A 115343-nucleotide genomic window follows, 5' to 3' on the forward strand; every position below is an offset into this window, starting at 1 on the left:
CCCTTGCGGATGCGGGTACCATCCGGCAAATCCATACCGGACATACGGGTTTGCGCCGTAAATTCCACGGCCAACGCCTTCGGATCACGCTGCGGGGTCAATCCCTCCTTGGAGGCAAGCGCCACGATAGACTGGCCTTCAGGCGTCGCGTCGGCCAGGGAGCTCAACGCCGCGGCGTGCACCATGTCCTCGTGGCTTACCGCGCCCAGCGCATGGAAGGCGCTGGCCTGGCGGTTACCATAGGTGATGGTGCCGGTTTTGTCGAGCAGCAGTGTGGTGACATCTCCGGCGGCCTCGATGGCACGCCCCGAGGTGGCCAGCACATTGTGCTGCACCATGCGGTCCATGCCGGCGATGCCGATGGCACTGAGCAGCGCACCAATGGTGGTGGGGATCAGGCACACCAGCAGCGCCACCAGCACCGTCAGCGACACCGACGCGTGCAGGGTGGAGGCCATGGGATTGAGCGTCAGCACCACGACGAGGAAGATGATGGTCAGCGAGCTGAGCAGCACGTCCAAGGCAATCTCGTTCGGGGTTTTCTGACGGTTTGCGCCTTCGACCAAAGCGATCATCTTATCGACGAAGCTTTCGCCGGGCTTTTGCGTGATGCGCACGATGATGCGGTCGGACAGCACTCGGGTGCCGCCGGTTACCGCCGAACGGTCGCCGCCGGCCTCGCGGATCACGGGAGCGGATTCGCCGGTGATCGCGGACTCGTCCACGGAGGCGATGCCGGATATGATGTCACCGTCTCCGGGAATCAGGTCGCCAGCCTCCACAATCACCACGTCATCCATCTGCAATTCGCTGGACGGCACTTCGATCGCCGGCGTGCAACGCACGTCGGGATCGTTCTGCGCATCGTAGCCATGCACCCGACGGGCGGGCGTGGTGCTACGGGTTTTACGCAAGGCATCGGCCTGCGCCTTGCCGCGGCCTTCGGCGATGGCCTCCGCCATGTTGGCGAACAATACGGTAGCCCACAGCCATACGGCGATGATCCAGGTGAAGTACACAGGTACGTCCGCGCCGCCGCGCAACGCCACATCATGCGGGAACACCAGCTGCATGACGGCGAGCAAGGTGAGCAATACCGCGCCCACCCACACGACGAACATCACCGGATTGTGCCATTGCACACGCGGATCAAGCTTGCGGGCCGCTCCCGGCAGGGACGCCAGCATCATATGCCCGAACGAACGGGACTTCTTCGGACGACGAGCATCATCCGGATTTTTCGTTGCAGCCATGTTACGCCACCAATCCTTCCGCCAGCGGACCCAACGCCAAGGTCGGGAAGAACGTCAGGGCGGAAACCACGATAATGACAAAAATCACCAAGAATACGAACAATCCATTGTCGGTACGCAGCGTGCCGGATGTTTCGGGAACCACATCCTGCTGGGCCAACGACCCGGCGAGCGCCAGCACCAACACGATGGGGATGAATCGTCCCAGCAGCATCATGAGCGCCAGCATCACGTTCAGCCACGGTGTGTTGGCCGACAGGCCCGCGAAGGCCGAACCATTGTTGTTCGCCGCCGATACGAAGGCGTACACCACTTCGGACAGGCCGTGCGAACCGGTGTTGAGCATCGACGCCTGCACGCTGTCGCGTACCGCGGGAATCGCCATGGAGCCGCCGACGCCCAGCAATACCAGCACGGGCATGACCAGGAAGTACAGCGACGCGATCTTCATGTGGCGCGGACCGATCTTCTTGCCCAGGTATTCGGGGGTGCGGCCAACCAACAAACCGGCGATGAACACGGCCACCAACGCCATGACCAGCATGCCGTACATGCCGGTGCCGACGCCGCCGGGAGACACCTCGCCGAGCATCATATTGAGCATGAGCATCATGCCGCCCAATGCCGTGTAGGAGTCGTGCATGGAATTGACCGCTCCAGTGGAGGTGCCCGTGGACGTGGTGCCGAACAGGCTGGACCATACGATGCCAAATCGGGTTTCCTTGCCTTCCATGGCACCGCCGGCCAACACCACGGCCGGATCGTGACCGAAGGATTCAAAACCAACCAACGCCATGAACGAACCGATCCATAGCACCGCCATTACGGCGACCAACACCAATCCCTGGCGCGTATTGCCGACCATACGTCCAAAGGCGCGGGTCAGCGATACGGGAATCACCAGCATGGCGAGAATCTCGATAAGATTCGTCCACACATTCGGGTTTTCAAACGGATGGGAGGCATTGGCATTGAAGAAGCCGCCTCCGTTGGTCCCCAATTCCTTGATGATTTCCTGCGAGGCCACCGGGCCTCCAGGAATGTACTGTTCGCCGCCCGCCAACGTGGTGACGGTGGTGCCCGACGAGAACGTCTGAATCACACCGAGTCCCATCAGCACTATCGCGCCGACAAACGCCAACGGCAGCAGCACACGCACGATGATGCGCACGATATCGACCCAGAAGTTGCCGATATCGCTGCGGCGACGCCAGGCAAAACCACGGATCAGCGCGGCGGCGACCGCGATGCCCACGGCGGCGGACACGAAATTCTGCACGCACAATCCCGCCAGCTGCACGCTGTATCCCAGCGTCGCTTCGGGACTATACGACTGCCAGTTGGTGTTGGTCACGAACGACACCGCCGTGTTGAACGCCAGCAGCGGATCGACCGCCTTGTGTCCCAACGACCACGGCAGCCACTGCTGCACACGCTGCAGCGCGTACAGCACCAACACACCCATCAACGAAAACGCCAGCACGCTGCGCACATAGGAACGCCACGCCTGGCCCTGCTCGGCATCCACGCCGATCAGCCGGTAGCACCAGCGTTCCACACGCCAATGGCGACGCGAGGTGAACGTCCACGCCAGATAATCGCCCAACGGACGATACACCGCCGCCAACACAACGCACACCAGCAGCGCCGCGGCAAACGCATACGCATATACCATTACAGCCTCAATTCACCCTTCGACCCGCTTCGGTGCAGATCAGAACCGCTCCGGACGCAGCAACGCATACGCCATATACACCACGCCTGCCACGGCCAGTACCGCGGCGGCAATATCCAAGACCATGCTCATAGACGATCCACCGCCTTGGCCAATGCGTCGATGGCGGCAAACACCACCACCACGCCGACGACTACGATGACATCCAACATGACGTCCTCCATTTCCCATACACGGCCGAACGCACCCGCGCCGGCCTTTACTTCCATGCTAGAAACGTTCATACAGGCAGAGCGTCGATTTAACGGGACGCATACGCACCCGCATGGAAAACTAACGGTTTCCTAACGACAAACGGCATGTGCTGACCTCCACCAGCTGTCCGGGCGAAGGGTCACGTGCCGTGTACGCCATAGCCGAATCCGGCACGATGCAGGTCACCTCCTGCGTGGCGCATCACCTGCGATCCATCGGCTTGGAGTAACGCTGCGGTCGAATATACGACGGCGAAGACAACGCCAACGACGAGGGGCGGCCAGTCACACCGAATGACTGGCCGCCCCTCGTCGCATCTGCCGTCAATGCGGCACCCTGCCGGCAATGCCGCCCGACGTGGTCCGACAGCGGCGCCGCAGACATCACCGACGACCGCCACTACCGCCTATCGTTTGACGCCGCCAAAACGACGGTCACGATGCACATAATGCTCGATGGAACGCCACAGCACCTCACGACCGCAATCGGGGAATAATTCCGGCACGAAATCCAGCTCGGCGTACGCGGCCTCCCATGGCAGGAAATTACTGGTACGCTGCTCGCCGGACGTGCGAATCACCAGATCGCAGTCAGGAATATCGGGATTGTACAAATGCTCCGCAATCATCTTTTCGGTCACGCGGTCGCCAGACAAACGCCCGTCACGCACCTGACGCGCGATGGCGGCGCAGGCATCGGCGATTTCGGCACGGCCACCATAGTTGATGCAGAACACCACGTCGATCACCTTATTGTGCTTGGTGCGCTCCATCGCCACTTCCAGCTCGTCGATCACCGACTTCCACAGTTTCGGACGGCGGCCCGACCACCGCACGCGCACGCCCCACTCATCCATTTGCGCCACGCGCCGGTGAATGATCTCGCGCGAAAAGCCCATGAGGAAACGTACCTCCTGCGGCGAGCGTTTCCAATTCTCCGTCGAAAACGTGTACAGGCTCAAATACCGCACGCCCGCCTCGATAGCGCCGGCAATGGTGTCGAACACCACCGGTTCGGCTGCCTGATGCCCAGCGGTACGAATCATGCCACGCTCCTGCGCCCAACGCCCGTTGCCATCCATAATGACGCCTACATGCCGAGGCACCGAACCCTTGGGAAACGGGGGAATGCGCGACGGGTCAGCAAACGGCGCCGCAGGAATGTCCAACGACGTGTAATCCATATGTTCAACAGCCATACTCATGAATCTAACAAGCGCAGCGAACGAATGGGACGCTCCAGATAATACGCTCCCCAATCCTCGACAAGCTCACGCACCGCAGCCGACATCGCCACGCCGTCCAACGAGGCCCAGCGCCCGTCGACTAGCGCGTCCAACTGCCAAATATCGGCCACGCTCATGCGTCGGGATCCAGAGATGTGGTCAGTGGCGCACATGCTGCCGCCCGCAGATGCGGACACATACCATGCATCACGATGCCATGAACCGGTTGGCGAGGCCGTATCGCGCCGTGTGTCCCCCCTCGGTTCAGGCAACAGTCGACCGCACGCCACGCAGGCCCGCAACCGTGGCGTCCAACCCGCCAATGCCAATGCCCGCATCACGTAAGAATCCCCAATCATATCCGCGTCATGCGCATGTGCTGCCAAAGCATGCAACGCACCCCGCAACAAGCGATACTGCTCACGAGACGGCTCATGCTCCGCGCTCACCACCATATTCGCCGTCTCCACCACCGCATTCGCCGCCGCATACACGCCATAATCGGCGCAAATCGCACCCGCATAAGCGGACAGGGACTCCGCCTGCGAAATCACATCCAGCGAGCGCCCTTGGGCGATGAGCACGTCAACCCGCATGAATGGTTCAAGCCGGCCACCAAAGCGTGATTTAGTGCGGCGCACACCTTTTGCCACCGCGCGTACTTTGCCGTGCGATTCGGTCAGCATGGTGACGATACGGTCGGCTTCGCCGAGCTTGACCGTGCGCAACACCACGGCTTCATCTCGATACAGTGCCATCGTCACCTCCCTGTCGTTACCATCGATGTGCCGCCATCAACAATATGCCGTCACAGCGGCCGATCGTCAATCATCCCCACCATCGCATCAATACACAAACATGCCCCAGAACGCAAATACCAACAGCACATGCAACATGGTGATGGCGGTCATCCAAAACAGCACGCGACCCAACCGTGTGGATGCCAATACTGGTTGCTCGCCGCTCACCACTTCCCTGATCGCGCCTTTACGCGGAGGCCACTGAATGATGCCACGCCGACAGGCCACTTCCAGCAGACGAGCCAACACTCGCGACCATGCCCATACCACCAGCGTACACACCACTTGAATCACTGGCCAACTCCAATACATCATGCCCGGATCGTCGGTTGGCGCACCGCCCCACGACAGATTCACCACGCCCATAATGACCTGTCCCAAGCCGGCCGCAAACAGGGCCAACGTCGCCACCGTGACTATGGTAAGCGTCGCTAATGCATTACCGAATCCATGTGTAAAACCCAGCGCCGCCCCACGACGCGTTGCCGCGCGGCGTATCTTGCGTCCCAAGGCCACCAATGCCACCACGATGGTCAGGACGGTGAGCACGGCGGTGGAAATATGCAGGCACAGTCCGTACACCGTCAGCGAACGGCTCGGCCGCAAATCCATCGGTACCGCAATGGACTGATATATCGCAGAGCCTGCTACCCGCTCGCTAGTCTGTTGCAGCCCGTGGGTCGTGCCCACCACCCAATCGACGGTATCGTGTATATAAGCATCGGCGAACGGCGTGCCCGACTGCGATTCATCCCCTAGCCGCAGCACATGGTTAGCCACCGCATAGCTGCGAATGGTCACATCCGTATTGCCGGCCTGACGCGCCAAGGCAAGAATCCGCTGCGCGCCCTGCACCTGGGCAGTCATCACATCCTTGGACCCGTACGCCACCAGCGTCGGAACCGCATATGCCTGCGGCCATAACGTATCAATGTCGAAATTATGCAGTCCCAACATGTCACTGTCGACATGGAACACGCGCCGGACAATCGATTGATATCCCTCGTTGGCCCCAACCAACGCAAAATCCTGCGCCGCCAAGAATCCCAGAGCGTGCCGCGGCGAATACACCATGGGACTGAGCAGCACTTGGAACGCAATGTCGGGATCGTCGCGCAGCAGATACGCCGAAATCCACGTACTCTCCGAAGTGGCGTAGATACCTACCTTAGTAGCATCCACCATATCCAACCCTCGCACGTAACGAACCACTTGGTCGTAGATCACCGCCGACCCCGGATAATCACGGGTCAGATCATTGGTAGACCACACCGGTTTGTCTAAAACCGCAGTGACCATGCCCGCCGACGCCATCGATTCGGCCACATCGCCGAACGAGTTGTCGCAGGTGCCATAGCCTGCGCCATGCATAAACACCACACCGGGAACTTTGCCCACAGGATTGACCGGCTCTCGAATCAGCACGCGGATGCGCTGGACTTCCCCCGTGGATGGACGCACTGCCTTGATGGTGATATACCGCGAAGTAACGTCATAGGCGCCCACATCGGTCATCACATGCTCGGGATCGTCGAAGGTCACCGACGTGTCGGCGGCAAGCGTAGCCATAGTCTGACCAGTGGGCTCATTGCGCCACGGCACGGTAGTCGCTCTAGACACGAATATCAACGCCCCCAGCAGCATAATGAATATGAGCAGACTAACCGTCAGGCGTTTGCCTCGGCTCCACGACGGCAAGGCAGGGTTGCCTGACCGCTCGGTTGCACTAGATTGCTGGGCCTCATCCAACTGCTCCGGCGTGGCGCACTGTGGCGATACGCAATCGGACTGATTGGCGCAATCGGTTTGCCCGTCAGGGTTACGCGAAGATAATGACGACGTTGATGGTGGCACGGCGTTCATCATACCCACCGTACCTGAACAGAGCGTTATCCAACAGCGCAAGCCTTATCGCACCACCGGCAGCACCACCGGCCCACTGCCCTGCTCACCATCGCATGCGCCATCACGCTCCATCTCGGCGGCAATGCGCTGCGCATGTTCGAGCAATGTATCGACGATCTGCGCCTCGGGTACAGTGGCGACCACCTCGCCCTTGATGAAAATCTGTCCTTTGCCATTGCCGGAAGCCACGCCCAAATCAGCCTCACGCGCCTCGCCCGGACCATTGACAATGCAACCCATAACCGCCACGCGAATCGGTGCGGTAATTCCCTTCAACCCTTCCGTGACATCATGGGCAAGCTGGATCACATCCACTTGCGCACGACCGCAACTCGGACAGGAGATAATGTCAAAATGGCGCTTGCGCAATCCCAGATATTCCAAAATCTTGCAGCCAACCTTAACTTCCTCCACCGGAGGAGCCGACAATGATACGCGAATGGTGTCACCAATGCCTTCGGCCAGCAACGCACCAAACGCCACGCACGATTTAATAGTGCCCTGCCACGCGGGTCCGGCTTCGGTCACGCCCAAATGCAGCGGCCAATCACCCTTGGACGCCAACAACCGATACGTCTGCACCATAGTGATCGGATCGTGATGCTTCACGGAAATCTTGAAATCATGGAAGCCCACGTCTTCGAACATACGCGCTTCCTGCATGGCGGAAGCTACCAATGCTTCCGGAGTTGGCCCGCCATATTTGGCGTAGATATCCTTGTCCAACGAACCGGCGTTCACGCCGATGCGCAAGGAAATACCCGCATCCGTGGCAGCCTTGCAAATATCCGGTCCAACCTGTGAGAACTTGCGGATATTGCCGGGATTCACCCGCACCGCCGCACAACCGGCATCAATCGCCTGAAACACATATTTACTTTGGAAATGAATATCGGCAATGATGGGAATCGGTGACTGCTTCACGATGATCGGCAGCGCATTGGCATCGTCCTGACTGGGCACGGCCACGCGCACAATATCGCATCCGGCTGCGGTCAATTCCGCAATCTGCTGCAACGTAGCGCCAATGTCCACCGTAGGAGTGTTGGTCATGGACTGTACCGAAATAGGCGCCCCGCCACCCACCGGCACGGGGCCGACCATAATGCGGCGCGACTGCCGACGCGGATGCAGCGGCGTCTCGCTAATATCAGCGGCAGCGGTCTTACGGAAAGGCTTATCCTCACTCATATCCACGTATGTACTCCAGTTATCAGTCGGCAGCGCACCAGGCCCACACCCCGCACGCCGGCAACACCGAACACTTACCGTTGCTGGTTTATCAGATTGTCTGCAACGCGGCGAGCGTCACGTTCGACTTGATTCACTTCCTCCACGGACGCGAAGAACGGCTCGCCACGCAAATCGGCATCCATCCGCTCGATTACCTCACGTACTGTATCGACAATGCCGAGATACGGCAGCCGATGCTCCAGAAATGCCTGCACAGCCTGCTCATTCGCCGCATTCAACACCGCGGTATGCTTTTCCGACGCGGCAATGCACTCACGCGCCAACGACACCGCCGGGAAGGCTTCATCATCCAACGGTTCGAACGTCCATTGTGCCGCCGTTGTCCAATCACACGGCACGGTCACATCCGACAAACGGCACGGCGCGGACAATCCCAAGGCTATCGGCAACCGCATATCGGGCGGAGAAGCCTGCGCAATGGTCGCGCCATCGCAGAATTCCACCATGGAATGCACTACCGACTGCGGGTGCACGGTCACAGCGATACGTTCCGGTGGCATGGCGAACAAGCGGCTCGCCTCAATGACTTCCAAACCTTTGTTCATCAGTGTGGAGGAATTGATCGTCACCACCGGCCCCATCTGCCATGTGGGATGATGCAACGCCTGTTCGGGGGTGATGCCGCGCATACGATCGCGCGACCAACCACGGAATGGCCCGCCCGAAGCGGTGACCACCAAACGAGCCACCTCGCCATGCGCACCCGAACGCAGCGACTGCCAAATGGCGGAATGTTCGGAATCCACCGGATTGATCTGCTCCGCACGCACCTGGGCATCGAACAGCAAATGGCCGCCAGCCACCACGGATTCCTTATTCGCCAATGCCAGCTGTGACCCCGCACGCAAGGCAGCGATCGAAGGCTCCAAACCAATCGACCCGGTGATGCCGTTCAGCACCACATCTGCACCGCATCCTGCTGCCTCCAACACGGCCCGACGTCCGCCATCCACACGAATATGTCCGACGCCGGCATCATTCAACGCCTCACGCAACGCGGCGACACGAGTCTCATCATGCACGACCACCCACGGCACGGCATAACGCACTGCCTGCCGCACCAGCAGATCAAGCTGATGGCCGCCCGCCACCAACACCGATACCGTAAAACGGTCACGATGTCGGTTGATAACGTCAAGCGCTTGCGTACCAATCGAACCGGTCGACCCTAGAATCGCCACCGACAATGGCGACGATTGCTCCTGCACTGCCGCGCTCATTGTGCCGACGAATCCTCCTGAGGGTCCTCACCCAGCGAAGGGAACGACAAATCAGGAATATCGAACGTGAATCCAGAAGACACCGGCTGATCCATATCCGGGAATGCCATATCCTGCTGTGGCACTTCGTCCTGCTTCGACTCGTTAGCTTCAGGCGCCGAGGTTTCAGTGGCATGCACCGGTGCGCTAGCAAATGGGGACGTCACCGGCTGTGTGGCGAACATCGCAGCCGCAGCATCAGCCAACGCTTCGCCTGCAGGCTGCGACTCGACCACCGGTTGTACCGAAGGAGGCAACGAGGACTCGCCCATATCAGCACCCGGCGTCGCGGACTGCTGGGCAAACGGCAGCACCATACGTTCGGTCTGCGTGCCCGCAGGGACTTCGCTCGCCGCAGTTACCGCCTCATCATGATGCACCGACGCCGCCAACGCGCTTAACGACGACATCGCGTAAGCCGCTGAATCAGACGCAGCCGTCGAAGCCGCAGCCGCAGTCGCTCCAGCAGCCGAATCCGCCGCACTATCGGCAACGCTTGCAACCATGCCACCAGCTACGCCAGCAGCCTCGCCGATGGAGACTGCGGAGGCCACGCCAGCGGCAGCCTGCTCACTCGCGCCAGCCACATGCGCCAACGCGGCCAATGCGGAATTACCCGCAGACTCACGCGAACCAATACTGGAGCCGGCATCCTGCGGCGCAGCGTCCGATACCGGCGTCTGCGGCGCGAACGACTGCGGTTCAGTCGTCATCACCGTAGGAGACTGCCACAGCCGCTCACCCGATTCCGTCGTATTGCTCGCGGAAGCCGGTGTGAAAATAGCCTGTTCGGCACGGTGTACCGCATCAAAACTTTCGTCACTGCGCGGCGCGGCCATAGGCTCACTTTCCGCCACCGGCTGTTGCGGTTGCTGACGATACGCGGTGTGCTCATCAAACAACGACGTCACCGGTTCTGCCGCTACCGGCGCCGCCTGCTCCACGGCAGGTTCATTCTGCCCGCCCACATAATCAGCTACGCGCGCGTAAGATTCCAAACGACTCAACAGCCGCACGCACGAATTGAGGAAGAAATCAACCTGACGCTCGTCATAGCCTCGCTTGCCACGACGCTGCGTGAAAATCGTGTTGGACACCCATGACGAATCCACCAACGACAGATTGCGCACGTCCTCCAACGTCATGCCATCAATACCAAGTTCGGCGGCAACCTTATCCAACGCCTGGTCGACCACACGATCCACCTGTTTGCGGTCATAGGACGGAGACTTCGACTCTCCCGCCTGGAAACGCTCACGCGGCTGGCGACCCGCGTGACGCGCCAGCTGGCGGTACAAATCCTCGCTCTGCGCCTTCCACGCAATACGCCCGAACTTGGCGATTTCCCATTCCGTCTGCTTGTCCACCACCGCACGCTCCAGTCGAGCCAGGGCGGCGTCGACCTGGGCAATGACGTAACCGTCCTTGCATTGGTCGAATGACACATTCTGAATATCCTGTTGCGTCAGCTGCATGTCGTCAGCTTCATACAACGCGTGAGCCCGCTCCAGAAACGCATCGACCTGCACGGGGTCGTATCCCCACTTGCGTTTGCCAGCGCGCGCGATACCGGCTGCGCTTCGCCCGGTTTCCGGTTCCTGTGCCATTCCTATGACCTCCTGACGGATATAATGCTTTCTCCACCTTACGTGATTGAGGCGACTCCACGCGGAAGAAGCGCCGAAACTTGTCAAGTTCCACGCATCCTCCCCATCGTCATGCACAATGACACATACGATGACACGCCCAATCGCCGTTATGGACGAACTGCCCCAACGTGCTGTACAGTGGTCGGTTGCGGGCGATTAGCTCAGTTGGTTAGAGCGCCACCTTTACACGGTGGATGTCGGGGGTTCGAGTCCCTCATCGCCCACTTTTCGTACCTTTTTGCGGATGCTTGCAATTCCTCTATTTCTCCAATCGACAGTAGGGCTTGATGCCACTCAACCAACGATGGTGAGTTGTATCGAATGGTATCGGATTGCACTGGGTTTTTCGCGCTCAACATGCGCTCAAAAATCTATGGACACTCGCCCATTACACCGATAGTCCATGTTCGCGGCACCAACGACCCCCAACAACCACAAACCAAGCCAACAAACCCCAACAACCCACCACCAATTACACCGATAGTCCAACACCACACACCCACAAAACCCAACAACCACAACAAAACCCCAGCTTTACACCGATAGTCCATGTTCGCTGCTCCGATGTCTTCCCCGACTTCCGGGACACCTGCCCTCGACGGGGCAAAGTGTGTGTTTATGGCTTCGACGGCAATCCCAAGACCGAAAGTGCGTGTTTACACCATCAATAGTGACTGGTTTGCTCGTGTTTACGACACCCCACGACTGAAAGTGTGTGTTTACACCACTCCTACAGATCCAAACCGGCCTCTTCCGGTGTGGAAAACACACACCTTCCGATTACGGGTACGGCATATGCACAGTTCCACGCCCGCCCCGATACCGAAAACACACACCATTCGTGCGCGAGACGGCAACCGCGACGCTCGACCCGCTGAAAAACGGCCGCATCCGTCACGCCCGCGCAGCCGACCCAATGCCCGGCGTCCCTGGACGCGCTGAAGACGGCCGCATCCCGTCACCCGTACGCTCGAAACCAAGGCCGCAAAGGCCGCCAAAACCCTGCGCAAGGCAGTGAGCAAGGCGAACGAGTCGCATGCGGCGAAACTGCTGGCGGACGCGAAGGCCTCGCTCAAGACGTCGATGGACAACGCCACCGCGAGGCTCAACGACTCGAACGGCAAGGTCGCGGACGAACACCTGCACCACATTGCAGGCACCAATCGACAAGGCGAACAAGCTCGCTTCGGACGACCCGGACGACTACACCGCCAAGGCCAAGCAACTGGATGGCGCGGCCGCCGCCGTGCAAGCTTCCATGGACGCCAAAGCCGACCAAAAGTCGCACGGACCGCTGCCGACGCTTAGGCGCAGGCCAAGGCCAACTCCCCCAAGAGCTACGATACGTCTGGCTCCAGCTCGATACGCCATCGAAGCACATCTGGATCCGACCGCGGAGCGAGCTATGTCGGTGGCAATGCCTCCAATACCAAGGATTACCCACTCAAATATCAAGGATTACCCACCTTTGGTCAGCGACCCCAACAGCACGTATTCGCGCAACCAGGTCAGTACCGCCCCATCGACTAGCCACCACCCCTCTCACACAAATCCCCCATCTTCTCAACGGGGGCCACTGCCGTCATACACGGCAGGGGCCCACTCCATTATGACGCCTCACCAACCGGCGTGCGGATTACTTGCCATCCGCCGAATGCGATTCACCATCCGCCTCACCATCGACCTCACCATTGGCATCATCACCAGCGTCACCACTGGCACCATCAGTCGTCGCGCCGTTGTCAGACACTTCGCTGGCATTCTGCGCCGCCGCATCTTCTCCGGCCGCATCACCATCACCATCTCCGCCAACCGCATCGCTCTCTTGGGCGTCCAGCAGCTTGCTCAACTCCGAATCCCAGTCGATGGTTGACATGCTCGCACCAGCATCCGCAGCACCAGCATCCGTCGTGCCGCCCACCAAGCCGGCATTTCCCGCCGATTCATCCGCGCCATCCGCACCACGCTCGGCCGCGGACGCATCAGGCAGCACCGGCAACAAATCAGGATGGTTCCAATGCGCGTCGCGCCCGGATACACCTTCGCTTGCCGCCAACCGCTCCCACAATACGGCCGCCTCACGCATACGCCGGGGACGCAACTGCATACCCAGCAAACTTTCAAACGTGCGCTCGGCAGGACCGCCCACCGCACGCCGTCGACGCATCATCTCACGCAACTGCTCGATATGCGGCACATGCGCCATGCCCGCACGCCAGGTCACGCAATCCACCCAGCCTTCCACCAAAGCCAGCAAGGTTTCCAAACTAGCCAGTGCCTCACGCTGTTCCGGTGTATCGGCAATGCCAACGTTGGAAATGTTCACCACACCCGCCATGGATTCGGGGTCCAGGGCTTCGGCATCGCGCAGCTGCTCCGCCATCGCGTCGAGATCAATATCCACACCGCGAGCGTATTTGCCAATCAACGCTTCAAAACGCGGCATCAGCCATGACACCGTGGCGAACAGTCGCGCATGGGCGGCTTCGCGCAACGCCAGGAATTGCATGACTTCCTCAACGGGCAAATCAAGCTCGTTCGCGTATTCGCGCACATTTTGCACCACGATGCCACCTGCAGGGTTGTTCAACAGCGACACGCCTTGGTCGTATCCGCCGAACACTTCGTGCGACAGATTGCCCGCAGCCCGCCCCAATTGCATAGCGAACGAGGTGTTGGCCACCAAACGCATCAGCTGGCGCGGGTCCTTCATGCCTTCGGGAATCGGAATGGGAATCGGCCCGGCGAACATGCCTTCGACTTCCCCACCGAAGTCATCACCCAATCGTTCGGCCAGCACGTTGCCCAATGCATCATTCATGGATTGCGCCACCGGAGCGGCGAATTTGGTCCACGCTTCCAAGCTCGATTCCACCCACCCCGACCGGGTGAGTGCTTCCATCTGCCCTTCCACAGGGTCACATTCGCACGCCGTGTCCAACCACAGGTTCACTTCGCTCGAAACGCGACGCACCATATCGCCGTCTTCGGCGTTAACCAACGTGTCCGACCCGGTACCGCCAGCCTGCCCTAACGCTAGCGATTTGGCGAGTTTGACGTTGATAGGCCCTTCTTCGACAGCACGCTGCATGTCGTCGGGCGTGTTCAATCCGCCGTTGGCAAACGCTTGCATCAGCGATTGCACTTCTTTGGGGTCGGGCAGTTTATCGACAGTTTGGTTCATCATCTGCTCTCGCAGCTCTTCAGGCAGCCGCTGCAGCTGCTCCCATGCCAATTGCCCCTGAAGCGGTCCGAAACATTCCTGCAACCATTGGCGGAAAGCGTTCTCGTCCATGTCGCTCCTCAGATACGTGTGAAAAAGTCCTATCTACCATAGTATGGGTGTTATGCCTATTATGCACGCTCGAACTCATGTTCACGCCCACGGCGTAGGGTGCCGCCGCCCCCAACGCAGCCTGTCTTATATTCTGCGGCGCAAAGCCGGTGCATGTGCCGTGATGCTGGCACTTATCCTGCTGATCGCCCCTAGCCCATACGCCATCGAGATGCCTGGAGTGACCCGCAATGTGCTGGGCAACGATGAGGGCACGCCGATTATCAGCATTACCGGAGCACCCACGCATGACGATTCAGGCAAGTTACTGATGCTTACTGTGGTGACGACGGGGATTCCGGGATATGCCACGCCTACGGCGGCTGCGTTGGGCAGCTGGTTTGTGCGCTGGGCGTCGGCACTGCCGGTGGAGGCGGTGATTCCACCGGGGCAAACCGTGCAGGAGTATCAGCAGGAAACCACGCAGGAAATGACATCGTCGCAGGATTCGTCTTCGGTTGCGGCACTGCGGTATGCTCGCACCCATCTTGGCATAGATACGAGCAATATCAAGGTATCCATGCATATCAACGATATTGGCGGCCCTTCCGCTGGCATGATGTACTCACTGGGCGTGCTTGATAAGCTCACCGCCGAAGATGAAACCGGCGGACACACCATCGCCGGTACGGGCACGATGTCGAACAACGGCAAGGTTGGTGCTATCGGCGGCATTCGTTTGAAGATGATTGCCGCCCAGCGCGATGGCGCCACATGGTTCCTCGCGCCGGCCAGCAATTGCGACGAAGTCGTGGGCCATGTGCCGCAAGGTTTGCGCGATGTGCGGGTTGCCACCTTGGACGATGCCTATCAGGCGCTGGTGTCCATCGGCAAAGGCGAGGGCAATGCTCTGCCTCATTGCACTATCTGACATGTTCCATCTCACATAGTGGCGCAGAAAACCGGAAGTTATCCTTATCTGCGGTGTGTCACCACAGGACTTCGGCGGAAGTTGCTATATTGAAAACCGTGAATCAAACGGCATCGCAGAACGCGGAAGAATTCGGTTTCCACGATGGAGATATCATCCAGGAGTGGCTGTGGGATGACGACGTGGATGACTCCATCCGCGCCAACATTGAAAACCTCACCAATGAGGATCTGGTCGACGAAGACTACGATTCCGCTGTAGACGGCATCATTATTTGGTGGCGTGACGGCGACGACGAGGACGAGCTCTCCGATACCATCGTGCAAGCCTATGCGGTGATTGGCGACGACGGCCCGCTGTGGGTGTTGACGCCCAAGCCGGGACGTCCTGGCGCACCAAGTTCGAGCACCGTGCAGTCCGTGGCGAAAACCGTTGGCATGAACGCCGCAACGCCACTGACGGTAAGCGCTGACTGGAACGGCATTCGTCTCCGCGCGTTCGGCAAGGGGCGCTAAGCGGCAATAACGGCCCGCAAGTCTTCTCTTGGCCCAAGCGGGCGTATTGAGTTTGCCGTACCGAGTTGCGGGCTTGCCAGCGTGCGCCGCCATATCAGCATGCCATCTCATCAGTGTGCCACCGTATGGGAGTCGCGGCTTTGCCGGCGCGACTACGCGTCCACTACGCCGTACACAGCTCACGGCGCGGCTTATCTGGACACCAGGAACCGGCTTGGCTCGCGTTCGCGCCCCACACCATCCTTGGTCAGCGCATACGACAAGTGCAGCGTGTCTTCGGCGCGGGTGATGCCCACGTACATCAACCGCCGTTCCTCCTCCACATGCCGCTCGTCCTCGCCGCCGCCATACGGCAGCAAACCCTCGCAACAGCCGATAAGAAAGACATGCTTGAACTCCAAGCCCTTGGAGGCGTGAATGGTGGAAATCATCACGCCACGCTCATCATCTCCGCGCATCGCCGATTGCACGCGCTGCGCGGCCTCAACCACCGTATCGCTCGCCATGCCGCCCTCCGCCTCGGATTCCAGGAATGACTGCTCCAATCCAGCGCCGGCACGCACCGTACTGGCCAACCCCACTTCGCGCAATGCCGCACGCACCATGCCATGCTGGGCATTCAACCGAGTCAACACCGCGCAATCACGCAACGCCACACCCCGTTGACGCAGCGACACCAATTGCCGCGCCACCTCGCGCACCTCCTGCTCATCCGTGGCATACGCGGTGCGCTGCACGCGAGCGCCTTGCGACCGCGCCGAACGCAGCACCAGGTAATCGTCGCGGTACGGTGATTTGCGTAGCACGGCGTTGGCGGCGCCCACCACGTGCCCGGTGGAGCGGTAGTCGGTGTCAAGATGAATGTCGGTGCTGAGGGGGGCGAATTCTTCGGCGAAGTGCAAGAGTTCGTAGCTGCTGGCTCCTGCGAACGAGTAGATGGTCTGCGCGGGATCGCCCACCACGCATACTTCGCGGTTGTCGCCAAGCCATAGCCGCATGAGTCGATGCTGCAACGGCGAGACGTCCTGATATTCGTCCACTGTCAGCCAGCCGATGCCGGCGCGGATACGTTGCGCTTCGTCGCCGTTTTGGTCGAGCACATGGCACATCATGAGCAAAATATCGTTGAAATCCATTTCGCCGCGCGATGTTTTTTCCGTATCGAACATGTCGTACACGTCGGCGAACTGTTCGGGCTGCAATCCGGCTGGCGGCGTGCGATGCAACGCGGCGCATACCCGCGGATAATCCTGCGCCGCCACCAGCGATACTTTGGCCCAGTCCACTTCTGCCCGCAGCAGGCGAACGCCCGCCTGATCGGTGTCCACTCTGCCGAACACACGGCGTAGGGCGTTGCCCATGATGGCATCCGCCTGGTTGGTGATGTGTGGAAACGGTGCGTCGCACAATTCCGGCCATACGTGGCGCAGCTGGCGTAATGCCGCGGAGTGGAACGTGCAAGCCTGCACGCCGTCGACACCCAATCCGGCAAGACGCTGGCGCATTTCCGCGGCGGCTTTCACCGAAAACGTCACGGCCAACGTGCGCTGCGGCTCCCACTGCCCGCGTGCGCACGCATAGGCGATACGGCGGGTAATGGTGCGTGTTTTGCCAGCTCCCGCGCCGGCAATAATACGAACGGCGCCGTGTATGGAGGTGGCGGCCAGCCGCTGGCTGTCATCCAACCCGTCCAATATCGATTCCGCCGATGTTTCCATAATGCCATTGTGGCAAATGCCTCGCCCAATGCACGCATGTGCCGCGCGATGCGCCGCATTGCGTCGCGCAACACACCATGACAGCGAACATCGGTGTGGTATTGCGACAACTTTTGGTGTTGCGCGTGGCTTTACCGTCTCTTTGTATTAGTGTGGAGGTGTGACTCAACGAAACAGATTTATGTTGGCGGCCCTCACGTCGGCGGCCATGCCCAATGTTGCCGTGGCGGGCGTGCGCTCTTTGCAGGCTGACGGCCAATCGAATGCGACGCTGGGCATCGACCATGCCGTGGTGCAGGATGCCACTGGCAAACTGTTTGACGTATTTGCATCGAGCACCGAGGCCGGCAAGTGCGAATTACGCGAACGTGTGCGCGCCGCCCGCATGGTGGAGCAGGCGAGAGAGCCCGGCGGGCTGAGTTTCGGCCTGGACCGCATGGTGGCGTACTGTCCGGCGGGAGACGGCAGCCCCACCGCAGATACCACTGTGGTCGTGACGGTACATTACGAGGGTGAGCCACGACCATTGGAATTGTTGACCATTGACGACTGCGCGAGCATCGGCACGGCAATTGGAGCGATTCACCGTTTGCGCCCGAATTTCCTTGAGGAGGCGAAGTATCCGGTGTACACCACCGGTCAGATTCGCGCGCAGCTCACCGCGTGGATCAAGCGTCTACGCCAGGCAGGTCATGTACCGCAGGAAATCACGACGAGTTGGGCGCGCATTATCGAAACCGATGGTTTGTGGTCGTTCACCACATGCCCGGTGCATGGCGGTTTTGCCGACGGCGACGTGCTGTTTTCCGGTTCGACCATCACGGCCATCAACCGCTGGCAGTCCATTCGGGTAAATGACCCAGCGTGTGATTTGGCGTGGATTTTTGCCAAACTTGACGAAACCCATCGCAACGCCGTGTTGGCAGCCTATGGGCGTATGCTTGGCTCGCGTTTGGACGATTTGATTATGCTCCGTGCCAATTTATGGCTGCAAATGGAACAGGTACGCGAGTTTATTGATGCGATGAATCATGCCGATTCCACCAAAATCACGCAATTCCGCGCACAGGTGGAACGCTTGGCACATCAGCTTGCCGTGGCGACGGGCACATCGTCGAAACCGGCTGGCCAGTCCCCCAGCACCATTACCGTGGGCACGCTGTTGCGTGATGGCGAGCGCCGTCAGGAAGCCGCTGCGGATGATGCGACGGGAGAATCCGATAAAACCGGCTCGTCGCGCATTGCCGCCGCGGATGCCGCCGACGCAACCGCCGATTCGCGCGCACGTTCGCAGCAAGCGTTGGCCGATCGCACCGCGTCGGGGCGCATGCACGCCGTTGCCGCACAGGAGATGACCAGCGATTCCACGTCGTCATCGGTGGCCGCCGCAGCGGTAGCAGCCGCGTTGGTTGATGCCACGATGGATGGCGACGGCACGAATGATGCCGCGACGCCAGCCGTCCAGGTCTCCCAGCAGACGACTACTGGTACGTCCCAAACCATCGTGTTAACCACTTCCCCGGCATCTGGCGTCCCGTCATCCAGCAGCGCTGCTCTTCCAGCGCACGCTATGGATGCCTCATCATCTCCCATGATCCCCGACACGGCGAAAGATGTGGTGCCGGGCAATGAGCCGACCATGCTGATTCCGTTGCTGGAACGCGAGGAGCGAGCTATGCGCGATGCCCAAGCGGATCTGCAAAGCCATACGGAAAGCTTACGTGCAGCCAACACGAAGACCCATGGAGATAATGGTTCGCCTCAAGCGTAAGCCACTAACACTGCGGCACCATACCGTACATGCGGGTATCGGGCAATTTCCCCACACCGTTACCATGAAATTATTTTTCGGAAAGGACACATTATGGATATCGAATTGGGCATTCGCAACGTGGAGCGCACGGTGACGTTCTCCACCGACGCCACCGTGGACGAGGTCAGCCAGGCCATCAACGCCGCGGTAGCCAACGGCCAGGGCATTAATCTGCAAGACGACAAGGGCCGTCATATCATCGTGCCGGCAGGGGCACTCGGATACGCCATCATCGGTTCGCAGCCGAAGCACACGGTTGGTTTCGGCAACCTCGCATAAACCAGCCTCGAAGGTATGTCATCAAACCCGCCGATACGGTTCGTATAACACGCCGTATCGGCGGGTTCAGTATATGTTTCTCGTACAACAACCTGCGCGTCACAAACCCAACGTGCCGTCCGGCTGTACCGCAGTAATCGCCCCTCGTTCGATAATGCACGCCACCGTATCATCGTCGGTAACGTATTCGCCCAGCTCGTTGGGCTTGCCGGCACCATGCCAATCAGAACCACCGGTCACCAGCAAACCATGCCGACCGGCTAATGCCAACAGCCGCTTACGCTGGCGTGGGGGATTGCCTCGATGCCACACTTCCAAACCATCCAAGCCATCATCGGCCAGCGCGGCAATCGTAGCATCGTCCAATATGCGCCGGTTGCGCGAAGGATCGGCGGCATGCGCGATGACACTTACGCCGCCGGCCTCACGCACGGCACACACCACATCATGGACTTCGGGCGATGGCGTCGGCAGATAGTACGGACTGGTGGAGCTGACAATGCCGCGAAACGCACTCGATCGATCGGGATACACACCGGCTGCCACCAGCGCATCGGCGATATGGGGACGTCCCACCGTCGTATGCTCCCCCTCTTTGACTTGCGCCAACACCAACTGCCAATCAATCGGATAATCACGGGCAATAGCCTCGACCATCCGCCGTGCGCGTACCAGCCGTTGCTCGCGGGTGGCGGCAAACAACGCCATCATATGCGGTTCGTCCGGCCGATATTGCAATGCCAACAGGTGTACGGATATGCCATCGGCATCGGCAGTGATTTCCGTACCCCGCAGCAAGGGCATTCCCAACTCGCGCGCCGCTTCTGCAGCCTGTTCCCAACCAGCCGTGGTGTCATGATCGGTGATGGCCACGCCATGCAGACCGAGTCGCTTCGCTTGGCACACCAATTCACGTGGCGTGCAGGTACCATCGGAAAACACGGTATGACAGTGGATATCCCAGCCCTGCCCGGGAGCGTCACTGCTCTGGTCATGATGCGTCATGGAACTATCGTAAGCTGAAAGCACGCCGGTGTCATCTTTGCACAACCGGCAAGGCACACGTCCGACGATGACGGCAGTCACGGACGCAGGTCTTCATCAACGAAAGGGCCTTTTCCATGGAACAGCTTGCCACCACCGAAGACGCTCGATTGCTCGACGCACCCGACATCGACGAGCCAGCGCTCACCCATTGGCGTCATGGCGCGATGTGGACTTATCTGGTCATGCTGGTGACTTCGGCAGCCGCGCTGATCATTTCACTCGTGCTATCGGCGGAAACCCTGCAGCTTGCCCGTCATCCTAACGCGCCATTAGGATGCGATATCAACGGCACACTCTCCTGCTCCACCGTGGCGCAATCCTGGCAAGCTGAGTTGGTACATATCGGCGGATTGAGCTATCCCAACGCTTTCTTCGGCATCGCCGCCGAATCGGTATTCGTCACCATCGCCGTCATAGGACTGGCCAAGGTGCGCGTGCCCCGCTGGTTCGCCGCCTGCACATGGTTCGGCTCGCTGGCCGCGCTGGTTTACTCCTATTGGCTGTCCTCGCAATCCCTGTTCGTCATCCACGCCTTGTGCCCGTGGTGCCTGGGGCTGATGATCGCCACCACCGTGCAGTTCATGGCGGTGTCGCACGCCACCGTCACCGTGCAAGGCCTGCCCGGCAAGGCGGCAGGATTGCGCCGCTATTATCGTCTGCATATTGACCTGATGGTCGACGTGGTGTGGATCGTGGCAATTGCCACCACACTGGTCGTCATGTACGGCGACGCCCTGTTTGGCTAAGGCGCGGCCAACCTCCATGCCTTAACGCCTAATGTCTGACGGGCTCCATTCCCGCTTCGCCTTAGTTCCTGCGGAACATGGCCGGATTGAGCGTTACGTCACCCACCAACACGGCATCTCCGGTCAGGGCGATGTCATCGTCGGCGACATCCACGCGCAGCACGCCGCCGCGCACCTGAATATCCCACGACGTCATACCGTAGCGCTGCCGCAGCATTACCGCTGTGGCGCACAGGCCAGTGCCGCAGGACAGCGTCTCTCCACAGCCACGCTCATACACTCGCATCACCGCTCGGCCTACTCCGGCAACGGACCGCGCCTGTCCAACCACACCGGCAGCCCTGACATCAGCGCCAACTCCAAGACCACCTCGCGTCACGCAAGTAAACTCCACGTTTTGCCCCTCCGCCAAGCCAGGCGTCACCACCGGTGCGGCCGTCAAATCCAAGGAGTCCACCACCGTCTCGCTTGCTTCGGGCAACACAGCCACCACATGCGGATTCCCCATATCCACGTAAGTGCCTTCCAATGACTCGCAAGCGCCAGTGACCATCACGCGGTGAGCCGACTCCTCGCCCATACGCCACGGCCCCATATGCACTTGGAACACATGGTCGCCGTACGGCTCCACCGCACCCAGTGAGGTCAGCCATTTCACCCCAGCCCGTGTGCCCAAGGCCCACGGCTGCGTTGCTTCGACCGGCATGTGACCGGCATGTTGCGCCATCAGCGCGGTGGCGCGCGTACCATTGCCGCACATCTGCGCCAGACTGCCGTCCGCGTTGCGATAGTCCATAAACCATGCTGCGCCCTGCTCGTGCAGCGCCCGCGCCATGTCGGGTGCGACATCCGCCGCATATTCGGGTCGCGTCAGGCGAATCAACCCATCCGCTCCTACTCCGCGATGCCGGTCGCATAGGGCGCGAATCTCCTGCGGCGTCGGCTCGTAACTGCCTTCGGGATCGACGTACATCACAAAATCATTGCCGGTGGCGTGGGCCTTGCTCACCACGTGGGGAATACTCATACCCGACAGCCTATCGTGTTTGCGCACGCCCTGCGGCAACACGTCCGACATGCGTGTCAAGCATAAGGGACTGTGGCATCCGTCAACCGACTTCCACCGGCCGACAACGCACCAGCACACCGAACACCCCAAGGGCACCGCAGCCATCATGACTCCAGCGCGCGCTAGGCTATACACCAGGCATAGACCACTGTCTACGGGAGGTTTTCATGGCATCCACCGCACCCATCGGCGTGTTCGACTCCGGTCTGGGGGGCATTTCCGTCGTACGCGAACTGCGTCGGCAACTGCCGCATGAGCGCATCCTGTACATAGGTGACTCGGCGAACGCCCCGTATGGCATCCGCACGCCGGACGAAGTGCGCGACCTCTCCTTCGCCATCGTGGAACGCTTGGTCAAACAAGGCGTCAAAGCCGTGGTGATTGCCTGCAACACCGCCACATCGGCCGCAGTGAACGAGCTGCGCGAACACTATGGCATTCCCATCATTGGCATGGAACCGGCATTGAAAGTGGCATGCGACCGGGGGCATGGCCGCCGCCAGCACATTATTATCGCCGCCACTCCGCTGACCTTACGCGAGCGTAAATTTGCGGCGCTGATGGATCGCTTCACCGCCGACCACACCATGTATCCGCAACCGTGCCCGGATTTGGTGTCCATCGTTGAGCATGGTCAGCTCAACGAACATGCGACAGTCATGGATACCTTGCACCGTTACTTCGACGGCTATGACATGCGTGACATCGACTCGGTGGTGCTGGGGTGCACGCATTTCGTGTTCTACCGTCCCGCATTCCGTGAATTATTCGCCGATCATGTCGCCATTATCGATGGCAACGCCGGTACCGTACGCCACGTACAGGTGGTGTTGGAATCGCTGGGCGCGCTCGCCCCACAGGATGCTCCCGGATCGGTGACGCTGATGAATTCCAGTAACGACGAGTGGATTGCCCGGCTTGCCGACCATTTGCTGCACGCCGAGGATCCAATGTCCACTCAACAGGCGTAAGCTGTGCCATCATCGGCATACGTTCACCACATAAGGGGGCATACACATGGCACGCACGGCGTTGATTGATGTTGGCGGCGGATTCCGGGCGATTTTCGGTGCCGGTGTCATGGATTTCTGTCTCGATGAAGGCATTGGTTTCGACCATTGCTATGGCGTTTCCGCCGGCAGCGCCAATATGGTGTCCTTCATCGCCAACCAGCCGGGACGCAACCACACCTTCTACACGCAGTACGCCTTCCGTAAGGAATACGCCAGCGTGGAAAGCTTCATCCGCAACCATAATTTCGCCAATCTGGACTACGTGTATGGCACATTGAGCAACCATGACGGCGAATATCCCGTGGACTACGAGGCGTTCGCCGCCAATCCCACCGGCTTTACGGTAGTGGCGTGCAATGCGTTGGACGGCTCGGCCCGATACTTCGATAAATCCAATGTGCATTACGACGATTTCAACATCATGAAAGCCTCCTCCGCCGTGCCGGTGGCTTGCGAACCTTACACCATCGACGATATTCCCTATTATGACGGAGGCATTGTCGACCCGGTGCCGGTACAGCGCGCGCTGGACGACGGCTACGAGCGCGTGGTAGTGGTGCTGACCCGATTGAAAGACGTGCTGCGCGAGCAACGCAAGGACGTTGCCCCCGCCCGCATATTGCGCCGCTCCTACCCGGCGGCAGCGGAACGTTTGCTGAACCGCTACCGCACCTATAACGACGAAGTCGCGCTCGCCAAACAGTACGAGCAGCAAGGCCGCGTGCTGATTCTCGCCCCCGACGATCTGTGTGGCCTGTCCACGCTAAGCAAGAGCTTCGAAGGCTTAGAACTCATGTATCGCAAGGGCTACGCGGCGGCCAGCGCCATCGAAACCTTCCTCGACTCCTAACATCACCAGCGTGCGTCCGCTTTGCCGTGGGCGCACACCCTGTCACTTTCCTACAATGGGAACCATATTGAAAGGCTGGTTCCCATGAAGCTCTATCATCATGCCACCTTCGTGCCCATGGACGGCACATCATTCGATGCCCTGCTGGTCGACGACCACGGCATCATTGCCTACACCGGCTCATACGAGGACGCGTTCGCCTACGCGCAACATCTGCGGCAGACACAGCCAGATGCCCTGCCTGTGCGCGATATCGACATGCAAGGCGCAACGATACTGCCCGGATTCATCGATCCGCATTCGCATTTTTCAGGAGCCTCACAGTACTTCACCGCCGCTGACGTCAGTCAAGCCACCTGCATCGACGATATACTGAGAGCCTTGCGCACATTTGCCCGAGAGGACGAGCGGCGGCGCGGAACCATAAATCCCGACGAACCATTGATCGCCGTGGGCTGCGACCACACGATACTACGCGAGCGCCGCATGCCGCTACGCGCCGAATTGGATACGGTGAGCACGGTGCGCCCTGTAGTGGTCAATCATGTGTCCGGACACAATCTTTCGTGCAATTCGCGTATGCTTGCCGCCGTGCATATCGATGCGGATACGTCCGACCCGACCGGCGGCCGGTATGAGCGCGACGACCATGGCAATCCGGATGGCCGATGCATCGAACCTGTGGCCATGCAGCCTATATTCACGTATATCCAAGCGCATAGCCATCGCGATGCCGGAGCCCTGTTACCCGCCATGCAATCGGTATATGCCGAACAAGGCATTACCACCGTACAGGATGGCGCGAGCACGGCGCATGACGCCGCCTTGTTCGCCAAAGCAGCTGATGCCGGATCATTCGCACTGGATGTGGTGTCCTACCCTATGTTTGGCGAGGATACAGAAGCCATATTCCGCGAGCATACCCAGTTCGATACCGTTGATTATCACGGACACCTGCGCTTCGGCGGCGTCAAAATCTTTATGGATGGTTCGCCCCAGGCACGTACCGCGTGGCTGTCCGCACCGTATCTGCCAGGCGACGAAGGCGAGCACTATTGCGGACATGCCACGGTAGATCTTCACCAAGTCCAAGAGTTTACCGACGCAGCCGTCCTTCAAGGACGACAGGTGTTATGCCACTGCAATGGCGACGCTGCCGGCGATGCGTTCATGGATGTGATGGCGCAGTCGTTGTCACAGTCGCCGCACACGGACACGTATCGGCTGCGCCCGGTTATGATTCACGCACAGTTCGCCCGGCGTGACCAATTCACCCGAATGCGCTCGCTGGGGATGATGCCATCGTTCTTCACCGGGCATACCTGGTATTGGGCGGATACGCACATCGAGAATATGGGACGCGAACGTGCCATGCGCATCAGCCCCGTGCGCGACGCACTGGATGCGGGACTGCCGGTGACCTTCCACACGGATTCGCCGGTAATCCGCCCCAATCTTCTGGAAGCCGTATGGTGTGCGGCAGCCCGCATTAGCAAGTCCGGTGTACAGCTGGACGTCGCCCAACGGGTGGACGTCGCACAAGGCTTGCGGGCCATTACGCTCGACGCCGCCTATCAATATGGCGAGGAACGGCGCAAAGGCAGCCTCTCCGTAGGCAAACTTGCAGATATGGCCGTGCTGGCAGCCAATCCGCTTACGGCATCACTAGATCCCGCAGACCCCTGCTGTCTGCGCGATCTTCGCGTGCTGGCCACCATCAAAGAGGGGCGTACCGTCTGGCACGCCCCCGACACACCGCACTCATGGGAGGACGATGAGCCCCTACGCCAGTGAACGGTCATGCGCAGGCCCAACACCAACTCCGCAGCACGGTTACATAACAAGGCATAACAAGGCACCTGCCATGCAGGAACCATGTCCTTACTCGTCCGCCGTTTCCTGCGCGGATACCATAGCCTTGGTCATCTGCTCGTACAGGTCTTGATAACCTCCCGGCGTGGATGCCGGCAAGAGCACGGTTTTCGCATTGCTTGATTCGCACAGTGAGCGCAGCACATCAAGATACTGGTTGAAGAGCACCACATTGTTGACGTCATTGATATCCATACCCACGGCCTGCAGGCTCTTGATCTGGTCAACAATGCCGTTGGCGATTTCGCGCCGATAATTCGCCTGCCCCTCGCCCTGCAACCGGTTTTTCTCCGCTTCGGCCGCCGCCTGCGTTTCGATCTGAATGCGCATGGCTTCGGCACGCTGGCGCGTGGCTTCCTTCTCACGCTGCGCGGCATTGATGGAATCCATGGCGTTCTTTACCTGAACGCTGGGGTCAATGGCGGTAATCAGGGTCTTCACCACGCTAAACCCGAATCGGGCCATCTCATTGCCCACGGTTTGCTGGACATCGGCGGCCACATCGTCCTTGCGGGCAAAGGCATCATCCAACGTCAGCGCCGGAATGGCCGATCGCAAGGCATCCTCCATGTAAGAACGCAGCTGTCCGGCAGGATCGCGCAGCTCATAATACGCGGTCGCCACATTATCGGAGTTCACGCGAAACTGGGTAGAGGCCACCACGGTTACGAACACGTTGTCCAGTGTTTTCGTTTCCAGCTCCACCTTCAATTCGGCCACACGCATGTTGGTTTTCATGGCGATACGGTCCACCAGCGGAATCCGCAGGTGGATGCCGGCGAATCGCACACCGTGGAATTTGCCAAGCGTTCGATGATGTACGCTTGTTGCTGCGGCACAACGAACACACCACCTACCAATACCAACACCAAGAGAACAAGTACTGCAATAATGAATACCGTCATCGAAACATCCTTTCTGCAACTCGATGCCCTAGGCGGCTTCCATGCCGCTGACCACTCCTATGCTCCCATTACCCTCCCCAATGCTAACATAGCTCCACATACGGCATAGACGTACCCAACCTTCTTGGATAGAGCGCCCTGAACAAGTTCAATGCGTGGTTTCAATAACAATATCTCTGTGACACAGGAATCCATTCGGCTGGTTCAGGGACTCGTCGGCGGCCGGGAAACGGCAATCACCGCCCTCAAAGCACATGCCCCGGCCAGGTGGACCTGAGGGACACACCAAACTTGGCATCCGAAAACTTGGCATCTGCATATACGAGCTCCCCATATGCCGGCATGGCTCCGTATATGTTCAGGAAAATTGCAAAAAATTCCGTATTCGTCGTTGCCTGATGTTTACGAACCTCTCAGCGATGCATACGGAAAAACGATCAAAAAAGCAATTTCCTGAGACCACCAATGACCGATGCCGTGTCATCATGCGTGTATCTCCTTGGTATCCCATCAGCAATTGCGGCTGCGCCATTATCTGAAAATCTCTACGCGCAATCTAATATTCAGCCATATCAGCGTTCCCGGCACGTGATTTACAGTGCCGACGGATTACGAGGCAAGCTCGTCGCCCACAAGACAAACTTGTCAGCACTGTTTTATTGGCGAACTTCTATGAATAACCTCTGATATTTTTTTGAGGGTAGATTTTTCCTTTTTTGATATTTTTAGCGCGTTTGGGAAACCTTAGTGAGGCAGGATTTGCTCGACCATTTGCCTTCCGTCCCCCCCATGGCGACTTTCCTGTCCGCCATCCCGGCATTCCTCCGCCACGTAAGTTTCCTCTCATCGACGATCTCGCTTCAACGACACGCTATGAAACGTCCACGGTTGCACATCACGGGAATGTGATATATCGTGTTCGAGTTGCTTCACGGCAGCTTGCGCGAGTAGCCCAGCGGATTAGAGCAGCTGACTACGGATCAGCAGGTCGCAGGTTCGAATCCTGTCTCGCGCACAACACAAAGCCCCGCACCACTCAGTGCGGGGCTTGTTTGTTATCGCGCTTGGCGATGCCGTGCTATCCCTTATGCACGATGGGTTTCCATTCTGCCTTAGCGAAAATCGCCTGGAAGGAAATCGGCACATAGCTCAACATGTAAATCGGGAAGCTCAAGACATACGCAAACAATTCCTTATTGCTCGCACCAATGCGGTCCCGCTCCACAATAATGGTCAATGCCGCCAGCACCATCATAATCACCACACTCATCACAATGCCGATGCCCCAATTGCTCACCGCCGACAACTGGCTCTCCCACGTCACGAAACCAAACAGGGCGAACAGCATTCCCAACGACACCCTGGCAATGGTCAATACGGTAAACGGGCACAGCAGCAACGTGAAATCCACTGCGGAGAAATCACGCTCACGCACCGCATGACGTACCAATTCGCCGCCGTAATAGCGGAATACCTGCAAAAAGCCTTTGCTCCAACGCAGACGCTGACGCCAGCTTTGCTTGAACGTCACCGGCTGCTCATCATACAGAATTGCCGTACCGCAATAACCAATACGGTCGCCGTGCAGCAGCGAGTCCATCGTGAATTCCAAATCCTCGGTCAACAAGTGGAATTTCCACCCATTATTGCGGCGCATCACATCATACGAGAACATAAACCCCGTACCGCCAACATGGCAGCTGTTGCCCAGCCACATGCGCGAGGCACTCAGGAACCTCGACTCACGGATGAACCACAATGCCGAACCAGACGACACCCAGTTATCCGCCAAATTCACGGAATTACGGTAGCTGGTCAAAATACGATAGCCCGACTGGAACGCCTTGTTCATCTCTTCGATATAGTGCGGATCAAGCTTGTTGTCCGCGTCGAACACAAAAAACGCGTCATAGCGTTCGCTGGCACCGGTGTCGTTCATGTAATCCAGCAAATAGCTCAACGCATATCCTTTGCCCACCTGCTCCTGATTGAAGCGCTCCAATACGTGGCCTCCTAATTTGCGCACCACATCGGCCGTATTGTCGGTGCAGTTGTCGGCAACCACCCACACGTCGACGAGCTCGCTCGGATACGTTTGCTCGCGTAAACACCGCAGTAGATTGCCGATAACCTGCGACTCATTACGCGCCGAAATCAGCACGGCATACCGTTTGTCCATCGGCGCGTCCGGGAACGTCACCGGCTTGGCCACCAATGACACCACCACGCACAACGCTTGGTACATAATGCCGACGCCGCCGACAATCATCATGAGCACATCAAGCACATTGAGCAATACCATAGCTGCCGCTCCACACTGCCTTTCTACTGCCTGTTCCTACCGTTGCCCCACTACGCCAACGTCGGCCGCGCACCGCAGCCTACAACGCCGCATAGCGTCGCAGACGCATCCGTTAGCACCACTATTGTCCCCACCGCCACTATCAGCGCCACTGGCTGCGCGGATTGCTCTGCGCGTCATCCGCATCCTGCGATTGCGTCTCAACATTGCCGCGCATCAGCGTGCCCTGCGGAATCGCCACCGTAGCGGACTCATCCAAATCCTGCGACGTGCGCATATTCGACGACTCGCCATCACGGCGGAAAGCTTCATTGAGCAGATGCTCAAATTCTTCATTCACCCGCACGCGCTTGCTTGACCCCTTCGCCGCACGCGGCATGTGGTCGGCAACCGGACGAATCACCTTCTCGCTGAACGCTTCGGCGCTTTCCACCACCATTGACTTGCGTTCCGGTAGCGGATCGCTCATCAACGGCGAATCCACCAACGCGTAACGCTTGGTGGACATCTTGAAAATCGCCTGCAGGCTCGCCGTCACCGGCAGCGCCAAGAACGCGCCCAATGCCCCGAACAGCGCACCCAACACCAGCACCGCCAGGAAGGCAATGGCCGGATTCAAATCCATGGTACGCTGCGAAATCTTGGGCGACAGCACCAAGTTTTCAATCTGTTGGTAAATCACGATATACACGAGCACGAACACGGCATACATCAAGCTGTTGCTGGTCCACGCGAACAATACCGGCAACGCACCGCCGATATACGTGCCCACCGTGGGAATGAACTGCGACACCACGCCGCAGAACAGCGCCAGCGGCAGCCAGTTGGGCACATGGATGATTTCGAGGAAGATCGCCATGAAGAATGCGTTCAACGCCGCCAGGATGGTACGCGAAAACAAGAAGCTGGAAATCTGATCCTGCACCACGGTCCAGGCGATGAGGAAACGACGCTGCGTGCCCGGCCCCAGCCATTGGCACAGGCTGCGCCGCATTTTCGGCCCGGCAGCAGACACGTAATAGGTCACCATGTATACCGTCAGCAGATTCAACAGGAACCCCAATGCGCCCATAGCGGTGTCCAACGCCTGACCGGCGAAATTCGTCACCCACGACGTTTGGATGTTCTTGAAAATCTCCCCGCCCAAACTCGTGATTTCCGGCATTTTAAAATCAGTGGAACGTTCCACCGCTTCCACGATTTGCGCATACACCGTCGGCAGCGAGCGCACCATGGAAATCATCTGCTGGACGAAGAGATTGCCGAACAACGCAAGCATTCCCACAACCAGCACCGTCAGACCCAACATGCTTACCGCCGTGGCTGCGCCGCGCTTCCAGCCATGCTTGACCAACGCCAACACCAGCGGCTCGATGGCCAGTGCAAGGAATACGGAAATCACCACATCCAACACCACATAGGACACTTTGCCCCACGACACCCACACAAAGTATGCAAGGAACACGGCAATGGCCGTATATAGCAACGCTCGCCCCCACCATTCCGGGGGACGGCGGGAATCACCCTTGGAGGGGAAGACCGAAGCCAAATCAATTTTCTGCTCGTCAGGTTGAGTCTGCTGCGTCATGGTTTCCATTCTATGCGGTGTGCTGTGTACGTACGCCCATCTATTCTATAGGCATGGTCGCAGTCTCTTTGGTTATTCCCGCGTTCAACGAGCATGATCGCATCGTTGACTGCCTGACCAATGCTACGCGCCAGTCAGTGCCGGCGCATGAGATCATTGTGGTGGACAACCGTTCGACCGATGACACCGTCGCTTTGGTGGAACAGTTCATCGCGCAACATCCGCAAGCGAAGGTGCGGCTGCTGCGTCAGGATGCCGAACAAGGTCTTATTCCTACGCGCAATATGGGGTTGAACGCCGCCACCGGCGATGTGGTGGGGCGCGTGGACGCCGATTGCATGCTGAAACCCGACTGGGTGGAGGTCGTGGCCAAGGTGTTTGCCGACGACCCTCGCGCGATGGCGGCAACCGGCCCTGTGTCGTATTACGACATGCCGGCCCGGCAGGCCAGTCTACGCGGCGACGACCGTGTGCGCCGCCGCACGTACCGGGTCGACAACGGACAGGTGCTGTTGTTCGGCTCCAATATGGCGCTGCGCACCATCGCTTGGCAGGCCATCGCGCACGATGTATGCCGCGACGAAGAAGACGTGATGCACGAGGATATTGACGTTTCGCTGCATTTGCTGGCACGTGGTATGAAAACCGTGTACTGTCCGAATATGATATGTGGTATTTCAGCTCGCCGCATGCATTCGTCGCCGTCGTCGTTCCACAGTTACATGAACCGGTTCAAGAATACGTTCGACGCACATCCCGACCATCGGCGTACCCATAAGTCGGAGCGCACGTTATACGCCATGTATCCGGCACTGCACGTATTGTATCCGATTTATCAGAAGCTGCTGGAAGCCCGAGATATCAATCCCGCCGAACGCGTGTGGTTCGAAGAACAAAAAGCTTTGGCGCAACGCGATGGCGTGATGTTTGACTAGCGTCCGGCCTTCCCCCGTACCGGCAGATATGGATTGGGTCGCGACAAAGCGGCCGGATCCGCGGCACTTGCAGGGTACCTCCATATCATCCACACGAACTACTGCCAAGTGTTGCATATCGTGATACAATCACTTGCTGTCGCACTGACCTGCACGATACCCATCGTCGGCCCCATCTCATACCGCAATCGCAAGGAAGGTTGTATGGCGCGCAGCATATTCGACATATCTCTTGTCTCCGGCTGGCTGCCTTTCGCACTCATAACGGTCACTGCAATATGCGCGGTATATTGTACGTCGCATACGGCCGCAACGGTGTTGCGCACGTCGCCCACACGCCCTCATGCCGCGCGCCGATGCATCACGGCGCTGTCTGCTGTTGTCGCCAGCGGAGCCGCCGGAGCAACGATTACTTGGCTGATTTCCGACGTTTTCGTCTTGTTCGGCGTACCGTTGGAACCTTCCACACCGCTATTCGTCGGCATCGCCTTTGCACTCGTCGCCCTCGGCATATGCACACTGCGCCTCCATGCGCAACGCCGCTGGCAACGTATCCTCGCCGCGGCTGTGATACCCTGTGCGCTCCTCACATCGGCACTGTCCATCAACATGGCCTACGGAGAATACACCACGCTTGGATCCCTCTTCGGCCGATCGCCATACCAGGCACTGCGACTGCAAGACATCGCCACACACACGGTACCGCTCAAGCAATGGCGGCAGCGGCATGACGCGCAGCATGCCACCGCGCGCACCGGTATGGTAGGAACCGTATCCATCCCTTCGTCTGACCCACGATTCAATCCCCGCCAAGCCGTGGTATATGTTCCCCCAGCCGCATTGCAGCGCGAATGCCCACCACTACCGGTGCTCATCATGCTGAGCGGGCAACCCGGAAGCCCGAACCGAAGTATGTCGGCCGGACATTTTCCGTCCATCATGAACGCATACGCCGCAGCTCATAAGGGACTGTCGCCCATCGTCGTTGCCGTCGACCAATTGGGCAACGACTGGCATAACACCTTATGCGTCGATTCCTCGCTCTACGGAAACGTCGAAACTTACCTTACACACGACGTGCCCCGATGGATTATGCGCCATCTACCCGTTGCCGACCAAGCCAGCCAGTGGGCGCTGGGAGGGTTCTCCCAAGGAGCCACCTGCACCATGCAAATCGGACCGACGTATCCGCATCGTTTCGGCATGATGATCGCCGTAGGAAGCGAACTCGGACCCTCCAACGGCTCTCCTGACGACATGATCCGGAGCTTCTTCAACGGCAACACCGCCGATTATCGCGCGCATATTCCCGTCAACGCAATTCGCCTCCACGCCCCCTCGACGCAGACGCTCATCATGGCCGCCGGCGAACGCGACTCCACAGGGCAGCAGCACATCCAGGCCATAGCCCCCACCGCGCAGACTGCCGGGATGAACGTTACCACGCTCACCGCGGCCCGATATGGACACGATTGGCATAGTGTTCGAGCAACGTTCCGCTACGCGATACCCGTATTCATGCATAAAGCGGGATACTCCGGCGCACCCCCCTCCCTCAAGGACTTCCCCGATTTGCATCGACTGCCGGTCAGCAACTCCCCAGCGGGCGATACGACGACGTATGACACCGAAAAGTAAGGATATATCGCATGACTGATTCCAGCAACGCTGCGACTACTACGCACGACGGACGCAATGGCGTCGTCCGGCTATGGATAACCCGTCACCCACTCACCCTAGCTGTCGCGACGACCTTGCTGGCCGTCAATCTCATTATGTACATCTACTGTGCATTGCGCCTGCACACCGCGGTACTGCCCCAGTCACGACTGAGTTTCCAGTCTCTGGCTTCGGGACAATGGTACCGTGTTCCACTCTCGCTCATCACCATACGGCCGTCCCGCCTTATGCTCGAGCTTCCGCTGCTCATCGTCGCCACCACCTTGGCCGAGTCGCGTATCGGACGCGTCAAAACCGCGTGGGTGTCGTTGATCAGCACACTAGGCGGATTAGCCGCCGGCATGGGTCTTTTTGCAGCGCTTACACACCATAATCGCTTATGGGCCATTGTCTCGCACCACGGCACAATCTTGGGACCATTGCCCTTAGCCATCGGTTCAATGATGTGTGCCAGCGCATTCGGGTCGGTATTGTGGCGCCGACGCATCCGCGTCATCGGCTATGCCATCATTCTCGCTTTATTTCTCTACCGCGCCGAAGCCGGAGATGCGGTGTTGCTGTGCACGGCGATGCTGGGACACTTGCTCGGCTATCTCATGGCAGATGAACATACTTCCTATCCCAGCATCTCCCACGGTACGCTCACGGAAACACGCCGACTGCTGGCATTCGCCACCGCAGTACAGGCCGTCGGCCCAATCATCGCCGTATGCTCGCGTCAACCGGTCGGCCCATTAAGCGCGCTGGGACTCTTGGTTGGCCCCAACACCCTCGACTTCGATCATGTGGTTGCCTGCCTGCAGGAACCGCACGCTCACAATTGTTTCGCTCAATACCAACTGCTGCGTGTATCGATGCCCTCAAATTGGGTCACCGCCATCTTGCCGGCAGCAGCGCTCCTGCTCATTGCCTGGGGACTCTATCATGGCAAACGAGTCGCCGCATGGCTTTGCATCGTCTTTAACTCAGCGACCATTGTGCTTACCGGCTTGTTCTATATCGCCTATCCTTGGTATTTGGACCATTCGTTATCCTCGTTGTTCCGCCATGGGGCAATCCACGCCTGGGGCGCATGTGCGGTAATGCCAGCCATGTCGATTGCCGCACTGGCCATGCTGATGCGATATTTCGACCGCCGTACGGAACCGAGTGTGTTGGCGCGCAACGGCATCACGGTCTTGTTTGCATCGGCCGTATTGCTAATGGGGTACACCCTGTACGGCACACAATCAGCCCATGCCTTCACCCCCCGACCGTCAACCACCGACCTCATGGTGGATTTCCTGCAACGGGTTCTGCCTATCGGGGCATTCGCCCCCGTCGAACCGCTGTTCATCCCCACCACACGCACGGCATGGCTTGTCCATCAAAGTCTCCCGTTAGCACTGTGGATCATCGTACTGTGGGCAATTCGGCAATGTCTCATCGATGCGCATGACATGCATGACGCCGAGCATCGACATGCTGACCAAATCATTGCAATGGGTGGCGAATCCATGTCATTCATGGCGACATGGCAGGGCAACCAATACTGGTTCTCCGCTTCCGGGCGATCGGCCATCGCCTACCGTGTCAGCCATGGAGTAGCGCTTACCATCACCGGACCGTTCGGAGACCCGAACGAATGGGACGACGATCTGCGGCAGTTCTGTACATTCTGCGCCTCCAATTCGTGGACGCCTGCTTTCTATAGCATCCACGCGCACCAACGTGATTGGCTTGCTTCTCAAGGCTGGCACAGCCTTGCAGTAGGTACGGAGATGGTAGTTGACCCCAACCAATGGCACACCACCGGCAAGCGATGGCAGGATGTGCGAACCGCCATCAATAAAGCCAAACGTGAGGGCATCACCGATGTCATGACCACCTATCGCGAAGCTCCGTTTAATGTCCAGGTGCAGATTCGTGACATCGCCGAACAATGGGTCGGCGAAAAGGCATTACCGGAGATGAAATTCACGCTCGGTGGACTCGAAGAGCTTGGAGACCCTCGGGTGCGGCTGCTGTACGCGGTGGATGCCGAAGGTACGGTGATTGGCGTCACCAGTTGGCTACCTACTTGGAGGGATGGTCATATCATTGGATGGACGTTGGATTTCATGCGCCATCGAACCGATAGTTTCAATGGCGTCATGGAGTTGCTTATTGCCCGTATGGCCGAACGGCTGCGAGACGAAGGCACCGTAGAGTTCATGAGCCTTTCCGCAGCACCGTTGGCCGGCACCGACGACGAACAGCCAGACGACACCATGTCCATGGCCTTACGCGCCATGCTGCGCACTATGGCGAACATTCTCGAACCTGCCTATGGATTCCACTCGCTGTACCGTTTCAAACGCAAATTCCAGCCAGCGCAGGAAACCGTCTATATCGCCTATCCCGACGCCGCAAAATTGCCGCAGCTTTCCCTTGCCGTCGTACAGGCATATCTGCCCACCATGAAACCTGCCGACGCCATGCGGTTGCTGCGCACGTTGCGCCCCCATCCCACGCCGCCCTCCAAAAACCAGCAATCACAGTCGCAGCAGGACACCACCGCGATGTAATCGGTGTCCATTGCGAGCAACCTTGCCCGCAGCTACGGTTGATGGCACGGAATACGCCGAACACTCCATTGCATTCCTCTTCATCATCACATCCTCTCCGCCTAGGTTTCGCCGCATCGTCGTCAGAAGTATTGCAATGCTTTACGCTGATACACGACCGATGATATTGGCACAGGAACAGACACCATTGTCTCGACTCCCCACCATTACTCTATTTGCCTTATGCACATATAACCCCAGCATTCGATAGTGCACGACGGCACATGACAGGGGGGGCGTCGGTTCTGCTGAGCCGACGCCCCCTGCTGCATACCCGCGGTTATCGACGCTACGACATCAATGACCTGGCAGTTGACATCGCAACATGGAACTCATCAGCGTCGCACACCACGACGACGCATCGACGCAATGACACCGCCACACGCAGCACAGGCCACAATCGTCATCATTGCCGCCCACACAGAAGCGCCGGTCGGCGGCAATGGTTGCCTCCCTTCTGCGCTAGGCGATGGATCTGCAGACGGCGTTCCTGCAGGAGGAGTAATGGGGTTGGTCGATCCGCCCGGATTGTTACCTTCCTCCGTAGCCACCGGATTATCCGTAGGCTGCTGCGGTTCAGTGAGTTCAATCGGCGCATCGGGCACCAGTGCCCGCAACGACGCAACCGATGCATACGACACCCCCTCGCCGTCGCCGCCATCAAGCAGATACATGCTATCGGCCTCGACCTTCACCCACACGTCACCGGTAGGCACGGTTTGCGGCACCGTGATGGTCTGCCAATCCTGCGTCCACGGCAACGTACCCTGCGCCACCGGCACGCCCCAATCTGTAGGAGCCTTGCTTTCTCCGGCAGCACGGGTCTGCGTACCCGCCTGACCAGCCGCAACCACATACAGCTTGTAATCCTTGATAATGCCCTGCTTCTTATCTTGACGCGGCAGAATCGACACTTCCGTAAGCCGCTTGCCGCCCGTGGATGCCTTGAAACTCACCCAATGCGGAGGATTAGCCACGGTGGAATACGCGGTATGCCAGAACGTATTCGGATCATCATCAAACGCCCGGGTCACACTGCCGTCTTCCTGTTGATGTTCCTCGGAATTCGCGACGGGGTCCGAAGTAGTCGCGGCAATCATCATAGAAGCCTGCAACGGCACCGCTGCGCTCATTGTCATTCCACGCTCAGTCGTAATCGTAAACGCAATCGAGGCAGCGCCCATCGCAGTGGTGTTCACCACACGGAATATCGCCCTAGCGGTTTTTCCAGCCGGAATCGACTGCAAGGAAACCTTGCCAGGCAGCACCTTCCACCCTTCAGGAACCTGCGGCGTAATCGTTACCACCCCAGAATTCTGGCTGTGCGGCGCATCCACATATACGGTGATATCCACCGGCTTGGATGGCGAAACCGTGCTCGCGCTTACCGAAGTGCGCACCCCCATGGTTTCATTCAGGGTGAATTCAGCATTCTCCCCTACCAAATCCGGCGGGAACTGGGCGATTTCGCCAGTCTTGGGAGCCAAGCCCAACCCACGCATCGTCGTCACATCGATATGCTGTTCCTTGCCGGTGGAAACAGCCAAACGTTGCTGCGTCAATGCCGAGGTAATGGTGTATCCGTCGTGTGTGCCCTGGCGAATCTCCCACTTCTGCACGTTGCGCCGAGCTGCCGCCGCATCACGTCCCGACTCCCATGTGACACTGACATCCTCGCAAGTCGTCAGTCGAGGACGGGCACCCACCTGAGTCACTACACTCAAATGCTTGGGCACTAACCCCTCGCCTTCCACGCCTTGGTCAAGGGTGAGACAGGTTCCCTGCCCAACGTTGCGCATCTGATAGTAGCCGTCAGGCGTGGCCACCAATTGCCACGGCCCCTTCGCCACCGCATCCAACTGCGGAATTTCATACGTGCCTTCCGCCACAGGCTGGTACACGTACCTGCGGTTCGCCAACGGCTTGCCAATCGAATCGACCGCCGCCTTCATCCCATTCCAGTTTTCCCACGGACGCGACGCCGACCACGTCATCTGCGCGATAAAGCGAATGCCATAGAAAATCTGCTGTTCGACTTCGTTTTCGGTCTGCACATCGGAATTATCTGGCCAAATCGACACCTTGGCGCCCAGCAAATGCGGGCTGTCAGGATCAATCTGATGGTTGCCCACGAAAGTACCCGCATTCCAATGCTTGTTGTTGTACAAACCCGGCACGTCTACCGTAAAACTGGTATTGGAACGCGACCAATACAAGGCGCCCGAAGCATTCATCACATGAATGCCGCTATTGACCAAATCCTGAGGCGTACGCGAATTGCCGGCATCCCAATACTCGACCACAATGTCTTCGTTCAGCTTCACCACTTGAGTGTTCACGATGCCATCGTTCCAGATGCGCAGTTTTTTACCCTTTGCCTTCACATAGTCATTAATGTTGTTGATAAACGCGGTGAAAGCATCGTTCGGCGTCGCATTCTCTCCATAAGTTTGCTTCGCCCATTCCTGCAACTTCGGATAGTTACTGAACGAAGAGCCGATCATATACTCATCGGCGCCCATATGCCAGTAATCCGTATCGAACACACCGTCGTACTCGTCAATCAGCGTCTCATAGAACTTCACGGCTTCCGGATTGCTGATGTCAAGCTGATCGCTGTGCTTTTTCCCGTTCTTATCTTCCAGCTGATATTCGGGATAATTTTCCAACCACACATTCATATGACCCGGTGAGTTGATTTCCGGAATCACCTCAATGCCGTAATGCTTGGCCTTTTGCACGAAGCGTTTGACATCATCGCGCGTGTAATACGACCATGTCTCCGCCTTCTTTGTATTCTCGCTCTCCGGCTTGAGCTTCATCTCCATCAACACATAATTAAGGCGATTGTCGGCCATATCTTCCAGGAAACGGTCAATCCAATCCGTGGAAATATTGATTTGGCAGGCACACAACGTAGCCCCGCGCTCCTTGTACTTCGGCACGGTGGTGACTTCGCCCGCAGGCAAGGTCAACTGCCCCTGACGCAGCAGCTGCGACACCGCACGCGTGCCATAGAACACACCAATATCCGTCGCGCCAATCACTTGCAAACCAGATGCGCCGATGGACAGCGTGAAGCCTTCGTCACCCAACGTCGAGCTGCGCGAACCGTCAAGCGTCAGCACCACATCCTTATCATTGGAAACGCCAGTTGCCGAAGGCACCGAGAACCCGGCGAATGCCGTAAGCTCCTCAGACAGCATTTGCGCACGACTAAGCTCGCTTTCCTGGCTCGCCACTACGCGACTGCCTTGTCCAAGAGTCCATACACCAGAAGTATCCTTCCACCCGTCCAAACTTGGCACGGTTGCAGGGCGGCTCACCGTCGCAGCCTGCTGGTGGAATCCTGCCGTTGCCACTTCATCCGCCGCAGCTGGCATGGCAGTCAAACCTCCACATGCCATGACACCTGCGATTATTGCCGCAATGCCTGTTTTACATACGGCATGCATGCGTATTCCCATAAGTATTGTCCTTTCGATATCCACACACGTCGCCACATTGCGGCCCGTGCTTCGTCAACCGTGCGCCCTCGCACGGGAAACACTTCATCCAGCACCCGCTGGACGTCGCCTCCTCCCTCTGATTGCAACGTATATCAGCCGGTTTGCCGAAGCCTGTGATACAGAAGCACGCCCTATATCACACGCTCACCGTGTGCGATGCCAACCTCGTTGTTGACACCGCATACGCACGGCATATCAACGCTGCGGTATTCAATACCAACATTTCAGCCGCAACGGCATGCGTCACTACTCCCCACGGAAACCGTTGGGATGCTCGCGCTGCCAGCGCAACGACGAAGACGCCATATCGTCCATGGTCAACTCCGCCTGCCAATCCAGTTCGCGGCGCGCCTTGCTCGCATCCGCATAGCAGGCGTCCACGTCGCCCGGACGGCGCGGTTTGATGCGGTAGGCGATAGGATGCCCGGCGGCACGCTCGTATGCCTTGATTACTTCCAGTACGGAGTAACCGTGTCCGGTGCCGAGATTGTAGGTGTGCACGCCGGGCTCGCTGACGTGATCCACAACGGCCACGTGGCCACGCGCCAAATCCACCACATGAATGTAATCGCGCACGCCGGTGCCATCAGGGGTGTCGTAATCGTCGCCGAACACCTGCACTTCCGGCAGGATGCCCATCGCCACACGGGCGATGTACGGCGTCAGATTGGCAGGGATGCCCTTGGGATCTTCGCCCAGCTTGCCGGATTCGTGGGCCCCGACCGGGTTGAAATACCGCAGCAGCACTATGGTCCATTCCGGGTCGGCGAGCGCCACATCGCGCAGCATCTGCTCTTGGAACAGCTTCGATGTGCCGTAGGGGTTGGTGGTGCCGCCGGTGGGGCTGTCTTCGGTAAGCGGCAGTTGCTCGGGCTTGCCGTATACGGTGGCAGAAGAGGAGAAGATGAGGTTCTTTACGCCGTGCGCCCGCATGGCGTTGAGCAGCACTAGGGTGCTGTAGAGGTTGTTGTCATAGTATTCGATGGGTTTGGCCACGGATTCGCCGACGGCTTTCAGACCGGCGAAGTGAATCACCCAGTCAATGTCGTGTTCGCTGAAGATGCGCTCCATCAGGGCCGCGTCGCGCACGTCGCCGTCGTATCGGGCGACGGTTTTCCCGGTGATTTCTTCGACGCGGCGCAATGCCTCCGGCGAGGAATTGCCGTAATTGTCTACGGATACCACGTCGTAGCCGCGGTTGAGCAGCTCGATGTCCGTGTGGGTGGCGATGTATCCGGCACCGCCGGTTACCAAAATTGTTGTCATGATGATTCCTTATGGGATTGTGCTACTGGCTGTCCGTTGGATTCCACCCCAAGGCCTGCATGAAGTCGAGGGCGTGGCCGTGTGTGGGGAATACGGCGGTGTTGCGCAGAATACGCTCGCATACGCTGCCCAACTCGTCGCGAATGGCTGCCCGTACGGCTTCACGCTCACGGTTGCCGCGCAGTGCGGCGAGCAATTCGTTCCATATCAGTCCGAATTCCTGTTCGGATCGCGGCAACGGCTCGCCGGCGACCAAGGCGTCTTCCAGGTGTGCCAACTGGTTGACCAGGCGTCCGGGAAGGATGAACAATCCTTGTGCTTCGATGAGTCCGATGGGTTCTTGCTTGATGGGATAGAACTCCGGATGTGCGTGGAATATACCGTCGGGATAGGTTTCGTTCACGCCATTGTTGCGGAAGATCAGGCTCATTTCATAGCCGCGTTCGGCGATGATCGCACTGGGCGACAGCGCGGAACGTTTGCCGTCCTCGCCTTCGCACCAGATGCTGAGCTCCGGGTTGGTGTAGGACACCCAGGCCTGGCGGATCTGCTCGCATACCTCAATCAGCTTGGCACGGTCACGGCTGACCACACGCACGGCGGTTCCCGGCCAGTCGAGAATTTCCACGGTCACGTCGTCATTCGCCACCTGGCATAGCGTCGCCCATGCGGGCGCGGTATGCATGGGCAGCATTTCGCCGCCTCCCTGGTAGTGGTCGTGTGCCAATACCGAGCCGCCGATACGCGGCAAGGCGGCATTACAGCCGAGGAAGTATCCGGGGAATCGCTCTACGAAATCAAGCAGTTTGCCGAAGGTATCACGGTCGACATGCATGGGCGTATGCTCCATGTTGACGCAAATGCCATGCTGGTTGAAGTATCCGTACGGCGAGAACTGCCAGAACCACGGTTCACCGCCCAAATCGACCGGCACGGTACGCAGCGTGCGCTTGGCACGTCCGGCGAATCCTTCATTGGCATGGCAGATCGTACACAGCGGGTAGCCGCCGGATACGCTATTGCCCGCAGCAGCCTTGGCCATGTTCTTAAATTCCGGCTTGGCGAGGTTGATGGTCACGACCAAGCCATGCGAGTCGAATCGAGGATTGCGCTCCAACCCCGCCCGCCGCACATAGGTGTTGGCCACACCGTAGTCGTATAGCCATTGCATCGCGGCCATGCCGTCGCCGGCGCGCTCGACTTGCAGGAACATGTCCTGCACCCGAGAGGGACTGGCGCTGAGCGCTCCCATGACGGCATCGTTGATGTCGCCGCAGTCCTCGCCTCGGAACAGTCCGGCCATCATGCCCGCGTTATCAAACGCTTCGAGCAGAGCATCTTGATCGCGCTCTCCTGCCAACTCGCCGGTCGGCGCATATGAATCCAGCCGGAACATGCCGAGAATCGCGTTGCGCGTCCAATCGATGTCGCGCCCGTCCAATCCCAATCGCAATACCGCATGATCCATCAAGGCGTCAAGCGCACGGTATACGTCGATGATTCGCTCCTTATGGCTCATCAGCGCACCGCCTCGCTCATAATATCCTCCACAATGGCTCGCGTTTCGTCCGCCCGCTGCTCCATTTCCTGAACCAGCTTGATTTGCGTGCGGGCGCGCACCAGATTGTGTTCGGCGTACTTAGTAGCGAAATACGTGTCGCCCGCCAGATAATCGGCCAGGAAACGCATGCCGCATTCGACGGTCATCATGATTGCCCCCATAGGCAGCAGCTGGGCTTCTCGTTCGGTAATGCTGCCACGCACCGCACCGACAAAGCCTTCCGCATAGGCACGGAACAACTCGGTGCTGAAATGCACCTTACTCAGATCCGGCTCGTCCTCCAACGCCGTGGAGGCGCCGAAGCGTATGGAGTCACCGAAGTCGAACAGCATCGAACCGGGCATCACCGTGTCCAAATCGATAATGGCCCGGGCCTTGCCAGTATCGGCATCCATCAGAATATTGTTGAGCTTGGTGTCGTTGTGCGTCACGCGCAACGGAATCGACCCATCGCGCAGCCCGTCCATGATGGTCGGATATACCTCGGCGTGATCCATGAAGAATGCGATTTCCTCGCGGCAAGTCTCGGCACGCCCCAAAACATCCGCCTGCACCGCAGCCTGGAAGTCACGGAAACGGCTGGGCGTATCGTGGAAGTGCGCGATGGTCTCGTACAGCTGGGATGCGTCAAACTGCGACAAATCATTTTGGAATTCACCAAACGCACGGCCGGCTTCCCGGAACACCGCCCGGTCTTCGACGAGATTGTATGACATCGTATGCTCGATGAACGCATACATACGGTAGGAGCCATCGTCCAATTCGACATACGAGGCTCCAGACACGGTGGGAATAATGCGTAAGGTCTCCTTGCCTTGCTCGCGCAACGATCCCGTGACCAATTCGATATTCTGCATCAGATGCTTGGTGTCCGGAAATACGGACGTATTCATCCGCTGCAGAATGTAGCGGCACACATCGGTGCTCACCATATAGGTGGCATTGATATGCCCATCCCCGTACGGCTCGATATCGAGCACGGTACCTTCCAGAACAAAATGCTTCACAACTTCAGCAAGCCGGGTGTCCATGATGACCATTCCTCCCCTTCCCCGTTGTACCGCGCCGACGGCACACATATTGGTGATGTATCAATGGGGGCGGGTGTTGGTCCCGCCCCGTTTGTCGTTGATTACCATTGCCTCCAGGCGATCGCGCTGGGCTCCAGATCGAAGTGCTCGACCCGCCCGCCCTCGACACGCACGTCGGTGGACTGCGCACGATCGGTATTGTTCACCACGCAGTACACCCTGCGGCCCGGGAAGCACGCGACCTCGCACTCCGGGTTCGTGGAGCTCCACGTCTCGTAACGATCCTCGTTATGACTCGCGTAGAACAGGATGCGCTCCAACAGACGCGCGTTCGCGGCCGAATACGGCAGACCCGACACATACACGCCGCGGCCTCGGCCGTATTCGTTGACCGCGAGCTGCACCTGGCCGCCATCCGCGCGCAGCAGGGTCACATCCTCGCTCACCGGGAACGTGTTCGCCACCGCCTCGCCGAAATCAATGCCGCCTATGGTGCCGCCCTGGCCGCCGCCGCAACCCGACAGCGGAATGGCGCGCGCCTCGTTCGCCGCGTCCACGGCCTCCGCCGGCACGTCCACATCCGCGGTGATGAAGTGCTCGCGGACGACCGGCGGGAAATACTTGTCCACGGACAGGGTCTGGTAGCGTTCCTCGTCCACGCCGAACACGTCGGCCAGCTGGAAGAACCGTCCCGCCTGGAAACGGGCCAGAGACGACGGCTCACCCACGCCCACCAGCGCGCCGCCCGCGCGCACCCAGGCGCGCAGCGTCTCGGCAAGCTTCGGATCGGCCCACACGTCACCGCCGGACCACGCGGTATCCACGGGACCTCCCGTGACGATCACGTCGATATCGTCCGCGACGCCATGCTCCAGCACGTCGTCGAAGCTGACGAACCGCACGTTCACGCGCATGCCCGACAGCGCCTCGAGGATCCCGTAATACGAATACGTCTGCTTGTTCGGCAACGCGTGCGCCACCGTATACGCCATCCACGAACGCATCGCGCCCCAGCTGTTGAGGATGGCCACCGTCAGCGCGCCCCGGGCGGGTTCGCCGCCGGTGCGCTCGTGCATGTCACGGAACTCGTCCGCGATACGCGCCACCGTGTCCACGAACTTCGGGAACTTCGCCGCCAGCGACAGGTAGCCGCCGTAACCCATGCGCGATATCGGGCTGCGCAGAATCGCGCGACGCGCCTTGCGCCAATTATCCAGGCCCTCGACGCTCGGATCGTTGCCCTCGTAGAACGTGTCCGGGAAGAAGTACGGCAGGAACCGCCCCTCCGTGTATCTCACGCCGGGAATGTCCGCGATCATACGGGTCGTGGTGCCGTCGCCGATCGAGCCGACCACGGCGTCCAGGCCAAGCTTGTCGAAGCCTTCCTTGTAGGGCTCGGTGCCGATCCACTGGTCTCCCAGGAACATCATGGCTTCCTTGCCGGCCTCATGCGCCATGTCGGCCATCAGGCGCACGTTCTCGCGCACGAACCCGGACAGGAAATCGATCCAATCACGCTGCGCCTTGCGCGGCACGCGCCACGCGGAATTGTAGGCGCCGCCGTCCACGAAATCCTCGGGACGCAGACGATAGCCATACCTGGCCTCGAAATCATCCAGCGCCTTCGGACTGACCGTGCACGAGCAGCCGAACCAATCCACGATCTTCTCGCGGCGCCGCTCGTCGAACAGCAGCGTGAACTGGTAGAAGAACGTGGTGAACCGCACCACATCCGTCCCGGGATTGTCCGCAAGCCACTCGCGGAACGTCTCCATCACGAACCGGCGGGTCTTGCCATGGTAGATGTCGAACGGAATCTCATGTTCCTTGTCGCCCCAATCATTGGTCAGATGGTTGTACATCTCCACCGGATCCCAAATGATGTACGCCAGGAACGACACCGTGTACTCATGCATCGGCGACGCGCCGTCCACACGCACCGAAGCGCCGTCCCCGGACACCCGCCAACGCCCGGCCGGCACCACCTGGCCCGTGGTCCGGTCGACCACCTCCCAATACCGATGCGGATCGGCATCCAGATTCGGCCTGAGCTGCTCCTCGTAGAACCCCTCCATCAACGCGATGTCCACCGAACCGGTCTCGGCCAGCACCCGACGGGTCAGCAAATACACCTGCGGGGTCTCGTCCATATGCAAGGTGATCCACTCATTGTGCGCCCTCGTCGGGAAATACGCGCTGTAAATCTTCTTGCCCAACGCCAACACCGCATCATCCAAACGCGTGCCATCCGAATTACGAATCGCGTCCGCGCCCCACAGATCCGCGAGCTCCCTCGTCTTGTCCGCGAAGTTCTCCTCGCTCGGCAACGTAAAACGACCAACAGTAGTCATAATCATGTCCTTTCCGCATCCACGCGGCCATCAAGGCGACCCATACCAGCCACCGCTCGATCACCGTACGACCGGGCGCAACACACGCCACGCCCGCACCACACACACTCGATTCACCAGACACATCCCGCCGTCAATGGCATCATCCCTTCACCGCGCCAGCGGCCAAACCGGACTGCCAGAACCGCTGCAGCCCCAGGAAGATGATGATCACCGGCAGTACGCCCAGCAATGCGCCCATCATCAACGCACCACGATCGGTGAAGGTGGACAGCGACACCATGCCGTACAGACCCAACGTGACCGGATACAGGTTTTCGCTGGACAGCATCATCAACGGCAGGAGGAAGTTGTTCCACGTCATGACGAACATGAACAGGAAAATGGTCACCATGGCCGGCGCAAGAATACGCAACACGATGGTGAAGAAAATACGCGCCTCTCCGGCACCGTCGATGCGGGCTGCCTCAAGCAACTCATTCGGCACCGAGCCTTGCGCATATACGCGACCCAGGAAGAAACCGAACGGCGAGACCGAGCACGGCAGAATGATCGACAGCATGTTGTTGGTCAGATGCAGCTGGTTGAAGATGGAATACTGCGGAATGGTCAGCAACGCCGCCGGCATCAGCATAGAAGCCATGATGATGCCGATGATCACCGCCTTGCCACGGAACTGGAACTTCGACGTGGCATAACCGGCCATCACAGAAGCGATGGTGCCGATCAATGCGGACAATCCCGAATACACGATGGAATTGAGCACCCAACGCCAGAAGTTGCCACGAGTCCAGCCCAACAGCTTGCTGTAATTGGTGGCGATGGCATTAGGCAGATCCTCCAACCCAACGGCGAACCATACGCCGTTGCTGCCCGTCATCTGCGACGGGCTCTTGGTCGAGGCGATGATGGCCCAATAAATCGGGAACAGGAAGTAAATCAACGCCACCGCAAGCACCACGATGGTAATGATCTTCACCAACTTGGAAGGCTGCATGGAACGCGGCAAATCATTCGCCGCACGCTCACGAATACGGTCCGCCTTACGACGGGCGCGGCGCTGCGCCGCAGACATGGTTGTGGTTGCCGTCATGATTCATTCACCTTCTTCTCCGCCAACGCGTACAAGGCCGCCAAAATACCCGCGATAAACGCCATTACGATGGCAATGGCCGAAGCGGGGCCATCGCCCTGCGGCGACAGGAAGCCACGCGAGGTATTCAGCGCCATCATCATCGGCGTGTACGAATAGGAAATACCCGGATTGGCGGTTTGCAAGACCTGCGGCTCGTTGAACAGCTGAATGGTGCCCACAATGGACAGCAACATGGCCAGCAGAGCGGCGCCACGCACGTTCGGCAGCTTGATCCGCATCGCCACCTGGAATCCATTGGCGCCATCAATACGTGCCGCCTCATACAAATCGCGCGGAATTGCCTGCAACGCCGCGAGGAAAATCAACATGTTGTAACCGGTAAAGGTCCACGTCGTGATATTCGCCATGGAGGCAATCACCACATTGTTCGCCAGAAAATCCGCATGGATGCCGATGGCTTCCAACCCCTTGACAATCGGAGAGATCTGGCCGTTGTACAGATACACCCAAATGATAGAGGCGACGACGCCGGGAATGGCGTATGGCAGGAAGTAGCTCAAACGGAAGGCCGTGATGTGCTTGACAATGAACGAGTCGAGCAGCATTGCCAACGCCAACGCCAAAATGATCATTACCGGTACCTGGATCACCGTATAAATCAGCACGTGGCCGACACCGGTCCAGAAGTCACCCGAGGTGATGGCGTAACGGAAGTTCTCCAGCCCAACGAACTTATTGACGATTTCACCGCCACCATAGGCGCCACCGCCGGAGACCACCTGACGGAAGAAACTTGAATAGATCGCATAGCCGATTGGAATAACAAATACCAACAGGAACAGTAGGCAGAATGGCGTCATAAACGCCCAACCCGTTCTCTCCAATCGCTTTGCGGCAGCCGAACGCTTCATCTGCGCCTTGCTCGCATGACCCGTAGCCGCGGCATGCGCTGACCGTGCCGTTGCACTCATTTTTACCCCTGACTTTCTGATGGTTCCCTCAACATTGACGGCGAACCACGTACACACAACAGGGGGCCGGCACGCGCGTAACGCCCGACCCCGCTTTTATCGCTGGTGCTTGGGGCGCCAGAAGTTACCGACGCCCCAGCAACATCACTCCTTTACGGACAGGTTCAGGCTCTTGAGCGCGTCAATCGACGCGGTCTGCGCGTCGGTAAACACGTCGTCCACCGTCGCACCACCCGTAATGGCCTTCGATGCGGTTTCCTTCATCGCAGCGCCCACAGCCGAGAAGCCCGGTATATAGGTGAAATCACCCATGTTGTCGTTCGCAGTGGCGAACTCGGCCATCAGGTCCTGGCCGCCGAAGAACTCCGACCAATCGGCCGGGGTGGTGGCCTTACCCTTGGTGGTAGCCAACACCAGACCTTGCGAAGTCAGGTCGTCGATCTGCGTGTTGAACCAATCCAAAAACTCCATTGCTTCGGCAGGATGCTTCGAGCCTTTAAGCGCCACCACACCAGAACCACCGTCAGGGCCGGTCTTGGTGCCATTGCCGAACCAGTCGCCGAGCTGGACCACGCGCCAGTCGCCCTTTCCGGTACCGCCAGAGGAATCCATGATCAGCGGAGCTTCCCAAGCGGCGCCAATCGTGCCGATCAACGAACCGTCCTGCAACGTGGCGTCAAAGGAGGCATCCCAACGAGGATTGGTAGTCACCGCCTTGGCGTCCAGCAGCTGCTGATACACGTCAGCGACAGCCTTGGAACCTTTGGTCTGCGTATCCACAACCCAGGAGTCACCGCTGACCTTGTACCATGAACCGGTAGCACCAGCCAAACCGGAGAACATGTTGCCAACCTCATCGGGCTGGTAGGACATGATGTACTTACCTTGCGCCGCAGCCTTCTTCGCGGTCTCAATCAATTCGTCCTTAGTCTTGGGAACGCTGATGCCCAACTGATCGAACGCAGCCTTGTTATAGAAGTACAGCAGCGGGCCGGTATCCTGCGGCAATCCGAAAGTCTGGTCGCCTACGGCCATGAGCTTGTATGGACCAGCGGCGAAGTCATCCTTATACTTGCTTGCCTCAGCGGTCACGTCCTGCAACATACCTTTGGCATAGGCCTCAGGAATCTCCGCATAACCGAGCTGCGCCAGATCAGGAGCATTGCCGGCCTTGACATCCGTCTCCAACTTTTTCATCATATCGGCGGACACACCGTTGAACTTAGTAGCCGTGACATGAATGTTCGGATGTTCCTTGTTCCACTTCGCCACAATGTCATTGACCAACGTCATGCCGTCCTTATCCGGCAGACGATGCATATAAGTGATTTCGACCTTTTCTCCGCTTGAGCCCTCGCCCGACTGAGCAGTGTCAGTGCCGGCGCCGCCGCAGCCGCTGAGCGTCAATCCAAACGCGGCCACCGTGGCCAAACCCGCAACGATGCGTTTACCTTTCGAAATCATATCCCTACTCCCTTCGAGATGATTCACTGTCACGTCGATGTGACATCATCCACGATATCATACATTTTCAACAAACGTTCGCTTTGTTAACTTTTCCCAACGGCTTTACGTGAAAAAAACATGAATTTAAGCAATTTCGTAATAATTGCACGATAAAACCCTAGAATATATCGATACACCACAACCGACCACCAACCATCCGGGCGTGTTGCACATGCGCCACCTCACAGCACGCCTGCCCCAAAATCACGTCCATGCACCCTGTGCCGATTCCACGCTCATTCATCCCGCGGGCATATAACCCCGGATAAGCCGATGGGGCCTGCCTACATCACACAAAGACAAGCCCCATCGCACCGACAAACGGCACAACGCACACGCAACACCGCGCTACATCAGCGATTGGTATATCGCCAAAATATCTTCCTGCGAGGCGGGACGCGGATTGCCCGGCGTGCAGACATCATGGAACGCGTCATGCGCCAGACCCGCAAGATCAGCCTCCGTAGCCCCCACTTCGGAAATGGTGGTCGGATTGCCAAGCTCCTTGGTCAACGCACGCACCGCAGCCACCGCCTCGTCGCGCACATGATCCAAATCGCCGGTGTACGCATCCGCCACACCGAATGCATCAGCTATATCACGGTACTTTTCTCCCGTATATTCCTTGTTGTATTCCATCACCGGCGCCAGCAAGATGCCATTGGCCACACCATGCGCCACGCCAAGACGGCCGCCCAACGGATGCGCCATGCCATGCACCAGACCTAGGCCCACATTCGAATACGCCATGCCGGTAATGTACGAGGCATACGCCATTTGCTCGCCTGCCGGCACGTCACCGGCGGCGGACTTTGCCAGATTCTTAGCGATCATACGAATCGTTTGTATGGACAGGCAGTCAGACAGACTCCACGCCCCCGGCGTGACATAGCCTTCGATGGCATGAGTCAACGCGTCCAAGCCGGTGGCGACCTTCAGCGAGCGCGGCTGAGTGTCGGTCAGGTCGGGATCGACGAACGCCACCAGCGGAATATCATGCGGATCGACCGCCACGAACTTACGTTTGTTCGCCGTATCGGTAATCACATAGTTGATGGTGGTTTCCGACGCAGTGCCGGCGGTGGTGGGCACGCCAAAAATCGGCACGGATGGATGCTTGGTATCGGCGACGCCTTCGAGCGACAGCACGTCGGAAAACTCCGGATTCGCCACCACAATGCCGATGCCCTTGCAAGTGTCCTGCGGAGAACCGCCGCCCAAACCAATGAGGAAGTCAGCGCCCGACTGGGTGAACTTGGCAACGCCGTCTTGAATGTTTTCGACCGGAGGGTTGGGCTGCACATTGCTGAAAATCTCATACGGCATGCCGGCTTCGTCGAGCACATCGGTGACTTTCTGCACGGTATGTGTTTCCACCAGCACGTGGTCCGTGACGATGAACGCCTTGGTAAAACCATGTGACTTGGCCACGACCGGAATTTCCTTGATGGCACCACGACCGAAGTATGCGGTTTGGTTGAAAATCATGCGATACACCATGTATGCCCTCCTTTGAGCGTCGTTGCACACGGCCGCCTCGCGCCTTCCTCGTCCACGAGCGACACTTGGTATCTTACGCCGTTTTGGTTCGTTTCACATCGCGCAAAACGCAGACGCGCTTCAGAACGCTTATTCCGCCGCAGACGAACTTAGCCGCCGAAAGCTAACAAAAAAGCCCCTCGCAGCTCTTCGCCACGAGGGACTTTTAATTTCTACCCGTACCCCCAGAGAGAGTCGAACTCTCGTTGTCAGATTGAAAGTCTGGTGTCCTAACCGTTAGACGATGGGGGCAACAAGACTATTATGTTACGGGATGAATGCCCCTTCAGCAAATCGGCGTGTCGCATACCAAGACAGCACCTCACAACGCCTTCATCCAGCCAACACGCCACCTACATGCACGCAACGCATCGCCTACCGCTTGCGATAGGCGAAATCATGAATGACGCGCCCCGCAGCGATGCCTTTCTTCTCAAAGTTGGTCAGCACTCGCCCGTCGAATCGCACGGATTCAACAAAGTCACCATGCGGCAGCGTGGCCGCATCCTGAGCGTTGCCCTTTCCTACGTGCTCCAGCGGCAGGCTTACGGTCAGCCCGCCCTCGTTCACGAAGTCCTCGCGGCCATCCATCACCTCATGCACATGCAGCGCATAATCCTCGATATCCGTGGCGATACGCCATACGCCACCCTCCGCGAGAGCCTTGCACACGTCGGCCGCCAACTGCGCTTGCACGATGCGACGCTTATGGTGACGCATCTTGGGCCACGGATCGGGGAAGAAGGTCCACACCTCCTTCAGCAAGTCCGGAACCACCGCCCGCATAAGTTCGGGCGCATTGACTTGCGCCACACGCAAATTGCGCAGCTCGCGCTTGCCTGCCATCAATAAGGTATGCGCCACACCGGGGTCATACACTTCCAACGCCAGGAAATTCACATTGGGATTGCTCTGTGCCGCAGCCACCACGTTCTCGCCCTGACCGCTACCGATTTCCACCACCAACGGATTGCGATTCCCCCAATGTTCGGCAACAAAATCGACGTCAACAACCAATCCCTCCCGCACGCCAAGCGACCCTTCGCGGGGAGCCAGCGTCAAGAGATACTGCTCGGCATACGCATCCCAAGCACGCTGCAACCGGGCGTCCAAGCGTCCCGAACGGCGCACGAACGACAGCACCGGCCTGGCACCCCGCATATCGGCCGGCATACCAGTCTCAACCGCATCACCATCGTCGAATCGCTCGCCGCCAGATCGGTCGGCCAGTTCTTTCATCGTCATGCTTGTCACAGCCTTTCTTTTTCGAGCACATTGCCCATGCGCGAACCATATATCATTATGCCCGACGCACCCCACGGCAGCGAATCACAGTGTGCTATACTCAAATTGTTCCAAAAAGTAACACAATTGAGCAAAACCGAACAAACTGTATCGGCGAGCTCGTATCGAAAGGCCAGACATGACAGTTCTCGTCACTGGTGGGTGCGGTTACATTGGCGCCCATGTCGTTCATGCTCTTCATCAATCTGGAAGCCGTGTCGTCGTCGTGGACGATCTGAGCTACGGCAAGCCCACGCGCATCGAAGGCGCACGCCTCTACGGCATGGACATTTCCTCCCCCGACGCGGGTGCACGCCTCGCCGAAATCATGACCGCCGAAGGTGTTGACGCCGTCATCCACTTCGCCGCCCGCAAGCAGGTCGGCGAATCCGTGGAGAAGCCGCTGTGGTACTACCAGCAGAACATCGTCGGCATGCTCAACGTCCTGACCGGCATGCGCGACGCCGGCGTCAAGAAGCTGGTGTTCTCCTCCTCCGCCGCCACATACGGCGAGCCGCCGGTTGATGTCGTCCCCGAGGACGTTGTCCCCATGCTGCCGATCAACCCCTACGGCCAAACCAAGCTGTTCGGCGAGTGGATGGCCCGCGCCTGCGAAGAGCCGTACGGCATTCGCTTCTGCGGCCTGCGCTACTTCAACGTCGCCGGCTGCGGTCCGGTCGAGCTCGAAGATCCGGCCATCCTGAACCTGATCCCCATGCTGTTCAACCGCCTCAAGCAGGGCAAGGCTCCCGCCATCTTCGGCGACGACTACCCCACCCCAGACGGCACCTGCATCCGCGACTACATCCACGTCTCCGATCTGGCCGACGCCCACATAGCCGCCCTGGACTACCTCGACCGCGATGAGCGCGAATATGACGCCTTCAACGTCGGTACCGGCGAAGGCACCTCCGTGCGCCAAATCGTCGACGAAGTGAAGAAGGTCACCGGCCTGCCCTTCACCGAAACCGTCATGCCGCGCCGCGCCGGCGACCCGCCGCAACTGATCGGCTCGCCCAAGCGCATCAACGAAGCCATGAACTGGCATGCCAAGTACAACGTGCAGGACATTGTGAAGTCCGCCTGGGAAGCCTGGCAGGCGAACCCGGAGCATCACATCGACGTCGCATCCTGGAAGCAGGTCGACTAATACCCATCGTGGCCGGCGGCGCAACCAATGCGGCATGCCGCCGGCCACGTCTTATATGACCCTTCCCACCCGCGCCCGCACCGACTTAAGCGCGCGCCGGACGCACGACATACTACAAACAAGGTTGTTTGCACAATTCCTTTCACCTATACTGTGCGAAGTGCTGACATTCAGGGCTTGACGCCCCATATAGTTCTCCATACAGAACCGTGCGACGAGAGTGCAGGTGGACACATGGATTCCATAACCAGCGGCGACGAAGCTTACATAATCAGCGTCAACGAATTACTAGATATGACACTCGATATTCCGGATTATCAGAGGCCCTATCGATGGAACTCACGTAATATCGACGAATTGCTACAAGACATCAGCACGGCAATCGCAGACGCAGCCAAACCAGACCATGCACACACATACCGTTTAGGAACCATCATTCTCCACCGCAACACCGACGCTTACGACATTGTCGACGGGCAGCAGCGCATCATGTCGCTCCTGCTGGTGAAAAAGTGCCTCGACCCGTACTTTTCCCACCCCATTTTCGAGAAAACGTTCACCAACACGATAACCCAAGCATCCATTGACCGTAATTATCACCTCATTCGCAAACAGTGCTCCGCGCAGACCGAAGACGACCGCAAGCGCATGCTGGAGGCATTTAACAACATTCTGAAAGTCGTGGTCATAGTCGTGCCTACGATCGCACAAGCTTTTCAACTATTCGATTCGCAGAACACGCGCGGCAAGGCACTCGACCCGCACGACCTGTTGAAGGCCTACCATTTGCGCGAGATGAGCGCGAATCCGCAAGAGCGGGAGGAGATGGAACGCGCCGTAGAGCGATGGGAAGAGACCGACAGCGCGCATATCAAAACATTGTTCGACACGTACCTGTTTCCCATTTGGCATTGGTCACGCGGCCGGAAAAGCAAGCCCTTCACCGCGAATGACATCAACATCTACAAAGGCGTCAGCCTTGACCAGGTCTCTCAATACCCCTATGCGCAGCACATCAACAGCGCGATGCCACATTTTCAGATTACGGAGACGTTTATAGCCGGAAAACATTTCTTCGCCATGGTCGACCATTATCTGAACGTGTTTGAGCACATCACGACCGCAATAGCCACCAACCCCGAATTCGCTGACATCAAAGCCAGCATCCGCAACAGCGACGACAACAGCGTTCCGCATCTGGACGCAACGACATATCGATCCCCGAGACTCACTCACGTCATTCGGCTGTTCTATGGCGCACTTCTGCACTATTGCGACCGGTTCCACGATTGTGATCACAACGCACAGGACATAGACCCAGCAGCGGTACGGACACTCTTCACCTGGGCGTTCATGCTGCGCATCGACCTAGGCTCCCTTGCGTTCGCCAGCATCAACAAGTATGCTATCGGCGACAATACCAACGCTCGATACACCAACCATATCGCCATGTTTTCCGCAATCAGCGACGCAAGACTGCACACCGAAATCTCCAGCCTGCCGGTAACGCTACTGCGCGATTCCACCGTGAACGACGATAGCCACTGGAAAGATCTCTACAAGACATTACAACGTATCAACGGCGCGTTGGAGGCATGATGAGCGAGCTCGTTTCCAAACTTCATATCATCAGCGACGACAAAACCATGTTCGATACCGGCGAGAGGTACACTATCCCCCTGTACCAGCGGGCATACGCTTGGGAAGACACCCAGCTCGTCCAGTTGATCGAGGACATACACAGCGTAGCCGACAACGAGGAATACTGCCTCGGCTCGTTGATTGTCGCCAAACAGGGCGACGACTACGAAGTCATAGATGGGCAACAACGCTTAACCTCGCTGTATCTTCTGCTCCATTGCCTTGGGTACTCGACAAACCATACGCTAACCTTTGCATGCCGAAAACGCTCCAACTACACGCTGGAACACATCGCCCATACGTTGCCTCCATCTGACAGCTCATTGGATATGGAAAGCATTGACCCGAACATCCAGCAGGCCACAGCAATATGCGTGCAAACACTGCAGAACAACAATATCGATAAAGGACAGTTTAAGGAACAGTTTAAACAGTTTATCGACAAACTGTCGCGAGTGGTGATGTATCGCATCGAGGTTCCTCCACACACCGACGTGAACCGCTATTTCGAAATAATGAACACCCGCGGCGAACAGCTCGAACAGCATGACATTGTGAAAGCAATGCTGATGAGCTACCTGCGCAACGACCGTGATCGGGCCGCATTTGCCCGTATCTGGGATGCCTGCAGCGACATGACCGGCTATGTGCAAATGCACCTGCCCGACAGCGAGCGAAAAAGCGTGTTCGGAAACGATTGGAACACCATGCCTCCGCATTGCTGGGATAAATATATATCTCGTGATGCCGATACCGCACACAGAGTCGGATACACCATAAATCAGATCATCAGCTCCGATTCTCGCTTCGACTCCGCCGAGCGTCTCGACGAGACTACGAACGCGCAATTCACCAGCATTATCAATTTTCCCCACTTCCTCATGCACACGCTGCACGTGTACCTCGCCATCAATGGCATCACGAATGAAGACGCCCAACAGCGCATTGTCGACAGATCGCTCGATGACAAGAATCTCATCAAAAGCTTCAAACGTGTATGCGACAGCGATGCCATCAAGGAACACACCGAAGCCTTTGCCCAAAATTTTGCAATATGCTTGCTGCGCACCAGATTTCTGTTTGACAAATACATCCTCAAACGAGAATCCAACGACCAATGGAGCCTGAAGGAACTCCGCATCGACAAACCGCCTTCCAAGCATACGGCTAATTATTGCAACACTCGGTTCGTGCGCAAAGGGGAATGGTATCAAAACGACCGCAGCGCCGAACGCCATAAACGCATCCTTATGCTCCAGTCGGCTCTGCGTGTATCCTACACCTCCGCACAGTCGATGCACTGGATAACAGAGCTGCTCATTTGGCTTTCGCAAGCCGAATGCTCCCCCGACAATCAAGACGTCGATATGACCAAGTTCGACACGGTTATCGAGGATATCGCCAAACAGGCCGTTCAAGAACAATTCTTCGAAGTCCGCAAGCGCGATACATACAACATGGGAACGCGTACTCCACACATCGTGTTTAACTACCTGGATTTCCTGCTGTGGGAAAAGGATCCCGACAAATACGCCGATTTCACCTTTACTTTTAGAAACTCCGTCGAACATTGGTATCCACAGCATCCTTCCGAAGACACCTTTGACCCCTGGGATGAAGTGAACCGTTTCGGGAACCTATGTATCATCCCACGCGACGTAAATGCAAAGTTTTCCAACATGTCGCCGGAAGCCAAGAACAGTACGTTCAGGCACATGATTGCGCAAGGCAGCCTTAAACTCCGCCTCATGAGCCAATTCATCGAGCACGCTGGCACCAACGCAAGCCAGAAATGGAAAGACCCCAACGGGTGCGCGGCCCACGAAAAGGAGATGATAGACCTGCTGCGCCAGCATTGTTGCCCCGACAAATAACCATCGTAAAAACCCACATACTGCGTACATCGCCATACCGTCATGCGACCGCGCGCTCCCCTATACTTGAAACATGAGTAATACCAATATTCCCCCACAGCAGCCGCAGCAGCCATACCAGCAGCAGCCGTACGCACCGCAAGGCTACTATCCCGGCTACAATCAGCCCGCCCCATGGAACGCACTCGCCATTCTTGGATTCATTTTCGCGTTCATGTTCTTCCCCGTGGGACTCGTGCTGTCCATCATAGCCGTCAAGCAAATCCGCTCCACCCACGAGCGCGGCAAGGAACTCGCCATCGCCGGCATCATTATCAGCGGACTGGAACTGCTGGCCGTCGTCGCCATTATCGCGGTGGTTGTTATCGCCGCGGCTTCCGTCGGCACCATGACGCCAACCGACAGTGGTTTCGAATGGAGCTATTCGTTTATGGCAATGCTGCCGCAGCTGTTCTAATTCACAACTGTTCTAATTGCGGTATCAGCCGTCCCTGTCCGGACACCCCCATCCGAACAGACAACATAGCCTCTTATGTGGCGCGCGCCAGTTGGTACGCGCCGCATTGTGCATGCCAACCAAACACGACTCACCCAACACGCCGAAGAACACACTATTCCACCCACCACCATGACAAAATTACGTCGCGATCCCCCTGATTTTCCAGAATTAAGAAACATTGATTTTTCAACGAAACACGCCGTAATTTGCATACTGCCGAGATATCAGTAATATATCTACTCGGCTCCTCAAACAGAGGAAACCACGGCCCCGTAGCTCAGTTGGTTAGAGCGCCGCCCTGTCACGGCGGAGGTCGCCGGTTCAAGTCCGGTCGGGGTCGCTCGAATGGTTAACACCCGGTTTATCCGGGTTTTTTTAACTGTTCATGGCTCTGTAGCTCAGTTGGTAGAGCGAACGACTGAAAATCGTTAGGTCAGCGGATCGATCCCGCTCGGAGCCACCACGAGGAAACCCCCACTGCTTGCAGCTGGGGGTTTCTGCTATATACTGTCAGTATTGGCAGCATGCATGCCCCTCCAGGGTATTTTGGCCTATAACCCGGCTCACACCGCCATACGGCTATATCGCACGTAACGCCTCAATGATGCGTCCTACGCCCTCCTCCATACGCGCACGTTGCGTCGCCACATTGATGCGTATGAACCGTGCACCATTACCGCCGAACCCGGAACCGGACGACACCTTCACCCGATACTCCTGTTCCAACCGCTCACACCATGCGTCAGCGTCCGTAGTAGCGCAGGAGCAATCCACCCACCCTAAATAGGTGGCAGCCCCTTGCGTAAGCGCCACACGGCGTTGCTGCGGCACCGAAGCGTTGTATTGGGCAAAAAGCTCACGCATCCGCTGCTTGTTGTCGTACAAATATGCGCGCAGGTCATCCAACCACGGCGCACCATGCCGGAACGCTGCGATGGTCGCCGGAACGGCAAACGCATTCGGCTCATTGCACTGGGCACGAGCCACCGCAAGCTCCACACGCTCCCGCAGCCCCGGGTTAGGCACACATAATCCAGCCGACTGAACGCCCGCCAGATTAAACGCCTTACTCGCCGACCAACACGACACCGACTGTTGCCGGCATTGCTCGTTCACCGAGCCGAACGGCACATACCCAACCCCCGGATCGGTAAGATCCCCATGAATCTCATCGCTGATCACCAGCACGCCGTGCCGATGGCACAACGCACCGATGCGCGCCAGCGTCTCCCTATCCCATATGCAGCCCACCGGATTATGCGGATTGCACAGCACCATAATCGTGGTGCGCGAATCGGCCAACTTCGCATCCAAATCGTCCCAGTCAATGGTATATACAGCCTGCTCTTGCGCGCTTCGCTCGTATCGCAGGCGCGATTCCACCACACGCCGCCCACAGGAACGAATGGTACGCATAAAAGTGCCATATACCGGCGTTTGCACTACAATCCCGTCCTGCGGCTCGCTGAATTCTTCAATCATGGCGCCAAGCGCGGGAATCACCCCATTGCAAAACACCATCCACGACGGATTAACCGCATAGCCGTGCCGTGTGCTCCACCAATACGCGTACGCAGCATTCCACTCAGGTGGCACATCGCTGTAGCCAAACACCGCATGCTCCACTCGTTGTTGCAACGCCTGCACGATGGCCGGTGCCGCCGGAAAATCCATATCCGCAACCCACATAGGCAATGCTTCGCCGGCCGCATCCCATTTCAACGACATCGTACCCATACGCGATACCGGCTTATCAAAATTCACACTCATATCAGCCATACTAGCCACTCGTTGACGTTGTACGGACTATCAGGCGAGCAAATGTGGCCGCATCGCTATTGCCGTCTACGCATAAGTACGGGCGTTACCGCAACCGAACAACTCACCATGCGAACCATAGCCAACCCGGTGACATCGTCTACGTGTCATCCTGCACGGCATCCCGCGTATCCTCGCCACACACCCGACTAATCGGACATCGCAGGTCGCTGCAGCCAGCGTTCAGCAGTGAGAACCATATCCATGGTTGTTTCGTCCGCACCGATGTCGCCCGACACATCTTCACCGTGCGCGGGTTCGCATATCTGAAAACCGTGCCGTTCGTAGACATGACGTGCCCTGCCATTGCACGCAAACACTTCCAAGGTCAGCCGACGTAGCCCCAGTTGTGTGAATGCATACTCGCACGCATGATGTACAGCCCAAGAACCAAGCCCGCGGTTGCGGTCGTCGGGACGAAAAATCGCAATGCGATAGTTGGCTTCTCGCCGTTCGTCATCAATATCGTTAATAACACTTTCTCCGACAATACGGCCGTCAGGTGCTACCATCAGCCACATCCGCCGTGAGGAATCTTCCAAGCACCAGTGGAAGAATCCGATTACTTCATCGTGTTTGAACGATGGCTTGCTACCAGTCAAAAGAACAAGTTCGGGATCGAGTTCGGCAAACCCGTCGGACCAGAACCGTTCAGCATCCGACGCCCTAGGAGAGCGCAGCACCGTACCATCGTCGCGTTGCCATACCATTGCCGTCATGCAATTGACTCTATCGCACCTTCCCCCCCTATACAACACGTTGGCGCCCAACCCTTGCGAGGTGGAAGCCAACGTGCATGAATATGAGCAACAGCCTCAATCGGCGATCACTTATGGTACAGGCTTACGCGCTCGTACTTCGGTTCGCAGCACACATTGATGCCAAGTTTGCGATACAGCTCTTCGTCCGTCGAAGAAATGATCACGGAGAAGAACGAGTCCGAGCCGCGCAATTGCTCTAAACCGCCGATTACCTGCGCCGCCAGTTCACTTTGCGAAGAGGTGATTGACAAGGCGATCAACGTTTCGTCGGAATGCAAACGCGGATTGGCGCTGGAGAGGTGCTCCGTCTTCAACCTGCAGATGGGCTCGATTGCCGCGTGATCGATGACTTCCACATCGTCATCCACACCGGTAACGGCTTTCAGCGCGTTCATAAGCAGTGCGCTGGCCGCGCCAAGCAGTCCTTTGGTCTTACCGGTGACCACGCGGCCATCGGGCAACACCATGGCACCCGCAGGAGCGCCAGTTGTTTCTTCCTTCAACAAAGCAGCACTACGGGCAGGTGAAAGATCTTGGTCAACGCCAGCCTTCTTCATGATGGAACGCAACCGTTCCACCTGCTCTTCTCCGGTGCCAGTACGCTTCAACGCTACTGCGGCGGCGAAATAGCGGCGCACGATTTCCATATTGGCCGCCTCGCGACAGGCTTCATCGTCGACAATCGCCATACCAGCCATGTTCACACCCATATCCGTCGGCGACTGGTAAGGGCTTTGTCCCATAATGCGCTCCATCATGGCTTTGAGCACCGGGAACGCTGCGACATCTCGGTTATAGTTCACCGTAGTCTTTCCGTAGGCTTCCAAGTGGAACGGGTCGATGATATTGGCATCGTCCAGGTCGACGGTTGCCGCCTCGTACGCGATATTAACCGGATGGTTCAACGGCAGGTTCCAAATCGGGAACGTCTCATACTTGGCATATCCGGCCTTCACGCCGCGACGGTACTCGTGATACAACTGCGACAGGCAGGTCGCCAGCTTGCCCGATCCCGGACCAGGCGCGGTGACTACCACCAGCGGACGGCTGGTTTCGATGTAATCATTGCGGCCATATCCGTCTTCGGACACGATATGTTCGAGATCGTGAGGGTATCCGGCAATCGGATAATGGAGGTAGCAGGTAATGCCCAACTGCTCGAGACGTCGGCGGAATACATCGGCGGCCGGCTGACCCGCATATTGCGTCAGCACCACTGAACCAACGTAGAATCCCATGCCACGGAATTCGTCGGTCAGGCGCAGCACATCCTCATCGTAGGTGATGCCCAGATCGCCACGCATTTTGGCCTTTTCGATATGATTGGCGTTGATGGCGATAACGATTTCCACGTCGTCGACCAAGCTTTTGAGCATACGGATTTTGGTGTCCGGCTCAAAGCCAGGCAGCACTCGCGATGCGTGATAGTCGTCAAACAGTTTGCCGCCGAATTCCAGATACAGTTTGCCGCCGAATTGAGCGATACGTTTTTTGATGTTGGCGGCTTGCAATTCAATGTAGGTGTTGTTATCGAACCCTTGACGCACGGTGCGCTCCTTTCGGCCGCGAGCTTATGCTCGTATGGTATCCGACCTAGTATCATGCAAGCATCGGACAGCGTACTCATCTGTGTATGCTCTTGCAGCGGCTGCGACCGCTCTGTACGCGCGCCCTATCAAGGCTTGGCTCTATGTACGCCTCGTAGATGTCACCCGCTATGCACGCCACGTAAGACTGCAACCACTATCAGTATGCGGCGCAAAGACTGCAAAACGCCGTACATGCCTTACATCAATGTCGACTGTATCTATCCGACTCATGCTCCTAGAACACGGGCTTATTTCAAATGCAGCACTACATCATTCCAAGCGCTGCATCCCGCAAACCCTGCATCCTCAAGCATTCCTCCCTCTCAACCGCTGCTTTCCGGGGACTGTTGCTGTGAGGCTTCTCCTATGTACTGTCCCTATGCGCTATTCTCTGGGCGCCGTTCCATACACAGTACCTCAAGCGCTGTTTTCCCTCGCGCTGTCTTCAATCATCGCCATTGCTCCAGCGCTGCTTCCACGTATTGCTTCCACGTATTGCTTCCAAATCATTATTCCTCAGCATCGCTTGCTACGACATATTCGCACGTATCGCTCTCCTAGGTGCCCTAAATACATCTCTATCGCCCCAGATACATCTCTATCTATGTATCACTTGCTGCTCGGCTTTCCCCAGGTAACACTTGTCTCGCAACATCACTCGCAGATTCATCAAGCGGTGCTTCCCAGACACCGCTCACAACGCCCACCCTAGGGAAAGTTTGCCTAAGTACTGTTTCTGAGAGTTATTCTTCGCTTTTCAGTACTTCGATGATGGCATCTACGGCATGATGTTGTTCTTTGGAAAGCCCCGTCCTTGGCATGACAGCGAAGAACCTCCGCACGAACTCTTCTCCAAGTTCTACCGAGGATACGTCGTCAGGAAGCACGCTCTGTGAAATGATGGATTGTCCGAATCCTCCTGCGAGGCATGCTCGTATGGCTTCGTTGCTGGCTAATTCCACCACTGTGGTTGGGGTGATGTCATGTTCTTTGAAGTACAGCTCTGTGTAATATCGTACTCCTGATCCTCGTTCTCGTACCAGCCATACGTTGTCGGTGACATTGCCGGCTAATACGAGTGTGTCTTCGTGGAGTGGCACACGGTGCACCGCTTCGCTGATGATTGGTTTTTCGATGATGCCGAGTTCAGCCTCTTTACGTCCTACCGCTTGCAGAATAATGTCCGAGTTTTTGGTTTGGACGGTGATATCGAATCGTTCAAGCGATGGGCGTAACGCTGTCATTGCAGCCGGCGCGCAGGTTCTCACCGCTGTATGTGAGAACAGCAGACGCAACGGCTGTCGTAATGTGGATAGTCGTGTGGCTGCGTCCATGGCGCTTTGCCAATTATCGAGCATGGCAACGGCCGCCTGATATAGTACATCTCCCGCTGGTGTGGGGATCACTTCTTTGCCGTTGTGGCGTTCAAAAAGCGTGTTTGCGGTTTCTCGTTCCAACGCGGCAATACGGGATGAAACCGTTGATTGTGATATGCGCAGCTCATCGGCAGCTGCGGAAAATTGCCGTGTTTCGTATACGGCGATGAATGTCGAGAGATTGGCGAACACCGGCACACCTCGTTTCTCGTGGTTCCCGCCATGTCATGCTCCACATTACAATGGGCACGCCCTATTGTGCCCGTACGAGCGACCGCTTCCATGGTCCGAACGGTCGTTCCCTTGGTCCGGGCGATACCATCGTCATTCCTATATCATCGGCTGGAAGTGACCCGTACGAGGGACAAACGGGGGGGGGAGTCGGGAGGAGGACGGGCGTTGGGATCGCGGCGGGGGAGGGAACCCGGGATGAACGGGGCGGGAACCGGGGCATGAACGGGACGCGGCGGGAGGGGGAACGGGGCATGGGCGACGACGGAACACCAAATCGTAAGGACCGACAAGGAAAGAAGGAAGAAGGAAGAAGGAACAGAAGGAACAGAAGGAAAGGGAAGGAAAGGGAAGGAAAGGGAAAGGAAGGGAAAGGAAGGGAAAGGAAGGGAAGGAAAGGGAAAGGAAGGGAAAGGAAGGGGAACGAAAAAGGGGAGAGGGGGAAACGACCGGACGGCCGCCTCCCCCTCTCCCCGGGCAAGTATGAATGCGGCGGCGAGCTACTCTCCCACACCCCATCGGGTGCAGTACCATCGCCGCGCCAGGCCTTAGCTTCCGGGTTCGGAATGGGACCGGGCGTCTCTCCTGGGCCATGACCGCCGCAAATCTTCGATTATCACACCCCAAGGGGCGCGGACGGGACCGTGGACGGTCCGGGAACCGGACTATGGACGCGAGCGTGCCGTGACAATGACCGTTCCATGACCGGACGCTCATCGCCGTCCGGACACGAAGGCCGTGCCTCCCGCCGCACATCCCGGCAGGACACACCCAGTTAAGATGAATGGGATTGCCCCTCGGCCGTTAGTACCGGTCCGCTCCATCCCTCGCGGGACTTCCACGTCCGGCCTATCAACCACGTGTTCTACATGGGGCCTCCAACGCCACGAAGGGCGTACGGAATCCTAATCTTGGAGCAGGCTTCCCGCTTAGATGCTTTCAGCGGTTATCCCTTCCGAACGTAGCCAACCGGCCGCGCCACTGGCGTGACGACCGGCATACCAGAGGTTCGTCCACCCAGGTCCTCTCGTACTATGGGCAGGCCTCCTCAGGATTCCAACGAGCGCAGAGGATAGAGACCAAACTGTCTCACGACGTTCTGAACCCAGCTCGCGTGCCGCTTTAATCGGCGAACAGCCGAACCCTTGGGACCTGCTCCAGCCCCAGGATGCGACGAGCCGACATCGAGGTGCCAAACCATCCCGTCGATATGGACTCTTGGGAATGATCAGCCTGTTATCCCCGGGGTACCTTTTATCCGTTGAGCGATGCCGCGTCCGTACGCCGGCACCGGATCACTATCTCCGACTTTCGTCCCTGCTCGACCCGTCAGTCTCACAGTCAAGCCCGCTTGTGCGATTGCACTCGACACCCGATTGCCAACCGGGCTGAGCGGACCTTTGAGCGCCTCCGTTACTCTTTGGGAGGCAACCGCCCCAGTTAAACTACCCGCCAGGCACTGTCCCTGACNAGGATGACTCGTCGAGGTTAGACGCCAAATGCGAACAGAGCGGTATTTCACCTTCCGGCTCCACACGGGCTGGCGCCCACGCTTCGAAGCCTCCCGCCTATGCTACACAATCCGCACCTAACGCCAATACCAAGGTATAGTAAAGGTCCCGGGGTCTTTTCGTCCTTCTGCGCTTAACGAGCATCTTTACTCGTACTGCAATTTCGCCGAGCTCCTGGTCGAGACAGTGGGGAAGTCGTTACGCCATTCGTGCAGGTCGGAACTTACCCGACAAGGAATTTCGCTACCTTAGGATGGTTATAGTTACCACCGCCGTTTACCGGGGCTTGAATTCACCGCTTCGCCGAAGCTGACGGATCCTCTTAACCTTCCGGCACCGGGCAGGCGTCAGAGCGTATACAGCGGCTTGCGCCTTCGCACGCTCCTGTGTTTTTGGTAAACAGTCGCTACCCCCTGGTCTGTGCCACCCCCGAAAGCTCCACGGGCAAGCCGCTTCACCCCCAGGGGCCTCCCTTATACCGAAGGCACGGGAGCAATTTGCCGAGTTCCTTGACCAGGATTCGCTCGATCGCTTTGGTATTCTCTACCTGACCACCAGTGTCGGTTTGGGGTACGGGCGGCTGACAGCCTCGCGCCGAAGCTTTTCTCGGCAGACAGGATCACCGGATTCGGGCCCAACGGCCCCCACCATCACGCCTAAGCCACAAGCCCCCCGGATTTGCCTGGGAGGCGGCCGCACGCTTGGCCACGGACTACCACCGCCGCGGCCGGCTACCCGTCTGCGTCACTCCTGCGCTACCCTCGACGGCCACGGAACCAACGACACCCGCCGCAACCCACCCCGAAAGGCCGGCGCGACAGGCACGGAGGCAACGCGGACCGTTCCGGGTCTGGGCGGCTGAAAGCCGGTACGGGAATATCAACCCGTTCGTCCATTCGACTACGCCTGTCGGCCTCGCCTTAGGACCCGACTCACCCGGGGACGACGAACGTGGCCCCGGAACCCTTGGTCATCCAGCGCGGGGGATTCCCACCCCCGTCTCGCTACTCATGTCTGCATTCTCACTTCCGAACGGTCCACGGAGGATCACTCCCCCGCTTCGCCCCAGGACGGAACGCTCTCCTACCCAGCCTCCAAAGGAAGGCTGCCGCGTCTTCGGTGGTGTGCTTGAGCCCCGCTACATTGTCGGCGCGGAACCACTAGACCAGTGAGCTGTTACGCACTCTTTCAAGGATGGCTGCTTCTAAGCCAACCTCCTGGCTGTCTATGCGACTCCACATCCTTTCCCACTTAGCACACGCTTAGGGACCTTAGACGACGATCTGGGCTGTTTCCCTTTCGACGACGGAGCTTATCCCCCGCCGACTCACTGCCGGAATACACATCACGGGTATTCGGAGTTTGGCTGCTATTGGTACCCACTACGGGCCCGCAAGCATCCAGTAGCTCTACCCCCCGGACGCAATCAACCGACGCTGCACCTAAATGCATTTCGGAGAGAACCAGCTATCACGGAATTTGATTGGCCTTTCACCCCTAACCCCAAGTCATCCCCCCGGTTTTCAACCCAGGTGGGTTCGGTCCTCCACGCGGTCTTACCCACGCTTCAACCTGCTCAGGGCTAGATCATCCCGCTTCGGGTCCAGGACGCGCGACTGAAAACGCCTTTTAAGACTCGCTTTCGCTACGGCCACCCCACACGGGTTCGCCTCGCCACACGCCACTGACTCGCAGACTCATTTTTCGATAGGCACGCCGTCACCCCACAAGAAGGCTCCGACGGTTCGTAGGCGCACGGTTTCAGGAACTATTTCACTCCCCTCCCGGGGTGCTTTTCACCTTTCCCTCACGGTACTGGTACGCTATCGGTCAGACAGATATACTTAGGCTTACCCAACGGTCTGGGCGGATTCACACGGGATTCCACGGGGCCCGCGCTACTTGGGACGCATCACCGGAAGACGGCGCGTGTTCGGCTACGGGGCCATCACCCTCTGCGGCCGGGAATTCAATCCCGTTCGCCTCACACGCCGTTTTCTGCAACTCCCGCCGGGCCCGTCGGAACCCGGACGAATGCTCCCCCAACACCCCACGCGCAACCCCCGACGGGTATCACACGCGCAAGGTTTGGCCTGATCCGCTTTCGCTCGCCACTACTCACGGAGTATCCTTTCCTGCAGGTACTGAGATGTTTCACTTCCCTGCGTACCCCCCGCACAAGGCGGTGCCGGCCCATGACGGCCGGCGGGTTTCCCCATTCGGAAATCCTCGGATCAAAGCCCACCTGGCGGCTCCCCGAGGCTTATCGCAGCCTGTAACGTCCTTCATCGGTCCTGTCTGCCAAGGCATCCACCATACGCCCTTGCAAGCAACCCCGGCCCGAAGCCGGGACAGCAAGCAGGAAGAACGGCAATCACCGGACGACAAATCATCGCACTCAACGATCACAAAACGATCAACAAATCAACCGGAGACCCCAACAAGAGGGGCCGCCGGCGAAATCACAGCAAGAACCACAAAGATTCTCGCTCGCGTCCACTATCCAGTTCTCAAACCACCACGCGACGCACGCCAACCCCCAGGCCCCAAAACAAGCCAGGAAACCGACGCGCCCGCCCCGAAACCACCCAAGGCGGACGGTCCGGGAACCCAAAAGCATGCCCATACCACCACAAGCCAACGATCTCTTCCACACCAGCAGGCCATCCCCGCCCGGCACCACGCCGGACCGCCGGAACGGCCAAAAGAAAACTCCGTAGAAAGGAGGTGATCCAGCCGCACCTTCCGGTACGGCTACCTTGTTACGACTTAGTCCCAATCACGAGTCTCACCTTAGACGGCTCCCCCCACAAGGGTTGGGCCACCGGCTTCGGGTGCTACCCACTTTCATGACTTGACGGGCGGTGTGTACAAGGCCCGGGAACGCATTCACCGCGGCGTTGCTGATCCGCGATTACTAGCGACTCCGCCTTCACGCAGTCGAGTTGCAGACTGCGATCCGAACTGAGACCGGTTTTCAGGGATCCGCTCCATGTCGCCATGTCGCATCCCGCTGTACCGGCCATTGTAGCATGCGTGAAGCCCTGGACGTAAGGGGCATGATGATCTGACGTCATCCCCACCTTCCTCCGAGTTAACCCCGGCGGTCCCCCGTGAGTTCCCGGCACGACCCGCTGGCAACACAGGGCGAGGGTTGCGCTCGTTGCGGGACTTAACCCAACATCTCACGACACGAGCTGACGACGACCATGCACCACCTGTGAACCCGCCCCGAAGGGAAGCCCCGTCTCCGAGGCCGTCGGGAACATGTCAAGCCCAGGTAAGGTTCTTCGCGTTGCATCGAATTAATCCGCATGCTCCGCCGCTTGTGCGGGCCCCCGTCAATTTCTTTGAGTTTTAGCCTTGCGGCCGTACTCCCCAGGCGGGACGCTTAACGCGTTAGCTCCGACACGGAACCCGTGGAAAGGGCCCCACATCCAGCGTCCACCGTTTACGGCGTGGACTACCAGGGTATCTAATCCTGTTCGCTCCCCACGCTTTCGCTCCTCAGCGTCAGTAACGGCCCAGAGACCTGCCTTCGCCATTGGTGTTCTTCCCGATATCTACACATTCCACCGTTACACCGGGAATTCCAGTCTCCCCTACCGCACTCCAGCCCGCCCGTACCCGGCGCAGATCCACCGTTAAGCGATGGACTTTCACACCGGACGCGACGAACCGCCTACGAGCCCTTTACGCCCAATAATTCCGGATAACGCTTGCGCCCTACGTATTACCGCGGCTGCTGGCACGTAGTTAGCCGGCGCTTATTCGAAGGGTACACTCACCCGAAGGCTTGCTCCCCGACAAAAGCGGTTTACAACCCGAAGGCCGTCATCCCGCACGCGGCGTCGCTGCGTCAGGCTTCCGCCCATTGCGCAATATTCCCCACTGCTGCCTCCCGTAGGAGTCTGGGCCGTATCTCAGTCCCAATGTGGCCGGTCGCCCTCTCAGGCCGGCTACCCGTCGAAGCCTTGGTGGGCCATCACCCCACCAACAAGCTGATAGGACGCGACCCCATCCCACGCCGCTCAGACGCTTTCCCGCGATCGCATGCGCTCACGCGGAACATCCGGCATTACCACCCGTTTCCAGGAGCTATTCCGGAGCATGGGGCAGGTTGGTCACGCATTACTCACCCGTTCGCCACTCTCACCCCGGCAGCAAGCTGCCAGGGATCCCGTTCGACTTGCATGTGTTAAGCACGCCGCCAGCGTTCATCCTGAGCCAGAATCGAACCCTCCACAAAAAACTATGAAAGGAACACAAAGGCTCCAAATAAGAAAAAGACGAAACCCTTATAAGGAAAGGGTAACGCACAAAAACCCCGCCATCCATCAAACCGAACCAACGGACCCGGCCGAACACCGGGCGGACAGCGGACTGGCAATCATTGACTATAAAGAAGTAGTACAAACACGCTCTTGAGTTCTCAAACCACCACCACACCGGAAACCCCGCAGGAACAAGCGGCCAGCGCCGGGCAGCAAGAAAACAACCTACACCACCCGAACGCCCCACGCAACCCCACCCACCAAAAAACACCACAAACCCCCGGAAAACCAACCCAAACACGGCGTGTCGAAAACACAACAGCTAGTACGTATTGTGCACCTAACAACATGCGTAACGCTTCAGTTCATTGTGTTCATTGTGTTCCGATTCCTACATGTTGACTCATCTTTCGCACCGGTTACCGCTCAGGTATCCCAGAACTAGCAAGGAACATAACAAATGCGGGTTACTCGCCGTATACTTGGCAAAGCAACCCGCAAATGCAAAGGATCAGTGATACCTGTCCTCGGGACCAACTTAGCGACAGAAACACCTATCCGCGACTTGTCACAAAATGTATTTCACTCATTGCAAGATGTCCCCAACGATTGCCAACTTCCGTAGGAATCAGACGAATCCGGGAGGTATGGATCCCTTGACCACCCAACGGCAACCACTGCCGTTCGATAGCATCATGCTCAGTTGCCCACGACACCGAGAACAAACGGTCCGCACCGTCTTGCTGCAGCACATGCCATGAAGCGTCACGCTCATCCCACGCAGCAATCTTAAATTGTTTGATGCCCTGATCAGCGCCATAATTGCCATACAGCTCCACCCCGGTCACATCAGTGGGTGCGCCGAAATCATAACTAATCCCAATCTTGCCTTGAGATAGGGCATCAGCGTCATATGTGAACTCCCCTGTTCTACGATAGCTCACGATGTTTCCATCAAACAGGTTATCCACCGCAGAACCCCAACTCGGTTCCATGCCCTCAACTGAATACCGTCGCGATGCCATCGTGGCGTTACTCGGCGTGATAGTCATTTGTGTGGTCTCCTTGCGCGGCTGAGACAATGACGTAATCGTCACCACACCCTGCTTCGTCACCGGAAAACCAGCACTGAGATCCGCCAAATCCCGATCCGTGATCGGATCCCACGTCACGGGCTCCTGCGTCTGCGTGCCATCGTTCCAATTCACCCGCACATACGACTTCGTACCCGGCAGATTCTTCTCCGTATAATCCGGTGTACCATCATCGTTCGTGTCATAAGTCTTCATCATAATAGCGCTCGGGTCAATCACTGGATTTTCAGCAATGACACTTGTGGGATGCAACTGGCTTTCCGGCAATGCCGCCTGCCCCTCGGGAAGCTTCTTATAGACGCGAACGTAGTCCACGTCCATCGTGTTCGGATACGGCATCCACTCCCAATCACCGGTCCAACCACCCGCACGCTTCTCATACAGCGACAGCAGCTGGATCATCGGATAGTCAATGTTAACGTTCATCTGCGCATACTGCTGTCCGTCTACGTAGAACACAATCTTGTCCGGATACTTGCCCGAACCGGTCCCCTGCTGCCAATCGAACCCATACACATGATACTCGTTATTGAAATCCTTGTCATTATTCGTATACGACGAGGGACTTGAAAGCCAGGGGAACGCATCTCCATCATCCCAAGCGTGCACCGCAGGGGGAACTTTGTGATCATTACGCCCTTGAATTTCCATGATGTCGATTTCGGCGCTCTCATCCGGCGTGTCCTGGAAGCCCAGCAGCCACCACGCGCTATGACGCGACGACCCCGACTGCCCCTTCATACGCATCTCGTAATACCCATACTGGTTGATATGCGTCAACTCGGTATCGGCGGGATTCCTCACCTTATTGTTGCCATTCCAGTTATGCAACCCATTACGCTGCCCCGTAGTAAAACCACTTACAACAGTCTGTCCATCGAACTCAGGATCCCACGGTTGGGTATCTTGGTCAATACGTAAGCTCACGCCACCATTACCTACTGTATGATTCGCCGCACGCTCGGGAGTGGTGGTCCATGAGGATAGATATTTGTTGACCCACTTGCTCTGATCCAATTGCGTACCGTTGAACTCATCGTCAAAAATCAAACGATACCCAGGCTTCTCAATCGGATTCGCAGCCGTATTATGACCAAAACGTGGAGAGATCACCATAACGCCACCAAGCGCATCCCTCACACTCTGCGGAATAGCAGATAGCGAAAAAGGAAACAACATCTCATATTTAGAGGGATCGGAAGATGGCCCCCAGTACCAGCCGAGGAAGTCATACCCATCCTTTGTTGGCTGTGCCGGGACCTCATCCGCTGCAATGGTGTCGGCATATGTCTTGGATAAGGTCACGTCTGGATGACCGTCCGTACGTATTACCACGCGAACCGGAGACTGCCGATCCGTGTCGGACAACGCTGCACGAACGGCATGAGCACCTTCATAATATGCATCACCGGCCAGCGCGGTCTGAGCACCCATTGTTCCAACGGCTAGCAGTGCGACAACAACACCGCTCGCATATGATATTTTTTTCCAAGAACGCAACATCATTGTCGTATTCCTTTCAGCTACTAGAATTTCGTCAATCCTTCACAAAACACATAAGCTGCCTTACATAACGATGATGCATTAACGACTATCTACCACAATAGTAGACATAATCATTTATTATGCACCATAAAAACGAGAGTGTACCAGGATGAATAGTCACAAGCAAATTAAATGCACAACGTGAAATGAATCAACTACAACGCTATCCACCCCACAAACATGTGGCCCGAGAGGACTGTATCTCTTCGCAATCCTCTCGGGCCACATGCCATACTACAACACAGGTCTCTTCGCCCTTCTGGACAACACCAGTCCGGCAGACATCAATACCACCGAGCAACACATTACCGCCATGATGCTCGAACCTCCGCGAGCCAGCCGTACACGCGACCCCGCCGACGTATTATCAGAATCTACACCATCGGAGCGTAATCCACCGCCGTTAAGTCCGCCCTCACCACCGGAATCGTTTCCGCCATACGATTCATCACCGACCAACCGCAAACCTTCGATACCGGAGCGCAACGTCGCGAGCGCCGAATCAACTTCCCGCTGCGTGGATAAAGCATCGAAATAAACTGCGGAGGCAGAACGATAAGCCGCGTCATATACGGCCCATGAATCAGGCGTATACCTATCTTGACGAAGCTGAGCCGCAGACTGAAGAGCCAGGCTCAACTGCGAAGTCTGCGCCGGATACACAGTTTTGGCCATGATCACATTATCGATATATGTAGCGTTGTCATCCGCCAACTGAAGATCAGGCTGACTGATACTCACCCATACCGCTCCAGAGGGATCAGCATCCTGCGGAACGGTGAACTCCACCGAGCAGTATGTGCGGTAGCGTTCGGCGGCACCGGCGCTACAGGTTGCCGAAGCTATCAGACGCGTATATTGGTCGAACAATCCGCCATTATCGGCAACCGTTCCATCATTGCCTTGCCGATAACGAATCGATGCGGTAATTGCACGCTCCCCACCCCGACTCGTCGCAGCATCTTGCTCCTGACCAAGAATGGCCCAGAAACTGAGCGTATACGACTGCCCAGGACGCACCAAAATAGCTCGCTGATTCAGCGTAACAGCCTGCGTGTCAATGGTGTCGGAGGCATCCTTCTTTCCGAGTTTTGCGGCATAGTCACCAGAAACAGCAACCTTGTCACGATCAGACAAGGCACTACGCAACTCATCGCGAGCTCGATACCCATTGTCATAATTCCGCACATTATCCTTAGTGCCATATGTCCACGGAGACAAGCTACTGGCGCTCCAGTTCGAGGACTCGAACGAACCATCCCACAATGCGTCCTCAACCGTACGGAGTCGCACATCCGCGCATGCCCCGGATCCACTACACGACAACACCAATTGGGAGGAATCAGAGGCAGTACGCACGTATGTCACACGACCTTGCGCAGCGCCGGAAATCGTCTGTTCAAAACCACGCCCATTATTGATGCCAACACTCAACGAAGCTTCACGATCGGGATAGGAACTCACCGCAATCACCGCGTTACCCGGAACATCCACCACACGCTTCGACCCATGGGCCATATCACCGACCACGCCAGAATCACGCTTAACCTTAGTAGTTTGGAAAGCACCCACATCAGGTGTCGACCAAGACGGGACTTCATTGCCGTCATAGTCCGTAACATTCTCCGGCGCCATCGCCCGCCCCTTCGAAGACGTATATTGGCTGGCAATCTTCAACGTAGAAAAGTCGCCCTTGGCAACACCCTCCAAATCTAGACCAGTAGCAGCCCGGTATACCGACAGGGGCACATACGTATTCGTGTCACCTGAAACGATAGGCCATCGAGAGCCATCCTTCTCTACTCCGACAAACACATTGTTCCCCCACCGCAACGTGGACGTTGAGCTATCCTGCGACAATCCCGTCTGATCGGCCAATGGGCTAGGAACCACGATGAGATTATTGGCAAAGAACGCACTATTGGCACTCCCGCTAGGAACCGCCAACTGGTACTTGCCATCAATCTTCGGGGCAACGACCGTGTTGTTATAGAAGGACATATCCTTTACACCAGCAAGGAAGGTGAGACGGTGAGAATCCTTCGACCCTTCACACCCCTGCGTATTCACCCCATCATTAACCGAAACGTTATAGCGGAAAACAGCTCCCACCGCTTGACTCATCCGGCCACCACACGCACAGGTCAACAAAGCACCCCCGGCGTTGTCGTGACTGTAATTGTACTGATACACCGTATTGCGCGTACCATAGTCAAAATCCCAAGCGGTACCGTCATTATTGCCGTCACGTTTACTGGTATACGCTACTTCGTTGTGCTGGAACAACGTATCATCCGCATTCCACACCCATACAGCGGCGGTACTGCCCGGGTTGTACGAGCGCGACGCGTGAAAAACCTTGTTATTCTGCACGACGGCTCCCTGAGCCTCTTGCACAACAATGCCATCTCCACCAATGCCATCAAGAAGATTGCCTTCAATCAACGTATTAGTCGACGGGGTCCATGGGGCATACTTACGCTGCGTCGCATCGCAGCCATCGTCGTAATTCCAATCCACAGCCTCACGACACTTATAGTCAGATGCAGCGTTGATGCCGGAACGGTCGACGTTCTCAATCCGATTATTAAGAATCTGCGTGTTGTCAAACCACGACGGGTGCTTCATTGATTCATCCGGCACCACCGATTTCGCGTCACGCGCCCATTCGCCATTACGCACCACGAGACGAGTAAAGGAATACACCTCCATAATCACACCGGCTGCGCCGCCGTGATTACCACCATCGTCGGGCTGACCAGTAACATCGTGAATGTAATTATCACGCACCGTGATGTTCGATAACTTCCCATTATTGTGATTCATGATGGCCACGCCACGTCGAATGTACTTAGCGTAATCCGACTGATTCGCATCTTTGTTGCTGATATCCAGATTTTCAACCGTGACATCATGAGCATCCGTAATCAAGACCGCCTCACGACCAGCTATGTGATCTTCGCTAGCAATGATCTTCGGCATGCGATCACCATCGCCATACGACGAAAACACCACCGGATTCCCCGGCTCTCCAGAATCCATACCAGGCACGGACTTACCAGCACCGGTTGTAGACAATGCTTGAGTACCATCGCCAATCAACAACCTACCGTGATACTCCGTACCTTTTCTGAACAACACCTTATCGCCAGGAAGGAAATTCACTGCATTGACAGTATCCAATGAATTAAAAGGAGACGTTCTCGTCCCGTCCCCATCTTGTGAAGCAGTGCTATCCACGTAGTACGTCGTATTCGGTTGTATATCCACGTTAATCACGTGATAATGCCAACTCGATATATCGGAATCGGTCTTCCCTTCCTGAACTGCTATAGCCTGTACCGTGACATCCGAAGCCAGTTCAATGGGCTTCTCATATATCGCAGACTGAACAGTAGGAGTCGAGCCGTCCACCGTGTAATGAATAACGGTCCCGGACTGCGGCGAGGACAGGGCCACCCTCTTGCCCTTCACCACCGTACCTGACGGAACATCCGCCTCCACCGGCATGAGCTTTGACGTGTTATATATCGCCAATTCCGTGATGCACACCCACGTCTTGGCATCCAGCATTTCGAATTTCACCGCCGTGCCTGTGACCGCCTGGCCCAACGGCACGGTAATGGACATGGGATTACCACGCTCTTCCTCGGTCGTTTTGCGTTCCACAAGACTTTTCCACGGACTATCGGGTGACTGCTGATACGACAAGCGGAATTGATATACAGGATTGTCTGTTCCCTGAACGGTAACCGTATCGAAACTCACTGGCTTATCGTCAGCGAACCGTACGGTCAAATCAAATGGCTGTCCGCTATCGCCCTGAGCCAATGTGGCAATATCCCCATCGACCGCATGGCTCGCTAAGTGAGGCGGATTATTATATGGCTCCACACTCATGACCGCGGTCGAACCAGAGGCAAGATTGCGATATCCTGAATAATCGTCTGCGCCATACACGGCAGACTTCGACTCCATCGAAACGTCAGCCTTCCCATCATCGCGATACTGGCGAACATCCGTCTGCATTACATTCGATGATGTTGCAGGCGGCAACGCAACAGCCTGAGTTACACTTCCTGCCATCATTGCAATCGCGGTCAAGATCGCGAGCGCAAAAGAAGATCCCTTTTTCAACTCCATTGTCCTTTCTTGATCTTCATGGAATCCCTGCGCGCACGGCATCATCGCCGTGCCGCACTACTGCATCGGACTAATCTCACCCCCTCCCTATATATCGCTTGTACGGGTCCTCTCCATAAAAAAGGGTTCCGGCAAACCCTATCGTGCGCCGGAACCCCATCTCAGGCCTCACCGCTGCTTATACATGGCGACGTGAAATACGTGCCACACCAGCGACGATGACCAATACCGCACATAGCAATGCCACAGACATCACCGAGGCTCCCGTCTGACCGATGCCGGCTTGTGGCGCCGGATTGGAGTCAATCGAATCGCCTACCGAGGAATTGTCCTTACTTGGCTCGTCAGAGGGAGGAATGTTCGAAACGTTGCGCAACCCGTCCAACGCCTTTTGCAGAGCACCCTGAGCATTGGCAACATCGCTCGCCGATGCAGTGGCATCAGCCGCAAGCGCTCGGGCCGTAGCCAACGCCTCGGCGAACGGCTTCCACGAATCGGCCGTGTAATCCCGCTGATTAAGCAAAGCAGCCTTAGCAATGAGCGCCCGCAATGCGGTCTTATCAGCACTCACCGTAACGGTGAACGTGGTGTGTTGTTCGCCTACCGTGACGGTGATGGTTTGCTTGCCTACCGTGTTGGCATCATATCCGTTCAACTGAGCCGAAGCCGTCACATCGGCAGTCACGCCGCCCTCGTAATTACCGGTAACCACCATTCCTGTGGTATCTAGAGGTTCGCCGAGCACATAATCACGCTTGGTCGGCGGAGTCACCGTGAGTGATTGTAAGGCCAACGGGCTTTGTTCAAACGCAATCTCGCTCATGGCAAGATGACCCCATGTATTACCGATGTCTGTCGGAATAATGCGCACTTTGCTGGTGATATAACCACTGTCATCACCGGCTTTCGCCCGGGCAGCATGTTGCCCTGACACCGTAGTGCCAGTAAAAGACACCGACTGTTTTTCGATGGTATCTGACTGTGTCTGCCAGTTCAGCGTAAATACCTTATCGTTGGCGGTGCCGTTTTCCTTCAAACGCTGCCATGACTGCGTCGCATCGTCCCAGAGCGCCACCTTGAACTTTTTGATTCCCTGGTCGTTACCGTAATTGGCGTACATATCAATGCCAGTGAGCTTCACAGGCTTACCGAAATCGTAGTCAATAGCGAGCTTTTCGTTCTTAAGGTCCTCTTGACTGTACGTAAACACGCCGGTTTTATTGCCGTCATCACTGATTCCATCGAATAAATTTGCCAGTGCACTGCTGCCATTTTCAGCGGTCAACCCTTGCGCGCTGAATGGATATACCGGGTCTGGCGTAGCATCCGACGTAATGGTCATCTGCGTGGTCTCCTTGCGCGGCTGAGACAATGACGTAATCGTCACCACACCCTGCTTCGTCACCGGAAAACCAGCACTGAGATCCGCCAAATCCCGATCCGTGATCGGATCCCACGTCACGGGCTCCTGCGTCTGCGTGCCATCGTTCCAATTCACCCGCACATACGACTTCGTACCCGGCAGATTCTTCTCCGTATAATCCGGTGTACCATCATCGTTCGTGTCATAAGTCTTCATCATAATAGCGCTCGGGTCAATCACTGGATTTTCAGCAATGACACTTGTGGGATGCAACTGGCTTTCCGGCAATGCCGCCTGCCCCTCGGGAAGCTTCTTATAGACGCGAACGTAGTCCACGTCCATCGTGTTCGGATACGGCATCCACTCCCAATCACCGGTCCAGCCACCCGCACGCTTCTCATACAGCGACAGCAGCTGGATCATCGGATAGTCGATGTTGACATCACGTTCCGCATACTTCACGCCGTCTACGTAGAACACAATCTTGTCCGGATACTTGCCCGAACCGGTCCCCTGCTGCCAATCGAATCCATACACGTGATACTCGTTATTGAAATCCTTGTCGTTATTGGTATAGGCGGTCAGCCCCTCGGTAAACGCATCCGTATCATTCCATTTGTGCAATGCGGGCGGAACCTGATGGTCATCTTTGCCCAACACCTCGAAAATGTCGATTTCGGCGCTCTCATCCGGCGTGTCCTGGAAGCCCAGCAGCCACCACGCGCTATGACGCGACGACCCCGACTGCCCCTTCATACGCATCTCGTAATACCCATACTGGTTGATATGCGTCAACTCGGTATCGGCGGGATTCCTCACCTTATTGTTGCCATTCCAGTTATGCAACCCATTACGCTGCCCCGTAGTAAAACCACTGATAACAGTCTGTCCATCGAATTCAGGACACCAAGGCTGAGTATCGCCGGTAATCTGCAGGCTCATCACACCATTCGATTCCGTATGCTGCGTGGTCTGTTCCCAGTTCTTGCTCCATGAAGACAGATATTTGTTGACCCACTTGCTCTGATCCAATTGCGTATCGTTGAACTCATCGTCAAAAATCAAACGATACCCAGGCTTCTCAATCGGATTCGCAGCCGTATTATGACCAAAACGCGCCGTGAAGGTCAGTGTGTCGCCGAGCGAGGAACGCACATTGGTAGGAATGGATGATAAAGCCATCGGGAATACGCCCTCGTACTTGACAGCGTTTGACGAAGGGCCCCAATACCAACCCAAGAAGTCGTACCCACTCTTGCTCGGAGACTCGGGCACCTGATCGTTTCCTATGGTCTCGTTGAATGCGCTTTGGAACGTCTTGAGCGTCTCTCCACCATTGACAAACTTGACTGTAATCGGAGCGGTGTTCTCCGGCGAATCGGCTTCCGTACCACCATTGCGCGAAAGAGTGATGTAATCAAGCCCTGGAGCGTCTTGCCCATTTTTCGCAAAGAACTTGATGGTGTTTTCTCCGGACTTAAGGTGGATGCTTACCGCCGAAGAATCCGCCATGGTACTCCAACTACCACTATTCAAAGCGTCCCATCCGGCAGTCTGTCCATCGTTGACGCGATATTGCAAAGCGCGGTTATCGCCAGACCGATAATGCGCTACCATGCGTACATCGTCATCAAAATTCACGGTTATGGATAGCGTCAGCGAAGCTTTATCCTCTCCGCCATCCAAATTACTCACCATAGTGGTGGCTGGAGAGACATTGCCAGGCGTCTCAGTTTTGGCAGTGCCCGCCAACTGACCATTCTCCGCCTCGATCTTTTGATACCACTTATCCGAAGTCGCCAGAGTTGATACGCCACTATCGGTAACGCTGGCCACCGCAGTGACTGCCGGAACTCCGCTCGCAAGCATTGCAAGGGATAGCATCCCTGCACATGCCACATGAGCCCATCGTTGGTTCATCGCCGTGGTTTTCCTTTCTATTTCGAAGATACCTCGCATGTTCGCCCTCATTGGCCCGCAGTAATCTTCAGTGTTATACATAATGGATATTATGCACAATTAATAAATGGCCATATCTATCCCAACCTTGGAATAGCCCCTCAATATGACAACATCGTCACACGTCATATTATCACAAAAGACATGGAGGCGGACAGCTCGAAAAGCCGCCCACCTCCATATGTAATCAACAACGGAACTATCAGCCCTTCACTGAGCCAGCCAAAAGGCCGGACACAATCCACTTCTGGCAGAAGCAGAAGAAGATGAATACAGGAAGAAGAGCCAACACCGTGGTAGCCATGAACAACGGCCAGTTGGTAGTGAACTGCTGCACCGCGTTATACACCTGCAGAACAACCGTCTGCTTCTCTGTCGAAGAAAGGAATACCGACGGCAGGAGGAAGTCGTTCCACGTACCCATTGTCTGGAATACCACAACTGTCGTAAGAATTGGGCGGATCAGTGGCAACACAATCTTCCAATAGATACGGAACGGGCCAGCTCCATCAATCTTTGCAGCCTCAAACAATTCCTGCGGCAACGACCTCATGTATCCAACGATAAGGAAGTAGCAGAACACGCAGCTGCCCATGTACAAAGCAATCAAACCAATGATGCTATTCGTAAGTCCCAAGGCGGACTCCATCTTGTACAACGGCAACAGCGTAGCCTGTGCGGGAATCGCAAACGTCACCATCAACACCGAGCCGACAGCCAATGTAAACTTCGACTTCTTCTGAATGATGCCATAAGCAGCCAGTGACCCAATGAACACCTGAAGGGCAACCGCAATCACCGTGATGACGATCGTATTGATAAACGCCCGGATAATAGTGCCATCGGCAAATGCGTCGGCATAATTCGACAGCAGCCACTTCTCAGGAAGCCCCAGCGGATTCTTAATCATATCCACCGAAGACTTGAAGGAACTAATCACCAAGTAGTACAGCGGCACGGCGCACAGCAAAGCAAGCGCCAACACGACGATAGTACGGATGATCTTAGCTACGAGATCACGCTGTGTCTGTGTCATTGGAACCTCCTCGACACCATGTTCGAAATGCCCAGCTGTACGGCGATAACTGCCACACACGCGATGGTGAACAGTGTTGAAAGCGCCGATCCCAAACCATAGTCAGATTGACCGATACCGCGCAAAATAATTGCTTGCGTGATGGTATTGGTGGCATATCCAGGACCACCGGCAGTCAATGTATAAGGCAAATCGTAAATCTTGAGTGCGCCAGTCATCAACAGGAACATCGAAACCACGATGCCTGGAGTCAACTGTGGCAACGTCACATTGAAGAACTGCTGGCGGAAATTGGCGCCATCGACGCGAGATTGTTCGTACAAATCAGCGGGAATGGCCTGCAAATACGCCAAATACAATGTGGCATGCCAACCGACCTGCATCCAAACCGCCACGAAAATTACGCAGAAACGAGCCCAATTGTCTTGTGCAAGCCACTGGACAGAAGGAAGATGCAGCGCGTTCAACACCTTATTAGCAACGCCACTATCCAACGGCGAAAAAATATACTGCCAAATCAAACCGATAATTGCCTGAGCCGGAACGCCAAGGAAGAAGAACAAGGAACGAGCAAAGCTACGGCCCCACATGGCCTTATTCAGCGTAACCGCCAGCGGAATGGCTAAACACGTGACAATCAACGTTACGGTAACGGCGTACAAAAGGGTGAAACCCAATGCCGAAAGCAAGGAGGCGTCTTGGAAAATCTCTTTGTACTTGTCAAAACCAACAAATTTAAACGATGACGAATACCCGTTGTAATCCGTGAAAGAATAGAACAACGACTGCGCCAACGGAATCACCGTCAGCACCAAGAAGATCAGCATAATGGGCAACAAGAACCAGAACGACGCCATGTTTTCAGCGAACGATGCCGAGACCGTGCGCCGCTTCGGCCTGTTCCCTACAGTTACGGAAGTCATATCACTGCTTTCCACTTAGATGACAACATGTCCCGCGCGATTCAACGACACGGGAGACAAACTCGGTAGCCTGTCAGTGCCGAACGGGAGTGCTGGGCGGGCAACGGAGGAATGCCCGCCCGAGCTAGTTGCGTTGTGCGGTACGCCATCAACCGTACCGCACAACCATTTATAGGATTAGGTTCAACAGGAAGGTCTTACTTGACCGTATCCCACTTGGCGTCCATCGCCTTCGCGAAATCCTCAGGCGTGATCTTGCCCTGGACCAGCTGCTGCTGCTGGGCGGTCATCTCAGCCATCATGACGCTCGGCGACTTGGAGAAGTTCACCCAGTAGAACTTGTTGGTCTTGAAGTAATCCTTGATAACATCAGCCAACTCAGCCGGCGGTTCAGCCTGATACTTGCTGGACAGCGACAACGTGCCAGCGGCGCTGGTGAAGGTCTTCAGACCGTCCTTGCTGTTGAGGTAGGCCAGGAACTTCTTGGCGGCGTCCTGCTGCTCCTTGCTCGCCTTGGCGGCGATCGCGAAGCCCTGGTCCGGGCCGCCGTTGATCCACTGCTCGCCGTCGCCGTACGCCGGCATCGCGGCCACGCCGAAGTTCACGCCGGAGTCCTTGACGTCCTGCAGGTCCCACGGGCCGGAACGCATCACGGCCAGGCTGCCCGTGATGAACTCCTGCTTGACCTGGTCGGCCGACAGGCCGACGCTCTTCTGCGGGATGACGCCCGCCTTGACGGCCTTGTCCCACTCCTGCAGCGCCGGCGTCCACTCCTTGGCGAACGTGGACTTGCCGTTCCAGATCACCTCGTCCTGCGTGGCGTTGCCGTCGGCCGCGTACTTGCTGGCCAGCAGCGCCTCGAACGTGCCGGAGGGCTGGGTGTTGAAGTCCTCGAGGAAGGCGGTCTTGCCCATGTCGTTGATCTTCTTGCCCATGGCGATGAAGTCGTCCCACGTCTTGGGGAACTCCGTGTAGCCGGCCTCCTTGAGGATGTCCTTGTTGTAGAACATCACGCCCACCCAAGCCGACACCGGCATGGCGTAGGTCTTGCCGTCCTGCTGGAACAGGGTGAAGTTCGTCGGATCGATGCCATCAAGGAAGTCTGCACCCGTGATGTCCAAAGCCTGACCGGCCTCCATGATATCAGTGCGGTTATCCATGGTGATGTTGAAGATCGTCGGAGGGGTGCCGCCCGACAGGCGGGTCTGCAGCGTCTGCAGATACTGAGTGGAATCCTGACCGTACTGCACGTCGATCTTGATGTTCGGGTTGGCCTTTTCGAAAGCGTCGACCACCGAACCAATCTGATTCTTCTTGAAATATGAATAGAATGAAATGGATACGGCATCACCGCCGGAGGCAGTGTTTCCGCAGGCAGCCATTGGCAGAACCAAAGCTGCGGCAGCGCCCAAAGCCAAAGCGGCGCGGCCTGCCGTGAAGGTCGTACGTCCCATGAGATTTCCTTTCTTCCTATACGTCCGCTTCGACGTAGAGAATTAATACGTATTGGAAATACGTGACTTCAGTATGCCACAACTCGGCAAATGACGCAATACAGCGATGATGTCATTCTTACAATAACTCTTCAAATGGCTTAATTATCAGCTTTTGTTATCGATAACAAAAATTCGACACGCCCATGGAAAAAATAAAAAAACACGATTCCAGTTGGCAAGTCGAGGGAATTCTCTTATACTGAGTCAATACGTATTACCCACTACGTAATTGATTGCGTCTTCATATTTTAGGGTCTAGGAGAAAGCCATGAACGCTACAGGACGTGACGCTGCAACGAAGCAGTCGGCGTCGCCCACTACACAAACCACCATTCCCTTGTTGCCTGGCGAACGCTGGTGGGGCGGTGCCGTCGCCGACGCCCGGCACATGCCCTATGGGAAGGATGAAACATTTACCAAAGATCTCGCCGCTTGGCACGAGGAACCCAGGCAACTTCCCGAGGCCTCTAACCAAGTCGCGCCATTGCTACTGTCAACTCGCGGACGATACATCTGGTCGGACACGGCATTCACATTCACATTCACCACATCGGAACTCGTCATCAACCATGCAGGCAATCTGGATCGATCTGACACGCAGGGCACTCTTCAAGATGCCTACCATGCCGCTTGCGCAGCACATTTCCCGCCATCGGGGAAAACCGTCGCTATCGACATGTTGAACAAGCCTCAATACAATACCTGGATTGAAATGCCCTATGAGCCCACGCAAAAAGCCGTGGAACAGTACGCCAAGCAATTCGTCGATTCTGGCATGCCCGCCGGAATTATCATGATCGACGACAAGTGGTCTCCCGATTACGGCAATTGGACGTTTGACACCAGCCATTTCCCAGACCCACAAGGAATGATTGACCGGCTCCACGAACAGGGCTTCAGCGTAATGGTATGGCTCGTCCCGTTCATTAGCCCAGATTCGCCAGAGTTCCGTGAATTGGAGGCCCATGGTCTTCTCATCCGCGACCATACTGGCAAAATTGCTATTCGCCGATGGTGGAACGGACTGAGCGCAGTACTGGATCTGTCTCACCCGGATGCCATTGATTGGATCTGCGGGAAACTCGATGACCTGCGCGCACTAGGCGTGGACGGCTTCAAGTTTGATGGCGCTGATTTCTATGATTTCCATCCCGACGACATCTCTTACGCCCCACTGGCCCCAGAAGATTTCTGCGAACGCTGGGCCCGCATTGGCCTGCGGTACCCATTCAATGAATTCCGTGCTTGCTGGAAAATGGCCGGACAACCCCTGGCGCAGCGTTTACAAGATAAACCGCCGCTGTGGAATGAACAAGGCATTGGTTCCCTCATTCCGGAAATGCTTGCACAGAGTATGATGGGGCACGCCTTCGTCTGTCCGGACATGATTGGTGGCGGCGAAATCGAATCCATGCGCGATGCCAAAGCTCACGGCTACGATCAGGAATTTTTCGTACGATACGCGCAAATTGCTGCGCTGTCGCCAATGATGCAGTTCTCCGTAGCGCCGGCACGGGTACTCGACGAGCAGCATCTCGCCATTGTCATGGACACGTTACGCATTCGCGACGAAGAACTGCCTCATATTATCGAGCTGGCGCAACAGGCCGCCACGCACGGTGATCCTATCATCCGCCCAATGGCCTACCACTATGCCGACATGGATGATGTCACCGATCAGTTCATGGTCGGCGATGAACTCATTGTCGCTCCCGTACTCGAGCAAGGCGCCACCAGCCGAATCGTGGCTATACCAGAAGGCACTTGGATATCCGATACTGATGAACACATCGAAGGACCAGTCCGGCTAACCGTCGAAGCTCCATTGGCGCGGTTGCCCCGCTTCCGACGAGTACAGTAGGACATGCGTTGGGTGGAAGCCTCTGCAGAGGCTTCCACCCAACGTGACAATACACGTCAAGGAGAACGGAAAGGAGTACACATGGCACGCCCCACAGCATGCACGGGAAGCAAACCGCCCACCAGCAAAGATGTTGCGGCTCTGGCGGGAGTGTCACAAACCACCGTCTCCTTCGTTATCAACGGAAAATCCACCGTCGCTCCCGCAACTCGCAAGCGAGTGCTCGACGCCATGCAGGCGTTGCAATACCACCCCAATGCAAGCGCCCGTATTCTACGCACGTCACGTACCCATATTTTGGCACTATTCGTGTCTATGCACGCCACCACGGATGCAAACGAAACCACCCCGTATATCGATGCCATCGCCCAAGCCGCAGCAAAGCATGACTATGACGTCATCATCAACACGGACAGCCACGATACCTCCGACATGCAAAGGCTTTCCGCCAGATCACTATGCGATGCATTCATTCTGATGGATATCACCATGGATGATGCGCGCATACCAATTGCAACACGGCTCCCGCAGCCCACGGTCCTTATCGGACGGCCCAAAGATGCGCTGGACCTTGATTTGGTCGATTTGGATGCTCGAGCGGCGGCAATCAGCGCTGTTGAAGAATTGGCGGCAACAGGGCATCGCCATGTTGCCGTTGTCGGCGAATCGCTCACCGACGCAGATTCCAGCAGTGATACAAACATCAACGAAAATATGGCCTTCATTCGCGAATTCTACGCGGGCATCAGCGAAGCATGCGAGCGCACCCATCTTGACTACTGCGTTGTTCCCCGTATGACGTCGGACTGGCATGGTTTCGTTGCATCTGCAGATCAGTTGCTAACTCACGCGGACGACCGTCTCGGCATTATCGTCCGTCAGCCGCGCGTCCTGCAGTGGGTATTATGGTATCTGGCGCAACATAATCTCACACCAGGCCATGATGTATCAGTCATTGCCCACTGCTCAGATGATTCGGCAGCCGCCTTCCCAACCCCTGTTTCCAACGTGTCTACCATGCCCGCAACGATTGCCGCGACAGCTGCCTCCTTGGCATTACAGCGCCTTGCGAACCCGCTTCATGGGCCACAGCGCAAACTCGTGGCGCCGAACGGTGTAACACGACGCCAAACTACTGCCATATGGCATAAATAATCCACTTCTTCCTGACGTCCGACATGTCCTGTGGTCGCCTCGTACCACGTGACGCTCTATCATGGAGTTCACACAGCAGCCAGGAGGAACATGATGCGCGATATTCGCATTGCCGTCGTCGAGGATGATCCTACAAGTTGCCAGCAGGTCCTTGACCATCTGAACCGCTATCAAGAGGAACGTAATCGTCGCTGCACCGTATCGGTGTTCACAGACGGCAGTGATATTGTGGAACGATACACCCCCATTTACGACATCTTGTTGCTGGATATTGAAATGCGGACTCTGAATGGTATGGAGGCCGCGAAAATCATCCGTAAGCAGGATTCCGGAGTTTCCATTATTTTCATCACTGCAGCACCGCAGTATGCCATCAGCGGGTACGAGGTGGGAGCACTGTCCTACCTACTCAAACCCGTCCCCTATTTCGCGTTTAGCCAGGAAATAGACCGATCCATACGAGCAATCGAGCATAATGATAGCGCCGCAATTTTAGTAGAGACAGGCCAACGCCGCACGCGTCTCAACCTCGCAGATATTCTGTACATCGAATCCATCAGGCATACAATCATTCTGCATCTGTCTAACGAACGAATCAACATCACCGGCACTTTAAAAACATGGGAAGCGGAACTAGGCGGTGCCAACTTCTTTCGCTGCAATTCCTGCTATCTAGTTAATCTACGGCATGTACAAGGCGTCGAAGATCAAGATTGCCTGCTGTCCAATGGTACACAACTGCGCATAAGTCGCCCCCGCAAAAAAGCATTCATGAATGCGCTCACCGAATATTTGGGAGGCATACGCGCATGACCAGTATCACCAACGCTCTGCCAGACATCCCTCGACTATATACCGGTATTTGTGAATGGGCTGCCTGCCTAGTGTATGCTACCGCAGTGCCTCGGCGGTCCAGTAGCCTCCGCACTACTGTGGCACTAGGCATCGGATTGCCGGTAATGATTGCCGTCCAATACATCGCCGGCGCACTTCCTCTGACCTTGTGGATTTTTGGAATGTTAGCCGCGGCATTCAGTATGTTGGGCATCATCCATTACTCTGACACACGGAGCTTTGCAGAAAGTCTGTACATCACCGCCCGAGCCTTTGTGCTCGCCGAATTGGTCGCCTCATTACACTGGCAATTGGCTACGTTCATAGCCCCCACACATACAGTGAGCGACTCATGGGAGTTGGCATTCCTCCTTATCGCCACGTACGCCGGATGTTTTCTCCTCGCGTGGCTTCTCGAACGCCGCAATTTCGCCAGCGGCAACCTACACACGCTCGCCGCCACCCCCACAGCAACATCGCTCATCATCATGGTGGTCACCTTCGCCATGAGTAATCTGAGTTTTGTCTCCACCAATACGCCTTTTTCCGGTACGGTCGACCAAGAAGTGTTCTATATCCGCACACTCGTGGATTGCTGTGGCTTCGTCGTACTGTATGCCCAACAGGAACAAGCCCAACACCTAGCCGCACGCGCCGAACTGGACTCAATTAATACCCAGCTCACCAGTCAACATCAGGAATATCTGCAGTCCAAAGCCAATATCGAAACCCTTGCACGAATCTCCCACGACCTCAAACACCAAATTACAGCATTACGAGCACAGGTTGATCCTGAACGGCGAGAGCAGGGGTTCATCCAATTGGAAGCTGCCGTGCAACGCTATAGCGACCAACATCACAGCGGCAACCCCGTGTTGGATGTTATGCTCACTACCAAAGCACGGCTATGCGCAGAGGAACACATTGTGCTCACCACAGTCGCAGACGGTAAGCTTCTCGACGGCATGTCGTCGCTGGATATTGCCTCGCTCTTCGGCAATGCCTTAGATAATGCCATTGAAGCCGCCATGCGCGTGCAGGAAATTGACCATCGACTCATTAAACTCGCACTGTACCAGCAAGGACAATTCACGGTGATGCGGGTGGAAAACTATTACGTCAAGCCGCTTGAACGAGACCATGCCGGCAACCTGCGCACCACCAAACACATCAAGCCCGAGCAACATGGATACGGCGTAAAATCAATCCGCCATATTGCAGAGCAATATGGCGGAGAGGTCAGTATTCATACGGAAGATCACTGGTTTACGCTTACCGTGGTCTTCCCCAGCATTAACGCTTCGGCATAATCCAGAACTTCAGCAGCGGGTAGCTCACCACCACCGCGAGCAGCGTGTTCACGATGGACGCGGCCGTTGCGGCAATACCAGCGTTCAGCCCCCAGCCCATGCACATCGCGGTGACATAACCTGGCAGCACCAGGTTCACCACCACAATGATTACCGCCAAAATCGCGTACTTGCCAGCGGCCTGCGCCGCGTCCGCGTTCGACTTGAACACCCACGTCTTCTGCACGATGAAGTTGACCACCTGGGCCAGCACTTCAGCGAACAGGAACGTCAAAAAGCCGCCAAGACCGTTGGAACCAGACGAAGTGTAGTTGAAAATCAGGAAACTGAACGGTTCGGTCAAGCCCAATGCACTCACGAATACCGCCGTGCCGATCCATGCCACGACGAAACGCGTCACCGTCGAAATATTCGACAACACATTGAAGAGAATGAATTCCCAAATATTCGGGTGTGCTACGATCCAACGACGAATCGGGCCGGCATCCTTCTTCCCCGACGAATCGGGCTGCGACGAGACATGATCATTATTAGACATGCTGCACCTCCTTGGCAGTACGAGCGTTTGCGGAGCGATTACGGAAAAAAGCACCCAGCAACGACACCGCACCGCGAAGCGTCTTGCCGTTGGCAATGGCGACGATGGCATCAACCATCGCGCCGTCGACCATGCCCTGCGTCATTTTGCTCATCGCACGAGGGGGCATGTTCATCACAAACAACGTGTTCAAATCCGGCGCGCCATTCTTCTCACGCAGCTTTGCCTCACGACGCAACAATGTGCGCGCAATCGTGCGAGCCAGCCAACCGCGAGAATGCACCCAGTCACGAATCGGATCGTTGGCACCAAAGGTGGTGGGTACCGCGCTCGTGGATACTTCGTGACCGAACAGCACCGCCATCTGCGCGTCAGTGACATGCTTGACATCACCAGTCAGATACGCACCCAACGCAGGATCTGCAGGCCGGGCGTCAACTGTGCCGGCGATCATCATCGTGGACGACAGACGAATATCCTCCACGTTATCGCCCACCATTATCGTCCATTCGCCGCTTTCGATGCGCCACCGGCCCTCGTTGACATCAAAATGACGGAAGGTATACCGATCGACGTCAATATGCACCAACGTGCTCTCGTTAGGCTCCAGCCACACCTTAGCGAAGCCCTTCAATTCGAGGGCGGGACGAAGCACGCCTTCACGCGGACCACGCACGTACAGCTGCGGCACCGCCGCGCCCGCCACCGAAGAAGTGTTGCGAACCGTGAACGTCACACCGGAATCATCCGCCACCAAACTGCCATACTCAAACATGGCGTAGCTCAACCCATATCCGAAGGGGAAACGAACCGGAACATTCGCTGTGCTGTAATAGCGGTATCCGACAAACGGGCCCTCACGATACACGGCGTCACGGCTCACCGCAGGATACCATTCGGCATTCGGCACATCGGCGTAAAACATAGGCCAGGTTTCCGCCAAGCGACCCGACGGACACACCTCCCCCGTCAACACACGCACCGCAGCGGACGCGCCCGCCTGTCCAGACAAGCCAATGTACAACAACGCGGACACCTCGTCTGCCCACGGCAATTCCACCGGCGAGCCAGCAACCAGCACTACAACCACAGGCTTGCCCGTGGCACAAAGGGCACGCACCATATCATGCTGCACGGAAGCCAACGTCATCGACGAGCGATCCAAGCCCTCGGATTCGCTGCGTTCATCCAAGCCGACCACAGCAACCACCACATCGACATCCGAACGCGAAGCCAATGCCACCGCATCCTCAACCAGCGAAGAATCCGCAGCGCCATTACGGTTGTAACCCTGCGCATAGCCGGCAACCTGTACGGCAGCGCTGCGACGCAACTCATCCAGCAAATTCTCCTCATGCGTGGCATTCACTTTCGATGAACCAGAACCCTGCACACGAGGCCGCTTAGCCATATCACCGACCACTGCAAGGCGAGCGCCGGCAGCCAACGGCAGCGCGCCATTATTGCGCAGCAGTACGCTACTTTGCTCGGCGACCAAGCGCGCCACCTCATGATGCTGGCGGATAACCTCGTCAGAGAGCAAATCATCGCGACCAACACCCTCGACATGGGTACGTTTCGCCACTGTCGCGACTTCAGTCGCGCGACGAACAATATCATCTTGCGACAACGTGCCTTGCTGTACCGCGGCCTGCAGTTCACGCACAGAGGTGTAACCCGGCGACGGCATCTCGAGCGAGCCGCCGGCACGCACAGCGTCCACCGCCGAATTCGAACCGCCCCAATCGGAGACTACCATGCCGTCGAAGCCCCACTCATCGCGCAGGATATCCTGCAACAGATGTTTGTTTTCATGCGCGTACACGCCGTTAATCTGGTTATACGACGTCATAATCGTCCATGGAGCAGCCTCACGCACGGCAATCTCAAATGCCGTCAAATACAACTCGCGCATCGTGCGCTCGTCAACCACGCTATTGGAGGCCTGACGCCGCAATTCCTGGCTGTTCACCGCAAAATGCTTCGGGCAAGCCGCCACGCCACGGCTTTGGATACCGGAAATCAAACCGGCAGCCATGCGCCCAGCCACCTGCGGATCTTCGGAATAATACTCAAAATTACGGCCACACAAAGGATTGCGCTTGATGTTCAGGCCAGGGCCCAACAGCACGTTAACATCCAGATCATGGGCCTCCTGCCCCAAGGCCTCACCCATCGTGCGAGCCAGCGATGGATCCCACGACTGAGCCACCGTGCCCGCCGTAGGGAAACATGTGGCCGGCTTGGACGCGCCAAGTCCCAGATGATCACCCGCCCCCAATTGACGACGCACACCATGCGGGCCGTCACTCATGACAAAACTAGGAATGCCTGCGCGCACGTTGCCACGCGAATCCCATTCCGAAGCACCCGACAGCATCGTGGCCTGCTCGGCCACCGACAGCTCTTCAAGTCTCATTACGTTCTCCCTTGCACCTTTTCTTCAGCGACCGGTGGCACGCGACGCCGCGCCCGATCCGCACTGTGATAATTCCAGTGAACCAAGAAGCCGCAAGTTGCGCATCCCCCAACACACAACCTGTCGTTTTGCCGACACAAACGGTTTTGCTTACGGCAAGGCGCCGCGTTGCAACGGTTCTGCCCGACGACAACCACTCATGTGGCACGTGCCGCCAACGCACCCGCGCAGACGCGACGCCTAATACCTACCCTTTGCGAAGGACGAGTTACGCCATGTGTCCGTCGCCAGTCACCTCGGACTCTTCAGCCTGCGCCTTCTCGGCAGCGACCTGAGCGGCAGCCACAGCCGCCTCACGCTCCTGCTTGCGGCGGCGAGCAAAGCGTCGAATCGACACAACTTCCAGACTCGCAACCAGCACCACGGTCACCGCAATCAGCGCGTAGACTCCGGTCTTCCAAATCGGAGTTTCGGTCTTGGGTTGTCCGTTCTCATACAGCCAGCTGTTCGCCGTCGTGTACAGAATGTTGTGGCAAGCCGTACGCATCGCCTGGAGCGAAGTCGCGGACTTATCCGTAATGTGGTTGGAAATATTGGTAGTCGCCAACATGGCGTCGGTACCGCCACGAATCGCCTGGTCAGCGCCCATGTAACCGTACCCGCCAAAGTAATCAGTCAAGACGAAGCCACGGAAGCCCCACTCGTCACGCAGCACGTTGTTCAGCAAAGCACTGCTTCCAGCAGCCCACGTGTTGCCAATGTAGTTGAAGGAACTCATCACCGCACGGGCACCGCCTTGTTTGACACTCATCTCAAACGGTTTGAGGTAAATCTCACGCATGGACTGCTCATTGGCCCACGTGCACAGCATGCTCAAACGGTTGGTCTCCTGGTCATTCAGCGCAAAGTGCTTCATGAAGGCGTACACGCCGCGATCCTGCGCACCCTTGATTTCATGGGAGGCCATCTCGCCGGACAGCAACGCATCCTCGGAGAAGTACTCGAAGGTACGGCCGCCGAACGGGTTACGGTGGATGTTCATGGCAGGGGCATACCATCCGGCCACGTGCATGTCGTGAGCCATCTGACCAATCATATCGCCAAACTGCTTCGCCAGCTCGGTGTTCCAAGTGCAAGCGAACGACGTCGAGGACGGGAAGCCGATCGAACCAACGCCAGTGAAGTTGTTGTTTAGCGAAGCCGGACCGTCCACATCCGTCATGGTGATCTTGCCGACGGAATCAATGGCCTGCGTGCCGTAACCGCCAAGTGCGATCAACGTGTCCATATCGTCGAAGCTCATCTGGTCGAGCAGCTTGTCCCACAGCGGATCGTCATAGGACTTGCCGGTCAAATCGGCCAGCTTGACGCCATTCTTCGCACCCGTGGTCGGCATGGTGTCCTCATCGTTGTCATGCTTCTTCGGGTCATAGTTGGACAGGTTGTAGAACGTCTTCTTCGCTTCTTCCGGCATGGACATGTCGCTAGGCGCGGCGGTGGCCTGCGCATAGTTGGCAAAGTGATTCGCACGAGACAGATACGTCACGTTGCCAGCCACATCATCGAACTGGTTGGTCGCCACGACCTTGTCGCCATCGTGTGTGTTGTTCTCGGTGTTGTAGGTAATGGTGGTGGGCACATTCACCGTTTGCTCAGCCAACACCGTGTGGGAATCAGACTGAATGGACACGCCATAGTTGCCGGATTCCAACACCCAAGCCTTGGCATTGACGGAATCGTAGGAGGCCATATCATCATCGTCGAAGGACACCGTGATAGTCTGGGACGCACCCGGGGCCAACGACTTCGTCTTGGTGAAGTCCACCAAGTTCGTCGACGCCTTCTCAATACCACCATTGGTGTACGGCGGCTCGACATACACCTCAACCGTATCCTTACCAGCCACTTCACCCGTATTGGTAACGGTTACCTCAAAGCTGACCTTGCCGTTTTTGTAGCTCACCGGACCCATCTGCTGCTCGAAGGAGGTGTAGGACAGGCCGTAACCGAACGGGTACTGCACCATATCGTCATAATTAATGGCACCCTCGGCGGCAGCGGTCTCATAGAACTTATAACCAACGTAAATGCCTTCGACATAATCAACAAACGCCGGAGAGGTCTTACCCTCCTCAAAGTTCTCCGTACCGAATTCCTTCATGTTGTCGTACTTGAAGCTGCCGATGTTGTTGAACGACGGCGTCTTGGTCAAATCCTTGACGAACGTGTCGGAAGTCTTGCCGGAAGGGTTGATTTCGCCGGCAAGCACCTCACCCAGCGCGGAAAAACCGGTCTGCCCGGCAGGTGGACACCACAGCACCGACTTGATCTGGGGATACTGATCGACAAATCCCAGCTCGAAAGTGTTCGCGCCGTTGTACACCAGCGTTACATTATTGAAGTTTTTAGTGACCAAGTCGACCATGTCACGCTCAGTCTTGCTCAGCTCCAGGAAATGCTGACCAGGTTCGAAATCCTTGTAATCCTTGGAATTATCCGTGTAGGTAATGCCCTTGGCGCGCATATTGGTCGGCAAATCGGCACCCTCACCGCCAACGCGCGTGATGACAATGACGGCCTCATCGGAGAACTGCTTGGCATCGTCGATAACCTTCTGCGAATACTGCGCCGCGGGAAGCTCCGGCAGCGTCCAATCCTGCTTGGCCATCTCCACCGCCGGACGATCCTTGCGGTAATCCGTGTACAGCTTGGTCAACTCCTTGTTGGTGCGCAAGCCGGAACGCTTCATGCCATCGAGAATGGAAACCGTCGGATAGGCATCGGACATGGAGCCTGAACCAGTGCCACCATACACCGGGTTCGTGGAGCCCCAACCGAACACATTGACCTTCTTATCAGCCAGCGGCAGATTGTCGTCGCTGTTCTTCAACATCGTCACAACTTCGGACTGCACGCTCTTGGCGAGACGATTCGCCTTCGCTACGGTCGCATCCGACAAGGTGTACTTCGTCGCTGTTGCGCTCGTCAGCAAGCTGTTCAGCGGACCGAAGCACATCATGGATACCGATACCACAATCGCCACCAGCGCAACCAGCCAGCTCTGCGAATGCACCATCTTGCGCACGCCGACGGAACGCACCGTGCGTTTGTTTACGGCCACCGTAATAATCACCGCAAGTACCAGCACAACAGCAATGGCGATGATGTACGGCAGGACGGACTTCACGACGTTGATTACGTCGCTCCAATTGATGCTCAACATAGAGCAATCCTCCTTGTGCCCTCTCTTAGTAGGTAACTCTGTCGGCAATCGGCGGTACGGCTTGCTTTGCCACACCACCAGGTGTTTCGCTCGTTCCGATCATCTTCGTGGAGCGCCCAGACGACACCACGTCATGCCGATTGCCTCCGATTGAACCAGATATCGCACGAGCACACTTCCCCTCCCGCCCATCCTGTCACCCTCGGCGCATAATTTGTCTATCTTGTCAACAGCCCTTGCCCATATGTCATATATTGAGGTTTTCGTTTGGATGAACTGGTGGCGCGTCACCCTATGCCGGTACAGTGAAATCAATACAGCACGAGCACTAAGGACAGCGCATGGCACAGGCACCTAACGAGCGTGAGGCACGCAGACAATACGTCCGCCAACGGCAGATTCGCGTATTTTCGGTCACCATTGCCATACTTGCCATCGCCGTACTGGTTTCCGCAGTGTTTCTCGCCCACCCGTTTGGCCTGGGAATAAAGTCTACGGCGGCCGATCAGCCCAATTACGGTGTAACCGCACCCTGTCCCGCCACCGATGCGGATGGCAACCAAAGCACGTACATCGACCACCGCGCCGTTGTCGTCAACGTCTACAACGCTACGGATTCCAGTGGTTTGGCACAGGCCGTAGGCAACGCGCTTATCAATCGCTCATTTGACGTCGACACTATCGGCAACTATCCCAAAACCCTAAACCGTACGACCATTTTCTTCGGCAAAGGCGGCATCAACCAGGCATATACCGTTGCGTCCACCTTCAACGATGCCATCTTGCAGATGGATAACCGTGACGCTGCCAGCACCACAGTCGACGTTGCTGTCGGCGCATCATTCAACAATCTTCGCCCGGCAAAAAACGTACCCGCCGCAGGAGCGCCGATTGAGGCGGTGGAAGGTTGCAAAGCCGCCGACTCCATGACAAATTTGCCGCAGGCACCCGCTGCCGCCACTACCGAGGGCGGAAGCGCAGATAGCAGTGGCCAGGCACAATAGTCACCGCGGCTACACTGGCGCACTAGACCGGTAAGCCCGAGGCATCGTGCTTACCGCCGCTACTGTTCGGAGTACCAACGGCGCAGCTCCTCGACGGCAACATCATGATCCACCGGGCCATTATCCAGCCGGTATTCCAGCATATGCCGATACGCCTTGCCGACCATCGGCCCTGGCTCCAATCCCAGTAACTCCATGATTTCATTGCCGTCCACATCGGGACGAATCGCGTCGAAATCTTCCTTGGCCTTCAAATCACGAACACGCTGTTCCATCTCGTCCATTGCCGACGAGAACACCATCGCCTTGCGGCGATTCTGCGTAGTGGCATCGGCGCGAGTCAGACGGTTCAAGCGCTCATACAACGGACCGGCGTCCTTGACGTAACGGCGAACCGCCGAATCGGTCCATGGTTCGTCCACATACCCATGGAACCGCAAATGCAGATTCACCAACTCAGCAACATCATCCACCACATGATGGTCGAAACGCAGTGCCTTCAAACGCTTGGCTGTCATCTTCGCACCAACCACATCGTGATGATGGAAACTCACCTTACCACCTGCCTCGAATTTGCGGGTACGAGGCTTACCAATATCATGCATCAACGCCGCCAACCGAAGCGTCAAATCAGGCCCGGGCACCGCTCCCCGATCATCGGTTTCCAACGAAACCGCACGATCGATCACAATCATGGTGTGCTCAAACACATCCTTATGACGATGATGCTCGTCAATCTCCAACTGCAACGCAGGAATCTCCGGGAATATGACATCAGCCAAACCGGACTCCACCAATGCCTCAATGCCCGCACGGGGACGATCCGACAGCAGCAGCTTCGTCAACTCATCGCGTACACGCTCGGCCGAGACAATCTCCATACGCTCCACCATGTCAGACAGCGCCTCCGCCGTCTCGGGAGCAATATGAAAGCCAAGCTGCGCCACAAAACGTACGGCGCGCATCATACGTAACGGATCATCGTCAAATGACTGCCTCGGATCGACAGGCGTTCGCAACACACCTTTCGCCAAATCATTCGCGCCGCCGAAGGGGTCAACAAACACCAAATCAGGCACACGCAACGCCATCGCATTCACCGTGAAATCACGGCGAGACAAATCCCCCTCCAATGAATCGCCATAGTTCACCTCCGGTTTGCGCGACTGCGAATCGTAGGCATCCGAGCGATACGTCGTGACCTCAACCTGTACTTCGGTGCCATCGTCACGCCGACGCATCGCCCCCAAGGTTCCAAATTTGCGTCCCATATCCCAAAATCCATCACGCCCCCAATGACGCAAAATGGGCTCAAACGCTTCAGGACGCGCCGACGTGCAGAAATCCAAATCGTGAGACGCGCGCCGCAATAGCATGTCGCGTACCGGACCACCGACCAATGCCAGCTCAAAGCCCTCAGCAGCAAACAAACGCCCTAATTCCACAGCCTCAGGCCATACCTCAAACTCCACCAGGCATCCTTTCTTCAGCATCGCACGCGACAACAAAAACCGTGACTACCAGCATACCGTTACCCCACCTGCACATCGGATTGAGTAAGGTGGATATCATGATTACACCCGCAGACCTCGCACGCATCTTGGCGAAGACTGCGGATCAGCATACCCAAAACCCTGTGTTTGAGCCAGATACGCTCCTATACACTTGCGAAACAGAGCGCACCGAACGCGTGGTCATCATCCCCGAGAACACACCGCGCGACACGCGCACGCCTACGCCGGCGATGATGCCGCCACGCCGCACCATCGAAGGACCGACTACCTTCGCATCTCTCACCGCACAGGAGCTTCCCGTTGTGCGCGAATATTCCGCTGGGGGACTGATTTTCGACGAACACGGACGCGTCGCCATCATTGCACGCCACTCTCGCAGCGGACATCTTGAATGGTGTCTGCCTAAAGGACACATCGAAAAAGGCGAAACCCCACAACAAACCGCCGTGCGGGAAGTCCATGAAGAAACCGGCATCTTGGGTGAAGTCATGGAATCTATTGCGACTGTAGACTACTGGTTCACCGGCACCACACAACGCGTGCACAAGTTGGTACACCATTTTGCCCTTCGCCAAATCGGCGGCCATCTCACCGTGGAAGGCGATCCCGATCATGAAGCCGAAGATGCCAAATGGGTTGACTTCCAGCAATTAGACAGCGTTCTTAGTTACCCTAACGAACGCAAAATCGTATGGCTATACGCAAGGAAACTGAATAGGCAGGGATAATGGCGAACCGACACGCACTTCACGCGGCGACGGCAACGCTATGGCACACCATGCTTGCGCTGCTCGCTACTTTCGTCATGCTCGGCACAACTATTGCCATTGGAGTCCCTCAGCAGGCGCTAGCCGCAGAACCCAATGGCACACACACCACGCACAGCAATGCCATAACAACATCCAGCGCTACGCACACCGGCACAGTGAGCATCAGCATCGAAGCCTCCACAGCAGTGGTTACCAGCCAATCGGGATACCACGTCACTGCCACCATCACCAATGGCGCGAACGACAACCTGCCAGAAGGCACACTTACCGTCTCCACCAACGCACTGTATACCTTCAACTCACGCACCGATATGCAACAATGGGCACAAGGTGACGTGCGCATCCCCACCCCCAATCAGCTAGGACAAGTGAATGTTCCCGCCATCACCGCCACCGGCAGCGCCACCGTCGCGCTTGATGTCGCCGCCGACGATGCGGCTCTCGCGTCATTTACCACATGGGGACCGAAACCAGTGATGTTGATCTACCGCAGCAATGGGCGTGCGGTAGTCACCAATCACACATTTCTGACCCGATCGAGCGATGGACTCACGAGTGCAAATACGCCGGCCCTAAACATTACTGTGGCACTGCCGCTCACCACCGACAGCTGGCACACAGACGACGAAGCACTCAACACGCTGGTACGCGATGACCAATCTACCCAAACACCCATCGTGATCGATGCCAATACGCTCAAAACCCGCCAGCAAACCATCACCAAACACCCTGGCTTGCAGGTTATCGCCGACCCGACCTATTTACGCGACATGGCAGTACCCACCAAGTCCGCTGGTATCATGCAGCCGGGCTGGTTCGATATCAACACCTATACGGCACTTGGTGAGCAAGCATATGCAAGCACGGGTATTACCTCACAAACATGGAACGCAGAAACGGGACTGCGTACCTACCAAACTGCATTGGGCGACAACAACGCAACGGCACGGACATACGCATGGCAAGGTGCAGCCACCTGGAATACCGCCGCACTTACCATGGCCAAGCAACACGGCTATGATACGGTAATCGCCACCAACGAATACGACAACGCACAAACGCCCACCGTACATACCGGTACCATCGTGGTGCCCACATCCGCCGGCCCCGTGACCGTGTTGTGCGCGCAAACTATGTTGACCACGCTCGCCAACGGGGACGCCTCGAGCCGCCATGCCGACAGCGAACAAACTTCAGCGGGACGTATCGCTCGCTTCATGGCACAAAGCGCGTTCTACCAAATGGAACAGCCCTACGCAACCCGCAACCTACTGGTTACGCTATCCGACACGATAGATGACGCCACGCTCGATACATTGATGAGCAACATCGAACAGGCGGGTTGGCTCAAACTTACCGATATGGATGCACTACTCGCCGCAACACCATACGCCCAAGGTGAGAACGCCACTGCGATCGTCGACGAGGATGGCGGTCCCAGCCGTCGACGCAGCGAAGCCGTTACCGCAGCCCTGCAAACGCTGGCTCAAGCCAACACTGATTTGACGCGATTCAAACAATCCATCCTCAACGCTACGGCAACATCAGACAGTGGCAACGCCAACCAAAACGGCAGTGCCACCAAAGAACACGCTGGCGACCCACAAGCGCTTGCCCGGCAAGACGCGCGAAACAGTGCACAAAAAACCACCAATCCCAACGTTTGGCTACAGCAGCTACACACCGTGTTGGAACAATACACTCTGCACGCATTATCCGGCGACAACACGATCAATACCCGCATGCTCAACGGCGCACAACAGCTTATCGACCAACTCTTGAACGGCGTGAGCATCACTCCTTTGGAAAACGTCACCATCGTCACCGAAACCGCTAAAATGCCGGTGACGGTTAGCAACGACCATCCCTATCCAGTAACCGTGGTAGTCAGTTCTCTCACCGATTCCATGGAGTTGGTCACCTCACGTAAAACCACGCTGGAAGTCCCCGCACACGGAGAAGCGCAGGCCGCCATTGCCATTCGTGCGGCAACTTCAGGCAGTGCCACCGCCACTATCACGTTACTTGACCGGAACGGTAACGCATTCGGTAACACACAAAACACCACCATTACCAGTACACTGCGCATTAGCGATATGAGCGGTTTCATTATTATCATTGGCGCCATCGCCCTTGGTTTGCTCGGACTATGGCGACAATTCCATCGCATCAAGGATCCCGACGAATGAGTTCTTCCCTCGGACGCAATTCCCTCACCATGGCCGTTGGCACAGCTGCATCACGCATAACAGGTCAAATACGCACGATTCTGCTGGCCGCAGCATTGGGCACTACCGGCATTGCCGCCAACGCCTATCAGGCCGGTTCCATGATCCCGCAGGTAATTTTCACCTTGGTATCCGGAGGGTTGTTCAACGCCGTACTTGTTCCCCAAATTGTGCGTACTCTCAAAGCACATGATGCTGAAGAACGCTTGAACAAGCTCATTACCTTCTCCATCGTCATGTTGCTGGCAGTCACCCTGCTCATGACCGCAGCCACACCGTTACTCACTATGCTGTACGTCAATGGCAGCGCGGAAATGACGGCACTTACCAACGCCTTTACCCTGTGGTGCATGCCGCAAATTTTCTTTTACGGCCTATACACTGTGCTGGGGCAAATCCTTGCTGCCAACAATCAATTTGGCGCATACGCTTGGAGCTCAGTCGGTGCGAATATCATCAGCTGTGCCGGGTTCACTGCGTTTATCCTGCTATTCGGCAAGGCCGATCATCAACCGTTATCGTTCTGGAACGCCAACACCATCGCACTCACAGCAGGCACATGGACTCTGGGCGTAGCCTTCCAAGCTTTGATATTGTTCTGGCCACTTATGCGCTCCGGTCTACGGTTCCGCCCTTCCTGGGGTGTGCGCGGCATTGGCTTGCGTTCTATGAGTTCAGTGGCTGTCTGGAGCCTGGGTATCGTCGGGATTACGCAGTTATGCAACATCATCAACACGCAGGTATCCACCAACGCGCCACAGGCCGCCAGTCTACGACTGGGATTGAACCAGTTTGACGTCGCCGGCAATGCCACCTACCAAAATGCGTACACGCTGTTTATCCTGCCGTACTCCCTGATTGCCGTTTCGGTATCCACCGCGCTATTCCCCAAGCTTTCCGCCGCCCTCGCAAAGGGGCGCGTCGACGAGGCAAGGCGTGATTTAAGCGAATCCGTACGCATGGTCACACTGATTATGTGTCTGTGCACGGCCGTGCTGATAGTCATGCCCGTGCCGCTGACTCGCGCGCTGCTCCCCTCGGTGAGCGTTCCCGAGGCTCTGCTCATCGCCGGACCGCTTGTCGGCTTATCGATTGGTTTGCCCATCAATGCAGTGTTCCTGCTGATTCAGCGTACGTTCTATGCCTTTGAGGATGGCAAACATCCCTTTATGTTCTGCGTGGTACAGTACGCGTTGCAAACCGTCTTCGTGCTGGGCTGCCAACATTTCCTTGATCCACAGCAGTGGGTGGCGGCTATCGGCTGGTCGGTGAGCCTGGGATATATCCTGCCGTTCCCAATACTGCTGGTAATGATTCGCCGTCGATTCCAAGGATCATTGGATGGCCGCCGCATCGGCACTACGGTAAGCAAAGCCCTATTGGCCACCATCCTTTCCATGCTGGCGGGACTACTGCTTAAGACACCGCTGTACGCGGCGATGGGCGTTAGTGAAGACGTCAATGGTTCGATGGGATGGTTGTCCGCCGTTGCACTGTGCTGCATATTGGGCATAGTGGTCCTGGCTGTGTATGTGCTCTGCCTGACGCTACTGCGCACCAACGAGCTGATGGCAGCCCTAACCATGCTATGCTCCAAGTTTTCCAGAGGTTCAACCATAAACCGCGGCGGTGGGACCGAAGCAACACCCGACAGCCATGTGCATACACGTCGATAACACACCAACACGGTGGCATTATCTCATGTTCCTATGCCGTCGCGCGTATTGTGATGGCGCAACCGACACGGATCCTGACAACCGCATGGCCATTATCACAGGATTCACAAAAACCGCATAACATCACCCATTAAGCGCACACGGCAGCCGTGTTTTAGACTAGTCCAAACGCTACAATGCAAGCAGTGCAAGCCGCACACCTCGCGGTCGTTCATGTCAAACGTCACGGAGCCAAACAGCCATGAAGCCTCAGTTGGGAGATACCGTCATCAATCGGTACAACCTCATTGCCCTCTTGCGCGACGTTCCTGGATTGCAAGCGTGGAAGGCCAATGACCGTGTGCTCTCACACGACTGCCAACTCTTTATCATCACCGACAGCGACGCCTTGCCGCGCGTCAATCTCGTCGCATCCTCCTTGGCCCTTACCCACCACGCTCGGTTCACTCGCGTAATGCAATTACAGCACCGCGATGACGTAGCCATCGTGGTCACCCATCTAGATGCCGGGTTAAGCATGACGGACTATCTCAAGGGTGCTGCCGGGCAAACACTCAGTTACGAAGCCATGCGATCTATCCTGGGAGAAACCTGCCATGCCGTTCAGGACATGCTTGGCAAACATCTGAGCCACGATTCCCTCAGTACCGACACCGTGCGACTTACCACCACAGGCGTACAACTCGCGGATGCTCCCATCAGCACCATGCTATCCGATCCCTCGAGAGCCAATCAACCTTACGGATACGAGCAAATGGCCATCCGTCAAATGTCCGTACTGCTGTACAGCATGGTCACCCATACGCCGTCCAACAAGGTTCAAGACATTGATATAACGCGCCTTAACGGCGATGTTCCACCAGAATTTCGGGTTATCTGCAAGCGTGGCCTAGGTATTCGCACTCACGATGACGACTGGGACATTCCCATGGTATCGCTGGCTGAATTTACCGCGCTACTGGGCAATTGGACCCCGCTCACCGAACTTAGCGAGCACGATATCGCCCTACCCGGAGTCGATGGGCATTGCTCCATCACCCAGGCGACCATGGGGCCAATCGACGACGACCATATACTGCCGTACCCACAAACACTTACTGGTTCGGGGCACCTCCCACAAATCGATTGGGTAACACCGTTCCGCAACGGCATTCCGGCCGCCAATCCCCCTACCGAGGATCAGCTGTTTGAATCATTCAACGCCGACGGCCAACCGGTACCACGCGTAGGACAAACCAACCTCACCTTCCCACTCGACGTGAGCGGCGTGCGCGGCAACACTGCAGACCGAGACTACCCTACCGAAACCACCGGCGTTATTCCGGTCACTGAAGAGCATCAGCCCAGCAATCCAGGAGCACCCTCGCAGCGCGCGTTGGATGAAGAACAAGCCGACATTGAAGCGCAATACGTGCAAGCTACGGAACATCCACGCCAATCCTGGGTGGTGACGCTAATGCGCAAACTACGTCCCAAGAACGCAGTACGAGCAGCGACAGCCTCCGCTGTAACTGCTACGGTAGCCGCGAATGCGGCCGGCAGCACACAATACGCCGCAATACGTACCGCCAGCAATACTGCTACCCCAACGGCAAACGCCGGCCTAGCCATGAGCCCCACCAGTTCTGGGCATGTGTCACGTACCGCCAGCAGCAGCGCTCTACCGGCGCAGCAGAAGCCAGCAGCTACGTATTCAGCCGCCCCGGCGACACACACTTCCATGCCACCGAGTTTCACACCACAGCATCAAACCATTCGCGTGAATCCATTTGACGTTGCGGATGACGAGGACGTGGCAGACGAGCGTTTGTTCGGCAAAATGACCACCACCACTGTCGCCATCGTCATTACCGTCGCCATCGTCATCGGCGCATTATTCCTCGCCCTGCACACACTTGGCGGCAGTTCCACCATCGGCTTGGGACATAGCGAAGACACCACCCAATGGCCGGACGCCAATCTCAATAACTTGCCGTTCGGCGACACCACCGGCGGCAAAGTCAGCCCTGATCAAGCTCCGGTAGATACCACGCCCAAGGAAGCTCAGGCGGTTCCACAGCCGGTTCATGTCAACACCACGCCTCTGCATATCGAACGGCAAACCTTCCTCACCAATCCGGGCGGACAGTCTGGATACGGCTACTACATTCGGTTAAGCGAGCCGCAGGAAGTGTACCGAATGGTTATTACCATTCGTTCCTCTGGAGGCAAAGGCTACATTTATGCCAATACCACCGGAGATCCCTCACAAGGGCAGCAAATGGCGGAGTTCACCTTTGCCGAAGGCGGCACCACCGAAGTAACTTTCAACAGCGTAGTTTCCACACAGGATCTTGTTATGTGGGTGCCACGAGACAGCCTGCCGGGTAATCAGCTGTATATCAATTCGGTACAGGTATTCTAGTCGTTCTGGCAGGATGCCGCGACGCATTACCCTACGTTTCTATGGCCAGGCCATAACCCGCCACACGCGATGCACCCACAGTGGCAAGCACTCGTGTTCGCGCCATGCGTAGCGCCTTCCGTGAGTCATCATGGTTCGGTACAGTTATCACATGACTGAAGCAGTGCATGATGTAGTAATTATTGGTTCTGGACCTGCCGGATACACCGCAGCCACCTATTTGGGACGCGCAGGCTATCGTCCTTTGGTGATCGCGGGCGCAATTACTCCTGGCGGTCAGTTGATGAACACCTCCGAGGTGGAGAATTTCCCCGGTTTCCCCGATGGCATTATGGGACCGGATCTCATGGATGCCATGCAGCGCCAAGCAGAAAAATTTGGCGCCTCGCTGGTGTGGGACGATGTGGTCAGCGTTGATTTTTCGGGTGATATTCATACGATTACCTGCGATCAAGGCGATGTGTTCCAGGCTCGCGCTGTGGTGATTACCACCGGTTCTCAGGTGCGCAAACTCGGCGTTCCGGGCGAGCAGGAGTATTCCGGACGTGGCGTTTCGTATTGCGCAACCTGCGACGGGTTCTTCTTCCGCGATAAGCCCATTGTGGTGGTCGGTGGCGGCGACAGCGCGTGCGAAGAGGCTGATTTCCTTTCTCGGTTCGGCTCCTCGGTAACATTGATTCATCGACGTAACACATTCCGCGCTTCGCAAATCATGGTGGATCGCGTGCAGACCAATGAGAAGATCGCGCTGGTACTGGATTCGGTTGTCGATCGCGTGGAAGGCAATGAACAGGGCGCAACGTCTGTTGTGGTACGCAATACTGTATCCAATGAAACCAGCGAGATTCCTGCCGAGGGTATTTTTGTTGCCATTGGCCACACACCCTCCACGGAGTTCCTCAACGACGCCGTTGAGCTGGATGCCGATGGCTATATTGTGGTTGACGGAGCTTCTACGCGAACCTCCGTACCAGGTGTATTTGCTGCTGGCGATGTCGTCGACCGCGTGTACCGCCAGGCTGTTTCCGCGGCTGGTATGGGTTGCCGTGCTGCGTTGGACGCACAGGCATATCTGGATCAGCAGTAGCCCACAGCTACTCCAATACTTGTTACGCAATGCCCGGTTCCCTTAGGAGCCGGGCATTGTTGTATTCGCCTACCCCACAGGAACTAGATGTTTCACGTGAAACACTGCGCAGATCCACCCATACACTTCGTGTTTTCAACCGCACGAAACTGCTGGTGAAATCGTCAGCCAGGACAGCGACACGGAACAAGCGTACTTGGCGTTTATCTGCAAACGGCTCAAGCTGAATTTTAGGAAGCTGTCAGTAGAAGAACGGAAGTGGCTGAAAAAGATTGCGGAAAAATCCGACTTGCTGAAGAATCCAAAACCGCAGAGAGGACGAAGATAAAAAATGCCTGAACGGCGGTTCTGGTTTTTCAGAACCACCATCCAGGCATTTTGTTTAGTAATAGAAAAAGGTGCAGTTGATTATTGCGTATTGTCAATCTCTCTCAAACCGGGTAGTAAAAATACGGCAAGCGCAACGATGATAATGCCAATTCCGCAAATGACAAACCATTTCTCAACTCCCAGCCGCTCCGCCAGAGGCCCGGAAATGACAAGGCCAAACGGCATGGCGAGGGAAGCGGCGCTTGTCAGTAGAGAAAAAACTCTCCCCAGATATTCTGGTTTGACCGTTTCTTGAAAAATCGCATTTTGCACACCGTAAAATGGAGCGGAAATTCCCATAACAGTACAGCACACAACAAAGACAAGAAATGCGTCTGGCGGCAAAAGCCCGGAGAGCATATTGCTAACGCCCATCAGGAGAACGGAAAGACCGATGGTGTACCGCCGTTTCTTAAAACCGCCCCAAATGCTCAGAATGACTCCGCCAAGCAGCATACCAACCGCAAAAGCAATTTCAGCGGCAGAGGCATGGGCCGGTGTTCCTTTGAAGTATGACATACAGATGAGAGGAAAAAGCGTACTGATTGGCATATAAAAGAATATATAAATTACACCAATCCAGAGCAGAGCAAAGAGGCCCCTGTTTTGCTTTAATACCACATACCCCTCTTTCATATCCTGTAAAAACTGTTGTCTTTTCGTTTCTGGACATAGTTCAGGCGTTGGTATGGACGAAATCGCAACAGTCACACAGGCAAGGATTGCACCCACAATATCTAACAATATAATTGCATTAAGAGGCCAAACAGCATATAAAAACGCTGCGGCAGCTGGACTGATAATCGCACTTACTGCTTGCATGGTCTGCGTGTAACCAGCGCATTTTGTAAGTTCCTCTTTTGGCACAATCATAGGTGTTGCTGCGCTGAATGCTGGAGAATGAAAAGCAGTTCCCGCACTTCGGATTAACAGGACAACCATAATAGACCATACGGGCAATTCCATGTAAAACGCCACCAGCGCCAGAATACCGCCAGCGGCGGCAATTATCAAATCCGCACCAATCATTACGCTTTTACGGCTGTGCCGGTCAACAAAAGCACCTGCAAACGGGCCTAAACAGGCTTGCGGCAAAAATCCAATCAGTGTTGCCGCCGTCAATATGATTGCAGAATTAGTTTTCGCAACCAAATAAAAGATAATGGCCATTTGCAAAATACCGCTGCTAATAAAGGATATTGCTTGTCCGGCAAGAAGTGTAAAATAAGTTTTTCTCCATGAATTGTTGTTTTGGGTCATAATGCGAACCTCCTTTTTTATTGCATTGTTCCTTTGTTTCTGCAATAAAAAGCAGGCGTTGTCCCACAGAGAGGGCAGACGCCTGCATAACAACAAAGCACGAAAAAACACCACGATACAGTTCAAAGACTGCTCGTGTCAAACCTACGTGTTCCTTTGCATACGCACGCAAAAAAAGCCCACCATCATGTGGAAAGGTACTTCTACTTTTTATTGCTTATTAGCGTACACAAATTAACATACGTAAGCCTCCTTCCAATCTCAAACTGTCGCACAGTATAACACACATCCGATAGACTTGTCAACCATTTTTAACCTTGTTTTCCATCTTGTTTTTCCATCTCTTACGGGCAGTAGCAAAGCCAGGCGAGCCAGTCAACGGTCAAGATGAACGGCGCTTTCAGCGCCGCCGTTGACAGTCTCGCCCGTCTTTGCTAATGGGTAATCAAGGCGGGAAAGCCATTTTAGGGCTTTCCCGCCCATTTCAATTTTGGGAGAAGAAAGGCCCCAAAATGAACGAGTGCGGCCAAACACTTTTAGGGATTGGCCACCTTGTCCACCCATCCAGCGGGGCGGCGGGGAACGGTCAAGGCCGGGCGTCAGCCCATTCATTTCAGCCTTGACGGTTTCCTGCCGTCCTGCTACTTTTCCCGGAGTGTGGCCACACATCTGGTCACGGTGTCCAGAGCTTTGGGACTTTTTGTCCCATAGGCCGGGGGCGGAGGACGAGGGACGGGGGCTTTCATAATACGCCCTGTCTGCTGCTGAAATCAGCCCTTTGTTTCCGGCTTACCAGCCCCAAACAAAGCCCTGCTTTCCTGCCGCGTCAAATGCCCTTGCCCTCCCCGGCGGCAACGGTATTTTCAGGGCAACGCCGACAGAGCGTATAACACACTACACTTTGCTCCGCAAAGTCGTGTGCCAAATGGGGCGCTGCCCCCTTTGGAAACCCCCGCAACAAACAGGTGCTATGCACCCAGCCGGGAGCATAGCGCCGTTTGTTGTCAGCAGCCCGTTTCACGGTCTGCGTGTAGTTCCTTGTAAACTGACCTAAGGCGCATACGACAAAAAGGTGTGCAGGTATTGATGGGACCTGCACACCTCAAAAATAGTCATTGTATGACGATATGACTACATCCACCCATTGCCGCTAGCGCCGCTGTCTTGCGGAGCCAGCAAATCAACAATGCGTTCCATATCTTCCGGCGACGAGAACACAATTTCAATTCGGCCGTGTTTCGACGTCCCCTTAATGGATATTTTGGTTTCAAAACGATCTTCCAGGCGACGCTGGATAGGAGAATCAGCCCATGGATTGCGCTTCACCGACCTCGACTTCTTCTCCTCAACGACGTCAGCGGTTTTCATGGAAACAATCTCTTCGGCATTGCGCACCGACAATCCCTCGGCAATAATGCGCGTTGCCAGACGATTCATCTCCTCTTCGTCAGACAATCCCAACAATGCGCGAGCATGACCCGCCGAAAGCACACCAGCAGCAACTTTTTTCTGCACACTGGCCGGCAAATTCAGCAACCGCAAAGTGTTGGCGATTTGCGGACGGGACTTCGACACCGATCGAGACAGTTCGGCCTGGGTAAGACCAAATTCATCAATCATTTGTTGATATGCCGCCGCTTCTTCCAACGGATTCAGTGCTACACGATGTAAGTTTTCCAACAAGGCGTCGCGCAGCATATAATCGTCTGCTGTGGTTTTCACAATAGCCGGTATTGTTTCCAATCCAGCTAGTTGCGACGCACGCCACCGCCGCTCGCCCATAATAAGCTCATATTCACTATCCATACGGTCATACGGATGGCGTGTTTCACGTGAAACAGTATGTGCATCTGATGCAGAGGTATCTGCAGTGTCTTCAGCATCTTTACGCAGAGCATCCAACTGTTCTTGCGGACGCTTTCGCACCACAATAGGCTGTAAAACCCCTACTTCACGAATGGAATCGGACAACTCACGCAATTCATCTTCATCGAAGATTGTTCGCGGCTGATGAACATTGGGACCAATAGACATTACCGATAGCTCGGCCAAGTATCCGCCTTCAACTGGTTTCAACTCTTGCGTTGGCGTGAGCGCTTCATCCGTATGGTTAACATTGGCATCAGTACCCGCTATTTCATTTGACGAATCGGCTGATGTTTCACGTGAAACATCACTATCAGACATAGAGCCTTTCGGCGATGCAGCAACGTCAGCACTGGAAGTAAAGAAGAAATCGCTGGGACGAGACATACTCTCCAGCCCGGGCATGGTTGCACGGCCTTTCTTCGGTGTTTCACGTGAAACATTTGAAGAACCAGTCGGTTCGATATCGTGCACCCTGATTGGCTTACGCTTGCCTTGGTTATTGACACGCTTTCCAGCAGGCTTGTCGCTTTTGTTATGTGCCGTGTCCTGTGTGTCAGCGGAAGGGAGCACAGCAGACACCACTGTATTCGTCATCGATGTTGATTCAGCCGTCGCTTGTTCTTTCGATGATTCCGCTGCTGAAGACTCACCCGGCAGCGCAGGGAACAACGCGCCCAGACCTTTGCCCAATCGTCGTGTTTTTGCCGCCATATCACTTCTCGTTTCTTCTCGATTGAATCGCTTCCAACACCAACGTTGAACGTCTCGCCAGTTCAAGCGCTGCTTCCCCATAGGCAATAGCACCCATACCGCGAGGATCATACGCAATCACGCTCTGCCCAAAACTTGGAGCTTCGGAAATCTTCACTGAGCGCGGGATTGTGGTGTCCAGCACAATGGTCGGATAATGACCTTTTACCTCTTCAAACACTTCCCTACTCAGCAATGTCCGCTTATCATACATAGTTACCAGCATCGTTGATACCAACAATGTTGGATTGAAATTATGCTGCACCAAATCAATCGTATGAATCAGCTGGCCCAGGCCTTCCAAAGCATAGTATTCAGCCTGAATGGGAATCAGCATTTCCGTTACCGCACACATGGCATTAATAACCAACAGACCCAAGCTCGGCGGGCAATCAATAATCACGTAATCATAATGCTGTTCCGTATGCTCAAGATAGTCATCAATCGCATGTTTGAGCAGATTATTGCGGTTGGCCATGTCGGCCACTTCCAATTCGGCACCACTCAAATCAATAGAAGCCGGCACCACATCCAAGCTCTCAAAATCAGGGCAATGCTGCAAAACTTCGGCGATGCTGCGTCGTCCTTCAATCACGTCATATACCGAAGGTTCTCCGGCATTATGCGAGACACCAAGTGCCGTGGAGGCGTTGCCTTGCGGATCCATATCGATCATCAGAACCCGAGAACCGCCCTGCGCCAACGCCGCAGAGATATTGACAGCCGTGGTGGTTTTCCCCACGCCACCCTTCTGATTCGCTACAGCAATACGACGTGTTTGCGCGGGCTTGGGAAATACGACTTCTTTCAAGGCCTTATACCGACGGGATGCATCAGCCATCTCAGCGCCGAGTGGCGATGCGTTCTGCCCGAAAATACGCTTGATGGTTTCTTCGGCAGATTCCATCGTGAAATCATCATATTCGCGGTTCTGATCTGCCATAGCTTCCTTCCTATTGAGCATTAGCCTAGTCCAGTTTTATCACTCGTATGGACATGGCTCTTATTCACAGTGGCAATGTGGAAAACTGTGGATAAGCGTGGATTACCGTTTACGTTTCTTTTGCATTCACTCCCTATTTTAATTGAAAAATCAACCTTTTGAGTTATACACCACCCTCTTATGAAAAAATGTGGATAACTTTTTTAGGTTGATAATTATGTGGATAACTACCTCTTTTCCACCACTACCACATGAGTGGATTCCAGCCCTGGAGCGACCGGCGCTTCCATTACTTGAGGACGCATACCACCCTGATGACGAATCTCCGTTGCAGCTTTATCCAATTCCGCTTGAGCAGAACGGCCCTTCAATGCAATCAAATAACCGTGTGGCTGCAACAGCGGTAAAGTCCATCCGGCAAGTTTGGTCATCGGAGCAACCGCACGACAAGTCACTACCGCGAACGGCACCATTGCAGGAGCGTCCCCCTGATCATGCCGCCTGCGGTGACGACGCTGAGGACGCTTTGCATCACGAGCCAGAGTCGCAATAACTTCTTCTGACCGAGCGCGCATAATCACGACGTTGTTCAGCCCCATCTCAGTTACACATTCATTCAACCATTCGCAACGACGTTCCATAGGCTCAATAAGCGTAAACACATGGTCAGGTAGGCACGCAGCGGCAATCAAGCCAGGAAAACCTCCTCCACTGCCAACGTCCGCTACGGTTTTACGTTCATTATGTTGGGTCGCCTCACGAATAAAAGGTACAATAGCCGCCGAATTGAGAATATGCCGCTCCCAAATAATGCCATTATCTCGTGGGCCGATAATGCCGCGTTTCTCGCCTTCTTCACGAAGTTTCACGTGAAACACCTTCAATACATCGGCGGCATCACCCAATACATCACGAATAATAGGCGACCCTTCAAGGGCATCTTGTACCTGCTCATTCATCTCAGTCATAGCGTTAATCCTATCGGAACACAGCGCCATTACCATGCCGACTCAACCAATCCTCACGGTACTCCCCATCTCCAATGAGGCGCCTAATACAACCCTGGAAGACTCACGCAGCGTCACGCATGTAGAACAATACTCCATATATGACTGTGGGGTGATGTTTCACGTGAAACATCACCCCACACAATGCGTCACCTGCAAAGGAAATCATTCATCAACAGTAACGTCGTCTTCATCCTCTTCCGTGGTTGAAGCCTTCACGTACACGGTTACATAACGCTTCGGTTCTTCACCGTGAGAGCGAGAACGCAGTCCCTCTTCACGAACCACGTCATGAATGATCTTACGTTCAAACGAATTCATCGGCTTGAGATCAACGGGCTCGCCGGTCTCTCGCGCATCATCGATGGCATCCAACGCCATATCACGCAAGTGCTGACGCTTGCGCTTCAGGAAACCATCAACATCCACAATCAAATGCGAACGTTCGCCGGTCTTCTGCTGCACAGCCAAACGAGTCAACTGCTGCAAAGCATCCACCACTTCTCCGTTGCGTCCGATCAGGTGCCTGATGTCACGATCATCATCGGCAATAATTTGAATTGTCAGACGACCGTTACGAATGCCCATTTCAATATCGCCATCGTAATCTGCGATATCCAACAATCCTTCAAGGTAGTCTGCTGCGATGTCGGCTTCTTCATTGAGCTGATCGATGGTACGTTCCTCATCTTGGCTCATTTGAAACTCCTTACTCAAGTGCTTGTTACCCAGTGTAACGGGTGTTGTTTACCAAAACGAATGTGTCCGTGTTTCATCTGAAACACGGACACAAGCTCATTAATTCTTCTTTTTTCGATTCTTGCGCTGCGGCTGTGCACGTTGATAACCTCGTGTTTCTCGCAGCTCCGCAGCCTGCTTGGCCTTGGCAAGCTCTTCTTCTTCCAGAGACATCTCACCGAGACGGGCACGACGAGCGTTTTCCTTCTTGTGGTCACGCAATCGCTTCTCTTCCGCAGCAGGTGAACCCGGCGTCGGGAATTCGCGTACCTGCCACAGCGAACGCAACATGTTGCAGATGTTGTTGGTCAGCCAGTACACCAATACGGCGAACGGCATGGTCGCACCAGAGAAGATGTAAATCAGCGGGAAGAACCACGTCATTGCCTGCTGTACCTTGTACTGCTGTCCTTCCATGGATTCCACCGGCAGGTTCTTACGCATATTGTTGAACTGCATGAACCACATGGCAGCACACATCAACGCCACGAAAATACCGATGACGATACGACCATGCAGAGTTGCCGTCCAAAAAGTAGTAGTGACGTTAACACCAAAAACGTCAGTTTGTGCGAACAATTCTGCAGTCTTCTGATCGAACGCGCCCAACGGAGCATGCTTGCCACGAGCAATGAACGGAATCACTGACAGCACGTAGAACATACACATGAACACGGGGCCCTGAATCACCATCGGCAAGCACGAACCCATCGGATTTGCCTTGTTCTCCTGGTAGAGCTTCATCATTTCACGGCTCTGAGCCTCTTTGCTGGCTTGGTCAGTCCTACCCTTGTACTTGTTCTGAATACGCTTCATCTGCGGCTGCAAGGCCTGCATTTTACGCATAGAGTGCATCTGCTTGAGATACACAGGGAAAATGCACGCATGAACCACCAGCACCAGGAAGATGATGGAGAAAATCCACGACAGACCGACGTCAGGCAGTCCGATAAGCGTCATTGCCTTGTGGAAAATGCCCATAATCTGGGTCATCAACCACTCAACCGGCGTCAATAGTTTGTATAGCCATCCCCAAAAACTACTGTCGAGGAAGAACTGATCTTGATTCACCATCAGGGCGTCTCCTTAATGCTGCCAAGCCTGCGGCGTAAGCTGCGGCTCTTCATGGGCTTTCGACCATGAATAACGGTAAAAAATGGAATATCGACGTGGAACGTCATCAATGCCGCCATCATTCCATGGGTGGCAACGCAACAAACGCAATACAGCCAACAGGCCACCACGCACTGCTCCAAACCGCCTCACTGCGATAAGCGCATAATTCGAGCAGCTTGGATAATAGCGGCAACACGCTGGCCGACGAGCGGACACACACCGCTGATACCAACGTATCGCTTGCGATACCAGCGCAGATACCGGCGACATCATACGCGATCGGCCTTGCGCCGAATGGATTCGAACAGCTTTTGCACTTGGCTGTCCAAAGCGGAAAATCGCGCGCTTGCGGCACTGGGCTTAGCCCGCAGCACTACATCGCAGGATTCTGGAAGTAGCGATTCGTACTGGCGCGCAAGCACGCGAAACCGTCGTTTGACACTGTTGCGTGTTACCGCGTTGCCAACTGATTTAGCGACCGCCAATCCCATACGACGATGCGAACGCGCCGTAGGGTCGCCATTGCCCACATCAAGTGACCCACAAACGTAGTGCGCCACAATATCGGTACTGGAAACCCTACGGCGACGTTTCAGCACAGTGACAAAGTCACGATGGCTTTTCAGCCGCTCCACGATGATGCGCCGCTATCAGGCGGACAGAGCCTTGCGACCCTTAGAGCGGCGACGATTGATGATCGCACGACCGGAACGGGTGCGCATGCGCAGGCGGAAACCGTGCTTCATGTGGCGACGGCGGTTGTTGGGCTGGAATGTCCTCTTCATAATAATGCTCCCGGTTTTTAGCCATGCAAAAGCACGGCTCCTCATGAGTCAAGCTCTACTACGTTACCTGTAGGCCAGTACCAAGTCAACACGCCCACCGCGTGTTCTGTCTATATGGTGGATAACACCCCCTTGCCGGTATCCACAAAAAGCCGCAATAATGCGGATAACTCACCCACATGTTATCCACAAACTACACACATGTGATTCTATTTTTCAATGTTTTCAACACGCCACACGGTGGATAACTTTGCTAAACTCCATACACCGGAGTAAATATGACCTACGGTATATACGACGACACCGTGAGACGAAGAAAAGGGGGCCAGATGGCAACCGAACATCTTGACCCCACTGCGCAAGCCGCAAATATATGGGAAAACGCGTATGAGATTCTCAAGCGCAACGGCTCGCTGACTTCGCGTCACAAGGGGTGGCTGGAAGGTGTTGTTCCCGAAATTACCTTTGATTCTACCATTGTGCTGCGCGTTGACAGCGTGGAAACCCAGCAGGCACTGCAGAGTGAGTTGAATCAGCCGATATTGCAGGCGCTGACCATCGTTACGGGCAAAGATATGTTCCCGGCCTACAAGGTCATGCCCAATATTGACAAAAAAACAGAAAACGTATCATCGAATCATGTCGGACCAACAGCTCATCAGGCACAACAAGCTCAGCCTACAGCGACAAACCGTACGCCAATCGTGCCCGACGAAGCTGCAGACACTACCGAATCATTCATCGACCGAGCTGAACAACATGAATCACAGCACGCCGACACTCCTCAACACGGCGATGCAACCGCTACCCAGGGTCGCCTGCCCATTTCAGTGGCCGCCCCGACTCAGCCCACACAGAATCAGGAATTTTCACCAAAAAATAGCCGACAGCACCGCGATCCGGAAACTCATCTGAATAAGCAGGCGACTTTCGATACGTTTGTACCTGGCGATTCCAACCGTTTCGCACGAACCGTGGCATTGGCCGTCGCCGAGGGCTCAGGGCGTGATTACAACCCGTTGTGTATTTATGGAGGATCGGGTTTGGGCAAAACCCATCTGCTGAATGCCATCGGCAACTACGCCTTGATGAAAGACAAGGACAGCAAACTCAAAGTACGGTACGTTACCAGCGAGGAATTCACCAACGAATTCATTGATGCTTTACAAAATCCCAGCCAAAGTCAGGGGCAAATCGCGGATTTTAACCGGCGGTATCGTGAGGTCGACGTGTTGTTGATCGACGATATTCAATTCTTAGGAGGCAAGGAAGCCACGCTGGAACAGTTCTTCCACACCTTCAATAGCTTGCAAATGGCCGGGAAACGTATCGTCATTGCCTCAGACGTGGCTCCAAAGAACCTAAAAGGCTTTGAGGCTCGTCTGATTTCCCGCTTTGAATCCGGGTTGACGGTGGATGTAAAGCCACCGGATTTGGAGACTCGCATCGCTATTTTGCGGCTGCGCGCCAGCATGAACCACACCAGTATTGCCAACGATGTACTCGATTTAATCGCCGAGCGTTGTACTGAGAATATTCGCGAGCTCGAAGGTGCATTAACCCGTATTTCTGCCGTGGCTTCACTGAGTAACCAGCCTGTTACCAAGGCTTTGGCCGAACAGACACTGCAAGATTTCTTTACTTCAGACATCGAGATTCGCCCCGTCGACATTATTAGCCAGGTGGCTC

At 56.4% G+C, this 115343-nt stretch carries 79 protein-coding genes, 5 tRNA genes, 3 rRNA genes and 1 pseudogene (2 of these 88 only partly in view); 32 read left to right on the forward strand and 56 right to left on the reverse strand.

Annotated elements, in window-relative coordinates; genetic code table 11:
- The 4 genes in view from kdpB to AC1AWK_RS05630 are tightly spaced (at most 39 nt apart) and all read right to left on the reverse strand, a layout consistent with a single transcriptional unit that may run on beyond the window.
- Nucleotides 1-1253: the 5' portion of a potassium-transporting ATPase subunit KdpB gene (gene kdpB, locus AC1AWK_RS05615; protein WP_476568850.1), read on the reverse strand. Its footprint begins 889 nt before the window's first position; only the first 1253 of its 2142 coding nucleotides appear in the window; its start codon is at nucleotides 1251-1253; its stop codon lies off the left edge, out of view.
- A gap of 1 nt (nucleotide 1254) precedes the next feature.
- The gene (gene kdpA / locus AC1AWK_RS05620; protein ID WP_476568852.1) at nucleotides 1255-2928 is read right to left on the reverse strand and encodes a potassium-transporting ATPase subunit KdpA; all 1674 of its coding nucleotides are present in this window, start codon (nucleotides 2926-2928) and stop codon (nucleotides 1255-1257) included.
- Between the two features lie 39 nt (nucleotides 2929-2967).
- The gene (kdpF, locus tag AC1AWK_RS05625) at nucleotides 2968-3060 is read right to left on the reverse strand and encodes a K(+)-transporting ATPase subunit F (protein ID WP_476568854.1); all 93 of its coding nucleotides are present in this window, start codon (nucleotides 3058-3060) and stop codon (nucleotides 2968-2970) included.
- A complete protein-coding gene (locus AC1AWK_RS05630) occupies nucleotides 3057-3212 on the reverse strand; it encodes a hypothetical protein (RefSeq protein ID WP_476568856.1) in 156 nt (51 codons plus the stop codon). The genes kdpF and AC1AWK_RS05630 overlap by 4 nt, the downstream gene beginning before the upstream one ends.
- Before the next feature lie 77 nt (nucleotides 3213-3289).
- Here AC1AWK_RS05630 and AC1AWK_RS05635 point away from each other — a divergent pair, with 77 nt between their 5' ends.
- On the forward strand, nucleotides 3290-3412 hold the full coding sequence (locus AC1AWK_RS05635; RefSeq protein ID WP_476568858.1) for a hypothetical protein: 123 nt from the start codon (nucleotides 3290-3292) through the stop codon (nucleotides 3410-3412).
- 177 nt (nucleotides 3413-3589) lie between these two features.
- On the opposite strand, the gene AC1AWK_RS05640 is transcribed toward AC1AWK_RS05635, so the two are convergent.
- The 6 genes from AC1AWK_RS05640 to AC1AWK_RS05665 form a co-directional block, all read right to left on the reverse strand.
- Nucleotides 3590-4381, reverse strand: coding sequence for an isoprenyl transferase (locus AC1AWK_RS05640; RefSeq protein WP_476568860.1), 792 nt, complete (start codon nucleotides 4379-4381; stop codon nucleotides 3590-3592).
- 2 nt (nucleotides 4382-4383) lie between these two features.
- A complete protein-coding gene (gene recO, locus AC1AWK_RS05645) occupies nucleotides 4384-5166 on the reverse strand; it encodes a DNA repair protein RecO (RefSeq protein WP_476568862.1) in 783 nt (260 codons plus the stop codon).
- Between the two features lie 87 nt (nucleotides 5167-5253).
- The gene (locus tag AC1AWK_RS05650; protein ID WP_476569645.1) at nucleotides 5254-6852 is read right to left on the reverse strand and encodes an alpha/beta hydrolase family protein; all 1599 of its coding nucleotides are present in this window, start codon (nucleotides 6850-6852) and stop codon (nucleotides 5254-5256) included.
- 264 nt (nucleotides 6853-7116) lie between these two features.
- Nucleotides 7117-8304: a flavodoxin-dependent (E)-4-hydroxy-3-methylbut-2-enyl-diphosphate synthase gene (ispG, locus tag AC1AWK_RS05655; RefSeq protein ID WP_476568864.1), complete on the reverse strand. Its 1188-nt coding sequence runs from the start codon at nucleotides 8302-8304 to the stop codon at nucleotides 7117-7119.
- A gap of 74 nt (nucleotides 8305-8378) precedes the next feature.
- Entirely contained in the window at nucleotides 8379-9587 is a 1209-nt protein-coding gene (gene dxr, locus AC1AWK_RS05660; protein WP_476568866.1) for a 1-deoxy-D-xylulose-5-phosphate reductoisomerase, read from the reverse strand.
- Nucleotides 9584-11233 carry a DivIVA domain-containing protein gene (locus tag AC1AWK_RS05665; protein ID WP_476568868.1) on the reverse strand — a complete coding sequence of 550 codons (1650 nt, stop codon included), beginning with the start codon at nucleotides 11231-11233 and terminating at the stop codon, nucleotides 9584-9586. Before AC1AWK_RS05665 ends, dxr begins: the two co-directional genes overlap by 4 nt.
- A gap of 192 nt (nucleotides 11234-11425) precedes the next feature.
- On the opposite strand from AC1AWK_RS05665, the gene AC1AWK_RS05670 reads away from it, so the two are divergent.
- Together AC1AWK_RS05670 and AC1AWK_RS05675 are read left to right on the forward strand one after the other, a co-directional pair.
- A tRNA-Val gene (locus AC1AWK_RS05670) sits at nucleotides 11426-11499 on the forward strand.
- A gap of 790 nt (nucleotides 11500-12289) precedes the next feature.
- Entirely contained in the window at nucleotides 12290-12583 is a 294-nt protein-coding gene (locus AC1AWK_RS05675; RefSeq protein WP_476568870.1) for a hypothetical protein, read from the forward strand.
- Between the two features lie 328 nt (nucleotides 12584-12911).
- Here the strand turns inward: AC1AWK_RS05675 and AC1AWK_RS05680 are convergent, their stop codons facing one another.
- Nucleotides 12912-14570: a zinc-dependent metalloprotease gene (locus AC1AWK_RS05680; RefSeq protein ID WP_476568872.1), complete on the reverse strand. Its 1659-nt coding sequence runs from the start codon at nucleotides 14568-14570 to the stop codon at nucleotides 12912-12914.
- 163 nt (nucleotides 14571-14733) lie between these two features.
- On the opposite strand from AC1AWK_RS05680, the gene AC1AWK_RS05685 reads away from it, so the two are divergent.
- Together AC1AWK_RS05685 and AC1AWK_RS05690 are read left to right on the forward strand one after the other, a co-directional pair.
- On the forward strand, nucleotides 14734-15480 hold the full coding sequence (locus tag AC1AWK_RS05685) for a YlbL family protein (RefSeq protein ID WP_476568874.1): 747 nt from the start codon (nucleotides 14734-14736) through the stop codon (nucleotides 15478-15480).
- 98 nt (nucleotides 15481-15578) lie between these two features.
- Entirely contained in the window at nucleotides 15579-15995 is a 417-nt protein-coding gene (locus tag AC1AWK_RS05690; protein ID WP_476568876.1) for a DUF3052 domain-containing protein, read from the forward strand.
- A 191-nt stretch (nucleotides 15996-16186) separates the two neighbouring features.
- Here the strand turns inward: AC1AWK_RS05690 and AC1AWK_RS05695 are convergent, their stop codons facing one another.
- Nucleotides 16187-17713: an ATP-dependent helicase gene (locus AC1AWK_RS05695; RefSeq protein ID WP_476568878.1), complete on the reverse strand. Its 1527-nt coding sequence runs from the start codon at nucleotides 17711-17713 to the stop codon at nucleotides 16187-16189.
- Between the two features lie 160 nt (nucleotides 17714-17873).
- Between AC1AWK_RS05695 and AC1AWK_RS05700 the strand changes: the two genes are divergently transcribed.
- A complete protein-coding gene (locus AC1AWK_RS05700; protein WP_476568880.1) occupies nucleotides 17874-19484 on the forward strand; it encodes a phosphotransferase in 1611 nt (536 codons plus the stop codon).
- A gap of 93 nt (nucleotides 19485-19577) precedes the next feature.
- A complete protein-coding gene (locus tag AC1AWK_RS05705; RefSeq protein ID WP_476568882.1) occupies nucleotides 19578-19805 on the forward strand; it encodes a DUF3107 domain-containing protein in 228 nt (75 codons plus the stop codon).
- Nucleotides 19806-19904: 99 nt separating this feature from the next.
- Here AC1AWK_RS05705 and AC1AWK_RS05710 read toward each other — a convergent pair whose 3' ends face one another.
- Nucleotides 19905-20810: a PHP domain-containing protein gene (locus AC1AWK_RS05710; protein ID WP_476568884.1), complete on the reverse strand. Its 906-nt coding sequence runs from the start codon at nucleotides 20808-20810 to the stop codon at nucleotides 19905-19907.
- 206 nt (nucleotides 20811-21016) lie between these two features.
- Here AC1AWK_RS05710 and AC1AWK_RS05715 point away from each other — a divergent pair, with 206 nt between their 5' ends.
- The gene (locus tag AC1AWK_RS05715) at nucleotides 21017-21598 is read left to right on the forward strand and encodes a vitamin K epoxide reductase family protein (protein WP_476569647.1); all 582 of its coding nucleotides are present in this window, start codon (nucleotides 21017-21019) and stop codon (nucleotides 21596-21598) included.
- A gap of 61 nt (nucleotides 21599-21659) precedes the next feature.
- Here AC1AWK_RS05715 and AC1AWK_RS05720 read toward each other — a convergent pair whose 3' ends face one another.
- Entirely contained in the window at nucleotides 21660-22625 is a 966-nt protein-coding gene (locus tag AC1AWK_RS05720; RefSeq protein ID WP_476569649.1) for a diaminopimelate epimerase, read from the reverse strand.
- A gap of 209 nt (nucleotides 22626-22834) precedes the next feature.
- Between AC1AWK_RS05720 and murI the strand changes: the two genes are divergently transcribed.
- From murI to AC1AWK_RS05735, 3 genes are all read left to right on the forward strand, one after another.
- Nucleotides 22835-23638: a glutamate racemase gene (gene murI, locus AC1AWK_RS05725; protein ID WP_476568886.1), complete on the forward strand. Its 804-nt coding sequence runs from the start codon at nucleotides 22835-22837 to the stop codon at nucleotides 23636-23638.
- Nucleotides 23639-23684: 46 nt separating this feature from the next.
- Nucleotides 23685-24530, forward strand: coding sequence for a patatin-like phospholipase family protein (locus AC1AWK_RS05730; RefSeq protein WP_476568888.1), 846 nt, complete (start codon nucleotides 23685-23687; stop codon nucleotides 24528-24530).
- Nucleotides 24531-24614: 84 nt separating this feature from the next.
- Nucleotides 24615-26324, forward strand: a complete 1710-nt coding sequence (locus AC1AWK_RS05735; RefSeq protein ID WP_476568890.1) for an amidohydrolase — start codon at nucleotides 24615-24617, stop codon at nucleotides 26322-26324.
- An 87-nt stretch (nucleotides 26325-26411) separates the two neighbouring features.
- Here AC1AWK_RS05735 and AC1AWK_RS05740 read toward each other — a convergent pair.
- Nucleotides 26412-27307 (reverse strand): annotated as a pseudogene (locus AC1AWK_RS05740) (SPFH domain-containing protein).
- A 941-nt stretch (nucleotides 27308-28248) separates the two neighbouring features.
- Here AC1AWK_RS05740 and AC1AWK_RS05745 point away from each other — a divergent pair.
- Nucleotides 28249-28322, forward strand: a tRNA-Arg gene (locus AC1AWK_RS05745).
- Nucleotides 28323-28385: 63 nt separating this feature from the next.
- Here AC1AWK_RS05745 and AC1AWK_RS05750 read toward each other — a convergent pair.
- Both AC1AWK_RS05750 and AC1AWK_RS05755 read right to left on the reverse strand, forming a co-directional pair.
- Complete coding sequence (locus tag AC1AWK_RS05750; protein ID WP_476568892.1) at nucleotides 28386-29609, reverse strand: glycosyltransferase family 2 protein; 1224 nt, start codon at nucleotides 29607-29609, stop codon at nucleotides 28386-28388.
- A 142-nt stretch (nucleotides 29610-29751) separates the two neighbouring features.
- On the reverse strand, nucleotides 29752-31197 hold the full coding sequence (locus AC1AWK_RS05755; RefSeq protein ID WP_476568894.1) for an AI-2E family transporter: 1446 nt from the start codon (nucleotides 31195-31197) through the stop codon (nucleotides 29752-29754).
- 53 nt (nucleotides 31198-31250) lie between these two features.
- Here AC1AWK_RS05755 and AC1AWK_RS05760 point away from each other — a divergent pair, with 53 nt between their 5' ends.
- The 3 genes from AC1AWK_RS05760 to AC1AWK_RS05770 all read left to right on the forward strand — a co-directional run bounded on the left by AC1AWK_RS05760 (nucleotide 31251) and on the right by AC1AWK_RS05770 (nucleotide 36358).
- A complete protein-coding gene (locus AC1AWK_RS05760; RefSeq protein ID WP_476568896.1) occupies nucleotides 31251-32132 on the forward strand; it encodes a glycosyltransferase family 2 protein in 882 nt (293 codons plus the stop codon).
- Between the two features lie 204 nt (nucleotides 32133-32336).
- Nucleotides 32337-33770: an alpha/beta hydrolase gene (locus AC1AWK_RS05765; protein ID WP_476568898.1), complete on the forward strand. Its 1434-nt coding sequence runs from the start codon at nucleotides 32337-32339 to the stop codon at nucleotides 33768-33770.
- Between the two features lie 11 nt (nucleotides 33771-33781).
- Entirely contained in the window at nucleotides 33782-36358 is a 2577-nt protein-coding gene (locus tag AC1AWK_RS05770) for a bifunctional lysylphosphatidylglycerol flippase/synthetase MprF (protein WP_476568900.1), read from the forward strand.
- A 374-nt stretch (nucleotides 36359-36732) separates the two neighbouring features.
- On the opposite strand, the gene AC1AWK_RS05775 is transcribed toward AC1AWK_RS05770, so the two are convergent.
- The 11 genes from AC1AWK_RS05775 to trmB form a co-directional block, all read right to left on the reverse strand.
- The gene (locus tag AC1AWK_RS05775; protein ID WP_476568902.1) at nucleotides 36733-39804 is read right to left on the reverse strand and encodes a family 20 glycosylhydrolase; all 3072 of its coding nucleotides are present in this window, start codon (nucleotides 39802-39804) and stop codon (nucleotides 36733-36735) included.
- Between the two features lie 348 nt (nucleotides 39805-40152).
- On the reverse strand, nucleotides 40153-41172 hold the full coding sequence (galE, locus tag AC1AWK_RS05780) for a UDP-glucose 4-epimerase GalE (protein ID WP_476568904.1): 1020 nt from the start codon (nucleotides 41170-41172) through the stop codon (nucleotides 40153-40155).
- A gap of 22 nt (nucleotides 41173-41194) precedes the next feature.
- Complete coding sequence (locus tag AC1AWK_RS05785; protein ID WP_476568906.1) at nucleotides 41195-42691, reverse strand: UDP-glucose--hexose-1-phosphate uridylyltransferase; 1497 nt, start codon at nucleotides 42689-42691, stop codon at nucleotides 41195-41197.
- Nucleotides 42691-43773, reverse strand: coding sequence for a phosphotransferase enzyme family protein (locus tag AC1AWK_RS05790; RefSeq protein WP_476568908.1), 1083 nt, complete (start codon nucleotides 43771-43773; stop codon nucleotides 42691-42693). The genes AC1AWK_RS05785 and AC1AWK_RS05790 overlap by 1 nt, the downstream gene beginning before the upstream one ends.
- Before the next feature lie 92 nt (nucleotides 43774-43865).
- A complete protein-coding gene (gnpA, locus tag AC1AWK_RS05795; RefSeq protein WP_476568910.1) occupies nucleotides 43866-46115 on the reverse strand; it encodes a 1,3-beta-galactosyl-N-acetylhexosamine phosphorylase in 2250 nt (749 codons plus the stop codon).
- Nucleotides 46116-46257: 142 nt separating this feature from the next.
- The gene (locus AC1AWK_RS05800; protein ID WP_476569650.1) at nucleotides 46258-47190 is read right to left on the reverse strand and encodes a carbohydrate ABC transporter permease; all 933 of its coding nucleotides are present in this window, start codon (nucleotides 47188-47190) and stop codon (nucleotides 46258-46260) included.
- 14 nt (nucleotides 47191-47204) lie between these two features.
- A complete protein-coding gene (locus AC1AWK_RS05805; RefSeq protein ID WP_476568912.1) occupies nucleotides 47205-48182 on the reverse strand; it encodes a carbohydrate ABC transporter permease in 978 nt (325 codons plus the stop codon).
- A gap of 144 nt (nucleotides 48183-48326) precedes the next feature.
- Nucleotides 48327-49646 carry an ABC transporter substrate-binding protein gene (locus tag AC1AWK_RS05810; RefSeq protein WP_476568914.1) on the reverse strand — a complete coding sequence of 440 codons (1320 nt, stop codon included), beginning with the start codon at nucleotides 49644-49646 and terminating at the stop codon, nucleotides 48327-48329.
- Nucleotides 49647-50036: 390 nt separating this feature from the next.
- Complete coding sequence (fucO, locus tag AC1AWK_RS05815; protein ID WP_476568916.1) at nucleotides 50037-51188, reverse strand: lactaldehyde reductase; 1152 nt, start codon at nucleotides 51186-51188, stop codon at nucleotides 50037-50039.
- Between the two features lie 219 nt (nucleotides 51189-51407).
- A tRNA-Glu gene (locus AC1AWK_RS05820) sits at nucleotides 51408-51479 on the reverse strand.
- 123 nt (nucleotides 51480-51602) lie between these two features.
- On the reverse strand, nucleotides 51603-52400 hold the full coding sequence (gene trmB / locus AC1AWK_RS05825) for a tRNA (guanosine(46)-N7)-methyltransferase TrmB (RefSeq protein ID WP_476569652.1): 798 nt from the start codon (nucleotides 52398-52400) through the stop codon (nucleotides 51603-51605).
- Between the two features lie 250 nt (nucleotides 52401-52650).
- Here trmB and galE (AC1AWK_RS05830) point away from each other — a divergent pair, with 250 nt between their 5' ends.
- The 6 genes from galE (AC1AWK_RS05830) (at nucleotide 52651) to AC1AWK_RS05855 (ending at nucleotide 58138) form a co-directional block, all read left to right on the forward strand.
- Nucleotides 52651-53661 (forward strand): UDP-glucose 4-epimerase GalE, encoded by a 1011-nt coding sequence (galE, locus tag AC1AWK_RS05830; RefSeq protein ID WP_476568918.1) that lies wholly within the window; start codon nucleotides 52651-52653, stop codon nucleotides 53659-53661.
- 234 nt (nucleotides 53662-53895) lie between these two features.
- Nucleotides 53896-55260, forward strand: coding sequence for a DUF262 domain-containing protein (locus AC1AWK_RS05835; RefSeq protein ID WP_476568920.1), 1365 nt, complete (start codon nucleotides 53896-53898; stop codon nucleotides 55258-55260).
- Entirely contained in the window at nucleotides 55260-57176 is a 1917-nt protein-coding gene (locus AC1AWK_RS05840) for a GmrSD restriction endonuclease domain-containing protein (protein ID WP_476568922.1), read from the forward strand. The genes AC1AWK_RS05835 and AC1AWK_RS05840 overlap by 1 nt, the downstream gene beginning before the upstream one ends.
- Before the next feature lie 73 nt (nucleotides 57177-57249).
- Entirely contained in the window at nucleotides 57250-57633 is a 384-nt protein-coding gene (locus AC1AWK_RS05845) for a DUF4190 domain-containing protein (protein ID WP_476568924.1), read from the forward strand.
- A 308-nt stretch (nucleotides 57634-57941) separates the two neighbouring features.
- Nucleotides 57942-58015: transfer RNA gene (locus AC1AWK_RS05850), tRNA-Asp, on the forward strand.
- A 47-nt stretch (nucleotides 58016-58062) separates the two neighbouring features.
- A tRNA-Phe gene (locus AC1AWK_RS05855) sits at nucleotides 58063-58138 on the forward strand.
- Between the two features lie 116 nt (nucleotides 58139-58254).
- Here the strand turns inward: AC1AWK_RS05855 and AC1AWK_RS05860 are convergent.
- The 13 genes from AC1AWK_RS05860 to AC1AWK_RS05920 form a co-directional block, all read right to left on the reverse strand.
- Nucleotides 58255-59454: a MalY/PatB family protein gene (locus AC1AWK_RS05860; RefSeq protein ID WP_476568926.1), complete on the reverse strand. Its 1200-nt coding sequence runs from the start codon at nucleotides 59452-59454 to the stop codon at nucleotides 58255-58257.
- 188 nt (nucleotides 59455-59642) lie between these two features.
- Complete coding sequence (locus tag AC1AWK_RS05865; protein WP_476568928.1) at nucleotides 59643-60212, reverse strand: GNAT family N-acetyltransferase; 570 nt, start codon at nucleotides 60210-60212, stop codon at nucleotides 59643-59645.
- Between the two features lie 107 nt (nucleotides 60213-60319).
- Nucleotides 60320-61801 (reverse strand): DUF1846 domain-containing protein, encoded by a 1482-nt coding sequence (locus AC1AWK_RS05870; protein WP_476568930.1) that lies wholly within the window; start codon nucleotides 61799-61801, stop codon nucleotides 60320-60322.
- Nucleotides 61802-62586: 785 nt separating this feature from the next.
- Nucleotides 62587-63411: a LysR family transcriptional regulator gene (locus AC1AWK_RS05875; protein ID WP_476568932.1), complete on the reverse strand. Its 825-nt coding sequence runs from the start codon at nucleotides 63409-63411 to the stop codon at nucleotides 62587-62589.
- Nucleotides 63412-63937: 526 nt separating this feature from the next.
- Nucleotides 63938-64054 (reverse strand): 5S ribosomal RNA (rrf, locus tag AC1AWK_RS05880).
- A 180-nt stretch (nucleotides 64055-64234) separates the two neighbouring features.
- Nucleotides 64235-67298, reverse strand: a 23S ribosomal RNA gene (locus AC1AWK_RS05885).
- A 383-nt stretch (nucleotides 67299-67681) separates the two neighbouring features.
- Nucleotides 67682-69210 (reverse strand): 16S ribosomal RNA (locus AC1AWK_RS05890).
- The 16S, 23S and 5S rRNA genes sit together here, the layout of an rRNA operon.
- A gap of 579 nt (nucleotides 69211-69789) precedes the next feature.
- Entirely contained in the window at nucleotides 69790-71763 is a 1974-nt protein-coding gene (locus AC1AWK_RS05895) for a family 16 glycosylhydrolase (protein WP_476568934.1), read from the reverse strand.
- Nucleotides 71764-72108: 345 nt separating this feature from the next.
- Nucleotides 72109-75963, reverse strand: coding sequence for a chitobiase/beta-hexosaminidase C-terminal domain-containing protein (locus AC1AWK_RS05900; RefSeq protein WP_476568936.1), 3855 nt, complete (start codon nucleotides 75961-75963; stop codon nucleotides 72109-72111).
- 232 nt (nucleotides 75964-76195) lie between these two features.
- A complete protein-coding gene (locus AC1AWK_RS05905) occupies nucleotides 76196-79249 on the reverse strand; it encodes a family 16 glycosylhydrolase (RefSeq protein ID WP_476568938.1) in 3054 nt (1017 codons plus the stop codon).
- 292 nt (nucleotides 79250-79541) lie between these two features.
- Nucleotides 79542-80375, reverse strand: coding sequence for a carbohydrate ABC transporter permease (locus AC1AWK_RS05910; RefSeq protein ID WP_476568940.1), 834 nt, complete (start codon nucleotides 80373-80375; stop codon nucleotides 79542-79544).
- Nucleotides 80372-81298: a carbohydrate ABC transporter permease gene (locus tag AC1AWK_RS05915; protein WP_476568942.1), complete on the reverse strand. Its 927-nt coding sequence runs from the start codon at nucleotides 81296-81298 to the stop codon at nucleotides 80372-80374. The genes AC1AWK_RS05910 and AC1AWK_RS05915 overlap by 4 nt, the downstream gene beginning before the upstream one ends.
- A 197-nt stretch (nucleotides 81299-81495) precedes the next feature.
- Complete coding sequence (locus tag AC1AWK_RS05920) at nucleotides 81496-82752, reverse strand: ABC transporter substrate-binding protein (protein ID WP_476568944.1); 1257 nt, start codon at nucleotides 82750-82752, stop codon at nucleotides 81496-81498.
- Nucleotides 82753-83062: 310 nt separating this feature from the next.
- On the opposite strand from AC1AWK_RS05920, the gene AC1AWK_RS05925 reads away from it, so the two are divergent.
- From AC1AWK_RS05925 to AC1AWK_RS05940, 4 genes are all read left to right on the forward strand, one after another.
- Complete coding sequence (locus AC1AWK_RS05925) at nucleotides 83063-84655, forward strand: glycoside hydrolase family 31 protein (protein WP_476568946.1); 1593 nt, start codon at nucleotides 83063-83065, stop codon at nucleotides 84653-84655.
- An 81-nt stretch (nucleotides 84656-84736) separates the two neighbouring features.
- On the forward strand, nucleotides 84737-85810 hold the full coding sequence (locus tag AC1AWK_RS05930; RefSeq protein WP_476568948.1) for a LacI family DNA-binding transcriptional regulator: 1074 nt from the start codon (nucleotides 84737-84739) through the stop codon (nucleotides 85808-85810).
- 90 nt (nucleotides 85811-85900) lie between these two features.
- The gene (locus AC1AWK_RS05935; RefSeq protein WP_476568950.1) at nucleotides 85901-86623 is read left to right on the forward strand and encodes a LytR/AlgR family response regulator transcription factor; all 723 of its coding nucleotides are present in this window, start codon (nucleotides 85901-85903) and stop codon (nucleotides 86621-86623) included.
- A complete protein-coding gene (locus AC1AWK_RS05940; RefSeq protein WP_476568952.1) occupies nucleotides 86620-87954 on the forward strand; it encodes an ATP-binding protein in 1335 nt (444 codons plus the stop codon). The genes AC1AWK_RS05935 and AC1AWK_RS05940 overlap by 4 nt, the downstream gene beginning before the upstream one ends.
- Here the strand turns inward: AC1AWK_RS05940 and AC1AWK_RS05945 are convergent.
- From AC1AWK_RS05945 to AC1AWK_RS05955, 3 genes are all read right to left on the reverse strand, one after another.
- Nucleotides 87938-88492, reverse strand: a complete 555-nt coding sequence (locus AC1AWK_RS05945) for a GtrA family protein (RefSeq protein WP_476568953.1) — start codon at nucleotides 88490-88492, stop codon at nucleotides 87938-87940. The genes AC1AWK_RS05940 and AC1AWK_RS05945 overlap by 17 nt on opposite strands.
- On the reverse strand, nucleotides 88485-90911 hold the full coding sequence (locus tag AC1AWK_RS05950; RefSeq protein ID WP_476568954.1) for a glycoside hydrolase family 3 C-terminal domain-containing protein: 2427 nt from the start codon (nucleotides 90909-90911) through the stop codon (nucleotides 88485-88487). Before AC1AWK_RS05950 ends, AC1AWK_RS05945 begins: the two co-directional genes overlap by 8 nt.
- 268 nt (nucleotides 90912-91179) lie before the next feature.
- Entirely contained in the window at nucleotides 91180-94134 is a 2955-nt protein-coding gene (locus AC1AWK_RS05955) for a beta-glucosidase (RefSeq protein WP_476568956.1), read from the reverse strand.
- 341 nt (nucleotides 94135-94475) lie between these two features.
- Between AC1AWK_RS05955 and AC1AWK_RS05960 the strand changes: the two genes are divergently transcribed.
- Nucleotides 94476-95138, forward strand: a complete 663-nt coding sequence (locus tag AC1AWK_RS05960) for a LytR C-terminal domain-containing protein (protein WP_476568958.1) — start codon at nucleotides 94476-94478, stop codon at nucleotides 95136-95138.
- Nucleotides 95139-95197: 59 nt separating this feature from the next.
- Here the strand turns inward: AC1AWK_RS05960 and AC1AWK_RS05965 are convergent, their stop codons facing one another.
- Entirely contained in the window at nucleotides 95198-96610 is a 1413-nt protein-coding gene (locus AC1AWK_RS05965) for a CCA tRNA nucleotidyltransferase (RefSeq protein WP_476568960.1), read from the reverse strand.
- A gap of 98 nt (nucleotides 96611-96708) precedes the next feature.
- Between AC1AWK_RS05965 and AC1AWK_RS05970 the strand changes: the two genes are divergently transcribed.
- From AC1AWK_RS05970 to trxB, 5 genes are all read left to right on the forward strand, one after another.
- Nucleotides 96709-97380, forward strand: a complete 672-nt coding sequence (locus AC1AWK_RS05970) for an NUDIX hydrolase (RefSeq protein WP_476569654.1) — start codon at nucleotides 96709-96711, stop codon at nucleotides 97378-97380.
- Between the two features lie 50 nt (nucleotides 97381-97430).
- Complete coding sequence (locus tag AC1AWK_RS05975) at nucleotides 97431-99611, forward strand: DUF6049 family protein (RefSeq protein WP_476568961.1); 2181 nt, start codon at nucleotides 97431-97433, stop codon at nucleotides 99609-99611.
- Nucleotides 99608-101326 (forward strand): murein biosynthesis integral membrane protein MurJ, encoded by a 1719-nt coding sequence (gene murJ / locus AC1AWK_RS05980; protein WP_476568962.1) that lies wholly within the window; start codon nucleotides 99608-99610, stop codon nucleotides 101324-101326. The genes AC1AWK_RS05975 and murJ overlap by 4 nt, the downstream gene beginning before the upstream one ends.
- A 241-nt stretch (nucleotides 101327-101567) precedes the next feature.
- On the forward strand, nucleotides 101568-103730 hold the full coding sequence (locus tag AC1AWK_RS05985; RefSeq protein ID WP_476568963.1) for a protein kinase family protein: 2163 nt from the start codon (nucleotides 101568-101570) through the stop codon (nucleotides 103728-103730).
- Nucleotides 103731-103881: 151 nt separating this feature from the next.
- The gene (trxB, locus tag AC1AWK_RS05990) at nucleotides 103882-104817 is read left to right on the forward strand and encodes a thioredoxin-disulfide reductase (RefSeq protein WP_476568964.1); all 936 of its coding nucleotides are present in this window, start codon (nucleotides 103882-103884) and stop codon (nucleotides 104815-104817) included.
- A 135-nt stretch (nucleotides 104818-104952) separates the two neighbouring features.
- Here the strand turns inward: trxB and AC1AWK_RS05995 are convergent, their stop codons facing one another.
- The 11 genes from AC1AWK_RS05995 to rpmH all read right to left on the reverse strand — a co-directional run bounded on the left by AC1AWK_RS05995 (nucleotide 104953) and on the right by rpmH (nucleotide 113654).
- A complete protein-coding gene (locus AC1AWK_RS05995; RefSeq protein WP_476568966.1) occupies nucleotides 104953-105186 on the reverse strand; it encodes a hypothetical protein in 234 nt (77 codons plus the stop codon).
- Between the two features lie 39 nt (nucleotides 105187-105225).
- Entirely contained in the window at nucleotides 105226-106446 is a 1221-nt protein-coding gene (locus AC1AWK_RS06000) for an MFS transporter (RefSeq protein WP_476568969.1), read from the reverse strand.
- Between the two features lie 375 nt (nucleotides 106447-106821).
- Nucleotides 106822-107115, reverse strand: a complete 294-nt coding sequence (locus AC1AWK_RS06005) for a hypothetical protein (protein ID WP_007886029.1) — start codon at nucleotides 107113-107115, stop codon at nucleotides 106822-106824.
- 462 nt (nucleotides 107116-107577) lie between these two features.
- Entirely contained in the window at nucleotides 107578-109026 is a 1449-nt protein-coding gene (locus AC1AWK_RS06010; RefSeq protein ID WP_476568971.1) for a ParB/RepB/Spo0J family partition protein, read from the reverse strand.
- A 1-nt stretch (nucleotide 109027) separates the two neighbouring features.
- On the reverse strand, nucleotides 109028-109972 hold the full coding sequence (locus AC1AWK_RS06015; RefSeq protein WP_476569656.1) for a ParA family protein: 945 nt from the start codon (nucleotides 109970-109972) through the stop codon (nucleotides 109028-109030).
- Nucleotides 109973-110235: 263 nt separating this feature from the next.
- On the reverse strand, nucleotides 110236-110967 hold the full coding sequence (gene rsmG, locus AC1AWK_RS06020) for a 16S rRNA (guanine(527)-N(7))-methyltransferase RsmG (protein ID WP_476569658.1): 732 nt from the start codon (nucleotides 110965-110967) through the stop codon (nucleotides 110236-110238).
- A gap of 213 nt (nucleotides 110968-111180) precedes the next feature.
- The gene (locus AC1AWK_RS06025) at nucleotides 111181-111714 is read right to left on the reverse strand and encodes a Jag family protein (RefSeq protein ID WP_476568973.1); all 534 of its coding nucleotides are present in this window, start codon (nucleotides 111712-111714) and stop codon (nucleotides 111181-111183) included.
- Nucleotides 111715-111813: 99 nt separating this feature from the next.
- A complete protein-coding gene (gene yidC, locus AC1AWK_RS06030; RefSeq protein WP_476568975.1) occupies nucleotides 111814-112827 on the reverse strand; it encodes a membrane protein insertase YidC in 1014 nt (337 codons plus the stop codon).
- A 12-nt stretch (nucleotides 112828-112839) separates the two neighbouring features.
- Nucleotides 112840-113142 carry a membrane protein insertion efficiency factor YidD gene (gene yidD, locus AC1AWK_RS06035; RefSeq protein ID WP_476568977.1) on the reverse strand — a complete coding sequence of 101 codons (303 nt, stop codon included), beginning with the start codon at nucleotides 113140-113142 and terminating at the stop codon, nucleotides 112840-112842.
- Nucleotides 113139-113504 carry a ribonuclease P protein component gene (gene rnpA / locus AC1AWK_RS06040; protein WP_476568979.1) on the reverse strand — a complete coding sequence of 122 codons (366 nt, stop codon included), beginning with the start codon at nucleotides 113502-113504 and terminating at the stop codon, nucleotides 113139-113141. Before rnpA ends, yidD begins: the two co-directional genes overlap by 4 nt.
- 15 nt (nucleotides 113505-113519) lie before the next feature.
- A complete protein-coding gene (rpmH, locus tag AC1AWK_RS06045) occupies nucleotides 113520-113654 on the reverse strand; it encodes a 50S ribosomal protein L34 (RefSeq protein ID WP_476568981.1) in 135 nt (44 codons plus the stop codon).
- A 371-nt stretch (nucleotides 113655-114025) separates the two neighbouring features.
- On the opposite strand from rpmH, the gene dnaA reads away from it, so the two are divergent.
- On the forward strand, nucleotides 114026-115343 hold the 5' portion of the coding sequence (dnaA, locus tag AC1AWK_RS06050; protein ID WP_476569660.1) for a chromosomal replication initiator protein DnaA. 266 nt of this gene lie beyond the right edge of the window; the window shows 1318 of its 1584 coding nt (coding positions 1-1318); the start codon lies at nucleotides 114026-114028; its stop codon lies beyond the right edge, outside the window.

This window comes from Bifidobacterium sp. LH_491, assembly GCF_056356495.1.

What these genes read in the sequence shown, in the direction of transcription:
- kdpA (WP_476568852.1), bottom strand. Translation starts at nt 2,928, where the DNA reads ATGGTATATGCGTATGCGTTTGCCGCGGCGCTGCTGGTGTGCGTTGTG.
- kdpF (WP_476568854.1), bottom strand. Translation starts at nt 3,060, where the DNA reads ATGAGCATGGTCTTGGATATTGCCGCCGCGGTACTGGCCGTGGCAGGC.
- AC1AWK_RS05630 (WP_476568856.1), bottom strand. Translation starts at nt 3,212, where the DNA reads ATGAACGTTTCTAGCATGGAAGTAAAGGCCGGCGCGGGTGCGTTCGGC.
- AC1AWK_RS05640 (WP_476568860.1), bottom strand. Translation starts at nt 4,381, where the DNA reads ATGGCTGTTGAACATATGGATTACACGTCGTTGGACATTCCTGCGGCG.
- recO (WP_476568862.1), bottom strand. Translation starts at nt 5,166, where the DNA reads ATGGCACTGTATCGAGATGAAGCCGTGGTGTTGCGCACGGTCAAGCTC.
- AC1AWK_RS05650 (WP_476569645.1), bottom strand. Translation starts at nt 6,852, where the DNA reads ATGCTGCTGGGGGCGTTGATATTCGTGTCTAGAGCGACTACCGTGCCG.
- ispG (WP_476568864.1), bottom strand. Translation starts at nt 8,304, where the DNA reads ATGAGTGAGGATAAGCCTTTCCGTAAGACCGCTGCCGCTGATATTAGC.
- dxr (WP_476568866.1), bottom strand. Translation starts at nt 9,587, where the DNA reads ATGAGCGCGGCAGTGCAGGAGCAATCGTCGCCATTGTCGGTGGCGATT.
- AC1AWK_RS05665 (WP_476568868.1), bottom strand. Translation starts at nt 11,233, where the DNA reads ATGGCACAGGAACCGGAAACCGGGCGAAGCGCAGCCGGTATCGCGCGC.
- AC1AWK_RS05680 (WP_476568872.1), bottom strand. Translation starts at nt 14,570, where the DNA reads ATGGACGAGAACGCTTTCCGCCAATGGTTGCAGGAATGTTTCGGACCG.
- AC1AWK_RS05685 (WP_476568874.1), top strand. Translation starts at nt 14,734, where the DNA reads ATGCTGGCACTTATCCTGCTGATCGCCCCTAGCCCATACGCCATCGAG.
- AC1AWK_RS05695 (WP_476568878.1), bottom strand. Translation starts at nt 17,713, where the DNA reads ATGGAAACATCGGCGGAATCGATATTGGACGGGTTGGATGACAGCCAG.
- AC1AWK_RS05705 (WP_476568882.1), top strand. Translation starts at nt 19,578, where the DNA reads ATGGATATCGAATTGGGCATTCGCAACGTGGAGCGCACGGTGACGTTC.
- AC1AWK_RS05710 (WP_476568884.1), bottom strand. Translation starts at nt 20,810, where the DNA reads ATGACGCATCATGACCAGAGCAGTGACGCTCCCGGGCAGGGCTGGGAT.
- AC1AWK_RS05715 (WP_476569647.1), top strand. Translation starts at nt 21,017, where the DNA reads ATGTGGACTTATCTGGTCATGCTGGTGACTTCGGCAGCCGCGCTGATC.
- AC1AWK_RS05720 (WP_476569649.1), bottom strand. Translation starts at nt 22,625, where the DNA reads ATGAGTATTCCCCACGTGGTGAGCAAGGCCCACGCCACCGGCAATGAT.
- murI (WP_476568886.1), top strand. Translation starts at nt 22,835, where the DNA reads ATGGCATCCACCGCACCCATCGGCGTGTTCGACTCCGGTCTGGGGGGC.
- AC1AWK_RS05730 (WP_476568888.1), top strand. Translation starts at nt 23,685, where the DNA reads ATGGCACGCACGGCGTTGATTGATGTTGGCGGCGGATTCCGGGCGATT.
- AC1AWK_RS05735 (WP_476568890.1), top strand. Translation starts at nt 24,615, where the DNA reads ATGAAGCTCTATCATCATGCCACCTTCGTGCCCATGGACGGCACATCA.
- AC1AWK_RS05750 (WP_476568892.1), bottom strand. Translation starts at nt 29,609, where the DNA reads ATGGTATTGCTCAATGTGCTTGATGTGCTCATGATGATTGTCGGCGGC.
- AC1AWK_RS05755 (WP_476568894.1), bottom strand. Translation starts at nt 31,197, where the DNA reads ATGACGCAGCAGACTCAACCTGACGAGCAGAAAATTGATTTGGCTTCG.
- AC1AWK_RS05760 (WP_476568896.1), top strand. Translation starts at nt 31,251, where the DNA reads ATGGTCGCAGTCTCTTTGGTTATTCCCGCGTTCAACGAGCATGATCGC.
- AC1AWK_RS05765 (WP_476568898.1), top strand. Translation starts at nt 32,337, where the DNA reads ATGGCGCGCAGCATATTCGACATATCTCTTGTCTCCGGCTGGCTGCCT.
- AC1AWK_RS05770 (WP_476568900.1), top strand. Translation starts at nt 33,782, where the DNA reads ATGACTGATTCCAGCAACGCTGCGACTACTACGCACGACGGACGCAAT.
- AC1AWK_RS05775 (WP_476568902.1), bottom strand. Translation starts at nt 39,804, where the DNA reads ATGGCATGTGGAGGTTTGACTGCCATGCCAGCTGCGGCGGATGAAGTG.
- galE (WP_476568904.1), bottom strand. Translation starts at nt 41,172, where the DNA reads ATGACAACAATTTTGGTAACCGGCGGTGCCGGATACATCGCCACCCAC.
- AC1AWK_RS05785 (WP_476568906.1), bottom strand. Translation starts at nt 42,691, where the DNA reads ATGAGCCATAAGGAGCGAATCATCGACGTATACCGTGCGCTTGACGCC.
- AC1AWK_RS05790 (WP_476568908.1), bottom strand. Translation starts at nt 43,773, where the DNA reads ATGGTCATCATGGACACCCGGCTTGCTGAAGTTGTGAAGCATTTTGTT.
- gnpA (WP_476568910.1), bottom strand. Translation starts at nt 46,115, where the DNA reads ATGACTACTGTTGGTCGTTTTACGTTGCCGAGCGAGGAGAACTTCGCG.
- AC1AWK_RS05800 (WP_476569650.1), bottom strand. Translation starts at nt 47,190, where the DNA reads ATGTCTGCGGCGCAGCGCCGCGCCCGTCGTAAGGCGGACCGTATTCGT.
- AC1AWK_RS05805 (WP_476568912.1), bottom strand. Translation starts at nt 48,182, where the DNA reads ATGAGTGCAACGGCACGGTCAGCGCATGCCGCGGCTACGGGTCATGCG.
- AC1AWK_RS05810 (WP_476568914.1), bottom strand. Translation starts at nt 49,646, where the DNA reads ATGATTTCGAAAGGTAAACGCATCGTTGCGGGTTTGGCCACGGTGGCC.
- fucO (WP_476568916.1), bottom strand. Translation starts at nt 51,188, where the DNA reads ATGGTGTATCGCATGATTTTCAACCAAACCGCATACTTCGGTCGTGGT.
- trmB (WP_476569652.1), bottom strand. Translation starts at nt 52,400, where the DNA reads ATGCCGGCCGATATGCGGGGTGCCAGGCCGGTGCTGTCGTTCGTGCGC.
- galE (WP_476568918.1), top strand. Translation starts at nt 52,651, where the DNA reads ATGACAGTTCTCGTCACTGGTGGGTGCGGTTACATTGGCGCCCATGTC.
- AC1AWK_RS05835 (WP_476568920.1), top strand. Translation starts at nt 53,896, where the DNA reads ATGGATTCCATAACCAGCGGCGACGAAGCTTACATAATCAGCGTCAAC.
- AC1AWK_RS05840 (WP_476568922.1), top strand. Translation starts at nt 55,260, where the DNA reads ATGAGCGAGCTCGTTTCCAAACTTCATATCATCAGCGACGACAAAACC.
- AC1AWK_RS05845 (WP_476568924.1), top strand. Translation starts at nt 57,250, where the DNA reads ATGAGTAATACCAATATTCCCCCACAGCAGCCGCAGCAGCCATACCAG.
- AC1AWK_RS05860 (WP_476568926.1), bottom strand. Translation starts at nt 59,454, where the DNA reads ATGGCTGATATGAGTGTGAATTTTGATAAGCCGGTATCGCGTATGGGT.
- AC1AWK_RS05865 (WP_476568928.1), bottom strand. Translation starts at nt 60,212, where the DNA reads ATGACGGCAATGGTATGGCAACGCGACGATGGTACGGTGCTGCGCTCT.
- AC1AWK_RS05895 (WP_476568934.1), bottom strand. Translation starts at nt 71,763, where the DNA reads ATGGGTGCTCAGACCGCGCTGGCCGGTGATGCATATTATGAAGGTGCT.
- AC1AWK_RS05900 (WP_476568936.1), bottom strand. Translation starts at nt 75,963, where the DNA reads ATGATGGCAGGAAGTGTAACTCAGGCTGTTGCGTTGCCGCCTGCAACA.
- AC1AWK_RS05905 (WP_476568938.1), bottom strand. Translation starts at nt 79,249, where the DNA reads ATGCTTGCGAGCGGAGTTCCGGCAGTCACTGCGGTGGCCAGCGTTACC.
- AC1AWK_RS05910 (WP_476568940.1), bottom strand. Translation starts at nt 80,375, where the DNA reads ATGACACAGACACAGCGTGATCTCGTAGCTAAGATCATCCGTACTATC.
- AC1AWK_RS05915 (WP_476568942.1), bottom strand. Translation starts at nt 81,298, where the DNA reads ATGACTTCCGTAACTGTAGGGAACAGGCCGAAGCGGCGCACGGTCTCG.
- AC1AWK_RS05920 (WP_476568944.1), bottom strand. Translation starts at nt 82,752, where the DNA reads ATGGGACGTACGACCTTCACGGCAGGCCGCGCCGCTTTGGCTTTGGGC.
- AC1AWK_RS05925 (WP_476568946.1), top strand. Translation starts at nt 83,063, where the DNA reads ATGAACGCTACAGGACGTGACGCTGCAACGAAGCAGTCGGCGTCGCCC.
- AC1AWK_RS05930 (WP_476568948.1), top strand. Translation starts at nt 84,737, where the DNA reads ATGGCACGCCCCACAGCATGCACGGGAAGCAAACCGCCCACCAGCAAA.
- AC1AWK_RS05935 (WP_476568950.1), top strand. Translation starts at nt 85,901, where the DNA reads ATGATGCGCGATATTCGCATTGCCGTCGTCGAGGATGATCCTACAAGT.
- AC1AWK_RS05940 (WP_476568952.1), top strand. Translation starts at nt 86,620, where the DNA reads ATGACCAGTATCACCAACGCTCTGCCAGACATCCCTCGACTATATACC.
- AC1AWK_RS05945 (WP_476568953.1), bottom strand. Translation starts at nt 88,492, where the DNA reads ATGTCTAATAATGATCATGTCTCGTCGCAGCCCGATTCGTCGGGGAAG.
- AC1AWK_RS05950 (WP_476568954.1), bottom strand. Translation starts at nt 90,911, where the DNA reads ATGAGACTTGAAGAGCTGTCGGTGGCCGAGCAGGCCACGATGCTGTCG.
- AC1AWK_RS05955 (WP_476568956.1), bottom strand. Translation starts at nt 94,134, where the DNA reads ATGTTGAGCATCAATTGGAGCGACGTAATCAACGTCGTGAAGTCCGTC.
- AC1AWK_RS05960 (WP_476568958.1), top strand. Translation starts at nt 94,476, where the DNA reads ATGGCACAGGCACCTAACGAGCGTGAGGCACGCAGACAATACGTCCGC.
- AC1AWK_RS05970 (WP_476569654.1), top strand. Translation starts at nt 96,709, where the DNA reads ATGATTACACCCGCAGACCTCGCACGCATCTTGGCGAAGACTGCGGAT.
- AC1AWK_RS05975 (WP_476568961.1), top strand. Translation starts at nt 97,431, where the DNA reads ATGCTTGCGCTGCTCGCTACTTTCGTCATGCTCGGCACAACTATTGCC.
- murJ (WP_476568962.1), top strand. Translation starts at nt 99,608, where the DNA reads ATGAGTTCTTCCCTCGGACGCAATTCCCTCACCATGGCCGTTGGCACA.
- AC1AWK_RS05985 (WP_476568963.1), top strand. Translation starts at nt 101,568, where the DNA reads ATGAAGCCTCAGTTGGGAGATACCGTCATCAATCGGTACAACCTCATT.
- trxB (WP_476568964.1), top strand. Translation starts at nt 103,882, where the DNA reads ATGACTGAAGCAGTGCATGATGTAGTAATTATTGGTTCTGGACCTGCC.
- AC1AWK_RS05995 (WP_476568966.1), bottom strand. Translation starts at nt 105,186, where the DNA reads ATGGTGGTTCTGAAAAACCAGAACCGCCGTTCAGGCATTTTTTATCTT.
- AC1AWK_RS06000 (WP_476568969.1), bottom strand. Translation starts at nt 106,446, where the DNA reads ATGACCCAAAACAACAATTCATGGAGAAAAACTTATTTTACACTTCTT.
- AC1AWK_RS06005 (WP_007886029.1), bottom strand. Translation starts at nt 107,115, where the DNA reads ATGTGTGGCCACACTCCGGGAAAAGTAGCAGGACGGCAGGAAACCGTC.
- AC1AWK_RS06010 (WP_476568971.1), bottom strand. Translation starts at nt 109,026, where the DNA reads ATGGCGGCAAAAACACGACGATTGGGCAAAGGTCTGGGCGCGTTGTTC.
- AC1AWK_RS06015 (WP_476569656.1), bottom strand. Translation starts at nt 109,972, where the DNA reads ATGGAATCTGCCGAAGAAACCATCAAGCGTATTTTCGGGCAGAACGCA.
- rsmG (WP_476569658.1), bottom strand. Translation starts at nt 110,967, where the DNA reads ATGAATGAGCAGGTACAAGATGCCCTTGAAGGGTCGCCTATTATTCGT.
- AC1AWK_RS06025 (WP_476568973.1), bottom strand. Translation starts at nt 111,714, where the DNA reads ATGAGCCAAGATGAGGAACGTACCATCGATCAGCTCAATGAAGAAGCC.
- yidC (WP_476568975.1), bottom strand. Translation starts at nt 112,827, where the DNA reads ATGGTGAATCAAGATCAGTTCTTCCTCGACAGTAGTTTTTGGGGATGG.
- yidD (WP_476568977.1), bottom strand. Translation starts at nt 113,142, where the DNA reads ATGATGTCGCCGGTATCTGCGCTGGTATCGCAAGCGATACGTTGGTAT.
- rpmH (WP_476568981.1), bottom strand. Translation starts at nt 113,654, where the DNA reads ATGAAGAGGACATTCCAGCCCAACAACCGCCGTCGCCACATGAAGCAC.